Genomic DNA, 115343 nt, shown 5'->3' on the forward strand with positions numbered 1-115343 from the left:
CGATGCAGAAACTTGTGCAGTTTTAACATCTATCGATGAGCAATCTGCTGACATCGCTATGGGTGTTGACCAAGCGCTAGAAGCACGCGAAGGTCTAATGACTGACGCTGAGATTGAGGCAATTGGTGCGGGAGACCAAGGTTTAATGTTTGGCTTCGCATGTAATGAAACACAAGAATTAATGCCACTTCCAATCTCGCTTGCTCACAAATTAGCTCGCCGTTTAACTGAAGTACGTAAAGATGACACATTATCATACTTACGTCCGGATGGAAAAACGCAAGTTACAGTTGAGTATGATGAAAATGGTAAACCTGTACGTGTAGATACAATCGTAATTTCTACACAGCATCATCCAGATGTTACATGGGAAGAAATCGATCGCGATTTAAAAGAGCATGTAATTAAAGCTGTAGTTCCAGCAGAATTAATGGATGGAGAAACGAAATTCTTCATTAACCCAACTGGCCGCTTCGTAATTGGTGGACCACAAGGTGATGCTGGTTTAACAGGACGTAAAATCATCGTTGATACTTACGGTGGATACGCTCGCCACGGTGGCGGTGCATTCTCTGGTAAAGATGCAACGAAAGTTGACCGTTCTGCAGCATATGCAGCTCGTTATGTTGCGAAAAACATCGTAGCAGCTGGTCTTGCTGACAAAGCAGAAGTACAACTTGCATACGCAATTGGTGTAGCGCAACCAGTATCAATTTCAGTTGATACATTCGGGACTGGTAAAGTATCTGAAGACGTACTAGTAGAACTAGTTCGTAACAACTTCGATCTTCGCCCAGCTGGTATTATTAAAATGCTAGACTTACGTCGCCCAATTTACAAACAAACAGCAGCTTACGGCCACTTCGGACGTACTGATGTAGACCTAACATGGGAACGTACAGACAAAGCTGCAGCTTTAAAAGAGCAAGCTGGTCTATAATATATGAAAAAAAGCTTTGCGCGGTGAGCGCAAAGCTTTTTTTATTTTGTTTTACTTCTAATTTGAATGCATGAGCTACAATACACTTCGCCGTCTAGCTCAATATACTTTTTCATATTAGTCATACCACTTGCTGGAAAGGGCATATGAATCCATGCTTTTTCATACGTTTGTATTTCTTTTTCACATGATTTACAAAGGATTGGTTTCTTCTGGAACATATGTAATCAACCTTTCATTTGACGTGCTTTACCCGCGCAAAAGGCACTGCTGAGTAAAAATAGTGTTGCGAATATAATACTTACTAATGTAGCGTATGGGATTGCGCTTTTTAAGGAAAAGCCGACAGTGATTGAAGCGACAAATAAGAGGATAAATGTTGTTGTTAATTTTTTATAAAGTTCCATAATATGTAGACCTCCTTATTTAGAGATAGAACGTTTAAAAATAAAATCTATTATATAGGCAAGTGTGAGAGGAATTAATGTGCTAGTCAAATAGTAACGAATACCACCATCAGGCAAAAGTACATGCAATTTTAAAAAGTTAATATCGAATTCGTAAGCGATACATTGAAAAAGGGATAATATAATTAGGAATGGTATAATGGTTACGTATCGTTTTATATTTTGAATCATGTAAAGATCCTTTATATGGATAAATATACTTATATTGTATCATGTTGAATTCTTTGCTTCATACATAATTTTACAAGAAAATGAAAGGAAAGATAAAAAATGAGCGTAACTGAACATAAAAAACAAGCGCCAAAAGAAGTGCGCTGCAAAATCGTGACGATTTCCGATACACGTACGGAAGAGACAGATAAGAGTGGACAACTATTACATGAATTGTTAAAAGAGGCAGGGCATACAGTGACCTCTTATGAAATTGTAAAAGATGATAAAGAAAGTATTCAGCAAGCAGTGTTAGCTGGTTATCATAGAGAAGATGTTGATGTTGTGTTAACAAATGGCGGAACTGGTATTACGAAGCGTGATGTGACGATTGAAGCAGTATCAGCGTTATTAGATAAAGAAATTGTCGGGTTTGGTGAGTTGTTCCGCATGATTAGTTATTTAGAAGATATCGGAAGCAGCGCTATGTTAAGTAGAGCAATTGGCGGTACAATTGGGCGCAAAGTTGTCTTTTCAATGCCAGGGTCTAGCGGAGCAGTTCGCCTTGCGATGAATAAATTAATTTTGCCGGAATTAGGTCATATTACATTTGAGCTGCATCGCCAATGAGTAAATATGCTGGAATTGTATTAGCAGGCGGTATGTCGAGTAGATTCGGTGAGCCGAAAGCGTTAGCAATTTGGAAGGGGACTACTTTCGTTGAGCATATTGTGAAAGTGATGACAAGTACTTTGCAAGAAGTTGTAGTCATTAGTCACCCCGATATAAAAGAGCGAGTAGAGCAATTCGTACAAGTTCCTGTTATAGAAGATATTCCGCACTACAAAGGAAACGGACCACTTGCTGGGATTGTATCAGGTATGGAATACATAGAAGCAGACTGGTATGCTATTATGCCTTGCGATGCGCCAAATGTTTCGCATGAATGGTTTACCATTTTATTAGAGCAAACGAGCAATGAATATGATGCGGTTGTACCTATTATTAATGGAAGAAAACAACCGTTACTTGCAGCATATCATAACCGTGTGAAAGAAAAGATTTATGCTTTGCTTCAAGAAGAAAAAAGAAGTATGGGCCAACTTTTATCACAATGCAATGTGAAATATGTTGCTGGTGAAGATGTACAAGCGAATGCGGATTGGTTTATAAATGTAAATACGAAAGAAGAATATGTGCAGGCTCAAAAAGACCTTTCAAATGAATGAAAGGTTTTTTTGATATACAGAAATTGGGGAACAATTCCTGTATAAAGGTATGTGAGTAAGTTGATTTTAAGGGGAATTCTTAAAATCATCATACAGTTAAAATAGTGTATAACCATATATTAATTTTTATGGGTTTTTATTACAAGTCTGTTTGTTTATGTTTGTTTTTGCTATAATGAATATAGAAATAATATGATATTTAACCTTGTGTATCATTCATTTAAGTAAATTTTACAACTGTGTAATAAACTCCCTTCGTTTTGAAGGGAGTTTTTCTATTTAAGCAAGCAACTCTGATGCGTTATGCTGAAGGACTTCTTCATATTGGTTAAGTAAGCCACGAAAGATCTCATCCCAGCTTTTTGATTTCGCATAAGATGAAGCTGCTATTCCCATCTGCTCAAGTTTTTCTTCATTTTGCAATAAAGAATAAATGGATGATAGAAATGAATCATCATTTTTGGGCGGACAAAGAACTCCCGTTTTTCCATCTGTAATGATGTTTTTAACCCCGCCACTATTTGCACCAATGACAGGTGTGCCGCATGCAAGTGATTCAAGTACAACATTTCCGAATGTTTCAGTAGCTGATGGAAATACCATGATGTTAGAACAAGCATATGCTTCAGCTAAATCCTCGCCTTGTAAATATCCAGTAAACGTGACATTTGTTTTCGGAACAGCTTCACGAAGACTTGTTGCTAGGGGACCGTCTCCTGCTATAAGCCAATGAATATCGTTTCGAGTATGTGCTAATTTAACGATAAGATTTTGCAACGTATCAATATCTTTTTCAGGAGCAATTCGTCCAACATAGGAAAGGACATACTTCGCTGTAATATTATATTTTTTTCGGAATAGGTCTGTATTGTAAGTTGGATGAAAGAGTGTGCAATCTACACCCCGTCCCCAAATAGAGAGGGCCTGAAAGCCTTTATTTTTTAATTGATGTAATGTTTCAGGGGATGGAACGAAATTTTTTTGCATATGACTATGAAACCACTTTAAATAGTTCCAAAGCATATTAGAGAGAAATTCAATTTTGTAGTAGCGTAAATAAGCATCGAAATCAGTATGATAAGAACCGACAACTGGGATGTTTAACTTTTTTGCATAATACAATCCACAAAGTCCCATGTTGAAAGGTGTGGCAATGTGAATAATGTCAGGTTGAAAGGAAAGAAGTTCACGTTTAATGCGCGGAGTAGGAAAAGAAAAACGACATTCTGGATATAATATTGTTAACGGGATACTTCTCATCTTATTCACATTCGCTACGAAATTATCTTCAGCTGTATGCTGAGGGGCGAAAACAGAATAGGCGATCTTTTCTTTCTGAAAGTAACGTGTTAATCGTTCTAATGTTTTCGCAACCCCGTTGACTTGTGGCGTAAAAGTATCGGTAAAAATGGCGACTCTCATCATATCACTCCTTTATGTGAAAAGTGGGATGAATTGATAAAAAGAGATGATGCCAGAGCAAGTGCCGAGGCACATACCGACGAATACATCAGACGGATAGTGAAGCCCTAAATAAATGCGAGAAATACCAACGCATAATGCTAACGGTAATAGAAAAACAAATAAGTTTGGATTATAGCAAATAAATGGAATAAAGACAGAGAAAACGGCTGTTGTATGACCAGACGGGAAAGAGTGGTCTTTTAATGGATGGACTGGATATTTTGCATCCTGAATTGTTAAATAAGGACGTTTTCGCGGATACCATCTTTTTAATATTTGCACAGGAATATGGCTAATTGCTAACGAAATAGCAGTTGCGATTGCAGCTTGGTGCAAAGTTCCCTTTGCGAAAATTAAAAAGAACAGTGTGAGTGCAATGGAGAAAGTCGCGCCACCGATATGAGTAATATTGCTGAAAAAGATATTTAACGTTTTTTGATCAAAGTATCGGTTAATTCCTTTGAAAATGTAACATTCTATTTTATACAGTCCACTGACCTTCATGAAAATTCTCCTCCCTCGTTTACATATATATGGAGATATTAGCTTTTATTTTAATAAGATTTTATTGAGGGAGTAATAATGTTTTGTAAAGAAAAAGTTAGTTTTTTTATAAAAAAGCTGCCAGTATTATGGCAGCGGTAAAATCACTTTTGTAGTGATTTATAATATTGACCTTTTTCAACATATTGTGTGCGAATTCGCTCCATGTCTTTACGGTCTTCCTCTGTTAACTCACGAACGACTTTAGCTGGGCGACCGAATGCTAACGTGTTTGGTGGAATTTTCTTTCCTTGTGAAACTAGGCTTCCAGCACCGATAAAGGCTCCTTCGCCAATTTCAGCACCATCCAATATAATAGAGCCCATTCCAATTAAAGCATCCTTTTTTATATGGCAGCTATGTAAAATAACTTGATGCCCAACTGTCACATCATCTTCTAAAATAAGAGGGTACTGTGGGCTTTGGTGAAGTGTACATTGGTCCTGTACATTTACTCGGTCTCCGATGATTGTTGGTGATACATCGCCGCGTATGACTGTATTAAACCAAATACTTGCTTCTTCGCCAATTGTCACATCACCTGTAATGGTTACGTAGTCAGCGATAAAAGCACTACTCGCAATTTTCGGATTTTTTTCTTTGTAAGGATATATCATGTAAAGCCTTCCTTTCCTAGAGACTAGTTTTAGTGTATCAAATTATGAGAAAGAGTGAAATGGAGGAGAGCCGTATGTGGAATTATGAAGCAGAGGAAGCGAAAGCTGTCGTTGTTATCGTGCACGGCGCAATGGAATATCACGGACGTTATGAAGCCGTTGCGGAAATGTGGAATCATATCGGCTACCACGTCGTGATGGGGGACCTTCCGTCACATGGAACGACTTCAAGAAATAGAGGACATATTGATTCATTTGATGAATACATAGAGGAAGTTAAATTATGGGTGAAAGAGGCAAGAAAGTATAGGTTACCTATCTTTCTATTTGGTCATAGTATGGGTGGTCTTATTGTCATTCGTATGATGCAAGAAACGAAGAGAGAAGATGTAGACGGCATTATTTTAAGTTCACCCTGCTTAGGGGTAGTGACTGGACCTTCTGCACCGCTTCAAGCTGTCTCAAAAATATTAAATGTTATTGCTCCAAAATTGCAATTTGCAACGAATCTTACAGTAGAAATGTCAACTCGTAATCATGAAGTTCGGGATGCGATGGAGAATGATTCATTGTTCTTGCGCAAAGTATCAGTACGTTGGTATAGTGAATTGATTAAGTCTATCGAAATTGCGCATAAAAAAATAGGCGATTTTCCAGACGTTCCACTCTTGCTAATGCAAGCTTGTGAGGATAAACTTGTAGATAAAATACGTGTCCGTACTTGGTTTGATAATGTTAAAATAAGTGATAAGGCTTTTAAAGAATGGCCGAATTGTTATCATGAGTTATTAAATGAGTATGAGCGTGATGAAATTTTGAATTATATTCAGTCATTTACTGAAATACACATCAATAACATAATAGAAACAAATAAGTAAATTATTTGTACATTGAATAGAGGAGATGAAGGAAGAAGTGAACGTACCGAGTAATCCCATAACGCTCATGGCGAAAGTATACCGTGATGTGTTTCCGGTTGTACACCATGAGCTAGCGATGTGGAAAGAGCGTGCCTACCATATTCCGAATGACGAGCTTCATAGTCAGGCAATCGCAAGTATTGAGAATAAAACGTTTCATTGCGAGGGCGGTGGCATTTTAGCGCTATTAGCAAATGAACACCGAGAGGAATGTATTCGTTTTATCGTAGCGTATCAAACGATTAGCGATTATTTAGATAACTTATGTGATCGCAGTACATCACTTGATCCAAATGATTTTGCCGCGCTGCATGAGTCCATGTTAATGGCTTTATCACCTGAAGTAGAAGGTGGCGGTAATTATTATCGTTATCGTGATGATCAAGATGATGGTGGCTATTTAGATGAACTTGTTGAAACATGCCAAGATGTTTTAAAGAAAACGAAGCACTATGACAAAATTGCTCCTGTTCTTCATGAACTTGCTTGTTATTATTGTGATTTGCAAATTCATAAACACGTGAAGTTAGAAGAAAGAGAACCACGCTTACAAACATGGTTTGAAGCACATAAAGAAAACTTACCAGAGATGAGTTGGTTCGAATTTTCAGCATGTGCTGGTTCTACGCTTGGAATCTTCTGTCTTGTAGCATATGCCTTTCATGATGAATTACATGATGAAGATATTGCGAAAATTAGACAAGGATATTTCCCTTACGTACAAGGACTTCACATTTTACTTGATTATTTCATCGATCAAGAAGAAGACCGTATAGGCGGAGATTTGAATTTCTGTAGTTATTATGAAAATGAGCAAGCTATATTAGATCGTATGAAACATTTTGTAGAAGAAGCAGAGAAGAGCATTGGTGATTTGCCTCATGCGAAGTTTCATCGTCTCATAAGCCGAGGGTTACTTGGTATTTACTTATCAGACCAAAAAGTATCAGCGCAAAAGAATATGAACAAAATGGCACGGCGCATTGTAAAATACGGAGGCCTCACTTCACGATTCTTCTATTGGAACGGGAAGATGTACCGAAAGAAAATGGCGCAGTGATGAAGAAAACCACTCATGTAGAGTGGTTTTTTTGTTATAATATGGTAAAGGTGGTGATGGAAATGAAGCGATTGTTTCAAAAGCTATATGACAATATTGAAGTAACATTACTCGTGCTACTTTCCATTTCATTTATAACTGGAATGTATATGATGATGAATAAAGCTGGCGGTCCGACAACGATGGATTATGTAGCTCAAGTTATCATTGCATTGATTATTATAGTAGATATTGTCTTTTTAATAAGTGGTAGAAAAAAAGAAAATAGTAAATAAAAAAGCATTTGTACACGGGAGTACAAATGCTTTTTCATTATGACCGTATTTTTGAAAATACATATATAAGAAGTTCAATCGCAAAAATAACTAACACAGATAGTCCGAATAAAGGCATGACAGCGCCTAGTATAACCATCATGATAAAGAAAACAAATATACTTTTCTTATCTCTTTGTTTTGGAGGTGCTGCTAATTTTCCTTTCGGCTTTCTTGCTAACCACATTTTTATTCCGTAATAAATGAGAAGTAATAAAGATAATGTCGTTAGTAAGCATAATATTTTATTTGGCCATCCGAATAAATGACCTTCATGAAGCGGGATACCGTAAGTGAACCATTGTGCAAATAATCCATAATCACGATAGTCCGTTTTTGAAATGAGTTCACCGCTATATTGATCAAAGTAAGCTGTTATTTCTTCATTTGGTGCGACATGCATACCCGTAATACCAGAACCGCTCGATTTCGAAACGGTGAATACACCTTTCGGATCAGCCGGTAGTGAGATTACATATGGCTTCTGTATTTCAATTCCTTTTTGTAATGTATCAACTGAAATTGCTTTTGGCTCATTTGAATTTGATTCAGGAGGAGCTTCCTTTCTTGTTGCCCACGGCAATTCTTTTACCTTTGATTCAGGCGGTGCCATATACAATTTCGGATACCCGAGCGATTCATTCGACGATGCGATTTTATAAATTTGGTTACCCATAAACCCTGACCACGGCAATCCAGATGCGACTAACAAAATGAGAGGAATTGTAAATATAATACCGATAATAGAATGACGTCGTTTTGCCTTTTCTCGTTTATTGGATGCTGATGTGTTTTTGAACTGGCGTATACTCATATACAATCCGGTTACAATTAAAAAGATTGTCCAGCACGCCGCAAGTTCTACAATATAGTTAACGACAGTACCACCAACTAAAAGAGAACTATGTAATTCCCTCATTATATTCGCAAACGTTTCACTTGCATTTTGATCCCCAACAATTTGATTATTGCTATCTAAATACACATATTTTTGTTGCCCAGTATATTCATTTGCAATCGTAAGTCTCGTATTATAATCCCCATTAAACTCACTAATTTTCGCCACACTATAGTGTGGATACTTTTTCTCTGTTAAGGAAAGCGAATCAGACATCGAAATAGATTCTGTTTGGGCGCTCTTCCCAAAATATAAATCTTTATAGATGAAATCTTCAACTTCTTCTCGAAATAAATACCCAATTCCGCTCAGTGACAAAGTAATAAGAAGCGGCGTAATAAAAAGACCAGCGTAAAAATGCCAACGCCAAAAAATGTAATGAAGCGAACGATTTACTTTCATACTTTCAGTTCCCCTAACCTTCCCTATATGAATAACTACTTATTTAATATAGCGAGATTAAGTGTGATTACTTTGAAAGAATTGTGAAGAAAGTTAAAAGTTTTTAGGGAAGATTTTATCGGCGAGACATACAATACGCAATGCAAAGCTTAGTTGAATGAATTAGCTCTTCATTTCCTTTTTGTAGCCTAATTTGAAGTGCCTTTTGAAAATAAGTAAGGGCGGTGTGGAAGTCACCCTCATCTAATTTACTTTTTCCGTAATGTTGGTAGAAGAAGTCTTTATAAGTAGGAACGTTCGGCAACATATGTTGAAGTTCGGTAAATAGTGTATTTGCCGTATGGAAATTTTGTTCCCAATGGTATGTGTGTGCGAGACGTAGTTTGTTAACAAAGAGTCCTTCTTCATTATTTAAATTTGTATAATATGCAATTGCTTCCTGTAAGTAATACTTACTTTCAGGAAGGTTGCCAGCGATTCGTTCATAAACACCGATTAATCCGCAGTTTTTTCCATATAACGATCCTTCCTGTAAATGCTCTTTCAAAAACACAATCCCTTGCTTCATTTCAGCAAGGGATAAAGGTTCTTCTCTAAGGTTTTCGTCAAATGTGTATCCCATTTCAAAAGGTATATTCATTGGGACCTCCTTATATTTTCTACATACATTCTAACAACCGCTTCAGCAAGACATTGAGAGGAATCAACAAAATCCTCAATCGCCACCACATTCAAATCGGTACATGCAATAATTGCGGTATCTACTTCATCTTTCAACTGTACAACGAGCGCACTCCATAATTGGCGAGCTACTTCAACTTCTCCGTTTTTAATATAAGTAATAATGTGATTAATCATTTCCTGCCATTTTTCATGATGAATGTATCCTATATTCCGTTTTGCAATCCCGTCTTGATAAATTCCAGCTTGAACAGTCGCTTCCGTTGCGAGAAGAGCGACTTTTTTTGCAGTTTCAGGAATAGCTTGTAACGTCTCGTCGACTATATTCAAAATAGGAATAGAAATAGAACGTTGTAATTCCTCAAAATAAAGATGCGCTGTATTGCACGGCATAGCGATAAAGCTTACGCCAGTACTTTCAAGTTTTTGTGCCCCTTCAATAATTGCTTTTTTCATTGCTTCGTGATCAATAGGGCGATCCATATAAAACGGTGTTGGACACGAATAAATCATCATATGAGGAAAGTCCATATCATGTTTTGCTCCGTATATTGTTTGACACTTTGCTACAACTGTATCGACGAATGGTCCAGTTGATTTTGGCCCCATTCCTGCTAGTATTCCGATCATTGGTTTGTCTCCTTTAATATGTAATTAAAAACGTTTTTTGCGAACGATAAAAAGGAATAAGGTAAATAATAAAAATGAATATACGATAGCCCAAGCTGTGAGCCATAGTGTGTGAGTCAGTATATTATATTTGTATTGTCCAAGCATTAGAAAGCTTTCGATAGGTGGTAAAAACCATAGTAACTCTTTTTTAAATTGGATAGATGCAATCGTTATAAGCAATATAAATGTAAGGCTAAGCCAAGCAGTGCCTGCTTTTTGAATTATATTTCTAGTAAATAATGTTGCGATTGAAATTCCTAGTATAGAGAAAGACATATGAGCGAGAAATCCGACTAAAAATAAAGAAACTGTCATTTCTTCATTAAACATTTGCAAAATAATGGGATAGATTACGGATATAAAAGATAACACAGTACAAATGAGAAGAGCCGTAATATATTTACCAACATATAGTGCAGAAATATTATTTGTGTGAGAAATAGTAATTTGTTCTTGTACAGGATCTTCAGTATGAAAAATTGTGACCGTAATCCAGGCAGATAATAAATAAAGGGCGAGTGCTGTTTCTAAGTATGTCGGTACAATAGGAGTCGGTTTATATGTATATACAAAAAGTAAGCTCACAAAGTACATCGCAATAGGAGGGACGTACTTATACGATTTTGTATAGTCGAGAAAATGGTAACGAATAAGCGCGAACATAATAAACCTTCTTTCGATTTAAAAGTTAGGTTGTAGCAGTGTGATAGATGCTTTTTTATGTAATAAAAACTGAAGCATTTCGTTTGTATATTCTTTTTCGATTTGTAATTGAATAAGGTTTTGATTTGAATTGTGTACAACGTGTATAAATCCTAATTGTTTCCGTAGTTCTATCGCTGAAAATGTTTCGTGAACGATTGCTTCAATATAGACTTGTTCTGCCCCTTTTTGTAAAGCGGTATCTTCTGCGATTGTATGATTTGCTAACGTCACAATTCTATCGGCGAAGTTTTCTAGTAGTTGTTTTTCGTGACATGTGAAGAGTATAGATATGCCTTGTTGTTTCAATGAGAGTAAAATGTGTTCTAGTTCTTGTTGAGAGTTAGGATCGAGCCCAGAAAGAGGTTCGTCTAAAATTAATAAATGGACATCTGTAAGTAATGCTTGTAAGATGCCTGTTTTTTGTTTCATACCTTTTGAAAAGTTTCGTACAACAGAATGTCTTGCATGATGTAAATGAAAAGATTCAAGAAGCATCGGAATTTTATCTTTTAAATATTTTGTTGATAAACCGTGGATGTGGCCGAGATGATATAAATAATCTTCTAATGTAAAACGAATCCCTTCAGGAAAATGTTCAGGTACATAGCCGATTTGTATATGTTCTTTTCTTTGAAGTGTCCCTGCCGTAGGTGAAATAAATCCTGCAATTATTTTGAGTAGCGTACTTTTTCCAGTCCCGTTCCCGCCAATAATAGCGAGCGCTCCTCCTTCTGGAATGGATAAATCAATGTTGTCTAGTATAAGTGATTTGCCATACTTCTTTTGAATTCCCCTTAGTTCTACTAGCAAAGTTCTATCCTTCTTTCTTCAAATATTGTATATATCCATTATATAGGAGAATAACAAAAAGACGTGCAATGAGTGCACGTCTTTTTTTGGTATGTTTTGTCGAATTATCGATATATCTGAAAAATCGTTGATATATCCGGCATTACGATAGATATAATTGAAAAATCGTTGATATAATTATCCCGCTATTTACCAGGCAGGAAAACCCGCTGATTAAAGTTTCACTTTATCGTTTCTCAATCGCCACAATAAATGGCGGGTTATTTTGTTGGTTAATGAAGCCGTATCGCAGTACGTGTGCTTGTTTTTGGTCTAGTTCTTCTGCAAATGTAAGTACAGCGTCGCGTTCTACTTGTCCTTCTGGATGTCCGTGGTAAATGACAAGGACGATGATACCTTCAGGCGCCATTACTTCTAATAATTGCTCAATCGCTGAGATTGTTGAGTTCGGTTTTGTAACGATATGCTTATCTCCGCCAGGAAGGTAACCTAAGTTAAAAATTGCGCCTGTTACTTTTCCTTTTGCATCTTCTGGTAATACGGATAGAAGTGTATCGTGGCTATCATGAATTAAAACAGTACGTTCGAAAAGTTCTTTTTCTTTTAGACGAGTTGTTGAGCTTTCAATTGCCTCTTTTTGAATATCAAATCCAAATACTTTTCCGTTATCTCCAACGATTTCAGCTAGGAAGCAAGTGTCATGACCGTTTCCTAAAGTTGCATCTACAGCGTAATCGCCTTCTTTTACTGCCGTTTGCAGAAGTGAGCGAGCAAACGGTAATACACGTTCTAATTTCATTTTTGTTTCTCCTCATTTGCATATTTTCCTTGCCAGCTTCCGCGGCGTACAAATTCTGCATCGATGGAATTTAATACTTCCCATTTATTTAAGCTCCACATTGGGCCAATCATTAAATCAGGTGGACCGTCACCTGTGATGCGGTGCACAATTACGTCTTCTGGAATAATTTCAAGTTGGTCAACAACGAGACTTACGTAATCTTCAAGAGAAAGGAATTCTAATTGTCCTTTTTCATATTGCTTCACCATTGGCGTTCCTTTTAATAAGTGAAGTAAGTGGATTTTAATTCCTTGTACGTCAAGTTTCGCTACTTCACGAGCTGTTTCCATCATCATGTCGTAATCTTCAAGAGGAAGACCGTTAATAATATGAGAGCAAACTCGAATGCCATGTTTACGTAATTTATTTACGCCTTCAACGTAAGAAGGATAATCGTGAGCACGATTAATAAGATTTGCAGTTCGTTCATGAACAGTTTGTAGTCCGAGCTCAACCCAAAGGTACGTGCGTTTATTTAAGTCCGCTAAATATTCAACGACATCGTCTGGTAAACAATCTGGACGAGTCGCAATAGAAAGACCGACAACGTCTTTTTCTGCTAGAAGCGGTTCGAATTTTTCTTTTAACACTTCAAGTGGTGCATGTGTATTTGTATAAGCCTGAAAATAAGCGATACATTTTCCATCTTTCCACTTTGAGCGCATTTTTTCTTTCATTTCATGATATTGCGTTATAACATCATCGCGGCGATCGCCAGCGAAGTCACCAGATCCAGCAGCACTGCAAAATGTACACCCGCCATAAGCAACTGTACCGTCACGGTTCGGACAATCGAAGCCAGCGTCTAATGAAACTTTAAAGATTTTTTCACCAAATTCATTTCGTAAATGGTAATTCCATGTGTGATAACGTTTATTGTCGTTTGTATATGGAAAAGGGTTTTGAACCTTCATTACTTTCCCTCCTAAGCCGAGTCAAAATGAAACAAAATCCATTATAACATACTCATAAGGTTCATATGGAAGGGACACACTAAAGGGGAATTGAAGCAAGGAGGGACAATTATGGCAGAGCGTCAATCACTTGAATCGTATATTACACAAGCGGAACAAGCGGTGGAATATGCGAAAGAACAATTAGACCAAGGTATGAGACAAGAGCATTACAATACGATGGAGTATTCAGATGCGCAATTACAATTAGAACAAGCATATAACGATTTACAAACGATGCAGCAACATGCGAATGATGAGCAACGTGAGCAATTAAATAGAGCACGTATGGCAATTCGCCAATTGCAACATCAAATGATTATTACACCGCGCTAATAAGGAGTGAATGTAATGGCGAAACGTTCAGATCAAAATAACCCAGAGCAAAAAACGCAAAATGGACATAACGCTGAGTTTTCGAATGAGCTTGATCCAGTTGTTCAAGTGAAACAGCGTAACAGTAAAAAGGGACAACCTCAAAGATCGAAGCAATCAGAGTAGACCAGGTCGCAATATGACCTGGTTTTATTTTATTATATTACAATAATATAAGATTTCTGTAAGGTTTGTCGATAGTTGCGAGCCGTTTTCTCCAGTAGAGTAAGGAAGGATTAAATTTTATCCCGCTTTAATGGGCAGTAAGACCCCCACCTCAAAATTCAGCGAAAGCAAAGAAGTTAGGTGGGGATCAACTGTCCATAAAAGTCCGATTGGTTCAACTAATAATCAGTGGGGGATGGACAAAACCCCCACTGATTAAAGTTTCACTTTATACAAGGAGTTGCTTTATGGGGAACAATATTACAAACAAACGAATTGATGAGTTAGATTACATTCGTGGCTTTGCACTACTGGGGATTATTTTAGTAAATATTCTCGCACTACTTAACATTAAAATTCCAGATCCTAATACAGTGGATGCTAGCTATCAAAGATTTTTATACTTATTTGTAGAAGGTCGTTTCTTCTCAATCTTCTCATCCTTATTTGGAGTGGGATTCTATATCTTTATCTCTAGAGCAATTGCGAAAGGGAAAAATGGGTATGTTTTATTTTTCCGCCGCTTAGTTGCACTATTTATTTTCGGTTTGATTCATCAAATGTTTCAGCCTGGAGAAGCACTAGCGTTATACGCAATTTGCGGGTTACTTGTTTTACCGTTTTATAAAGCGAAAAAAGAAGTGAACCTAGTTATAGGCCTTATTTTAACAATTGCCTTTAGCATAATGGGTGTTAAAGAACTATTACCACTCGGCTTAATTTTATTAGGGCTGGCTGCAGGACAATATCGTGTATTTGAAAATCTTACGCAAAATATAAAGAAAGTCGCTATTTTTACAGGTATTATGTTTGTTTTAAGTGTCGTAGCTGTATGGTATCAATATGGGCACGTTCCTGCTGAACCATTTGTAAATGGGATAATGGAGAACGAAGATGGAACAATGGATGCTGCAAGCCAATTTTTAAAAATTGGTATTACAGTTGGACCAATCATTTCAGCTTTCTATGTGGGAGCATTAATTTTATTACTTCAACTAAAACCAGTTCAAACATTTTTAGCGCCACTAAAATATTATGGACGTATGGCGTTAACAAATTATATCGGACAAACTGCAATGATTTTAATCGCAGGAAGTGTCTTTAACTTTGCAGAAAACTTAACGTACATGCAGACGTTATATGTATGTATCGCAATTTACGCAATTCAAATTGTGTTTAGTGTGATTTGGATGAAAATCTTTAAAATGGGTCCACTAGAATGGATTTGGCGTGTTATTACGTATTGGACGGTAACACCTTTAAAGAAATAAAGAGAGAAGTGGGCTGTTTCTTTTGTGGAACAGCCTATTTTTTATTGTCATCTTTTTCGGTAAGTCGATATTACTTGTCGAATCGCTAATACAATTTCATTTACCAACGAACCTTACACACGCATCTTTTTTATATTACAAAAGTGTAAGGTAAATGTAATGTTAACAAATAGCAGTTCCCTTCCAAAAGGCGCAAAATAGGTAATGGAAAAACAAGCGTAGGAGGATATATATGACGAAACCAGTTGTAGACGTAAAAAACGTTCAAAAAGTGTACGGTAAAAAAGGTGAGAACCAATCGCATGCGTTAAAAGGTGTGTCATTCTCGATTCAAGAGGGTGAGTTTGTCGGAATTATGGGACCATCTGGTTCTGGTAAAACGACATTATTAAATGTAATTTCAACGTTAGATAAAGCAACAGGCGGCGTTGTTGAAATTGCAGGAACAGATATTACGAAAATGAAGCAAGGTGAGCTTTCTGATTTCCGCTCGCAAAAATTAGGATTCATCTTCCAAGACTTTAACTTATTAGAAAACTTATCTATTTATGAAAACATTGCACTTCCACTTTCTCTTCAAGGTGTTCCATCACGTAATATTGGACCGAAAGTAGAAAAAGTAGCGGATATGTTAGGGATTACAGAAATTCTTCAAAAGTATCCATCTGAAGTATCTGGTGGACAGAAACAACGTTCAGCAGCAGCTCGCGCACTAGTACATGAGCCGGCAATTATTTTAGGGGACGAGCCAACAGGAGCTCTTGATTCTAAAAATGCGACGAGTTTACTTGATGCGATGACAAACTTAAATAAAGATCAAGGCGTATCCATTATGATGGTTACACATGATCCTTACAGTGCAAGTTACTGTCAGCGTATTTTATTCATTCAAGATGGTGAGCTATATAAAGAAATTCACCGTGGTGGTACGCGTGAAGAGTTTTATAAAGAAATTTTAGATGTACTTGCAGATTTAGGTACACAAAAAGCGTAAGGAAGGAGGTCTAGAGCATGTTATTCAAACTTTCCATGTCAGGGCTAAAGAGTAAGCTAAAAGATTACATCGTCTTACTTGTCGGTCTTGTCATGTCGATTTCAATTTTTTATATGTTTCAAACGTTAGCGTTAAACGAAGCCTTCCTTAAGGAGAATTCTACTATTGGTCAAATTGGATTCGTATTCCAAGCAGGTTCATTTTTACTAGCCATTATAACGTTCTTCTATATTTTATATGCGAACTCTTTCTTATTATCTCTTCGCCAAAAAGAGTTTGGTATGTATATGATGTTAGGAGCAAAAAAGCATAAAGTTACATTACTTATGTTTATTGAAACAATCGTATTAGGTGCTGCGTCTCTTGCGATTGGTATTATAGTTGGGGTAGGACTTGCAGAAGGTATCGGTCAGTTATTAATGAAACAATTAGAATTTGCAGGTGAAGGTTATAAAGCATTTTATCTGCCATCTATGACTGTTACTTGTATCTTCTTCTTTGCACTATTTGTATTATCAGCAATTATGAATAGTATTAAGTTATCACGTATTTCTGTACTGCAACTTGTACATGCAGATGCACAAACAGAACGTGTTGCGGTAAAAGGAAAAATGACAGGTTTAGTCGCATTCCTTGCGGTTATTTTATTAGGAATGGGCTATGCATCAATGATTTACATGGAAAAACTAAGAGAAATGGGAATTCTTATCGCATTAATTACAACAACAGCTGGTACTTACATGCTATTTGGATCACTTCTTCCAGTTATTATTAAAAAGTTAAAAAGTAATAAAAAGCGTAGTGAAAAAGGGCTTAACGCTTTTACATTTGCACAATTAAACTTCCGTATTAATAGCTTAACAAAGGTGCTTGCGACAGTAGCGATGTTAGTTGCTCTTGGAGCTGGTGCAATTTCAGGTGGTATGGCGTTTAAAAATAACGTTATAAAAATGGTTGATGGTTTAATAATCTATGATTCAGTAGTTCATAATCCAACAGCTGAAGAAAAGAAAATTTTAGACGGTATTACATTTAAAGAGAAAAGCGAATATCGTTACAAAGTTGATGATAAATACGTTTATTATGTAAAAGAGGATTTGGAGAAAAATCGTCCTTTAGTAAAAGATATGACAAATATAAAGTCGATGAAGGATTTAGTGAATACGAAGAAGGCTTCACAGGAACTACCAGTAGGCGCAGTTTTTAGAGAAATGAATGAAAAAGATGCGAACGCTAAAGAACTTCCAGAAGAATGGGTAGATGCTTTTAGCACAATTCATCCGTATTATCTACACGAAGATCATGCAATTAAAATTGTAGATCAAAAAATGTACGATGAGATAAATGGTAAAGAAGGTATAGCATTTATCGGAAAAACAGATGATTTCTTAACATATACAAAAGAATGGAAAAAACTTGACGAGTTGCAACTAGATAAATATAAAAATGTAACAGCTGAAAGAATGAACAGTAAATATCAATCTTACGACATGTTCTACGGCGTTGCGAGCGGAACAGTGTTTATGGGATTCTTCCTTGGAATTGCTTTCTTAGCAATGATGGCAAGTTGTTTAATGTTCAAAATTCTTTCTGGTGCATCAAAAGATATTACGCGTTATCAAATGCTTCGTAAAATTGGGGTGCGCCGTGAATTATTAACAAAATCAATTTATAAAGAGTTATTCTTAGTATTCTTATTCCCAGCAATTGTAGGTATTGCTCACGTATTAGTTGGTATGAATATTTTCGGATTTATTTTACTTGATCCGTACTTCCGTATTTGGGTACCGATTGTTATCTTCGTAATGATTTATGCAATTTATTACTTCATTACCGTTCAATTGTATAAAGGAATTGTTCTTCCGAAAGAAGATTAATAAAAAACCGAGCGAAACTGCTCGGTTTTTATTATTTTCAGAAAAAACACTTTAATGTTACTGAAATATATAATATAATATAAATAAGTAACATAATATAAAAGTAGAAGCAGCTGGATAATGAAAGGAGGAATCCGATCTGTAGAAAGAGGCTGAACTTGTATCCCCTATTTTGCCTACCCCACTGTATTTGCACAATTATCAATTTCCAAATGAAAAATTTTCGGACCGAAAAGTATATTGAAAAATAATGGATAATACATGGAAATCCCATAGCATGATAAGGTAAAATGGACAACATGATGAGAAAATTACCGTTCATAAGATGAGGAGAATACATGTATGGAAGTTGTAGAGGCATTAAAAGATATAAGCCAAATTGAGGCTATGAAAAAGTATTTAAAAGAGCACTCGCAGCGAGATTATCTTTTATTTGTTATTGGAATTAACACAGGATTAAAGATTACTGAGTTACTTAGTATGAAATTTGAAGAGGTATTAAATGAAGATGGAACTGTTAAAGAGTTTTATTCTCTTCCTGTGAAGGATGAAAAGTTTAAACAAGATATTTATTTAAATACAAAAGTAAAAGAAGCACTTTTAGAGTACGTACAATCTATTAATGTGAAAAGAGAAAACTACGTATTTCAATCTAATAAAACGACAAATTCAATTACGCGTCAACAAGCGTATCGTGTAATTCATAATGCTGCTGAAGCAGTTGGGGTTGTTGGTAAAATCGGAACGAACTCAATGAGAAAAACATTTGGATTTCATGCATACAAAAGAGGGATAGCGATTGCGCTATTGCAAAAACATTTTCATCACGCGACACCTTCAGAGACATTAAAGTATTTGGGAATCTCAAAAGATGAAGAATTTAAAACAGAGATTGATGTAGATTTGTAAAAGCCGTAACTAAAAACTTTAGGAGGCGGGAATATGAATATTAGAGAGAGTGAATTACCGGGCATTGGATGTAAGTTTGAAGTAATTACAAAAGGTAATGAAAAAATGGTTATCGTTATTCATGATGATGGACGAAGAGAAATGTATCATTTTGATGCGGATCATGATGAAAGTATTTCAAGCATTTCTCTTCGTGATTCTGAGGCGAGACAAATTGCAGCTATATTAGGCGGAATGGTATACAGACCACAAGCGTTAGACACAATTGAGATGGCTTTTGAAGGATTATCAATTGAATGGTTTAAGGTGGAAAATAACGCACCAGTCGTACAAAAAACAATTGGTAGCTTACATGTCAGAAAAACGTATAACGTAACGATTATTGCTATTTTGAAAAAGAATATGAAGAAATTCTTTAATCCAGGTCCAGACTCTATTATTGAAGCTGGTGATATGCTCGTGTTATCGGGTGAAAGACATGAAGTGAAAAGAATTATTAATGAATTGCTTTCAGCAGGAGGTGATTCATAATCGATGGATACTTTAATCTTTGAAGTTGGAACTGCGTTAGTATTAGTAGCTTTTGCAGCTATCCTCGCTGCGAAGTTAAAGTTCTCGATTATTCCGTTTCTCATTATACTCGGTATGTTGGTGGGGCCTCATGCCCCAGATTTAGGACTTATCGATTTAAGATTTATTGAAAGCGGAGAAGTTATTTCCTTCCTCGGACGTGTTGGCGTCATATTCCTCCTATTCTATTTAGGCTTAGAATTCTCAATAAAAAAATTAATTAAATCAGGAAAATCAATTGCTTTTGGGGGGACTGTCCACATATCACTTAATTTCATATTAGGTTTGCTTTATGGATATGTTATGGGCTTCCCCTTATTAGAAACATTAATTATTGCTGGAATCATTACAATTTCATCAAGTGCAATTGTTGCAAAAGTAATTGTTGATTTAAGAAGATCGGGTAATAAAGAGACTGAATTAATATTAGGAATCATTATGTTTGATGATATTTTTTTAGCTGTATATTTATCAGTCGTTTCAGGGTTAGTACTCGGTGGTGCAACATCATTTGTAGGTGCTCTTACATCGGTGTTAATCGCGGTAGGGTATATGCTACTATTCTTTGTAATCGCTAGAAAAGCTACGCCGTTTCTAAATAAAGTATTAGATATTTCGTCAAACGAAATTTTTATTATCGTAATATTCGCCATTTTATTCTTTGTAGCAGGATTTTCAGAGACGATTCATGTTGCTGAGGCAATTGGAGCATTATTGTTAGGACTCGTCTTTTCTGAAACAGAGCATAGTGATCGGATTGAGCATCTCGTCGTTCCGTTTCGTGACTTCTTTGGAGCCATATTCTTTTTCAGTTTCGGTTTAAGTATAGATCCGTTTTCACTTGGAGGAGCAGTGTGGTTGGCATTAGGAGCAGTTTTCATTACGCTCATCGGTAATTTTACAGCTGGAATGATGGCGGGACGTAAAGCCGGGTTATCGCATAAGGCTTCTACGAATATCGGTTTAACCCTCGTATCACGCGGAGAGTTCTCCATTATTGTAGCCAATATCGGCATTGCGGGTGGCTTACTGGCAGCGATTAAACCGTTCTCTGCACTGTACGTTTTAATATTAGCATCGTTAGGTCCGTTATTAACGAAGGAATCTGGGAGAATATACTCTCTACTAGATAAAATATTTAAATGGAGCGCTAAAGAACGTGCAAAGCGAGAAAAAGAAGTTGGATAATATAAAAAAGAAGAGGCTGCATGAACTTCATGCAGCCTCTTCTTTTTTATATATTGTTTCTGTTGTCGCTTTTTGTTAGTAAGTCGATATAATTAGAAAATCGCTGATAAAATCCAAGAAGCAATCAATATAATTTCACTTACCGACATCTCATTATCTGAATTTCATCAACTATTAATCAGTTGCCTTCCTATTTAAAAACGACTACAATTTTACTGTTATAGATGAACGAAAAAAATAGAATAGGAGGGGAGACTATGCCAAGGAAAGTATGGCTATTAGTAGCTGGGATGATTATTAATGTCACGGGTGCTTCTTTTTTATGGCCTTTTAATACAATTTATTTGCATGATCACCTAGGGAAATCTTTATCTGTGGCCGGAATGGTATTAATGATCAACTCGCTTACTGGTGTAATCGGAAACTTGCTCGGCGGTGTTTTATTTGATAAATGGGGCGGATATAAATCAATTTTAGTAGGAATTGTGATTACACTTGTATCGATTTTAGGCCTTGTGTTCTTCCACGGCTGGCCGTTATATGTTGTGTGGCTAGCATTAATCGGTTTTGGTTCTGGAATGGTCTTCCCATCGATGTATGCGATGGTTGGTACGGTTTGGCCAGAGGGCGGAAGACGAGCATTTAATGCGATGTATGTTGGACAAAACGTTGGTATTGCGATCGGAACAGCATGTGGTGGATTAGTTGCATCGTATCGTTTTGATTATATTTTCTTAGCAAACTTTATTTTATACTTTGTTTTCTTCTTAATTGCTTTTATTGGATTCCGTGGTATGGAAGACAAGAAAGAGCCAGGAGTGCAAAAAGAAGTCGAAACGAAAAAAGGTTGGTCGCTTACACCTGGATTCAAAGCACTTCTTATCGTATGTGTAGCATATGCTTTATGCTGGGTTACATACGTACAGTGGCAAGGGGCGATTGCAACACATATGCAAGAATTAAATATTAGTCTTCGTCACTATAGTTTATTATGGACGATAAACGGAGCGATGATTGTTTGTGCGCAGCCGCTAGTTAGTATGTTAATTCGCTGGATGAAGCGTTCGTTAAAACAACAAATTATGATTGGGATCTTCATTTTTGCGGCGTCATTCGTTGTGTTAAGCCAAGCGCAGCAATTTACGATGTTCCTCGTTGCGATGGTGACATTAACGATTGGTGAGTTATTTGTTTGGCCAGCGGTTCCGACGATTGCAAATATACTTGCGCCAAAAGATAAGTTAGGATTTTATCAAGGTGTTGTAAATAGTGCGGCGACTGTAGGGAAAATGTTCGGGCCAGTCGTTGGCGGAGCAATTGTTGATTTATACAATATGGAAGTATTGTTTATAGCAATCATGGTAATGCTTGTAGTAGCGCTTATTGCAACGAGCATGTATGATAAACGAGTAAAAGTAGAAGAAACAGTTGAAGAAAAAATTGCAGTTTAGTTTGACGGAACATGTAACATGTTTTAGAATATATTTAAATAAAACAACCTTTTGAACAAGGGAGATAGCTCGGCTGTCCTAAGACGAATTCGTTAGTTAGTAAGAGTAACGATTAACCGAGAAGCCCCGCTTTAAGTAAGCTCTTTAGAGAGACTAGGCGGATGGTAGTTCATATTCACTCATATTTGTAATAACAGTGAGAAGGAGTAGTAGTAATAGAAGCTGGTTTAGAGAGTTGACGGTCGGTGCAAGTCAATCCACGTTTCGTTATGAACTCGCCTTTGAGTTGCAGTTGTGAAACTAATAGTAGCAATTGCCGTTAATCCACGTTACGGATCTAAGCGAATGTATATTTTTTGTACATTAATTTAGGGTGGTACCGCGGGAATCTATAACCTCTCGTCCCTTTCTAGGGATGAGAGGTTTTTTGTATTTTGGGCGGTGAAAATAAATAGAATTTCAAGGAGGGTATCTCATGAGCTTTAATCATCAAGAAGTTGAGAAGAAGTGGCAAGGTTACTGGGAAGAGAATAAAACATTCCGTACGCCAGATGAGACAGAAAAACCAAAATTTTATGCACTAGATATGTTCCCATATCCATCAGGTGCAGGCCTACACGTAGGACATCCAGAAGGTTATACAGCGACAGATATTTTATCTCGTATGAAGCGTATGCAAGGATATAACGTTCTTCATCCAATGGGATGGGATGCATTCGGTCTTCCAGCAGAGCAATATGCACTTGATACTGGAAACAGCCCAGCAGAATTTACAGAGCATAATATTAATACGTTCCGTAACCAAATTAAAGCGTTAGGCTTCTCTTACGATTGGGACCGTGAAGTAAATACAACAGATCCAAACTACTACAAGTGGACACAATGGATCTTCCTACAACTATTTGAAAAAGGCTTAGCTTACGTTGATGAAGTACCTGTAAACTGGTGCCCAGCACTTGGTACAGTACTTGCAAACGAAGAAATCATTGATGGTAAGAGTGAGCGCGGTGGACATCCAGTTGAGCGTCGTCCGATGAGACAGTGGATGTTAAAAATTACAGCTTATGGAGATCGTCTATTAGAAGATCTAGATGAGCTTGATTGGCCAGAAAGCTTAAAAGATATGCAACGTAACTGGATCGGTCGTTCTGAAGGTGCAGAAGTACACTTCAACATCGATGGTACAGACGAGAAATTCACAGTTTTCACAACGCGCCCTGATACACTATTTGGTGCAAGCTACTGTGTACTTGCTCCAGAGCATGCGCTTGTTGCAGACATTACAACAGCAGATCAAAAAGAAGCTGTAGAAGCTTACATTAACTCTGTAAAAATGAAGAGTGATTTAGAGCGTACAGAACTTGCGAAAGAGAAAACTGGTGTATTCACTGGTGCTTACGCAGTTAACCCAGTAAATGGCGAGAAATTACCAATCTGGATCGCTGACTATGTTCTTGCAACTTACGGAACAGGTGCTGTAATGGCAGTTCCAGCTCATGATGAGCGTGACTATGAATTCGCATCAACGTTCAATCTTCCAATGAAGGAAGTTGTAAAAGGCGGAGACATTACGAAAGAAGCATACACAGGTGATGGTGCGCACGTAAACTCAGCATTCCTTGATGGCTTAAATAAAGAAGAAGCAATCGTAAAAATGATTGAATGGCTTGAAGTAACGAGCGCAGGAAATCAAAAAGTAACGTACCGTCTACGTGACTGGTTATTCAGCCGTCAACGTTACTGGGGTGAGCCAATTCCAGTAATCCACTGGGAAGATGGCACAATGACAGCTGTGAAAGAAGAAGAATTACCATTAGTTCTTCCGAAAACAGAAAACATCCGTCCTTCAGGTACTGGTGAATCACCACTTGCTAACATTGACGAGTGGGTAAACGTTATTGATCCTGAGACTGGTAAAAAAGGTCGTCGTGAAACGAACACAATGCCACAATGGGCTGGTAGCTGCTGGTATTACCTACGTTACATCGATCCAAACAATAGCGAAGCACTTGTAGACCCTGAAAAAGTAAAACAATGGCTTCCAGTTGATATTTATATTGGTGGTGCAGAGCACGCTGTACTTCACTTACTATATGCTCGTTTCTGGCATAAAGTATTATACGATATCGGTGTAGTTCCAACGAAAGAGCCGTTCCAACAATTATTCAACCAAGGTATGATTCTAGGTGAAAACAACGAGAAAATGAGTAAATCAAAAGGTAACGTTGTAAATCCTGATGATATCGTAGCAAGCCATGGTGCAGATACACTTCGTCTATACGAAATGTTCATGGGACCATTAGATGCTTCAATCGCTTGGTCTGAAAATGGTCTTGACGGAGCTCGTCGTTTCTTAGACCGCGTATGGCGCCTATTCGTTCAAGAGAACGGTGAATTAAGTGAGAAAATTACTGATGCACCAAATAAAGAGCTTGAAAAAGCTTACCACCAAACAGTGAAGAAAGTAACAGAAGACTATGCAGAGCTTCGCTTCAACACAGCGATTTCTCAAATGATGGTATTCATCAACGATGCATACAAAGCTGAAACACTTCCGAAAGAATATGTAGAAGGTTTCGTAAAAATGATTGCACCAGTTGCACCTCACATCGGGGAAGAGCTATGGAGCAAACTTGGATACAATGAAACAATCACATATGCAAGCTGGCCAACATTTGATGAGTCTAAACTTGTAGAAGATGAAGTTGAAATCGTTGTTCAAATTATGGGCAAAGTTCGCGCGAAACTAACAATGAGTAAAGACGCATCAAAAGAAGAAATGGAACAACTTGCACTTGAAGCAATTCAAGACCAAATCGAAGGAAAAACGGTTCGTAAAGTAATTGTAGTTCCTGGAAAACTTGTTAACGTTGTTGCAAACTAATGAATGAAAGAAAAGCTCAGAGCGTTTATGCTCTGAGCTTTTTTATGTAGAAAATAATCTCAGGATCACCCTTATCTAAGTTTTCAATCATTCCACTGCGTACAAATAAAAGAGCGGAATTCCAATACAGACAAACACCTATTTTTCTATAGGAAATATGATAAAAAAGGTAGGCTAAATTGAGTAGAAGAGGTGAAAGGAATGAAAGGGATGGACAATAATGCACCACACGGCTTTTTCGGAGGTGGATCGGATAGTTATGAACAAATGATGTTAATGGGAGGAGCAGGTCAACAAGGATATGGTGGAATTCCGAGCGGGATGGGCGGAGCAGGTCACCAACAAGGATACGGTGAAATTCCGAGCTGGATGGGTGGAGCAGCAGGAGGATTTCCAACATCGGTAGCTGGCATGCAAACTGGAATGCCTACATTAATGGGAGGATTTTCGACATCAGGGGCTGGAATGCCTACAGTAACAGGAGGATTTCCGACATCAGTAGCTGGCGTACAGACAGGAATTCCAGTAGGAGTACCAACTACATTTCCTTCTTTCGTTGGAGGAGTGCAGACAGGATTTCCGGTACCGGGAGTAGGTGTTGTAGCAGGCGGAGTAGGTGGTTATCCGCAAGGTGTTCACGGTCACCATGTACATCACCATCACCAAGGACAACATGGCCACCATGTACATCATCACCACCAAGGCCATCAAGGCCATCATGTACATCATCATCACCAAGGCCAGCATGGACACCATGGTCATCACCACCATCAAGGACATCAGGGGCAACAAGTACATCACCACGGACACCATCATATACATCCGCAGGCTGTTCTTTATCAAACGCATCAAGGCCATCAAGGTCACCACCAAGGCCACCAAGGTCACCACCAAGGCCACCAAGGCCACCAAGGTCACCACCAAGGCCACCAAGGTCACCACCAAGGCCACCAAGGCCACCAAGGTCACCACCAAGGCCACCAAGGTCACCACCAAGGTCAGCAGGGGCAACAACACCAACAATATCAACAGTATCAACAACAACAATCTTCTCCTTGGACAGGTGGAATTGGAGCAGGAGGAGCAGGGGCAGCGGCAGGAGCGGCTAGCATTGGTGGAGCAGCAGGGCACGCTGGACACGTGGGTCATTAATGAATTGCAGAAAAAAAGACATAATAAAAAACTGCTAGGAAATCCTAGCAGTTTTTTTCAGCTTCTTTGCGCTGGCGTTCGATTTCAGCACGAAGTTGTGGTTCTGGTGCTTGCCAGCCTTCTGGTTTTAGAATTTTGCCGTCACCTTCACGGAATCGAGGTTTTCCATCAGGGAATAGTTTTGCCATGTTTGCGTTATTTACAATTTCGAATCCTTTATCAGGACGTACGCCCATTTCCGCAAACGTGCCGAATGCAAAGTAAATAAGGTCAATTAGTGCATCATATTGATCTTCAACAGTCGTTGCTTCTAAAAATTCTTCTAGCTCTTCTTGCATAAAGCTAGCACGAATTTTTGCACGTTCTTCTGTTAATTTCGTTGGAGTATTTGTCACAGGGTGTCCGAACTCTTCATGCATTTTTGCAACAAGTTCGTATCCTTTATCTAAACCTTTTTCGTTTGTCATGTTGTTTCATCCTTTCTCGCTTTGTGCCGAATCTCATTGTAACATAAGGTGATTATGAAATGAAAAGGGACTGTTCAAAAGTTTCATCTTTTAGTTAAGTTAGTGATAGTGAAAGATTATATCGACTTAACGACAAAAACTGTTAATAAAAGAAAGCCATCCCGGAATACTTTTAGGACGGCCTTGCTCGTTATTTTTCTTCTTTTATTAAAATGGATAAAAGAAGATCGATGCCAAACATACCAACGAGCAACATTGGAATAACGACAAGTAAATAACGTGTGAAGGAAACATTTTTTAAGTATGTATGAGCAAATAAAAAGACGCCGAGAAATAAAATACCATTTAAAATAGGCTTTACTAATTTTTTAGACATAAGCTCCCCCATAAATATCTTCTCTCTCTATCTAAAATAAAAACTCCTCTTTCCGTTGTATCATGCTGGAGAGAGGAGTTCAATCATTTCTCATTCAATTACACCAGAATTTGTAATATTTACGGTGTATTTTATAGTAACTGGAACATCTTTGTACATTTGTCTCCACTCTTCTAATTTGAATGGGCGATAATGTTGTCTATATTTTGCTCCAAGTCCAAGGGGATCAACATTTAGAGATTTAAACTGTTTAATTAGTTTTGTAGCTTTCGCATCTAATTGTTTTTCGACCGACTTAGCTATTTTTGTTGTATTTTTTTTGTTTTCTAAATTAAATTTTCTAGAGAGCTCCTGAATACGAGCTTCCACCTTTACATGAATATAGAAAGAAGGTTTCCCATTTTTTATGTTTACCTCGTAGGTAGGGACGGAACGAATGTTATTAATCATTGCATAGCCAGGATTGGTTTTAAATTCATGTGAGTCCAAGCGGTGCTTTTCTAGCAGTCCTTTGAAAACAAACATATCGTGGTACTTAATTGTTCCGACTAACTTATCCTTTTTCAAGAGACCGATACCAGTAATCTTTATTTTATCTCCATGTTTTTTTAGGATAGGCATATAGGAATCTTGTCCTTCACGGTAGTACCTGAAGGCGCCTAAATACAAATTGTCAGTTGGCAAAGGGCCAGTGTCCATATTATGTTCTAACATTTTTTTTATATAAATCGCAACATTGTAAGATGTACTATATTTTCCTTTAAATAGTTCAGTACCATTGCCTTCTAATAGTCCAACATACAGCGAGTTACCAATATTCACATCACGAATTAATGTGTCAAAGGAGTTGGATAATCCTTTTTTAGCAATTTTTGTTGTGAATAAGGCAACACGCATTTGACCGCTTGCGAACGGTTGCGAAGATTCTAAAGATGTATCTGCCTTTACTTGTTTTACTGCGTTTCCTGTGCCCTCATAAACTTGAACTTTATTTCCCTTTTTTTGTATGGGGCAAACGAATGTAACCTTTACTTTATTATCTTTTGCTGTATCGAAGACAGTTCCTTGAATGAGTTGAACATCATCAATAATATTTTTTTGTAAGCAACCAGCTAGACTGAAGATACTGATGCAAACAAGAAGTATTAATTTTCTTTTGGTTTTTTCCATTTTCTTTTCACCCACACAATAATAAATAGAATTGGGATGTATACATATATAAGCCAAAAACTAACTTTAGATATATTGCTAATAAAATCATTAATATCATGCCTGTTCGTTAAAAGTTGTGAAACAACTAAAGTGATAAGCATAAATGCGATTAAAATACCTCGTTGCTTCACACGAAAGATTTCATGCGTTCCTCTAGTTGCAGCCCATAAAGGTAGGATAAAGCTGGTAATAATAACGAGAGCATAACCGGAAATAGCAATATACTCAAGTCGCTCTATAAAAGGAAGCTTAATAACTTGTGTCATGGACAGCTGAGACCAAATAGTTTTGAGTAATTGTTTTTCGCTAAAGAATGTAAAAGCGAGAATGGTACTAAACAAATATAGAATATTGGAAAATAATGCCCCATATTGCGCAAATTTATGGGATTTCTCTGGTTCTTTAACAAATGGATAAATCATAAGGAAAATTTCAAATCCTGTCATGCTATAAATAGATAGTTGAGCTGCTTTCAAAATATCTGTAAAAGAATGTGAAAATATTGGAAGTAAGTTATCCCAATGTGAGAATTTCAAAATGAAAAGACTTAGAAAAAGATAACCTAGTGTTCCACCAACGGAAATAACACAAATTCCTGCAATGACGCGGAATCCTGATGAAATAATGTAATAACTTATTAAACACATAAAGAATGTGAGCATCCAGGTGGATGCACTAGGAAACATCCATACTTGAATAATTTCGACATATGTTCTAACAACAGAAATGCTTACAATAAAAAAATAAGCCATAAAAATGATATTAATACCATTTCCGATCCATTTTCCAAAAAGTTGTTTGTGTAAATCAATTAAGTTTCCCTCTACATTTTTTAATGAATAATACATCATCCAGATGAGAATATGAATGATGATTCCTGTGAGGAGAACTCCTATCCAGCCGTCGTATCCAGCAGATTTTGCAATAATCCGAGCGAAACCGAGAACCCCGGCACCAAACTGTGCACTGTGAATTAAGAAGAAAACAAAGATAGGAGATATTTGATATTTCTCTTGAACTTTACTCATCAATGCACCTCATTCCTTATTCATCAAAATCCGATCGATGTTTTGTTGAAATTCCTTTTGCTGCTTTTTTTACATGTTGTGGCCTTGCTTGTACATCCCTTGTATCAATCATTGTTAAGGGAAAACGAATCCAAGAATCTTTAACAGATTGTTGTCTCGTTGGATAAAACAAAGCGTATGGTTTACGTAAGGAAGTAAGTCTAAATAGATGGGTAAATAAAAAGATAAATCCAAGAGAGATGCCGAAGAGTCCTCCTATTTCTGCGAATGCTAGAAATGGAAAACGTAGTAATCGAACGGCATTACCCATTTTATAAATAGGTGTAATAAAGGAAGCGAGTGCTGATAATGCAACGATAATTAATAAAATGTTACTCGTTAAACCAGCTTGTACAGATGCCTGCCCGATTACGATACCGCCTACAATACCGAGCGTTTGACCAACTTTCATCGGCAACCTCGCGCCAGCTTCTCTCAGTAAGTCGATTGCAAGTTCTAAAAATAGTGCTTCAATTAAAGGTGGGAACGGTACTTGTGCCCTTGATAAAATCAAGGTTTCAAGTAAATCACTTGGAATAAGTTCATAATGATAATTTAAAACTGCAACATATAGTGGTGTAGCACAGATTGAAAATAGAACAGCGATAAGGCGTAAAATGCGTGAAAATGTAGCGTATAGCCAAGAAACGTTATAGTCTTCTGGTGAAATGAAAAAATCGAAATAGGATACTGGCGTAAGTAGAACACTTGGAGAACCATCCACAAAAATAGCAATTTTCCCATCAATGAGTGCTTTTGTAACTCTATCAGTACGTTCTGTATTGATATAGAGAGGGAAAATCGACTTTTCACCCATTAGTTCTTGTATATAAGCACTATCATTAATTTGATCATATTCAAGAGCACGTAATGACTCCTCGAGAAAATCTACATTTTCTTTTTCAGCGAGGTTGTCTAAATACATCATGACAACTTTTGTTTTGGAAAACTCGCCGACAATCATTTCCTTTGTTTGTAAATCTAAAACAGGAAGACGTTTTCGAACTAAATTAATATTTGTATCAATATCCTCTACGAAACCTTCTTGAGGACCGATAACAGTCGATTCGTTTAAAGGAGGGCTTGGTGCCCGATACGTATCAATTGCAATGTTTGCAAGCATACACTTTTGGTCTTGCTGATTCAATTGAATAATCGCATGTCCCTTTAACACCATGTCCTCAATTTTTTGTAAATCGTTCGTAATTGTAATACCGCTCATTGGAATATGTTCTTTTAGCTCTTCTAGTGAAGCGTTAGGTCGTTCTAAAAGAGTAGGCATTAAATATTTTTGTAATTTCTCTCCATCAAGCGAAGGGCGATAGTAAGAAATCCAATAAGGCATCGTTTCATCGTCAGATGTGTGATAATTAACAAAATCGCTAGATTTTTTGAGTTTCTCTATTAAATCTTGTAGAGAATGAATCCGGTCTTTTTCTGGTTTCGTAAAATCATAAATACTATTATTTCCAGAGTTTTGCTGCTGATCTTGATCCGAGTTACCTTGTTTAGAATGTTGTTGCTGATTCTGATTCGAGTCGTTTTGTTTAGAGTTTTGTTGTTGGTTCTGATTCGAGTCGTTTTGTTTAGAGTTTTGTTGTTGGTTCTGATTCGAGTTGTCTTGTTTAGAGTTTTGTTGTTGATTCTGATTCGAGTCGTTTTGTTTAGAGTTTTGTTGTTGATTCTGATTCGAGTTGTCTTGTTTAGAATGTTGTTGTTGATTCTGATCTGAGTCGTTTTGTTTAGAATGTTGTTGATTCTGATCTGAGTCGTTTTGTTTAGAATGTTGTTGCTGCTGATCCTGAGAAGGCTCTTTGTGTTCCTCTTTTTTTTGCTCGCTATTGCTATCTTTATTATGTTTCATACTTCTAGTCTGTTTTTGGTTATCATCCTCTTGATTGTTAGGTTGTTGCTCCGAATTATCTGTTTCGTTTTTCTCTGTCGTATTTGATTTTTTTTTCTTACGTAGCCAATTCCAAATCATATGTATGCCCTCTTTGATTGTGTAATATAATGCTATTTTGTGGCTAATTTTGTATATTATTCATTTATTTATGAAAAGAAGGAGGAGATTAGTTTGCATAGAAAAAATCCTTTAGTAAGCAGCAGTTCATACTATGACGGGAAGAGGGCGAGTCTGTGCAATTTGTAAAAAAGGAAAAGTTTGTTTTAAGAGAGTTTACGTTTGAAAATGGTAGGGGAATTCCTATTCAAATGGGGTATGAGACGTATGGTACTTTAAATAGAGAAAGGTCAAATGCGATTTTGGTATGCCATTATTTTAGTGCAACGAGTCACGCGGCAGGAAAATATACAGCGCATGATGAGGAGTCTGGTTGGTGGGATGGTTTAATTGGACCGGGAAAAGCAATTGATACAAATAAATACTTTGTTATATGCACTGATAATCTTTGTAATGTGCAGGTGAAGAACCCTTATGTGTTTACAACGGGACCGAAATCGATTGATCCGAAAACTGGAGATGAATATGCGATGGATTTTCCAGTTTTTACATTTCTTCATGTAGCTCGTATGCAATATGAGTTAATAAAAGATATGGGAATCGCAAGGCTACATGCTGTAATGGGACCGTCAGCTGGCGGGATGATTGCGCAGCAATGGGCTGTTCATTATCCTCATATGGTAGAGCGGATGATTGGTGTTATTACGAACCCGCAAAATCCAATTATTACGTCGGTAAATGTAGCACAAAATGCAATTGAGGCTATTCAACTGGATCCAAGTTGGAAGGGCGGAAAATATGGAGAAGAGCAGCCAATGAAGGGACTTCATTTAGCAAATAGAATGATGTTTATGAACGCATTTGATGAGCATTTTTATGAAACAACATTCCCTCGTAATAGTATAAAAGTAGAACCTTATGAAAAGCTTTCGATATTAACATCATTTGAGAAAGAAATAAATAAAGTGACATATAGAAGTATAGGGTTAGTAGATGCAAATTCGTGGATATACACTGCGAAAGCAGTTTTATTACATGATATTGCGCATGGATTTTCGTCTTTAGAAGAGGCGCTTTCTAACATAGAAGCAAATGTACTTATGATTCCGTGTAAACAAGATTTGCTTCAGCCGTCACGTTATAATTATAAAATGGTAGACATTTTGCAAAAACAAGGGAAGTATGCGGAAGTGTATGAGATAGAAAGTATAAATGGGCATATGGCAGGAGCATTTGATATTCATTTATTTGAAAAGAAAGTTTATGAATTTTTAAATCGGAAAGTATCTAGTTTGGTGTAGAAAATAAACGGTGTGAAAAAGGTGCGATGTATGTAGTAGGCACCTTTTTTTACATGATTTGTAGACGGAAAATATATGTGGCAATTGCTATACCGAAGAATGCGATACTAAGCAATAGAAATAAGAATGACATTTCTTGTGGTGATTTTATCTTTTTATTATTCTTCATACTAAGTGCAATAATTGCGGCGATTAAGAAAATGATGCCCGTAATGAAAAGAAAAAGTGTCATTTTCATTGGCTCCTTTCATAAAACAAGTATATTGAGGATACAATGCACGAGTTATGTTTGTAAAGAATAAGTTTTGCGGGGAAATTGAGAAATAAAATTTCCATTCTTTGCGTTCTTTCTTTCGCATGCTAAAATTGACTAGATATGCTTGTTTAAGGAAGAGACTAAAGGTTTTATTGTATATAAGGAGGAACGACATATGACAGAAGTTAAAACAATTACTACAGAAGAAGTGCAAGAGCGTTTAGAAAATGGAGAAACGTTATTTTTAGTAGACGTAAGGGAAGATGAAGAAGTAGCGGCAGGGAAAATTCCAGAAGCTGTACATATTAAAATGGGTGATATCCCAAATAAAGTAGATTTCTTTGATAAAGAGAATGAATATATCTTTATTTGTCGTTCGGGAATGCGCAGTGAAAATGTATGTCATTATTTAAATGAGCAAGGCTTTAAAACAGTGAACATGGTTGGCGGCATGCTTCAATATGAAGGTGAAACGAAATAAGTAGCTAAAAAACTTGAAACGAGTCTGTTTCAAGTTTTTTTCTTTTGCATACAGTGTACAAAAGGGGGATAGGTAAATGGGGATTAACTTGCGGAAAGTAAAAATTATAAATAATACAGGGGCTGTTAATGTTGGTGACTGTTATGATATCTCACCTTTAGCTGTAGCAAAAGTATATGCGGGTGCTGGAGGATCGAGTGCGGCTATTTTTTTAAATGGGAAAAGACAGTCAGAAGCGGTGATTAGAACATCAGTGTTTCTTCCGCCATTAGCAACGAGTACACGTACATTAGGTTCATAGAGGAAAGGTAGAGTGTAATTATGCCTGCTCATATAAAAGAATTTGTTATTGTGAATAACACTGGGAATATATTTACCGGTGATAATTTGAGTGATACGTCATTTACTGCTACGAAATCGTATAGTGGTTCAATGGGGTGCACTTGGATCGACGTTGTTACAGTAATAGGGACGGAGACGAAGCTTTGTTTACAGCCAGGAGATTCTGTGACGACAACATATACAAGGGGCACTCCTGCTGGTACTGTAACAGGAACAAACATGGGGCAAAGTGTAAATACATCGGGTATAGTGCAAGCTGTCCCGAATACAGATAATATGGATTCAACTGCGGGACTCCCTTAAGGAATTAAGGGAGTTTTTATGTATTTAAAATAAAAATAGTCTTTGAGTTTGTTTTTGTAAATACATATTAAGAAGAAGAGGTTTGTTTAATGTAAAAAAGATGGTGTGCAGGTGGTGAAAGTGTGAGAGAGCGCGATAAAAAACATTCATTAAACTCTAATTTCAGAATTTCACCAAATCTTATTGGTCCTACCTTTCCACCCGTTCCAACGGGATTTACTGGCATTGGGATTACTGGCCCAACCGGTCCCCAAGGTCCGACTGGCCCTCAAGGACCAAGAGGATTACAAGGTCCGATGGGGGAGATGGGCCCGACAGGACCTCAAGGTGTGCAAGGGATACAAGGACCAGTTGGACCAATAGGTGCAACGGGACCAGAAGGACAGCAGGGGCCGCAAGGATTGAGGGGACCACAGGGAGCAACAGGAGCGACAGGCCCTCAAGGAGTGCAAGGATTACAAGGTCCGATTGGTCCAACCGGAGCGACTGGGGCACAAGGTATACAGGGGATACAGGGGGTACAAGGTCCGATTGGGGCTACTGGACCTGAGGGACCTCAAGGAATTCAAGGAGTGCAAGGGGTACCGGGTTCAACTGGTTCACAAGGTATACAAGGACCTCAAGGGATACAAGGCCCACAAGGACCGAGTGGAAATACGGGAGCAACAGGAGCAACTGGTCAAGGGGTTACAGGCCCAACTGGAATAACAGGTCCTACAGGGATAACGGGTCCATCTGGAGGACCACCAGGTCCGACGGGGGCAACTGGTGCGACAGGCCCGGGTGGTGGACCGAGTGGAAGTACAGGTGCGACGGGAGCAACGGGAAATACAGGGGTAACAGGAAGTACAGGTGTAACTGGAGTAACGGGAAATACAGGACCGACTGGAAGTACAGGAGAAACAGGAGCACAGGGATTGCAAGGAATACAAGGGGTTCAAGGGCCAATTGGACCAACAGGTCCAGAAGGTCCGCAAGGTATTCAAGGTATTCCGGGTCCGACGGGCGTAACTGGTGAACAAGGAATACAAGGAGTTCAGGGAATTCAAGGGATAACAGGATCAACAGGAGATCAAGGTCCACAAGGTATACAGGGAGCTATAGGGCCTCAAGGTGTAACAGGAGCAACAGGAGATCAAGGTCCACAAGGTATTCAAGGTATTCCGGGTCCAACAGGAGAAACGGGACCACAAGGAGTTCAAGGAATACAAGGTACGATGGGTGAGATCGGACCAACAGGACCAGAAGGCCCAGAAGGACTTCAAGGTCCGCAAGGAATACAAGGGGTGCCAGGACCAGCTGGAGCAACAGGTCCAGAGGGCCCACAAGGAATACAAGGAATACAAGGGCCAGTAGGAACAACAGGACCCGAAGGCCCACAAGGAATACAGGGAATACAAGGGATTCAAGGTGTAACAGGAGCAACAGGAGCACAAGGAGCAACTGGAATTCAAGGTGTACAAGGGAATATAGGTGCAACAGGTCCAGAGGGCCCGCAAGGAGTGCAAGGTACTCAAGGGGAAATAGGCCCAACAGGTCCAATGGGAGCACAGGGCGTGCAAGGTATTCAAGGAATTCAAGGTCCAACGGGTGCGCAAGGAGTGCAGGGGCCACAGGGAATTCAAGGGGGCCAAGGTCCAACCGGAGTAACAGGAGATACGGGTGTAACCGGAGCGACAGGGGAAGGAACTACAGGCCCGACAGGAGTAACCGGTCCAACAGGGGTAACTGGTCCTTCTGGAGGACCAGCAGGACCGAGTGGTCCAACGGGGCCATCAGGTCCGACTGGAGTGACAGGTCCATCCGGTGGACCACCTGGCCCGACAGGAGCAACCGGTGTGACAGGAGCAACTGGAGATACCGGGGCGACAGGCTCAACTGGAGTGACAGGAGCGACAGGAGAAACGGGAGCAACCGGAGTTACGGGGTTGCAAGGCCCACAAGGAATTCAAGGAGTACAAGGTGATATAGGTCCAACCGGTCCGCAAGGTGTTCAAGGTCCTCAAGGGATACAAGGAGTAACGGGAGCAACGGGAGATCAAGGCTCACAAGGAATCCAAGGCCCGCAAGGAATCCAAGGCCCAACCGGTCCACAAGGAGTACAAGGGGATCAAGGCCCACAAGGGATTCAAGGTGTGACAGGAGAAACAGGAGCACAAGGTCCACAGGGAATTCAAGGAATCCAAGGAGTGCAGGGGCCGACCGGTCCACAAGGCCCAACAGGAATTCAAGGTGTTCAAGGCGACATAGGTCCAACCGGTCCGCAAGGCGTGCAAGGGTTGCAAGGTCCACAAGGCCCGACAGGGGATACTGGGGCAACCGGAGCACAAGGTCCCCAAGGAATTCAAGGTCCACAAGGCCCGACGGGATCAACTGGAGAAACCGGAGCGACAGGTCCTCAAGGGATTCAAGGTCCCCAAGGAATCCAAGGTCCAACGGGAGTAACAGGCTCCCAAGGCCCAACAGGGTCCACTGGTCCAACCGGTTCGCAAGGAATTCAAGGTCCAACAGGCCCAACTGGAGCGGGAGCAACCGGATCCACTGGAGCAACGGGTGTGACCGGAGTTAGTACAACTGCAACGTACTCATTTGCAAATAATACATCAGGAAGTGCTATTTCTGTTTTGTTAGGTGGTACAAATGTACCATTACCGAACAATCAAAATATTGGACCAGGAATTACGGTTAGCGGAGGAAATACGGTATTTACGGTTGCGAATGCGGGGAATTACTATATAGCTTATACAATAAATTTAACAGCCTCTTTACTTGTAAGTTCTCGTATAACTGTAAATGGCAGTCCGCTTGCAGGAACAATAAATTCACCAGCAATAGCTACAGGTTCATTTAATGCGACAATCATTGCTAATTTGCCTGCTGGAGCTGCTGTTAGTCTGCAGTTATTTGGATTAGTTGCAATAGCTACATTATCTACGACAACGCCAGGAGCTACGCTAACTATTATTAGGTTAAGTTAATAGGGAGAAAACCTTGGGGCTTTTATGCTTCAAGGTTTTTTATCCCGTTATAAGTAGGTAGTCTAATTGGTTAGGAAAGTTTCACTTTATTCACTTGAGCAAAAACATCGCAGTTCGAAAATATATTATAATAGAATGAAAAGAGAGAAATTTGACAGAAAGGGAGGGTGGCGATGCAGGAGATGGTTACAGATTTTTTTGGACGCCCACTTCAAGATTTGCGCATATCTGTCATTGATCGTTGCAATTTTAGATGTACATATTGTATGCCAGCGGAAGTTTTTGGGCCAGATTATGCTTTTTTGAAAGATGAGTTTTTACTGACGTTTGATGAAATTGAACGTTTGGCAAAACTATTTGTTAGCATCGGTGTACGAAAAATTAGGCTTACTGGTGGTGAGCCACTGCTGCGTAAAGATTTAACAAAACTTATTGCACGTCTCGTGAAAATTGAAGGGTTAGTAGATATAGGGTTAACGACAAATGCAATTCATTTAACGAAACAAGCAAAAGCATTAAAAGAAGCTGGATTACATAGAGTAAATGTTAGTTTGGATGCAATAGATGACGATGTATTTAAGGACATAAATGGCCGGAATATCAATACGAAACCTGTTATAAAGGGAATTATGGCTGCAAAAGAGGCCGGGCTTGATGTAAAGGTAAATATGGTTGTGAAAAAAGGGATGAATGACCATCAAGTACTTCCGATGGCTGCTTATTTTAAAGAGCAAGGAATCACACTTAGGTTTATTGAGTTTATGGATGTTGGTAGTACAAATGGATGGAACTTTGACCAAGTCGTTACAAAGCAAGAATTAATTGAAATGATTCATAGTGTGTATCCACTTGAGCCAGCTGAAGCGCATTATTTCGGTGAAGTTGCGAAACGATATCGTTACGTTGGGACAAATGTCGAAGTCGGTTTTATTACTTCTGTTTCAGAGTCATTTTGTTCCTCTTGTACGAGAGCAAGAATTTCGGCAGATGGAAAGTTTTATACTTGCTTATTTGCGACAGAAGGATTGGATGTAAGGGAACTTCTTAGAGGAAATCTTTCAGATGATGAGTTAGTAAGCGTTATACAAAATGTATGGATGAATAGAAAAGACAGGTATTCGGATGAACGGACAGAAGAAAGTGCAAAGAATCGTCCGAAAATTGAAATGTCTTATATAGGAGGATAAGAAAGGGGGCTATCGTATGCAGGAGCGATATTCAAGACAAATATTATTTTCTGGTGTTGGAGAAGAAGGACAGAGAAAAATTAGAGAGAAGCATGTGCTTATTATCGGCGCTGGTGCTCTCGGTGCAGCGAATGCAGAAGCAATTGTTAGAGCAGGTGTTGGCAAAATAACAATTGCGGATCGTGATTATGTAGAATGGAGTAATTTACAAAGGCAACAATTATATACAGAAGAAGATGCAAAGCAATATAAACCAAAGGCGGTAGCAGCAGCAGAGCATTTACAAGCGATTAATTCTGAGGTGAAAATAAATCCGGTTGTGACTGATGTAACAGTGCAAGAAATGGAAGAGCTAGTGAATGATGTAGATTTAATATTAGATGCGACAGATAATTTTGAAACGCGTCTTCTTATTAATGATATTTCACAAAAGTATAATATTCCGTGGATATATGGTGGTTGTGTCGGAAGCTACGGAGTAACGTATACAATTTTACCAGGAAAAACACCGTGTTTCCGCTGTTTAATGGAACATCCAGCAAGTGGGGCAACATGTGATACGGCTGGTATTATACAGCCGGCAGTACAATTAGTAGTTGCGCATCAAATAACGGAAGCGCTGAAAATATTAGTAGAAGACTATGGGGCACTTCGCGAAACGATGTTATCGTTTGATCTTTGGAATAATCAACAGATGGCATTTAAAGTGAATAGGCAGAAAAAAGACACATGTTTATCTTGCGGAAGATTACGTACATATCCGAGTTTAACATTTGAAGCACAAACGAAAACAGAAGTGTTATGTGGCCGAAATACAGTACAAATCCGTCCAGGTGTGCGGAATGAATTTAATTTAGAAGAAATTAAAAAGCGCTTACAAAGAAGTGTGGATGTAAAAGCTACTCCGTATTTATTATCATTTCCGGTGGAGGAATTTCGTTTTGTTTTATTTACAGATGGCAGGGCGTTCATTCATGGAACGAATGATATAAATATAGCAAAACGCTTATATGCAAGATATATAGGTTGAACCTAAAGGGAGCCCTTTAGGTTCAATGGAAAGAAGATTAAGACTTTCTCGTATAATCTCCACTTTTTCCACCTGTTTTTTCAAATAAGTAAGTTTCGCCAATAATCATACCTTTATCAACAGCTTTGCACATATCGTACACAGTAAGAGCTGTAGCGGAAGCGGCTGTTAAAGCTTCCATTTCAACACCGGTGCTACCTTCTGTTTTAACTTTTACTTCAATAAGTAATCGATATTGTTCTTCGGATTGTTTCCAATCGAAAGAAACGTCAACACCTTTTAATAATAAAGGATGGCACATTGGGATAATATCAGAAGTGCGTTTCGCAGCCATAATACCTGCGATTTGTGCAACTGCTAATACGTCACCTTTCCCAATTTCATTGTGAGAGATTTTATCGTAAATTTCTTTTGTAACGACAATGCTAGAGCACGCAATTGCTGTTCGGACGGTTGCTTTTTTGTCACTTATATCAACCATCTTCGCGCGTCCTTGGTCATTAAAGTGTGTGAATGAAGACATGGAATTCCTCCTTGAAGTAATTTCTATTTAATATATAAAGTTTAATCGAGATAAAAAAAATTGCAAATATGAGGTGAGAAACGATGATAGAAAAACGAATTCCAATTCAAGTTGCTGAGGCAGTAGAGAGAGTAATGGAATATGCGAAAAATGGTGAAGTAGAAGAGGTTTCTATTACGGAAAGTTACGGGAGAATTCTTGGGGAGGATGTTATCTCTGATCATGACGTTCCTCATTTCGATCGTTCTCCTTACGATGGTTTCGCGATTCGAGCAGAAGATACGAAAGAAGCAAATCAAGAGAATGCGATTGAGTTTGAAGTAATAGGAGAAATCGGGGCAGGATCTGTTTTTACAGAAGAAGTAGGACCTTTTCAGGCGGTTCGTATTATGACAGGAGCAGCTATTCCAGAGGGTTGTAATGCAGTCGTAATGCTAGAGCTGACGGAAGGTTTTGAGAAGAATGGAAAAACATATATGAAGGTAAAGCGTCCTTTTCATAGTGGTGACAATGTGTCATTTAAAGGGGAAGATATAAAACAAAATCAAGTTCTCGTTAAGAAAGGCGTTGCAATCAATCCAGGTGTTGCTGCCTTATTAGCGACGTTTGGATATAGTACTGTGAAAGTTGTAAAACAGCCTGTTGTTGGTATCGTGACGACAGGAAGTGAATTGTTAGAAGTACATGAGTCGTTACAGCCGGGGAAAATTAGAAATAGTAACTCGTATATGATTGCAGCTCAAATTATGAAAGCCGGAGGGAAAGTGCGTTATTATGGTCAACTTGCCGACGAGTTAGATGCATGTTTTGCAGCTGTTCAATCGGCGATGGATGAGGTTGATATTTTAATTACGACAGGCGGTGTGTCGGTAGGAGATTATGACTACTTGCCAGCTATTTATGAAAGATTACAGGCGAATGTACTCTTTAATAAAATAGCGATGAGACCAGGAAGTGTAACGACAGTAGCTGAAGTTGACGGAAAGTTACTTTTCGGTTTATCAGGGAATCCGTCAGCTTGTTACGTAGGGTTTGAGCTATTTGTGCATCCGATTATAAAAACATACTTGTTTGCAAAGGAGCCTCATGTATATAGAGCAGATGCTATTTTACAAAAAGACTTTCCGAAGCCAAATCCGTTTACTCGTTTTGTAAGAGCGAAGGTGTCAATCATGGACGGAGCATTACAAGCGATGCCGGTCGGTTTAGATAAATCGAGTGCGGTCTCTTCACTCGCCGATGCGAATGCCTTTATTGTGCTGCCTGGAGGAACGAGAGGATTTGAGGCAGGGATGAAAGTATCTGTATTATTGCTAGAGCACGCCGAGGGATGTGATTGGCCATGGGCAAAGCCACTTCAATCTTACAAATAGTAGGATATCAAAATAGCGGAAAAACAACACTTGTGGAGAAAATCGTGCATATGTTAGCTGAACAGAAAATGAAAGTTGCTACAATTAAACATCACGGGCACGGAGGTTTTCCAGAAGTAGCGCAAAAAGATAGTGAAAGGCACCGAAATGCTGGGGCTGTTGTCAGTAGTGTAGAAGGCGCTGGATTACTTTCACTGTCGTCATTAAGAGAGGAATGGTCCTTGCAAGAAATTATTCGCTTATATGAGTTTTTTGAAGTGGATACAATTTTAATAGAGGGCTATAAAAAAGAGAGCTATCCGAAAGTAGTATTACTTCGTTCTGCGGAAGACGTTGAACTTTTACATAAAGTAGAAAATATAGTAGCGGTTATTACGTGGCATGATGCACCTGCAAACTTACGAGAAGAATATAAAGTATTTCATATAACAGAAGAAGAGTTGTATATAGACTGGTTTATACAAACGGTAAGGAGTACGAAATGACAAATACGTATTATGAAGTAATTGATACAGAAATCTCGATTGAAGAGGTAGCAAAGAAGGTTATTCGCCGCGAATGCGGTGCTGTTACAACATTTATTGGAACGGTTAGGGAGTTTACGAAAGGGCGTCGTACATTATACTTAGAATATGTCGCTTATAAAACGATGGCAGAAAAGATGCTAGAGAAAATTGGCTCAGAAGTGAAAGAGAAGTGGCCAGGTACACACGTTGCGATTACACATCGCATCGGTACACTGCAAATTTCTGATATCGCGGTTGTTGTTGCTGTTTCAACACCGCATCGTAAAGCGGCCTATGAGGCGAATGAATACATTATGGAACGCATAAAACAAATTGTTCCGATTTGGAAAAAGGAGTTTTGGGAAGATGGAGACTCATGGATTGGTGATCAATTAGAAAAAACGCCATATCCGGCAGGGGAGCCTGGGAAGGAGCTGTAAGTATGATTCGAGTATTATTATTTGCGCACTTGCAAGAGGAAGCAGGAACAAGTGAATTACAAATAGAGAAAGAAAATATTACGGTTGCAGAGTTAAAAGCTGTTGTTGCTAAAGAATATAATGTACCAGTGACAACATCAACTATGGTTGCGATTAATGAAGAATACGCAAATGAAGATGACACGATCCGAGATGGTGATGTTGTTGCACTAATCCCACCAGTGAGCGGTGGTTAATATTGGATTCATTAAAACGACTTTCCTACATAGGGAAGTCGTTTTTTTATGGAAGTTTTGCGAACACTAACTTATAGAACAAGGAGGGTGTTATGAAAAAAATATGTGTAGTTATTACAATGCTATGTGCAATCTTTTTCTCTTCTCCAAGTGATTCTTTTGCAAAAGAATCGAGGGAGCAGCTGTTAGAGAGTGCATTATCAAATAGGTACTATTCAGTTATTAGACAAGTGACAGAAGATCAGTATGAATGTGCTTCCTTTATAAATATAAAACGTCTCGGTAAGAACGGTGAGTTCGTTCCTAGATTTGAAATTACGCTACAATTTCTTACGTTCCAAGGTGCACATAATCCGCCGAATGATAAAGTTACACTTATTTTGGAAGATTATTTAGATCACGTAAAAATAAAGAAGGTGGAGCGAGAAAAGAATGTTTCTGGTGCTATTGCAGAAAAAGTTTGTGAACGGGAAAAAGAAAAAATAAAAGCTCACTCTAATGATTCAGAGTGATAACTTATGACATTTAGTAAAGAAAGGTAATGAGCGATGGACATACTTTTAGCGATTTTACCGGCTATATTTTGGGGAAGTATTGTGCTATTTAACGTGAAACTGGGCGGGGGACCGTATAGTCAAACGCTCGGTACAACGTTTGGGGCACTTATTTTCTCGATTGTTGTTTATATTTTTATGAAGCCAGTATTAACTCCTACTGTTATTGGAGTTGGAATTGTGTCAGGTTTATTTTGGGCACTTGGTCAGGCGAATCAATTAAAAAGTATTGATTTAATGGGCGTTTCGAAAACGATGCCCATTTCAACAGGACTACAATTAGTTGCGACGACTTTATTTGGAGTCATCGTATTTCATGAGTGGTCCACGACTATATCAGTCGTCCTTGGTGTTTTGGCTCTCGTTTGTATTATTATCGGTGTTATTTTAACGTCACTTCAAAGTGAAGAAGAAAAGAATGCAGAGCAAGCAGGGAATTTTAAAAGAGGCATTATCATTTTATTAATTTCAACAGTCGGTTATTTAGTTTACGTAGTAGTGATTAGGCTATTTAACGTAGATGGTTGGTCAGCTTTATTGCCACAAGCAGTTGGTATGGTGTTAGGGGGCGTTTTGCTTACGTTTAAACATCATCCATTTAATAAATATGCACTACGAAATATTATCCCAGGATTAATTTGGGCAGCTGGAAATATGTTTTTATTCATTTCGCAGCCGCGTGTCGGAGTGGCAACAAGTTTTTCGCTATCGCAAATGGGAATTATTATTTCAACGCTTGGCGGGATTGTTATATTAGGTGAAAGAAAAACGAAACGCCAATTAACGGGGATTGTTGTCGGTATCGTTTTTATTATCGCAGCCGGAATAATGTTAGGTGTTGCAAAAAGTTAAAGGGGGTATTGAAATGTATAGTGATTTAGCAGGAAAAGTTGTCGTTATTACAGGATCAGCAACTGGTCTTGGAAGAGCGATGGGAGTACGGTTTGCTAAGGAGAAAGCAAAAGTAGTAATTAACTATCGCTCACGAGAGTCAGAAGCGCATGATGTATTAGAAGAAATTAAAAAAGTAGGCGGAGAAGCGATTGCTGTAAAAGGAGATGTCACGAGTGAATCGGATGTTGCGAATCTCATTCAATCTGCTGTAAAAGAGTTTGGTACGCTCGACGTTATGATTAATAATGCGGGAATAGAAAACGCGGTACCATCTCATGAAATGCCGCTAGAGGATTGGAATAAAGTAATTCATACAAATTTAACAGGTGCTTTTTTAGGAAGCCGTGAAGCGATTAAATATTTTGTGGAAAACGATATTAAAGGATCTGTCATTAATATGTCTAGCGTTCATGAAAAGATTCCGTGGCCCTTATTTGTGCACTATGCAGCAAGTAAGGGTGGCATTAAACTGATGACAGAAACGTTAGCGTTAGAATACGCACCGAAAGGTATTCGAGTAAATAATATTGGGCCAGGTGCAATAAATACGCCGATCAATGCAGAAAAGTTTGCTGATCCTAAAAAACGTGCTGACGTAGAAAGTATGATACCGATGGGTTACATTGGAAAACCGGAAGAAATTGCAGCAGTCGCAACGTGGCTCGCCTCATCAGAAGCGAGTTACGTAACTGGAATTACGTTATTTGCAGATGGTGGAATGACTCTATACCCGTCGTTTCAAGCAGGTCGCGGGTAATATAAAAGGACAAAGAGGTTTATCTCTTTGTCCTTTTTTCTGCAAAAAAAATAGCGGTCGGCTATTTTAAATTTAATGATTAATTGTATCTTGAAGAAATTCTGTTGCTTGATGTTCAGAAACATTTTGCACAAGTGCAACTTCGCTAATCATCATTTTGCGTGCATTATCTAGCATTTGTTTTTCGCTCGCATTTAATGCTCTCTCTTTATTACGGCGAAGTAAATCGCGAACAACTTCTGCACTATCTTGCAGATTGCCGTTTTTCATTTTTTCCATATTCATTGTATATCTCTGTTTCCAGGAAAGTGATGTGTCTGATTCCCCGTTTTGAAATTCAAGAAGTATAACATCTAACGTACCTTTATCTACGATATAACGAATACCTGATTTTTGTAATTGATCCATAGGAAGCATTATTTGCATGTCTTTACTAATGATACGTATCACACAATATTGACGTGTTGTTCCTAATATTTCTTTCTCTTCAATGGCTTCGATGACTCCTGCGCCGTTCATTGGATAAACGATTTTATCGCCAATTTGAAACAAATCATCCACCTCCATATGTGGTAACCACTTTTAATGATAGCACAAGTAAACAAAAATGTCAAATTTTATATAATACCATAATGTTAATGTTATAGTCAATAAGTAAAAGCTCTTTTATATATATATTTTTTGCTCTTACTTATTGATGATTTTTTGAAAAATAGTACAGGCGAAGAAAGAAGGCATATCCACTTATTTTTAAGCATAAAATGTAAAATCGCTAATACAATATACCTAAATCCGTTCTTTGCAAGGGAGGGAGAGAAGGTGGGGCGCACAATAAGAATTGATATTACAAATAAAGTTGTAGCTAAATTTAGACCGGATTATTTGGAATTATATACGAGTAAATTTATGATAGGTAAGTTTTATGTCTATACTGAAGGTAAACAATATGTGTTAGAAGACGGATATATATATGAAGACGGAAAATTTTATCGCATCATAGATACGCACCGTGGCAATAATCAAGCGGCGGAGGGCTGCGATCTAGGATGGTGTTAACATGATTCGTGTGAAAGTGTTTGATGAAAGTCACGAAAAAGACTTAGAAGACGCTGTAAATGTTTTTTTGAAAAAGATTGATGATAATAATTTTGTAGATATTAAGTACCAAGTCGGTGTTTCCATTAATGATGATGAAAACCAAATTTATTGTTTTTCAGCAATGATCGTTTATAAAGCATAAAAAAGAGCTGGGTGAGCCAGCTCTTTTTTATGCTTTATGTTGGGACAACATGTGTCGGTAATACGTTCATAATAGATTGAGTTGTGCCTAATTTCTTTTTCGCTAAAAGAGGCTCCTCTGTTTCATGGTTTTGGGCATCTGTACACATACCAAGGTGATAACGATCACCTAAAAATGGATCGATATAAAAACCGTTTTTGAATACTTTATCATTCGGATGTTTTTCATGGTGAATGTCAGAGCAATTAATGCAATAGAACATAGCTTTCATCCCCTTTTTATTTTTGTTTGAAAAAAGTGAGTTGGTAGTCATTTCGCTCCTAAGGAAATGTTGAGGAGAAGAGAAATAACTACCTACTCAAATGGTGGGCATATTCCTTCTGATTTTTCATATCTCGCGTAGTGTCCCTGAGGGAAGGAGGAGAGACGAAATACGCATGATATACGTAAGGCACTTCTTTCAAGATGAATGATGGAGTTTCATGTTGAGAGAAGTTTTTTATTTTTTGTTGCCTTTGTGAGTATATTATGAGGGAATGCTCAGAGGGTGTTTGTCCTGTTGAAAAAATGTTGAGAATTTCTCAACAATAAAAAATAACTAGCGTTGACATGAAACTAAAAGGCGTTATATTATCAAAGTGTAACCAAAAGGTGTTATATTTAATTGCCGAATAAAGGAGAATGAAAATGGAACAACAAAATACATTAACTGATATTAAACAAACGATCGTTTTTAACGCGTCTATTCAAAAAGTATGGAATGTAGTATCAACTGCAGAAGGGATTTCGTCATGGTTTATGCCAAATGATTTTGTATTAGAGGTAGGACATGAATTTCATGTACAATCACCATTTGGTCCATCACCATGTAAAGTGTTAGAAATTGATGAACCAAACCATCTATCTTTTTCATGGGATACAGATGGCTGGATTGTTTCATTTAATCTGAAAGACCTAGGAGATAATAAAACAGAATTTACGTTAATTCACGGCGGCTGGAAACATCCTGATGAAATTCTTCCGAAAGCGAATGCGAAGAGCTCTATTATTCGCGATAGAATGAGCGGTGGATGGGTAGCAATTGTAAATGAAAAACTGAAAAAGGTTGTCGAAGGCTAAGTGTCCTCATCAGCAGCGAAATATGATGTATTTCAAGCAATTGCTGATCCAACCCGCCGAGAAGTAATACGGTTATTAAGTGACAAAGAGTTACCGATTTCAAAAATAACGGATCATTTTCCGATGAGTCGTACTGCGGTTGTAAAGCATCTTCATATTCTTTCGGAAGCGAATTTAGTAAGCGGAAGAAAAAGCGGAAGAGAGAAAATATATCGTTTGCATCCAGAACCATTAGAGGAATTACAACAGTGGCTCTCGTATTATGAACGTTTTTGGGATAATAAATTGTCCATGCTGAAACATATTGTGGAGAATGAGGAGTAAAAAGAGGATGACCGAAATGGTCATCCTCTTTACTATTGCTCACTTGTTTGTGTAGCTGGCTTTAATAAAATCCAAGCGATAATTAATGTAAATACTGCTAATACGAAAGTACTCATATAAATGACGTGTACACTTGATGCTAATGCCTCTTGCGATTCGGTTGCTACATTTGCTGTAGTTCCGCCGTGTCCGCTAGATACAAGGTCAAGGTTTTTAATGCCGCGTGCATGAATCATCGTATTGAAGATTGTTCCAAAGATTGCAGCACCTAATGTTTGGCTAAATGTATTAATAAATGTGTTTAAACCTACGGCTGTTCCGCGTGTATGTGCTGGTACGGCTGCTTGAATTGTTACCATGTAAATCGGTGTTACAAGCCCCATTCCTAATCCGAATAATCCGACTGCTACATAAATAAGGAACGATGGTGAATGTGTTGATAATGTAAATAATAAGAAGGTAGCAACTGATAAAATGCTAGCTCCAAGTAAAATGATTTGTTTCGTTTTTAATTTGCCAACTAAGTTACCAGAGAAAATAGCGCCAAATGTCCACATAACAGGAATTGGCATTAAAATAAGTCCAGCTTCAGTTGCATTTTTTCCTAATACACCTTGGCTCCAAATTGGAAGGTACATTGTAATACTAATAATCATTGCACCAGCAATAAGAGTTAGTATGTTTATCGTAGATAATGTACGATTAGAGAAAAGTGCTAGCGGAATTAATGGTTCCGGAGATTTTTTCTCGATGAATAAGAAAATAATGAATGAAACGACGGCAAAGATTAATAGACCGATAATTGTAATGTCTCCCCAGTTTTGCTTACTGCTACCTGTTAATAGTGCGTATAGTAGAGCGATCGTACTTAATGAGAAGACTGTTGCACCAAGATAGTCGATATGATGCTTAGCAGGCTTAATAGATTCTTTGTAGTAAATGCCAATCATTAAGCAAGCGATAATTCCGAATGGAACGTTTAAGAAGAAAATATAACGCCAAGATAGAGAATCAACTAAAAATCCACCTACTAACGGCCCGATAACACCAGATACACCCCAAACGGCACTCATCCAGCCCTGTGCTTTCGCGCGGTCTTTCGCTTCGCTATATAGGTCCCCAATAATCGTCATTGTGATCGGCATAACAGCACCAGCGCCTATACCTTGAAGAGCACGGAAGAAGATTAATTGTTCCATTGATGTAACGACTCCGCAAAGTGCAGAACCGATTAAGAAGATTGCTGCTCCAATGAGCAAAACTTTTTTACGGCCGAATAAATCAGCCAATTTTCCGTATATTGGAGTCGAAACAGCTGTTGCAAGCATATAAATTGCATATACCCAACTAACAAGTTCGACGCCTGACAAATCACTCGTTATACGAGGGATCGCTGTACTAACAATCGTTCCTTCTACCGCAGAAAGAAACGTCATTAGCATTAAAGACATCATGACTTTTTTTCTCATTTGTTTTCCCCTTACCCTTTTTCAATTATTCAACAATATAAAATATAAAGGTACTAAGGTATATAAAGCAACAAAAAAGCAATGGGAAGTCAGGAGGAGCGTATATTTGTCGTTCCTTGTCGGTAAGTCGATATATTTAAGAAATCGCCGATATATGTTGTAGAAACGCCGATATAATTTCATATACCTATAAAAAAAGAAACAGAAAGCCCTGTTTCTTTTTTTAATATTGCATTTTTGCATTTTCTCCAGCTGTTGTTCCGGCAATTCTACCAGTAACAAGAGCAGATGTAATGTTATAGCCGCCAGTATAACCGTGAATATCAAGAACTTCTCCGCAGAAATATACGCCGTTCGTGAATTTAGAAGACATTTCTTTCGGGTTAATTTCTTTAACGGATACACCACCGCCGGTAACGAATGCTTTTTCAATTGACTGCGTACCATTTACATTCACAGTAAATTCTTTAAAGTCTTTCACAAGCGCACGAATCTTCTCGTGAGAAACTTGTCCAGCTTGTTCGCTGCCATCAATTTCATTTTTTTCTAATAAGAATAGGAAGTAACGTTCAGGTACATAACCTTTTAAAACGTTTTTAATTCCTTTTTTCGGATCTTCTTTCATTTGTTTCAGCATGCGCTGGAATAGTTGTTCACTATTTTCTTCTGGCAATGCATCGATGCTCATTTGAATCGTGTTCGTTTTAAACTTTTTCAGTGCTTTCACGACGAATTGGCTACAACGGAGAGCGGCAGGACCAGATAGGCCGAAATGAGTAAAGAGCATGTCCATTTTGTGAGAAATGATAGCTTTTCCTTTCGGGTTTAATACGCTTAAGTTAACATCGCGTAAAGCAAGACCTTGTAAGGAGCGATCACGAATAAATGGTTCGTTTGAAAGGATTGGTACTTCTGTTGGGAATAGCTCTGTAATTGTATGCCCAGCTTTTTCAGCCCACGCGTATCCGTCTCCAGTAGAGCCAGTTTGAGGAACGGATTTTCCGCCAACAGCGATAACGACATGATTCGTTTCTAACACTTCGCCAGTTTGCAGTACGACTGCTTTCGTTTGACCGTTCTCATATTCAATTGTTTCAACGGGTGTATTCGTACGGATTTTTACACCTAAGTCTTTTAATCGTGTTAAAAGTGCGTCTACTACTGATTGTGCTTTATTTGATACAGGGAACATGCGACCATGATCTTCTTCTTTTAGTTGCACGCCAAGCTTTTCGAAGAATGTAATAATATCTTCATTATTGAAAATAGAAAAAGCGCTGTATAAGAAGCGACCATTTCCTGGTATATGTTTAACGATCTCATCAAGTGGTAGACGGTTCGTTACGTTACAACGACCACCACCAGAAATCGCAAGTTTACGCCCTAGTTTATTTCCTTTATCAAGAAGTAAGACACTTGCGCCTTCTTCTGCAGCACCGATTGCAGCCATTAGCCCAGAAGGCCCGCCGCCGATGACAATAACATCATAATGCATAATATATCGACCTCATTTTCTACATTTCCTGCCTAAAAGAATAGCATGTTTTCCCTTAAAAGAAAAATAGAGTGAAGTACTGCTTAAGGAGAGAATTGTGGTACAATACAAAAGTTAGAGTTCAGCACTATCCTGCTATTTGTGGGCAATAAGACAAAAACCTTAAGATGTAAGAGAAATAAAAAGGGAATTTGGTAGCCCATAAATGCTCGAATAGTTCAACTAATAATCAGTAGGGAAGAACACCCACACTGATTAAAGTTTCACTTTATGTAGATGTAGGAGGATTTTTGTATGTCCGATTCGAAATTTCTGCGCGGAACGCTTATTGTTACGTTAGGGACATTTTTAGTAAAGTTCTTAGGCATGATTTACGTCTTTCCGTTTCATGCATTAGTAGGTACAGAAGGCGGAACGCTCTATACATATGGATACATTCCATATACGATCTTTTTAAGTATTGCAACGGCAGGGGTGCCGCTTGCTGTTTCCAAATTTGTTTCCAAATATAATGCGCTTGGCGATTATAAAACGAGCCGGAGAATGTTCCGCTCGGGAATGGTTATGATGATAGTAACAGGAGTTCTTTCGTTCCTAGTTCTATACATGACAGCACCACTGTTTGCAGAAGCAATGCTTGGTAAACAAAGTATACACAGTAATGTAGAAGAAGTTACGACGATTATTCGTCTTGTAAGTTTTGCACTTATTGTTGTACCAGCAGCGAGTTTAATTCGTGGTTATTTCCAAGGTCACCAATCGATGGGACCGACTACTGTTTCCCAAATTATTGAACAAATTATTCGTATCGTCTTTTTATTAGCGGGTAGTTTTATCGTTATTAAAGTACTTGGCGGTACAGTTGCAACAGCAGTTGGGGTAGCGACATTTGCTGCGTTCGTTTCAGCAGTTGGAGCGCTCGGTGTACTCATTTGGTACTGGTTAAAACGTAAAAAACATTTGGATCAATATTTAATTGAACAAACTGTACCAGAATCGACAGTGAGTACGGTTCAATTATTTAAAGAATTATTTGCATATGCGATTCCTTACGTTGTAATTGGGTTAACAATTCCTTTATATCAACAAATTGATACATTGACATTTAACTCAATTATGCAAGCGATTGGTCAAGGGGATATTGCAGAGCGAGCTCTCGGTATTTTCACAATGTGGACGCATAAATTAATTATGATTCCTGTATCGCTTGCGACAGCGTTTAGTTTAACGCTTGTACCAGCGATTACAAAATCATTTACTGAAAAACAATACCGTTATTTAAAGTTACAAATTACACAAACATTCCAGGCAAATATGTTCTTAACATTGCCAGCAGTTGTCGGTATTTCAACACTTGCATATCCAATCTATACTGCGTTCTATGACTCAGATCCACTAGGTGGACAAGTATTAATGTGGTATGCACCGGTTGCGTTGTTATTCGCTTTATTTACAGTAACAGCAGCAATTCTGCAAGGAATCAATCAACAAAAACATGCGATTGTCGCGCTTATTATGGGTGTTATTTTGAAATTCGTATGTAACGTAATCTTTATTCGTTATTTCGGTACAGTTGGAGCGATTTTAGCAACTGCAGTCGGATTCTTAGCTTCCGTATGGTATACGAATCGACAAATCAAAAAACATGTACACTATTCATTTGGTGTTGTATATAAGAGAACTTTCCAAATTGCAGTATTAACACTTGTAATGGTCATTGCTGTAAAGTTATCACAATGGACTCTGTCCTTCATGATCTCACCTGATGGCCGAATGGGTGCTCTTATTACAGTTGTGGTTTGTGCAGGTATTGGTGGTCTTGTGTATGGATTGTTAGCAATTCGCACAGGAGTACTTGAACGAGTATTTGGCGGAGAAGCGTTAGAGAAAATCCAACGTAAACTTGGCAATAGATTCAAAATAAAGTTGAAATCAAAAGGGGCGTAATTACGTCCCCTTTTCTATGATAAACAAAGAAGGTGAAAAACGTGAGATTAGATAAATTATTAGCAAATATGGGATATGGAAGTAGAAAAGAAGTAAAGAAATTATTGAAAGACGGCGTTGTAAAAATTGATGGAACGCCAGTGAAAGATGCGAAGGTTCATGTAAATGTAGAAGAGCAAGAAGTTATGATTCACGGAGAAGTTGTGGAATATAAAGAGTTTGTTTATTTAATGTTGCATAAACCACAAGGCGTTATTTCAGCGACAGAAGATGATAATCATGAAACGGTAATAGATTTATTAGAGTTAGAAGATGCAATCTTTGATCCGTTCCCAGTTGGACGACTTGATATTGATACGGAAGGTTTCTTATTGATAACAAATGACGGGAAGTTATCACATCAATTGTTATCTCCGAAAAAGCATGTGCCGAAAAAATATTATGCACACGTTGCAGGAGTAGTAACAGAAGAGGATGTAAAAGAGTTTGCTAAAGGTGTTATTTTAGATGATGGCTATGAAACAAAGCCAGGTGCACTTACAATATTAAAAAGCGATGAGATTTCTGAAATCGAGCTTGTAATTACAGAAGGAAAGTTCCATCAAGTGAAGCGTATGTTTGAAGCGGTAGGGAAAAAAGTAGTCTACCTAAAGAGAACAGAGATGGGACCATTAGTATTAGATGAAGAGCTAGAACTTGGACAATACCGAGAGCTATCAGATGAAGAAGTAGAAATGTTAAAAACATATCAAGTAGATACTGAGAAATAGTGCTGTTTTTGGCGCAGAAAAGACCCCTTTCTAATGAGTTAGAAAGGGGTATGTATTTATTTACATACAATTATTTTTTCGTTATGAGGTCATTCTCACTTTCTTTCCTGTTGTTGTCCACTTACCGCGGCAAGGGCTATACACGAGTTCATTAAACTGCAACACATTTAGATCACGTTGTATCGTTCGTGGTGTGATCCCGAACTCATCTACAAGGTCTTTCGTCGTTACCGTTCCGTTTTCATTGATGTACATATAAATTGATTTAATGCGTGTTAGCATACGAGTAGTTGTAGGTTTCAAGAGAAAACCACTCCTCTACTAGTTTTTTTGACCCCATTCAGGAAAGAAGGTCGTTACTACCATTGTACTCTACATGATAAAATTCATGCTTTAATCTACTTAAATTTTACAGAAATTTAACAAATATTCATATAGAAAAATATTGGTAGTTGACATTTTATATATGGTCAGTCAACTAACACATAAAATTCTACGTAAAACGCCAAATTCCTGCAAATTTTTTTAGAAAAATAAAAGAAAAACTAATAAGAAATATCTGAAACGTTACAATTGTTAGGTATTTTAGTTTCGTATATGGCATAAGAGATTTCGGTTTGTTATGATGAAAGAAACAATATAGTGAAGGATGGATGCGTGATGTCAGCGATTAATTGGACAGAAGAAGTTGCAAAACGAAAAGATGATTTAATTCGTGATACACAACAATTTTTACAAATTAAAAGTGTATGGGAAGAAGAATCAGCGAAAGAGGGCGCACCATTCGGTGAAGGTGTAGAAAAAGCTTTATCTTTCATGTTACATAAAGGAGAAACTGAAGGTTTTGCTTCTAAAAATTTAGAAGGGTATGCAGGTCACCTTGAAATGGGACAAGGAGAAGAGTTAGTAGGTATTCTTTGTCACGTTGATGTTGTGCCAGAAGGAGATGGCTGGACGACTCCGGCATATAGTGCAGATATTCGCGATGGAAAGATTTTTGCACGTGGTGCAATTGACGATAAAGGCCCAACGATGGCAGCTTATTATGCGATGAAAATTGTGAAAGAATTAGGTTTGCCTCTTTCAAAACGCGTTCGCATGATTTTAGGAACAGATGAGGAAAGCAATTGGAAATGTGTAGATCACTACTTTAAAAACGAAGAAATGCCAACAATCGGTTTTGCGCCAGACGCAGATTTTCCAATTATTAATGCAGAAAAAGGAATTGCTGATATACAAGTTGTGCAAAGTGGTAGTGAAGAGAAGAAAGGTACATATGAACTTGTTTCATTTGAATCAGGTCGCCGTTTAAATATGGTTCCTGATTTTGCAGAAGCGATTATTACAGGAGAAGATGTAAATGCACTTACAGTAGCATATGAAGAGTATTTACAAACTGCTAAAAAAATAGGTGAAGCAATTATAGAAGGTAATACGGTGACGTTGCAAATTAAAGGGATTTCAGCTCACGGATCTACTCCAGAGAAGGGTGAGAATGCAGGTTTATTACTGGCAAACTTCTTAACTACAGTTGCTCTTGATGGAAAAGGGGCTTCGTTTGCATCGTTTGTAACAGAAACATTTACAGGAGATATTTTAGGAGAGAAAGCTGGTATTTCTTATAAAGACGATATTAGCGGACCGTTAACTGTGAATGTTGGTCGCCTTTCTTATACGAAAGAGAATGGTGGTAATTTAGGATTAAATGTACGTTACCCGGTTACGACTAACTTTGACGAAATGATTGCAAAGTTAAAAGAATACGTTGGTAATCATGGATTTAAAGTGGCGGATTATTCAAACTCTCGCCCGCATCATGTTGATAAAGACCACGTGTTAATTCGTACGTTGCAGCGCGTATATGAAGAACAAACAGGAGAAAAGGCAGAACTATTAGCAATCGGCGGCGGTACTTACGCTCGTTCATTGAAAGCTGGCGTTGCGTTTGGTCCGTTGTTCCCTGGAAAAGAAGAACTTGCGCATCAAAAAGACGAGTACATTGAAATTGAAGACTTATTAAAAGCAACAGCAATTTACGCGCAAGCAATTCATGAATTAGCGAAGTAATGGATATATAAATAAGAAGAGGCCGTCCCAATACATATTTTGGGACGGTTTTCTGTTAAGTATAGGTTGCTTTTCTTATCGTATCTTTTCTTATCGTATTTAGTTGTTAAGTCGATATCCCTTGTCGAGATTTCGATATAATTTCATTTATCCCGCATTAACGGGCAGTAAGACCCCCACTTTAAAATTTAGCGAAAGCGAAGAAGTTAGGTGGGGATCAACTGCCCGTAAAAGCCCGATTGGTGAGGGCTGATAATCAGTAAGGGATGGACAAAACCCCACTGATTAAAGTTTCACTTTATTAACGCAACCCTAACTTGGTTAGACTTGTAGGGAAGTTTGATTCTATTTAATTGAATGAGATAAGAAAGAAAAGCAACAATAGAAAGAAGGAGAAGATGTACATGGAGCCGCATTATTTTGTCGCGATTACGTTACCGAATCATATAAAAGAAGTGCTGTCTAACTATAAAGAAGAAATGCAGGAGGAATTACCATTTCGTTCATGGGTACATAAAGAAGACTACCATATTACCCTTTCATTTTTAGGTAGTGCAACAGAGGAACAATTAGAAGGAATAAAGAATGGATTACAAACAATTACAGAAATGAAAGAACTATCATTCACATTACAAGGATTTTCTACGTTCGGTATGGAAGATAGGCCGCGTATTTTTTGGTCGAAGGTAAGCGAGAATTACGATTTGCTTCAATTACAAAAGCAAGTACACGTTATTTGTGAAGGGAATGGATTGTCTTTAGAAACGCGCCCGTATCATCCGCATATTACTGTTGCTCGTAAATGGGTAGGAGAAGAGAAGTTTGATTTAGAACATATAAAGGAAGTACCTGAAATATCATTTCAAGCGGATACGATTACTTTATACGAATCTCATGTGAAGGAGACACCGAAGTATAAAGCGATTGCTGAAATAAAATTACAAAAATAGAATGTATGAAAACGTTTTTTATACAGGTGAATATACTATAGAGAATAATGTGTTACTGTATAGAGCCTTGCTGATAAGAAAAGCCTTATCATTTGCAGCTCGTTTCATTTAATTTTAAGAATGATGGTGATTTTTTTATGTTGAAAGTAAAACGTCCATTTGATGCCTATTTAGATGAAATGAATAAAATTACAATTTTGCTCCCACACGCGTATGGAACAAGCCGGACATTTCGTTTGCAAGAAGGAAGTAACGTGAAAGATTTACCGATTTCTCATACAATTGCGCTTCCGGATGCAACGAAGTATGAGTGCTTTATAGAAGAGCCGCTAGATGTGGGGAAGTATTATACAGTACGAGATGAACGGAATGAAGAAACAGATTTACAAATAGGTGCTGTCATAAGAACAGCGATTTTCGATGAAAAGTATTACTACGAAGGTACAGATTTAGGAGCCGTGTATCAAAAAGAAGCAACGACATTTAAAGTATGGGCTCCAACTGCGAGGCTTGCGAAAGTAAGGATTTATAAAAGTGATAAAGAATATACCGATCATGAAATGCATAGAGGAGAAAATGGGGTTTGGACTCATACATTACAAGGCGATTTAGCCGGAGCAAAGTATACATTTCTTGTTTGTATTAATTTAATATGGAATGAAGCGGTGGATCCTTACGCAAAGTCAGTGACTGTAAATGGGACGTACGGCGTTGTTATCGATTTGGAAAAGACAAATGTAACAAAACGAGAGCAATTACCACCATTACAGGCAATGACAGATGCCATATTGTATGAACTGCATATTCGTGATGCTACTATTCATCAGGGCAGTGGAGTGAGTAAAAAAGGAACATATAAAGGGCTAATGGAAGAAGGGACAATAGGGCGAAATGGGACGTTAACAGGCTTGTCTCATATAAAAGATTTGGGTGTTACACATGTTGAACTATTACCTTTATATTGTTTCGGTGGTGTAGATGAGGCGAATCCTTCCTCTGCATATAATTGGGGTTACAATCCATTATATTACAATGCGCCAACGGGATATTATGCTACAGACCTCTCTGATCCGTATAACAGGATAGTAGAGTGTAAGCAACTAATTGAAACATTTCATGAGCACGGCATTAGAGTGATTGTGGATGTTGTATATAATCATGTGTATGAAAGAGAGCTATCATCATTTGAAAAGCTTGTCCCAGGATATTATTTTCGTCATGGTGAAGATGGCATGCCTTCTAATGGGACGGGAGTCGGGAATGATATAGCATCTGAACGGAAAATGATGAGGAAATTCATTGTAGAGTCTATTTTATATTGGCTTACTGAATACAATGTTGATGGATTCCGATTCGATTTAATGGGAATTTTAGATGTTGATACATTGAATATAATAGAAAAAGAAGTGCGAAACATAAAGCGAGATGCATTGTTATTAGGAGAAGGATGGGATCTACAAACCCCACTTCCTCTAGAGGAAAAAGCAACGTTAAATAATGCAAAGAAAATGCCGCATATCGCGCAATTTAATGATCAATTTCGTGATGGGATAAAAGGGAGTACCTTTCATATAAATAAACGTGGGTTTGCACTTGGTGGGCATGTAGACTGTAATCATTTGCAGTATATAGCATCGGGAAGTCTTTTGAGTATGAAAGAAACAGGTCTGTTTCTAGAGCCTGTGCAAAGCATTAACTATGTAGAATGTCATGACAATATGACGATGTGGGATAAACTAATGCGCAGTAATGAAGAGCCAGAAGAGATTTTGAAAAAACGTCACCTTCTAGCGAGCGCAATGGTGATTCTTTCGCAAGGTATTCCTTTCTTACATGCTGGGCAAGAGTTTTATCGTACGAAGCAAGGAAATGAAAATAGTTATAATGCAAATGATGAAATTAATCAATTAGATTGGGATCAAAAAGAGAACGAGATAGAGACCGTTAACTATATAAAAGGTTTAATTGCGATTCGTAAAGAGCACGGAGCATTCCGATTACAAAACGCAGACCTTATAAAAAAGCACATGACTTTTTTGCAAACCTCTCCAGAAGTACTTGCATATCACCTAGGGCATGCAGAATCGTTTGGACCGTGGAAAGAGATTGTAGTTTTATTTAATAGCGGTTTAGAAGTTAAAACGGTGCTACTTCCGAAAGAAGAAACGTGGCATGTGTTAGTAAACGAAAAGCAAGCGAAAATAGAGCCAATTTCTTCATTTAGAGGAAAGGAACTTCAGCTGGCTCCAATTAGCACGTATATATTGACGATAATGTGACAAATCGCTACTTGACGATGAGAATGTAATAAATGTAGAATTGACAAAGGTGACGATTTTGATAAGTTGTCATTCTATGACTGGTTTTGTAAAATAAAATAGAGAGTTTTTGGCTTATGCCAAGTTTTCTTTTCATTTACAGTAAAATATATGAATCCACAACATGTGTAGAAATGTTGCGGTTTTTCTTTTCATAACTATAAAAGATAAGGATTTGTTAACGGGTAATGAATATGGAATGGTTGGAACAATTATTAGGAAAAGAGTGGAGTCTTGTACCGGCTGGTGGAGTAACGGGCGATGCGTATATTGCGCAAAACGGACAACAGAAGTTATTTTTAAAGCGGAATACATCGCCCTTTTTAGCGGTATTGTCAGCAGAAGGAATTGTTCCAAAATTACTTTGGACAAGAAGGGTAACGAACGGTGATGTAATTTCTGCTCAAAAATGGCTTCCGGGACAGAAGCTAGAGCCAGAGGATATGAAACTAGAACGTGTTGCGAAACTTTTGAAGAAAATACACTCATCTAAAGCGCTTGTACAGATGATTCAAAGACTTGGGAAGCAACCGCTTCACGCACAAGAGTTATTACAACAACTGCAACTTGTTTTAAGAGGAGATATAAGGGATGATGAAACAATTCAGCAAGGCCTTCAATATTTAATGGATTCATTAAAAGATATTGAATACAATGAATTCGTTGTATGCCATTGTGATGTGAACCATAACAACTGGCTATTGTCGGATGAAGATGAGTTGTTTTTAATTGATTGGGATGGAGCTGTAATTGCTGACCCAGCTCTAGACCTTGGTATGTTATTATATTGGTACATTCCACGCCACGAATGGAGCGAGTGGCTCGAATATTATGATATTGAAATGGATGAATCGCTGCTTAGGCGTATGAGATGGTATGTAATAGCACAAACGATTTTGTCTATGCAATGGCACACAACAAAAAAACAGCAAGCAGAAGCTGAATATTGGCATCAATATTTACAGCAACTACTTGCTTCAGAGTAATACTTAAGAAAAATTGTCCATTCCAGCAATCCACTGAGTAAGTTGTTCTTGATTATTGGAAATGTGGTTGTCCAAATTAGAGGAAGATTTACCCGATTGACTATAAGAATATACATCGTTTAGCATTGCTTTAGCGTCACTACTTATACTATCGTTTGCGAGTAACGATTGAATGAGACGCTCTAATTGCTCGCATTCAGAAACTGTCCCGCAACAATCACTTTGGTGATTGACTAAAATATCTTTCAGCACTTCTAATTGATGTTGTTGATTAATTGGCATGAACGGATCATCCTTTCGATTGTTTTTCTCTTCAAATGTACGAGAAAAAGCTGTTTCGTCATGGAATGTTTAATGCTGTACGTAGTTTTTATCAAAATGGTACATCTTATACTTGAAAGAAACGGACCGAGTGCTCGTACGTACTTGGTTTTTTGTTTGGGAGATTGATTAAAACAGAGAGAAGGAATTATTCCTTTAAAATAGCTATGTAAAGAGAGGGAGACATCTATGCGTTTAAGACATAAACCATATGCAATGGATCGAATTAATGAGTATTCACATATCGTAATCGGAAACCCAGAGGAGCGCGCTGGTAACTGGAAAGAAGTATTTGGAAATGAACAACCAATTCATATTGAAGTAGGTACAGGTCGTGGTCGCTTTATGTATGATATGGCAAAAGCAAATCCACATATTAATTATATTGGAATTGAAAAATTCACAAGTGTTGTTGTAGATGCACTTGATAAATTAATTGAAGAAGAAGTGCCGAACTTAAAGTTAATTAATAAAGATGCTGAAGATTTAACAGTTTTCTTTGCAAAAGGTGAGATTGACCGCGTTTATTTAAACTTCTCAGATCCATGGCCGAAGAATCGTCATACGAAACGTCGTTTAACGTATAAAACATTTTTGCGCAATTATGAAGAAGTGTTAGTAGAAGGCGGAGAAATTCATTTCAAAACAGATAACCAAGGTTTATTTGAATACTCTCTAATGAGTATGGCTGAGTATGGTATGTTATTAACTTACCTGAGCCTAGATCTTCATAATAGTGATTATGAAGGAAACATTATGACAGAATACGAAGAGAAATTCTCAAGTAAAGGTCATCGTATTTACCGAGTTGAAGCGAAATATCGCACAGAGCCTATGCAGTAATGCATAGGTTTTTTGTAACTAAAATAATCGGAATTTTATGTTAATATTAAAAGGAAAGGGGGATGAAAAATGGAACAGTTACAAATTGGAGATATAAAAGTGACGTGGCTAAAAGGCGGGAACACACATTTAGATGGAGGAGCAATGTTTGGTGTTGTACCGAAAGTACTTTGGTCACGTAAATATAAACATAATGATACAAATCATATTTATTTACGAACAGATCCGTTACTTTTGCAAACGAAAGACGGTAATATGCTCATTGATTCCGGAATAGGAAACGGTAAATTGAATGAGAAGATGAAGCGAAATCAAGGTGTAACAGAAGAGTCATCGGTTTATAAATCATTAGAAAAATTAGATTTAAAACCTGAAGATATTCAGTACGTCTTAATGACACACCTGCATTTTGATCATGCATCTGGTTTAACGAAATGGGAAGGTGATCACCTTGTACCATCGTTTCCGAATGCGAAAGTTTACGTAAGCGAAATGGAATGGAATGAAATGAGGAACCCAAATATCAGGTCGCGTAATACATATTGGAAGGAAAATTGGGAGCCGATTGTAGATCAAGTTGTTATATTCCAGCAAGAAATAGAAATTACGGATGAAATAAAAATGGCGCATACAGGTGGTCATAGTGATGGACATGCAGTTATTGCTTTAGAAAGCAAAGGTGAAACGATGCTTCATTTAGCAGACCTATTGCCGACGCACGCACATCAAAATGTACTATGGGTAATGGCATACGATGATTATCCAATGACATCAATTGAAAATAAGCAAAAGTGGATGAAGTACGGCGCTGAAAACGATGCTTGGTTTACGTTTTATCATGACGCGTATTACCGTGCAGTAAAGTGGAATGAGGAAGGGCATATTGTAGAAAAAATAGAGCGGAAAACGAGTGTAGAAGCATAAAAAAGGGAAGGTTGTTCCAGCAGTCTGTTGGGGCAGTCTCCTTTTCGTTTTTTGTCGGCAAGTCGATATATTTAAAAAATCGCCCATATAATTTCAATTACTATCCACAATTAAAAAATAAGAGGTTCACCTAATGGGAACCCTCCTTTTTATGCTGCTATCACCTCTAAAACAGTACCTGTTTTAGCATCAACTAAAAATTCAAATCGTTCTTGTATATCATCTAACATCGTTGTAAGACCGCCACGATAAACTTCGTATGCGACATCATATTTTTCAAATGTCTCTGGAACCATATGTACCCAAGAGCCAGTAATTTCACCTTTATGACTTAATGCTTGTTTCACCATTTTCAATGCTTTTTCTGAAGAAATATGGGATTGTTCTTGTACTTTGTTTGCAACAAGATAACCAGCTGCGAACCCAACGCCAAGACCTGCTACTAAACCTTTCCAGCTCATATATTCACCTCAATTCTATAAAATAAAAATAGTGTACCAATAATAATTATAAAGCAAATACAGCTAAAAAAGAAGAAACTAGAAACATTTCGAAAATTTCGTTACAATAAAAGAGGTATTCTACTAAGGTTTGAAAGAAGGGGACTTCGTGAATAAAGAGACATTACAATTATTTCGTACGTTAACAGAATTACAAGGTGCATCAGGTTTCGAACATGATGTACGCCGTTTTATGAAGCAAGAATTAAGCAAATATGCGGATGAAATTGTGCAAGACGGTTTAGGTAGCGTATTTGGTCTGAAAAAAGGGGACGAAACTGGCCCACGTGTTCTTGTAGCAGGTCATATGGATGAAGTAGGTTTCATGGTTACGCAAATTACGAAAAACGGGATGCTTCGTTTTCAAACGTTAGGCGGCTGGTGGAGTCAAGTGTTATTAGCGCAACGTGTACAAGTTATGACGAAGAATGGTCCTGTTATTGGGGTTGTTGGTTCTATTCCTCCTCATTTATTAAGTGACGCGCAACGTGCAAAACCGATGGATATAAAAAATATGTTAATTGATATAGGTGCAGATAGCTACGAAGATGCGATTGAGATTGGTGTAAAACCAGGACAACAAATCGTGCCAATCTGTCCGTTTACGCCGATGGCAAATGAAAAGAAAATTATGGCGAAAGCTTGGGATAACCGTTACGGATGTGGCCTTGCAATCGAATTATTAAAAGAATTAAAAGACGAAACATTACCAAACACATTATACTCTGGTGCGACTGTACAAGAAGAAGTTGGTCTTCGCGGTGCACAAACTGCTGCGAATATGATTCAACCAGACATTTTCTATGCGCTTGATGCAAGTCCAGCAAACGATGCATCTGGTGATAAAACGCAGTTCGGTCAATTAGGAAAAGGTGCTCTTCTTCGTATTTACGACCGTACGATGGTAACACATAGAGGAATGCGCGAATTCATTTTAGATACAGCTGAAACACACAACATTCCGTACCAATACTTTATTTCACAAGGTGGTACAGATGCGGGCCGTGTACATACAAGTAACTCAGGTATCCCATCAGCAGTAATTGGTGTTTGCGCACGCTACATTCATACACATGCTTCTATTTTACATGTTGATGATTATGCGGCAGCGAAAGAACTAATTACGAAGCTTGTAAGAGCAACGGATAAAACGACGCTAGAGACAATTAAGAATAACGCGTAAGGAAGAAGGGCTGAAGAGCCTTTCTTTTTTTGGATTGAAGAGATGGCCCATCGATGTGTGGTGGCGGTCAGTGCTTATTTGGTGCTCGAATGATGTAGTAAGACCGCGGATAGGAAGAGAGAGGAAGGCTGTTTTTGAGTTCGAGGCCGGTAATGTTGTGGGAAGCGACCTTCTTTTTTAGGTAGAAGGGATTCCACTGTGGTGTGTGATAGTGGTTGGTACTTAATTTGTGCCGAAGCGGATATTGGATGGAACAAAATGATAAATTTTTATAGAGGTGAACGAAATGAAAGTAGTAGTTGGATCGAAGAATAAAACGAAAGTTGGTGCTGTGGAGAAGGTTTGGAAATATGTTACAATTACATCTCTTTCTGTTCCTTCGGGGGTAGCAAACCAGCCGTTTACAGATGAAGAGACGATGCAAGGAGCGGTTAATAGAGCGAAGCGAGCGCTACAAGAAGGAGAAGCTCAAATTGGTATTGGATTAGAAGGTGGCGTAATGAAAACGGAGCATGGTTTATTTATGTGTAACTGGGGCGCGCTAGCAACAAGTACCGGTAAAACATTCGTTGCAGGCGGTGCACGTATTAAGTTACCAGATGATTTTTTAGCACCTCTTGAAGATGGCAAGGAGTTAAGTGAAGTGATGGAAGAATTTGTACAGAGAAAAGATATTCGTAGTCACGAAGGTGCTATCGGTATTTTTACAGATGATTATGTCGACCGCACGGAATTATTTGTACACGTTGTTAAGTTACTTGTTGGGCAATATAAGTATGACGAAAAGCAAGCATAAACCTTGCACCATGCGCGATGTATGGTAGTATAAAAGAAAGATTATAACATGAAAAAATGCACTCGTTAGAGGAGGAAATATAGATGAAATCATTAGAAAGCATGGAGCAATTCCAACAATTGAAAAATGAAGAGAATGTAGTCTTTATGTTCTCAGCAGAATGGTGCCCAGACTGCCGTTTTGTAGACCCGTTTATGCCAGAAGTAGAAGAGAAATATAGTGATTTCTCATTTTACTATGTAGATCGTGATGAGTTTATTGATCTATGCGTAAAATTAGACGTATTTGGCATTCCGAGCTTTGTAGCGTACAATAAGGGTGAAGAAACAGGTCGCTATGTAAACAAAGATCGTAAAACACAAGAACAAATCGAAGAGTTCATTGAAGGTTTAAAATAAGGCAATTTGCCAATTGAATTGTAAAACAACCTCTACCTTCGCGGGGGAGGTTATTTTTTTGGAAGGGAGGAAAAAGAGATGAAGATGACAAGTAAAAAGATGAAAGACGAGTTAATGAAGAAATTATCTCGCCCAGAATGGGACTTTCAGTATGATAGCGAGAAAGAAGTTCTACGTATAGAACAAAAAGACTCGAAAAAAGGTATTAACGTATCGCTTCCAGGAGTTGTGGCAAAATGGGAAGTGAACAAAGAAAAAGCAATTGAAGAGGTTGCTTATTACGTACAAGAAGCGTTAATTGCGATGCATAAAGAAGAAAATAGCGCAGCGAAAATTTTACCTGTTATTCGCTCTACTTCTTTCCCGAAACAAGCAGAAGAAGGAAATCCGTTTATTATGACGGATCATACGGCGGAAACACGTATTTACTACGCGTTAGATTCAAATAAAACGTATCGACTCATTGATGAGCGTCTATTACAAAAATTAGAACTTACAGAGCAACAAGTGCGTGAAATGGCATTATTCAACGCTCGCTCATTAGGTTATGAATTTAAACAAGAAATAGTAGCAGGGAATACATTCTACTTTTTAAACACAAATGATGGGTATGATGCGACGCGTATTTTAAACGAATCGTTACTACAATCGATGCGTGAAAAGATTTCTGGTGACATGGTTGTTGCTGTTCCTCACCAAGATGTATTAATTATTGCTGATATCGTCAACGAAATCGGTTATGATATTATTGCACAAATGACAATGAAATTTTTTGCCGAAGGGCATGTTCCGATTACATCACTTTCATTCGTATATGAAGATGGAGACTTTGAGCCAATCTTTATTTTAGCGAAGAATCGGAAGAAGACAGATGGAAAAGAGAAAGGATGAACGAAGTGAACGTTTTTTACAACCTTGAAGGAATTGGTGACACTCTAATTGTTGCCTTACAAGATATTACTTTAGAGAACCGTACTTTTGATCGCAAAGGAGATGTTGCACGCGTATACGATCGTGAAAGCAATGTAACAGCAGGGTTCAACATCTTTAATGCGTCTTCTTACTTAGAAGTAAAAGAAACAGGTAACTTAACATTAACGAAAGAATTTGTAGAAAAAATCAACGGAATTTTAGCGAAGAACGGCTTTGAAGAAACAGTAGAAGCAGATCTTTCTCCAAAATTTGTTGTAGGCTATGTAGCTGAAAAAGAGAAGCATCCAAATGCTGATAAGTTAAACATTTGTAAAGTAGAAATCGGTACAGAAACATTACAAATCGTATGTGGCGCACCGAACGTTGATGCAGGACAAAAAGTTGTCGTTGCAAAAATTGGCGCTGTAATGCCAAGCGGTATGCTAATTAAACCAGCTGAACTTCGCGGTGTTCCTTCTTCTGGAATGATTTGCTCGGCACGTGAATTAGAGCTTCCAGATGCTCCACAAGAAAAAGGTATTCTTGTATTAGAAGATAGCTTTGAAGTTGGACAAGAGTTCAAATTTTAATTGATGTAAGAAAAGAGAGGTTGTCCTTTTGGACAGCCTCTCTTTTTGTTTTATCATTTTTTGCTGGTAAGTCGATATTCTGTGTCAAATCGTTGATATATTGCGAGTTGTGATAGATATATTTGAAAAATCGTTGATATATTGCGAGTTGTGATAGATATATTTGAAAAATCGTTGATATATTGCGAGTTGTGATAGATATATTTGAAAAATCGTTGATATATCGCGAGTTGTGATAGATATATTTGAAAAATCGTTGATATATTGCGAGTTGTGATAGATATATTTGAAAAATCGTTGATATATCGCGAGTTGTGACAGATATATTCAAAAAATCGTTCATAATATAAGGATGTCACCTTTTTTCTCAAAAACTATATTGTATTTTATAAACAAACTAGTTAAAATTTAGAAAAATAGAAGGGGATAGACGTATGAAAAAACAACTAAAAATCGCAGAACTTCTGAAACGAATTGAAACTTCAAAACAGCAAGATATCGAACTAGGTTCCTATGAAATATATTTGTTTAGCGAAAATGAATTAGAAAAAGGACAAATCGGTTATCGATATGATAAACATAAAAATTCATTATTAAGTGAAGAAAGTGGAAAATGGAAAGAGGAATGGATTGTTATCGGATATGAAACAGATATGGGGGATCCTGTTTTCGTAAATGTAGTTGATGATGCTTATCTAGTCTATACCGCAGAGCGTGGTACAGAAACGTGGCAACCCGTTCATATTGGAAATATGGATGAGATTATAAAACAATTATAAGAAAAACTTTGAGACCGGTGCAAAGTGATGGGAGAAAAGTATGAAGTATATAAAGATAATGAGTATGATTGCATTCATTGGAATATATATGGGAGGTTGTTCGCAAGAAGAGCCGAAAAAAGAAGTAACATCTTCTATGCAGGAAACAAACAAAGATAACAAGGAAGACGCACCGGTAGAAAAGCAGCAAGAAGAACAAGAAAAGAAAGAAGAACCGCAAGCAGTTCAAACGAATGAGCAAGTGGAGCAGAAGCAGGAGGAAGTGCTGGCTGAAGAAAAGAAAGAGGAAGCTACGCCAGTGCAGCCAGCTGAGCAACCGCTGCAAAATAATGAACAAAAAGTAGAGAGTAATGAAAAACAAGGAAAGTTTCTTGTTGTTATTGACCCGGGGCATCAACAAAAAGCAAATTTAAATTTAGAGCCGATTGGGCCAGGAGCAACGACGCAAAAATATAAAGTGACAGATGGTACAACTGGTGTTGTGACGAAAAAAAGAGAGGCTGTTCTTGTATTAGAAATGGCTTCCGTATTAAAAGAAAAGTTAGAAGCAAAGGGAATACAAGTATTAATGACGAGAACGTCACAAGATGTGGATATAAGTAATAAAGAACGCGCGACATTTGCGAATGATCATAAGGCGGATTTGTTTTTACGTCTTCATGCAGATGGTTCTGAAAATCCGAATCAAAGTGGATTTGCTGTATTAACGCCGGCAGAAGGAAGTCCGTACACGAAAGAGATTTATGCTGAAAGTCTTCAAATCTCTCAAACGATTGTAAATAAAATGAGAGAGAATCATCAAGTGAAAGTAAATGGAATTAAATTCAGGGATGACCTTTCTGGATTTAATTGGGCAAAGGTTCCTGGCGTACTATTAGAACTTGGATTTATGTCAAATCCTGAAGAAGATAAAAAATTATCTGACCCACAGTATGTAAATTCTTTATTGCAAAGTGTAACGGATAGTGTAGAGGAATATCGGAAGAGCAAAGCTTAAACGCAGTCTTACATGTAAGGCTGCGTTTTTCCATATGAAAACACTCGTAAATTAGAATATTATGGATAAATATGACATGCTTAATTTTACCTGCACTTTTTGCCGAATGCTGATACAATAAAGGATGTTACTATTTAGTAGAAAGAGTGGTAAGCATGTTAGATTGGATGAAAAAGCTGTTTAACAAAGAGGAAGAACAAACAGCGATAAATAAAGAAGTACCAAAGCAAATCGAAAGTCAGTCGAAAATTCCTCGTGTAAACCACTATACTGAAGCAAGAGAAGCACAAATGGCAAGTAGGAATGCAGGTAAATGCCGTTTTCCATTAGTACCGGATAATGGGTTCGATGAAGAGGATGTTATAGCAACAGGGCATTTTGAAGAACAACCTGTTCAAGTTGTAACATATGAAAATCAGCCTACTCAAAGAGGAATCAAAGTGGAAAGAAGTAGACGACAGTATGTGGAACAGGTAGTTTCTACATATGAAGAGCCGGAAGTACAATATGAACCGGAGCGAGAGCCTGTCGTAAAAAAGGCATCTGCACCTTCGCAAGAAAGTAACCGTAGACCATTTCGTCCAACAGAAATGATTTCGCCAATTTACGGATATAATCGTCCTTCTGTAGAGAAAAAGGTAGAAAAGCAGGAGGAAGAAAAGGAAAGAGAAGACCTTGAAATATCTGTAGAGGGCAAATCAGTCGTTGATGCATGGCTAGAGAAAAAAGGATATACATTATCTGATTTCTCAGAAGGACAAGCAACGACTTCTTCCAGTCATGAAGGCGTTGATCAGCGAGATCAACAAAGTAAAGAGGAAGAAAAGTCAGTTGTCGATCAATGGCTAGAGAAAAACGGTTATGAAATTGAACGCCAAGAGCCTATAGTAGAAAAAGAAGTGGTTCAAGAAATTAGTGCACAGCAGGCAGTTCCAGCGGGTGAAGTACCTCATCAAACAATTGCTGAGCGTATGGAAGATGCTAAGCAAGAAAGTGATGTAGTGGCCAAAAACATTCTACAAACAGAATTAGTAGATTCTAAAGTAGAGCACGAGGATACAATATTATCAGAAGAAACTAAACGCAATACAGAAATAGAACAACCTACTATTGAAGTAGAAAAGCAAGCTCCAGAAGAATCAGTGATTGTCAAAGCAGAAGAAAAACTTGAAGAAACAATCGTCGTGGAAATACAAGAAGAAGTGGAAGTAATTGCGGAAACAGAAGCGCCAGAAGAAGTGGAAGTAATTGCGGAAGCAGAAGAAGTGGAAGTAATTGCGGAAGCAGAAGAAGTGGAAGTAATTGCGGAAGCAGAAGAAGTGGAAGTAATTGCGGAAACAGAAGAGTCAGAAGAAGTGGAAGTAATTGCGGAAACAGAAGAGTCAGAAGAAGTGGAAGTAATTGCGGAAACAGAAGAGTCAGAAGAAGTGGAAGTAATTGCGGAAACAGAAGAGTCAGAAGAAGTGGAAGTAATTGCGGAAACAGAAGAGTCAGAAGAAGTGGAAGTAATTGCGGAAACAGAAGAGTCAGAAGAAGTGGAAGTAATTGCGGAAACAGAAGAGCTAGAAGAAGTGGAAATAATTACAGAAACAGAAGAGCTAGAAGAAGTGGAAATAATTGCAGAAACAGAAGAGCCAGAAGAAGTAGAAGTAATTGCAGAAACAGAAGAGTCAGAAGAAGTGGAAGTAATTGCGGAAGCAGAAGAGTTAGAAAAAGTGGAAGTAATTACGGAAACGGAAGCGCCAGAAGAAGCAGAACCTGTAGCACTTGAGGAAACACAGCAAGAAATGGTTTTAAATGAAGCAATTGAACAAACGAATGAATTCATACATGTTGCAGAGGCTGAAGAACAAGCGAAGAAAGATGTTCAAAGCTTTGCGGATGTTTTAATTGCAGAAGAACAACGAGTTGTAGAAGAAGCACCGATCGCGGAAGAGCAGCCAGTTGTAGAAGAAGCACCGATTGCGGAAGAGCAGCCAGTTGTAGAAGAAGCACCGATTGCGGAAGAGCAGCCAGTTGTAGAAGAAGCACCGATTGCGGAAGAGCAGCCAGTTGTAGAAGAAGCACCGATTGCGGAAGAGCAGCCAGTTGTAGAAGAAGCACCGATTGCGGAAGAGCAGCCAGTTGTAGAAGAAGCACCGATTGCGGAAGAACAGCCAGTTGTAGAAGAAGCACCGATTGCGGAAGAACAACCAATTGTACAAAAAGAAGAACCAAAACGTGAGAAAAAGCGTCATGTACCATTTAATGTTGTTATGTTGAAACAAGACAGAACGCGATTAATGGAAAGACATGCGGCTAGAGTAAATGCAATGCAATCTTCTATGAGTGAACGAGTAGAGAATAAGCCTGTCCAACAAGTAGAAGAAACACCAGTGCCACAAGTGGAAGAAAAGCCAATGCAACAAGTGGTAGTGGAACCACAAGTGGAAGAGAAACCAATGCAGCAAGTAGTGGTAGAATCACGAGTGGAAGAACAACCAGTGCAACAAGTGGCAGTGGAACCACAAGTGGAAGAGAGATCAATGCAGCAAGTAGTGGCAGAGCAAGTACAAAAGCCAACTTCAAGTACGGAAGTACAAGAGAAAGCATATGTTGTAAATCAAAGAGAGAACGATATGCGAAATGTATTGCAAACACCACCGACATATGCAATTCCGCCATTAACATTGTTGTCAATTCCGCAGCAGGCAGCGTTAGATAATACGGAATGGTTGGATGAACAGAAAGAATTATTAGATACAACATTTAATAATTTCCACGTTGGTGCACATGTTATTAACGTATCACAAGGTCCAGCGGTAACTCGTTTTGAAGTACAGCCAGACCCAGGTGTGAAAGTAAATAAAATTACAAACTTAAGTGATGATATTAAACTGAGTTTAGCAGCGAAAGATATTCGTATTGAAGCACCGATTCCAGGGAAGAGTGCGATTGGAATCGAAGTTCCAAATAAAGAAAGTAAGCCAGTATTTCTTCGTGAAATTTTAAGAAGTCCTGTGTTTACAAAGAGCGAATCACCGCTTACAGTTGCGCTAGGACTTGATATTTCAGGCGATCCAATTGTAACGGATATTCGAAAAATGCCACATGGACTTATTGCGGGTGCAACGGGTTCTGGTAAAAGTGTGTGCATTAACGCAATTTTAACGAGCATTTTATATAAAGCGAAACCGCATGAAGTGAAGTTAATGTTAATCGATCCGAAGATGGTTGAGCTTGCACCATACAATTCTGTTCCACATCTTGTAGCACCTGTTATTACGGATGTAAAAGCAGCGACAGCTGCATTAAAGTGGGCGGTTGAAGAAATGGAGCGTCGTTATGAATTGTTTGCGCACGCTGGTGCTCGTGATTTAACTCGTTATAATACGATTGTAAGTGGGCGAGAAATTCCAGGAGAGACATTACCTTATATCGTTATTGTCATTGACGAGTTAGCCGATTTAATGATGGTAGCACCTGGTGATGTTGAGGAAGCGATTTGTCGTATTGCGCAAAAAGCACGTGCTTGTGGTATTCATTTATTAGTAGCAACGCAGCGTCCGTCTGTAGATGTTATTACAGGTTTAATTAAGTCAAACATTCCAACGCGTATTGCGTTTACTGTATCATCTCAAGTTGATTCGCGTACGATTATTGATATTGGGGGCGCGGAGAAATTACTTGGCCGTGGTGATATGCTATTTTTAGGAAACGGTACGTCTAAACCAGTTCGTGTACAAGGTGTATATGTATCGGATGATGAGATTGAGAAAACAGTTGATCATGTGAGAAAGCAAATGAAGCCGAATTACTTATTTAAGCAAGAGGATTTATTAGCGAAAACAGAACAAGCTGAGTCGGAAGACGAATTGTTCTTTGATGCATGTCAATTTGTTGTAGAACAAGGGGGAGCGTCCACATCTTCTGTACAGCGAAAATTCCGCATCGGTTATAATCGCGCGGCACGTCTCATTGAAGAGATGGAATCGCAAGGGATTATTTCTGAAGGAAGAGGAACGAAACCGAGAGATGTCCTTATTTCTGAGGATGAATTCGCTGCTATGCAGGAAACAAATGTATAGTAAACGGTTTTGCTGTATACTAATAGAAAATGTTGGATAGTAAAGTAGGGAGTAAAGCGACATGAAAGAAATTGAATTAAAATTAAAAGGTGAAATAAATAGACTAACAAATAGAACATTTAAATTTGACGAACGTGTTGGAGAAGGTTGGTTCTCTGCCGTTTACTTTTTAAAGACTAGAGAAATCATTGAAGAATTTTGCCCGAAAAGTGTTGTGACGATGCAATTTTTCCAAAAGGAAAATGCAGTTCTTTGCGGAACAGATGAAGTGATTGCGTTGCTACAAACATTCGCCAAAAATCCTGAGGAACTTGAGATTAACTCTTTAAAAGATGGCGATAATATTAGTCCGTTTGAAACAGTGTTAACAATTCATGGTCCTTATGAAAATTTCGGATTTTTAGAAGGTGTCATTGATGGGATTTTAGCCCGTCGTACATCAGTTGCGACAAACGTATATAACGTTGTCCAGGCTGCGCGTAGCGTAGATAAAGAAAAACCAGTTATTTTCATGGGAGATCGTGACGATCATTATACGCAACAAGCTGGTGACGGTTATGCAGCATACATCGGAGGTATGAGCGCACAAGCGACGCATGCGATGAATGAATGGTGGGGCAGAAGTGGTATGGGGACAATGCCTCACGCATTAATTCAAATGTTTAATGGTGATGTTGTGGAAGCGGCAAAAGCATATCATAAGAAATTCCCAGAAGATGAATTAGTTGTATTAATTGATTACAACAATGATGTCATTACAGATGCACTTCGCGTAGCGCGTGAATTTGGATCAACATTAAAAGGTGTACGTGTAGATACGTCGCGCACGATGATTGATCAATACTTCATTCGCCACCCAGAAGTACTTGGAACATTCGATCCACGTGGTGTAAACCCATCGCTTGTATTCGCACTTCGTAAAGCACTTGATGAAGAAGGATTCCAGCATGTAGACATCGTTGTAACTGGTGGATTTGATGAGAAGCGTATTCGTGAATTTGAAGCTCAAAACGTACCTGTTGATATATACGGAGTAGGAAGTAGCTTATTAAAAATGAATATTGGCTTTACTGGTGATAACGTAGAATTAAATGGAAAACCAGAAGCGAAAGCTGGTCGTAAATATCGTCCAAACCCACGTTTAGAGAGTGTTCAATTAGAAAAAAGAGAAGATATGTAAAAGAGAGAAAAACTGATAGGTGATTGACCCTATCAGTTTTTCTGTTATCATAGTATAGCGGCTTCTTTTTTGCTATAATGGATTTGTTATGGACATAAAAAAGAAGTACGTACGAGTTTATCCTGATAAGTGAAGGGAAAGAATAACTTCACTACATCAAAAATGTATGATGATTACCAAAATAAGAAAAGATTCATATACTGTCTTATAGATAGGCCGTTGTATTAGTTCGAAATGTTGGAGGTTCTTTAAGATGACAGTTTACCATTTTGTAGGAATTAAAGGAACAGGAATGAGTTCATTAGCTCAAATTCTTCATGACATGAAGCATACTGTTCAAGGGTCTGATTATGAAAAGCGTTTCTTTACACAAACAGCGTTGGAAAAGCGTAATATCTCGATCCTTCCTTTTGATAAAAATAATGTAAAAGAAGGACAAGTGATTATTGCAGGAAATGCATTTCCTGATACGCATGAAGAAATCGTAGCAGCAAAAGAATTAAACATCCCAGTACATCGTTACCATCACTTCTTAGGTGATCTTATGAACCAATACACAAGTGTTGCTGTAACTGGTGCGCATGGAAAAACATCAACAACTGGTTTGTTAGCCCATGTAATGCAAGGTGCATACCCTACATCTTACCTCATTGGAGATGGAACAGGGCATGGGGTAGAAAATAGTAAGTATTTTGTATTTGAAGCTTGTGAGTATCGTCGTCATTTCTTGTCTTACAATCCAGACTATGCAATTATGACAAACATTGATTTTGATCATCCAGATTATTTCTCAGATATCAATGATGTATTCAATGCATTCCAAGAGATGGCATTGCAAGTGAAAAAAGGTATTATTGCATGTGGAGATGATGAAGAACTTCAAAAAATTCAAGCGAAAGTACCTGTTATTTTCTATGGATTTGGAGAAGATAATGATTTCCAAGCACGTAACATTCAAAAGAGAACAGATGGTACTATTTTCGATGTATTCGTTCGTAATACGTACTATGACACGTTCAAAATTACAGGATACGGCAACCACAGCGTATTAAATGCATTAGCAGTAATCGCGCTTTGCCATTATGAAAACGTTGATGTAGAAGCAGTTAAGCATCAGTTAACAACTTTTGAAGGCGTAAAACGTCGCTTTAATGAAAAGCCAATGGGAGAGCAAGTTATTATCGATGACTACGCACACCATCCGACAGAAATTAATGCAACGATTGAAGCAGCTCGTCAAAAACATCCAGAGCGTGAAGTTGTCGCTGTATTCCAGCCGCATACATTCTCACGTACAGAAAAGTTCTTAGATGAGTTTGCTGAAAGCTTAAGCAAAGCTGACCAAGTATACTTATGTGATATTTTCGGATCAGCGCGCGAAAACAAAGGTGAATTAACAATCGAAGATCTGCAAAAGCGTATTGACGGTGCAGAACTAATTACAGATACAACAACGGATGTATTAAAGAAACATAAAAACGGCGTTCTAATTTTCATGGGCGCAGGAGACATACAAAAATTCGAAGCAGCTTACGTAAAAGAAGTTCAAGTTGCAGAGAAGTAATAGAAAAGACGCATAGCTGTGGCTGTGCGTCTTTTTTTGTGGTGTTCGATATATTTTAAAAAGCGTTAATCTGTTGATATTGTTTATTCTTTTTGTATAGTTGTTTTAATAAAAAGATATATAGTGAACTAAAAAGTACATATCCGATTAAATAATAGAATGAAAATATATCGAATTGTTTTGTTATCATAATTCGAATCGCGAAGAATGCAAATGGAAGTGCAATTAAAACGCTAGTACTAAAGAAAATCATTGTTTTTAAAAATTTTAATTGCTTTGTATTCCAATGGTTTTCTCTACAGATGAACCAAATATTGCTTACGATAAAGGCTAATAAAAATGGTAAATTAGCTGAAATATTTATAAAGCCAAGTGCGATAGGTACTGATAAAGCAACGAGTGGAGCAACAGATAGCCCTGTAAAGTATTTAATAAATGTATTTGTAGATTGCTGTGCATCTTGAATAACGTCTGTATATTCTCCGGCAATTTCCTTTGCTAATTCTTTTGGAGGAAGAAATTCTTCAATCACTTGTGAAGGGATGATTTCTAATGGTATCCCTTCACTTTCTTTACTTAATGCATTTTCATATAAATCCGATTTGATCTCTAGCACATGTTGTTCTCTTGTTGACGTAGGTAGGTTCATTAAACCTTTATGAAGATCGTGTAAGAAAGAAGTAATGAGTTCATTTGAAAAGAATTGTTCTTTATTCATTTTTTATCCTCTCCTTTAGCTAGTAACATTAGAGCATGATACACTGCATCATAATCATGTAAGCGACTATTTAAAATTTCTCTCCCTTCGTCTGTAATTCGATAGTATTTTCTTTTTGGGCCATCACCGGACTCTTCCCAATAGGAAATAGCCCAATTGTTTTTCGTGATTCGATTTAATATGGGGTAAATCGAACCGTTTGGGATATGAAACACAGGGATATCTTGTAATGCACTTGTAATTTCGTATCCGTACATAGGTTGTTTACTTATTAAAGACAAAATAGCGAGATCAAAAACACCTTTACGTAATTGAATTATAAAATTATCATTTTTTCCATATTTTAACTATATATGATTCATATCTAGATATCAATCATATATAGTGGTTGTTCATATATAAAATTCAAAAGAAAGTGTGAATATTTAACAATTTACATCTGTAAGTGTTAGAATAATAAGAAAACTGAAAGGGAGCTAAAAAACATGTTCACACTTCGAGTAGACGATGAAATCGAATTACAGTTATTAGAGAAGCATCATAAAGAGGAACTATATCAATTAATAGACCAAAACCGTAATCATTTACGAAGATGGCTTCCTTGGGTAGATGGGATGAAATCAGCTGGTGCGTATGATGAGATTTGTCCGATGTGGTTAAAGAAGTTTGCAGAGGGAGACGGTTTTGAAAGTGGCATACGTTATAAAGGAAAGCTCGTTGGGATGGTAGGCATTCATCCGGTAAGTTGGGGGAAGAAAGCGGCCAGTCTCGGATATTACCTGGCAGAAGATGCTGGCGGGAAAGGTATTATGACGCGTAGCGTGAAAGCTGTACTTCACTATGCATTTGAGGATTTAAAATTAAATAAAGTGGAAATTCGGTGCGGTGTTGATAATGTGAAAAGCCGAGCTATTCCAGAGCGTTTAGGTTTTAAGTTAGATGGTATTTTAAGAGATGAAGAATGGTTATATGATCATTTTCATGATATCGCTGTATATAGTTTACTAGCTTCAGAGTGGAAGGAGATCCGATGAACGAGAAGATACGCATTATTCCGTATGAAAGTACGTTTCAAGATGAAGTAGTAGATCTTATCGTTCATATTCAGCGAAAAGAGTACAATGTTCCCATTACGAAAGAAGAGCAGCCAGACTTACTTGAAATAGAAACCTTCTATCAAAGGGATTATGGAAACTTTTGGGTAGCAATTTATGATGATAAAGTAGTTGGAACAGCAGCTTTATTAGATATTGAGAATCAGCAAGTAGCGCTAAGAAAAATGTTCGTAAAAAAAGAATTTCGTGGAAAAGGGTGGGGCGCGTCACATAAGTTGCTCCAAACAGCAATTTCGTGGGCTGAGAATAAAAGGCTGAAAGATATTTACTTAGGAACGACAGCGAAGTTTTTAGCAGCGCATCGCTTTTATGAAAAGAATAATTTCCAAAGTGTGAGTATAGACGAGTTGCCAAAAAGTTTTCCAGTGTTACAGGTAGATAAGAAATTCTATAGGTACATTGTTTGAAAAGGTCATTCAGAAATGGCCTTTTTTTATAACTAAAATGGAAAAAGTGGTATAATTTAGGTTAGGGGGTGTAGGTATGGACTTTCCGATTCAAAGAAGTAAGTCAGTAGTAATTTTCGTTTGTCTCACGTTAGTTTTTATGTTCGTATATCCACTTGTCATGATTATCTCAAATAAAGAGCAGTGGATGTCAGCGTTAATTGGAATGGGTTTATGCTTCCTTGTAAATGTGCCACTTGTTTGGGAAGTATTTATTAAAAAGCATAAAGTAGAAAATGGTGTATTAAAGTACGGCATTTTAAATGACGATATCGTATTGAAAGAGATAAGAATCATTCGTCAAGTTGGGAAATATCTTGAAATTACGACGAATGCATACAAAGTACATATGGTTGCGATGCCGCAACATATGAATGAATTTTTGGCGCTTATCAAGAAAGAGAACCCAAATGTGAAAATAGAAATGGTAGGTAAGAAATGAAATATGTAAAACCTTTATTCTGTTTAGAAATTTTGTTTGTGCTTGTTGGTTGCACTAGAGTATATATGAAATGGGATCTTCCCTTATATGAACCAATATTAATAGGTACTATCGCAGTGGCGCTGTTATATTATTTTCATTTTCAGCAAACAAAAAACGAAAAAAGTAGCTCTATGTAGTTCGGGGGATTAGAAATGAAAAAAGTCCTTATGTTATTTTTACTTCTGCTAACCGCATCCGTTCTTTTAATAGGATGTAGTACGAAGAAGGAAAAGGCAGATCTGAACTTAGAAAAGGCACAAAAAGTTGAAATTGAATCACTTACAGATTCAAGTGATAAAAAAGTAATTACCGATAAGAAAGAAATTGAAAAGCTGTTTGAAGTTATGAAAATGGATAAGTGGGAAATGCAGTCGGCTCCTTTAGATACTCCGCAAGGGAAAACATTTAAAATGTACCAAGGGGATACAAAAAAATTATCGGAGTCGAGTAATGATAAAAAAGAGTTACATGAAATTGGTACTATGACAGTATATAAAGATGTCCCTTATGTCGAAGTTGAAATGAAAAATAAGAAAATGAGTTTTAAAGTGCCAGAGGATGTGGCGAAAGATTTATTACAATATTAATAAAAAAACGCTCGGAGAACATTCCGAGCGTTTTTATTATTATTTTAAGTTCTCTGGGTTTAAAGCTTCTAGTTCAGATACAACGAAGCGTCCGTCTTTACGGATTAGTACGTCGTCGAAGTAAATTTCGCCGCCGCCGTATTCAGGGCGCTGGATGCATACTAAATCCCAGTGAATGTTCGAGTTGTTGCCGTTCCATGCATCGTCGTAAGCTTGTCCAGGAGTGAAGTGGAAGCTGCCATCGATTTTTTCATCGAATAGGATGTCTCCCATTGGATGTAAGATGTATGGGTTTACGCCAATTGCGAACTCACCAACGAAGCGTGCACCTTCGTCTGTATCGAAGATTTTGTTAATGCGCTCTGTATCGTTTGCAGTTGCTTCAACGATTTGACCGTTCTCAAATTTAAGTTGTACATTTTCAAATGTATAACCGTTGTAAGGAGATGGTGTGTTGTAAGAAACTGTACCGTTAACAGAATCGCGAACTGGTGCAGAATATACTTCACCGTCTGGAATATTTAAATGACCAGAGCATTTAATAGCTGGAATGTCTTTAATAGAGAATGTTAAGTCAGTTCCAGGACCAGTTAAACGAACTTTGTCTGTTTTATTCATTAATGTAACAAGGCTATCCATTGCCTTATCCATTTTACCGTAGTCTAAGTTACAAACTTCGAAGTAGAAGTCTTCGAAAGCTTCTGTGCTCATTTTAGCAAGCTGCGCCATAGAAGCATTTGGGTAGCGAAGAACAACCCAGCGTGTTTTCGGAACGCGGATGTCTCTATGAACTTTCTTACCAACTGTTTGGCCGTGAATTTGCATTCTTTCACTTGGTACATCAGCTTGTTCGTTAATGTTATCGCCAGAGCGAAGACCGATATAAGCGTCCATATCTTTCATTACGCTTGCTTCATATGCAGCGATTTGTTCAAAATGTTCTTCAGTAGCACCCATTAATAAAGAGCGATCTACTTGATGATCTTTTAAAGAAACGAATGGGAAACCACCAGCTGCATATGCTTCTTTTACAAGTGCAGTTACAAGTTCTTTTTGTAAGCCAAAGTTTTCAATTAATACTTTTTCGCCTTTTTGTAAGCGGATAGAGTAGTTAATTAAATTGTATGCTAACTTTTCAATGCGTGGATCTTTCATATGTAAAGCCTCCCTACTAATTATGTATCCTCTCCTATTGTAACCTACTTAGTGGAATTTGTTGAATCATTTATGTTAAAGTTAACGAATAAGTATGAAAATTCTAATGAAAAGATAGGGATTAGAACGAAACGGAAAATGATTGTATAATAGGGTAAAGTATGAAAAAGATAAAGGAAGTGATGAAATGCAAGTTCTTTTATATGTAAGTGCGGCTATTATCGCGGTTGCTTTCGCTGTATTAGTAGTGTATGTATGCAGAACGTTGTTATCGGTTCAGAAGACGTTAGAAAACGTTGCAAGCACGTTAGAAGGTTTAGAAAAGCAAATGCAAGGGATTAGCGTAGAGACGGAGCAATTATTACATAAAACAAATGCGTTAGCTGATGACATTCAACAGAAGTCACAATCATTAAATAAAGTAGTATCGGGTGTAGATGGAATTGGAACGACAATCCATTCTTTAAATACGAAACTTCGTAATGTATCAGATTCTGTTACAGATGAAATTGAAAACAATGCAGATAAAGTAGCGCAAGTTGTACAGTGGAGTAGCGCAGCAATTGAAGTATACAATCATTATCGTGCGACGAGACAAGAGAAAAAAGTTGAAAAAGAAGAGCGTAAATTAGAAAGACTTGAGAAAAAAGCTGAAAAGAAAGAGAAGCGCTCTAGACTTCGTATGAGAGGTGAATCGTGATGAATATGACAAAAGTTGAAACAATTGAAGAGCTTGAAGTATTAGTAGAAAAAAACGAGCCGTATATTCTTTTTAAACATAGTACGACATGCCCGATCAGTCACGGTGCATATACAGAATTTCAAGCGTATTGTAATGAAGAAAGAGCAGTACCAGCGTATTACTTATACGTACAAGATGCGCGAGATGTTTCGAATCTTATTGCAGAACAGTACAGCATTAAACATGAATCTCCGCAAGTGTTATACATAAAAGATGGGATGGTAGTATGGAATACGTCTCATTGGAACATCAAAAAAGACGCTTTAGAAGAGAATATTAAGTAAAAAGAAGCAAGCGAAAGGTGCTTGCTTCTTTTTTTTGTTTTTGTTGAAATATATTTAATGGTACACTGTTAATAGTTCAAATTAAATAACTAGATTGTTGAAAGTAGGTTTTAAGTAATGAAGAAAATGGCATTATCCTTCGCGGTCGTAAGTTTATTACTAGGAGCTTGTAGTAATAATACGATTAGTAAGAAGGATGAAGTTATACAGAAGGATACGAAAGAAAAAAGTATGATTCCGAGAACAGCTGTTTCGAAAGATTATTATAGAACTGTAATTCCTTTAAAGGAACAAAAGGTTATAAATACAGCTAATATAAAAACAAATTCTAAATTAGATTTAGCAGAGTATGAAAATGGTTTAATGAATATTGCAAAAGAGCAATTTGATACAGAAAATCATGTACTACAATTAAATCAGTATATTCCGGAGAAGTTAGTTGATGAACTAGTCGCAAAAGTAGAAGCACCCGTTTTGACGAATATTATAGAACAAGACTATTTCGGAAAACAGAATTCAAACGAACTAAGTTTATCTGGTGTAGTGATTGGGTTAGCAATGTCTTCAAGTGTATCGAATGAAGAAGCAATGTCTAAAGGTACTGAAGTTGCCAAGCAACTTATTGAAGCGATTAATAAAAATGACAAGTATAATAAGTCTCCAATTACGTTTGCTATCTTTAAGCAAGAAAGTACAAGTTCTTTAAAAAATGGTACGTATATTGCTAGTGCTACCGTTCAAAAGAATGATATGAACCTTGGAAATTGGAGTACGATCGATGAACAAGCGTATTCATATCCTTCTGATGAATTTAAACAAGCGCATGGAGAAGATAATACAAAAATAACTGAATTTGCTAAGGCAATAAAAGATTTTTCTCCGGCAGATTTTATCCCAGTCAATGCTAAAGTTTCTTACAAGAAAAACCAGATGGATACATTAAATATGAATATCGTTATTAAATATAACGGTAAAACAGAATTAATGGCTCTTACTCAAATGGCTGCTCAAAGTATGTTAGAAAAATTACCTAAAGATGCGAAAGTACAATTGCAGATAAAGTCCGAGAGTAAAATCGAGGCAATTATTATAAAAGAGAAAAACAGCGAAAAACCGTTTGTTTCCTTCTTATAAAAAAAGACAGTGTTTAAACTGTCTTTTTTTTATTGAAAATGGTGTTATGGCGGGTGAACCAAATCAAATTCCAAAAAGTAAGGGGGAAGTCATATGAACTTAAAAGACTTAAAAAATAAACATATTAAGTATGATTGGAAAACTATTTTTGTAGGCGTCCAAGGGAATTATTTTAGTAAAGACGTTATTTCTGATTATGCAGTAGAATTGATGGGGATTGGTGATGAAAGTGAGTTTGTTAGTGAACTGTCATGGGGAGTCGCTAATGAAAATTTAGGTAAGGTGATGTTAGAAATAAAAACTAATTATTTTCCTCAATTAGATGAAGAAAGCACAGTGTTAGTAGAGGAGAAGAGAAAACTAAGATTTGTTTGTTTATCTGAGATAAAAGAAAGATGTACAGAAGATAATGAGTTATTAAATGAAATTGCAAAGTTTTATGGAAATCATCACTATCCAGAAGATATGGTGAGTTTTGTTAATTATATGCCTCAAGAAGTTCCCACTACGAAAAAAGATTTGGTAAATGGATTTAGGAAATTTTTGAAATTAGAGGAATCGAGATTTAAATGCTAATATATATAAACTACCAATAAATAGGTAGTGATTTACAATTAGTTTCTGAAGTAATGAAAGATCGATGCGTAATACGCTTCATGTTTCCGCTGTGCCGATTTTAAAGAAAGAAATACATTTACCTGTTGTTGTCGATATAACGTATTCTACAGGACGATGTGATCTTCTATTGCCAGCCCAGATCCAGGCACAACGAATTAAAAGTATTTGGAACTGCTGCCTCTTATTGTATAGCGACTTTCATTGTCGATTTTTGTTGGTAAGTCGATATATTTACAAAATCGCTGATATAAATTTCATTTACTAACGTACGGCTTAATATACAGTTTCCACTCATGGAATATCTATTTTTTTACAAAAAATGCCCTTTTTTTCATAAAAAATACGAAAATACGAGAAAAGAAGCGAATTTTTTCGAAACTTTTGCGGGAAAATATTGTATGAGCCTGCGTTTTTATCGTATCATTAGTAAAAGGAAGAACTCGGGACGATTGGTGGCATCTGCAAATAGAGTTGATGTCTTTTTTTCATTCAAGTAACCGATACATAAAAATAGATAACAAAAATAGAAGGAGTGTGCGATGAGATGAACGTAACAATTTATGATGTAGCGCGTGAAGCAAACGTTTCAATGGCTACCGTGTCTCGTGTAGTGAACGGTAATCCAAATGTAAAGCCTACAACAAGAAAGAAAGTATTAGAAGCAATTGATCGTTTAGGGTACCGCCCAAATGCGGTAGCACGTGGACTAGCAAGTAAGAAGACAACTACAGTAGGTGTTATTATTCCTGATATCTCAAATACGTTTTATGCAGAACTTGCTCGTGGAATTGAAGATATCGCAACAATGTACAAATATAACATCATTTTAAGTAACTCTGACCAAAACAAAGAGAAAGAGTTCCATTTATTAAATACGATGCTTGGAAAACAAGTGGACGGAATTGTTTTCATGGGTGAAGATATTACAGACATTCACATTGAAGAATTCAAAAAGTCTCCAGTACCAATCGTATTAGCAGCGTCATTTGATGAGCAAAATGAAACGCCATCAGTAAATATTGATTACACGCAAGCAGCTTACGACGCAATGAAGCACTTTATTGAGCAAGGACATACGCGTATCGGTTTCGTCTCTGGTCCTTTCATTAATAAAGCGGGAAGCGCGAAGAAGTTACAAGGTTATAAAAAAGCTTTAGAAGAAGCAGGTATTTCATATGATGAAAATCTTATAATCGATGGAGATTACACATATGATTCAGGTATCGAAGCATTCGAAAAGCTTTGGAGCAGTGATGAAAAGCCAACAGCAATCTTCGTATCTTCTGACGAAATGGCACTAGGTGTAATCCATGCAGCACAAGACGCTGGATTAAACGTACCAACTGATGTAGAAGTACTTGGTTTCGATAATACACGCCTTGCATTAATGGTTCGTCCACAACTTTCAACAGTTGTACAACCAATGTATGATATCGGTGCAGTAGCAATGCGTCTATTAACAAAGTATATGAACAAAGAAAAAGTGGAAGATCACACTGTTATCTTACCTCACCGCATCCAATTTAGAGATTCAACGAAATAAGTATAAAAAAGCTCACAGCATTTGCTGTGAGCTTTTATTCGTATTCAGGATAGTATGCTTTTACTACGGTATCTACCTTTTCATTTTTCTTAACGTGTAAAAATCTTGCGTACAATTCTTTTCCCGTTTCAAATGATGTATCGTCTAATTCAAACACATGCAATACTTTTCGAAACGTCCACGTCACTTGCTCATCGTACATATTATCGTACGATTCTTCAGAGAGTATAGCTATCTTTTCACCTAATTCGTGAGCTTCCTCTATACTGTTTGCCTTAACAAGAATAATACTTTCTTCAAAAAGTGTATTGTGACTTTCTTCATAATGCTCATCAATTTTCGTAGGATCAGGCTCACCAGAATGAACAGACTCAAACAATAATTTTACAGCGTACATATTATGCTGCATGTTTCACCTTATAAATAATACTTGCGACAAGCGAAGCAGGTATTGTAAATACGTTACTTTGATAATGATAATGTATTTGGGATTCTTCATAAGACATGTTGTCATATAGTTCATTTTGTGACACGTTCTGTTTTGTCTTTAATATCTTAATATAGTTATACTGTATTGGGACGAGAATGATGAAATAGGCTAATACGATTAGTGAAATCCAAATCATTATGAACACTCCCTTATAAAGAATATTTGTATATGATAATTATATCAATTAATAGAAAAAATAACCATTTTTAATTGGGGGGATTAATTCTCTTTCCAAAATGCAAAAAGTTCTTCAGGACTTCGTAAATTATGTTCCAGGCATGTTTGTGTGCAGTGCGTTTAAAACTTTGTATTAATTGTTCTAACCGAGAAGGATTATATTGTTTTACATTGCCAGCAATAATAGTTTCATCTTTGTCTAAGTTAAGTGATAATTTTAGCAAAGTTATATTTGTTTCTAATTGTACAACTTAGACATAAAAAAACTTTTTGTCTAAGTCGATTGTAATATAATCGAATCGCTCTACTTGTTTAAAGTATCCTACAATATCATCTTCCAATTGAAATCCTCCCGAGTATATGGCCTATTGGTGACTTCGCTACAGTTGGGGTTATTCCTTGTTATATGTCACATAAGTGCAAATTTAACTATTATAGGGCAATGTCATGTATAATAGAAAGAAAAGGCTTGTGAGGGGGGAGAAGAGATGATCGTTCTTTGGATAATTACGCTTTGTATGACTGCTATTTTTGCATATATGACGTTAAAACAAAATGGCTTAAAGCGATTTGTTCCAGGAAGTATTCTTGCAGGAATTGCCCTTATCACGTATGTAATTTCTATTTTTATTGAAAGTGTATCAGTGGACATGAGCACAAGTTTAATGTTCATGGGTATTACACTATTTGCAGGTAGTATTATGGTACTTATGGTTGCAGGTATTATTTTATTTATTCATATGAATTCGGAAACGTTATAGCATATAGAAAAGGCATGTCCCGAGGGGCATGCCTTTTTATCCGTTCAATTATGCTCTATCTTTAGAAGAATTTTGTTGTTTTAATAAGTCGCGAATTTCGCTAAGAAGAACTTCTTCTTTTGTTGGTTCTGGAATTTCTTCTGTCTTTTCAGCTTCTCTTTTTAAAGTCATTTTGTTAAAGACTTTAACAAAAATGAAGATTGCAAATGCAACGATTAGGAAGTCGAAAATTGTTTGGATAAAGTTACCGTATTTAACAGAGGCCTCGCCGACTGTAAATTTTAATCCTGTGAAGTTAATTCCTCCCATTAATAAACCAATTAATGGTGTAATGATATCTTTTACTAAAGAACTAACGATTTTACCGAATGCAGCACCGATTACAACCCCGACAGCTAGATCAATTACGTTTCCCTTTAAAGCGAACTTTTTAAACTCGTTCCACATGTGTTAATCCCATCCTTTCCACGATTCAATATGAAATTTATAATTCCTATCAACATATTCTATAGAAATTTGTGAGAGAAATAAAGAGGAAATGGGAATGAAAGTAAATTCTGAAAAATGTATCCGTTTTAATTTTTGTTTACATTCTCCAGTAGAGATTGCAACAGTTGCTGCGTTTTTAATCCTTCTAATCCATCTACAACAGGCTTTGTATCGCCGTGTACACATTCGATAAAATGATGAACAGCATCTTCAAAACCACGTTGTTTTAACGTTGTATCCCATGATGGTGAACCAATCTGAGAAACTGCATTTTCCTGCTCAACTTCAAATGTGTTCATATTTTTTACGCGAATGATTTTACCTGTCGTTACAAGTTCAATTTGTTCTAAATTTGTACCGGCGTGGCGATGCATCGCGGTAGAAAGTAACAGTCCACTTGGAGTTGTATATGTATGATGTCCGTAAAGAAGTTCATTCTTTTCATTGATTTGCATCATATTATGAACGACGTTAAGGTCATCATTAGCTAACCAGCGAGCAGTATCTACAATATGTAAGTAATCATCTAACATAGTAAAGTCATATGTATATGGCCCGACTTTATTTGTGCGATGCTTTTCAATTCGAACCCATGAAATATTATGAGCTTGCTCTTTTGCAGCAACATACATAGGAACGAATCGGCGATTAAATCCGACCATTAACTTTCGGTTATGCTTTTCGCTCAACTCGACTAGTTGCTCAGCTTGTTCCACTGTAGCTGTTAGCGGCTTATCAACATAAACATCGATTCCTTTTTGCAGAAGTTCAGAAACGATTTCATAATGCGATGCAGTTGAACTATGAACGAAGATTGCATCACATTCCGAGGCTAACGTTTCAATAGAATGGAAGTCTTGAATACGGTATTGCTGGCAAACTTGTTTCCTTTTCTCTGCGTTAGGTGTAAACGCTCCTACAAAATTCCAATCTGTTTCTTTTGTAAGTGTTGGAAGATAGGCTTTTTGTGCAATACTTCCAAGTCCAATCATCCCAATGTTAGGCTTATTCATTTGTATTCCCACCCTATTAATATTAATGTAACGGGTTAAATGTAGCATAGGGCGGGGGAGGAAGGCAAAAATTAGCTTTTTACTTACGTCCTTCTAACAAAATCTTCTCTATCTCTTCAAAGTTATGAGCGCGAGCGTGCTCTAACGGGGTAACACCATCGTTGTCTGGAATATTTACATCTGCACCGTGTTCAATAAGAAGCTGAATGACTTGTTGCTGTGTTTCGTTTCCGTTACTTAATACGATGGCTTCCATTAAAGCGGTCCACCCGAGATTATTTACATGGTTAACATCAATAGTTGTTCGCGTAAGGAGTTCTTTAATAACATCAATATAGCCATGTTCTGAGGCGGGGATAAGAGCTGTTCCGCCGTAACGATTTGTAAGCGATGGATCTGCACCGGCATCAATTGTTAGTTTTAAAATATCGAAGTAACCTTCTGCACCGGCGTATAGAAAGGGATTGTTTTTCATATCATCTTGGATATTTACGTTAGCACCTGCTTCAATAAGCGCTTTTGCGGTTTTCACATCATTTTTGTATGTAGCAATCATAAGAGGGGTACGTCCTTTATTGTCTGTTATATTTATGTCAGCCCCTTTTTTGAGTAACGATATAACGGTATTCGTTTCTTGTTTTTCAGTAGCTGCTAGTAGCGCTGTCTCCATGTTTGTCATCTCCTTTTTAACTCCTTGTTCTTGCGAGCAACCTTGCAAAAAAATTACGCAACAGATCATGCTTAATGTTTTTTTGAACATGGAATTTCAACCTCCTCATTTCAACTGTAAAATAAGAACATTAAATTTTTATAAACTGACGCTAAAATTACTATAAAATCGCTTGAGTATTTGAACATATATTTTTATGCTTATGAGTAATAAGGTTTGGTAAAGTGAGGATGTAACATATGTCTATTAAAACAAGATTTTTATTCTCTTATATTGCTGTTATTCTCGTTTCCATTACGCTCATATTAGTCGCGGGATTTTTAATTGTTTTTTCCATAACAGGAGACTTGGAATCAGTGAAAAATTTCTATAAAAGTTCCTATATTCAAAAGCCGCTTACGCCAGAAGAAGAGAATACGTATATTGAATTGAAATTAGCGGCAAAGAAAAATCAATCTCAACTATTAGATGAATCGTTCGTTTCAACACTTGAAAAAGAAGGTGTGAAAATAGTTGTAAGAAAGGGAGAAACCATTTCTTATGCTACAAAAATATTTGAAAGTGTATCTTTAAAAGAAGCCCTTCCAAAATTTGAATCAGCAAATATTAATAGTCGTGGTACAACGGAACTAGGCGATACATTTTATCGGTATGTAAAATTTGATTTTTATTTTCCTGGAGATGAAGAAGGGAGTATATTTGTACTAAAAAGGCAAAGTTCATTTGTCGATCTTACACAAAAGTTATTTCCGATTTTGTTCGGAGCGCTTTTACTGTTAGCCATTTTACTCATAGGGCTATTAAGTTATTTCGTCTCAAGAAGTGTGATAAAACCAATTTTTGTACTGAAAGATGCGACTGGGAGAATTAAAGAAGGGGATTTAGATTTTCAAATTCCAGTTACATCCCATGATGAGATTGGGCAATTAAATCAAGGATTTGAGGAAATGAGGAAGAGATTAAAAGAGTCGATTGAAGTACAAACGCAGTATGAAGAAAATCGAAAAGAGCTCATTTCAAACATATCTCATGATTTAAAAACACCGATTACATCTATTATCGGATATGTAGAAGGCATAAAAGACGGGGTCGCAAATACGCCAAAAAAAATGGATAAGTATTTAACGACCATTCATACGAAGGCGAAGCATATGGATACACTCATTGATGAGCTCTTTTTGTTTTCGAAGCTTGATTTGAATCGAGTTCCTTTTCAGTTTGAAACGATAGAATTAAACATGTTTATGCAAGAATTATTAGAAGAGATGCAGATGGATTTAAGTGAGGAAGGTATAGAAGTTTATTTACAATTACATTCATCACCACTATATGTAACGGCCGATTGCGAAAAGATAAATAGAGTGATATCAAATTTAATTCATAATAGTGTGAAATACATGGATAAAGAAGCGAAGAAAATTACTGTAACAGTATTAAGTGATAACAATACAGTCATTGTAAAAGTGGTGGACAATGGATCAGGTATAGAAGCTGATACGCTGCCGTATATATTTGAGCGGTTTTATCGTGCAGAGCAATCGCGAAATTCTAGCACAGGTGGAAGTGGACTTGGCTTAGCGATAGCGAAGCAAATTGTTGAAGAACATGGCGGAGAAATTTGGGCGGAAAGTAAGCTTGGGGAAGGTACAAGTATTTTCTTCTCATTGAAAAAAGTACAGGAATGTGGTGAGTAGAATGAAGAGAATTTTACTAGTAGAAGATGAAATAAGTATTGCAGAATTACAGCGAGATTATTTAGAAATTAGTGATTTTCAAGTCGATGTAGAGCATTCAGGAGAAATAGGTCTACAAATGGCTCTTCAGGAAGACTACGATTTAATTATTTTAGATATTATGCTTCCAAAAATGAATGGATTTGAAATTTGTAAGCAAATTCGAGCTATAAAAGATATTCCGATTTTACTTGTTTCAGCAAAGAAGGAAGATATAGATAAAATTCGCGGACTCGGTTTAGGAGCAGATGATTATATAACGAAACCGTTTAGCCCGAGTGAATTAGTCGCAAGGGTAAAAGCTCATATTTCTCGTTATGAAAGATTATCAGGAAATGTGAGTAAGCAACGCGATACGCTATACATTCACGGAATTTCTATTGACCAGCGAGCGAGAAAAGTTTGTATAAACAATGAAGAAATCGCGTTTACAACGAAGGAATTTGATTTATTAACATTCTTTGTAACGCATCCAAACCAAGTATTAAATAAAGAACAGTTATTTGAACGTATTTGGGGACTAGACTCAGCTGGCGATTTAGCCACTGTCGTTGTTCACATTAGAAAGCTACGTGAAAAAATTGAAAGAGATCCCGCCCACCCGCAATATATTGAAACAGTATGGGGAGCTGGTTATCGCTTTAACGTGTAATGTACCTGCCGAGTAATGGGCAGGTTTTTTATGTTATTTGAACGAAAAGGGAATAATAGGTAATTTATGTTAAAATATAAAGAGAGATAAAACATAGGAGAGCATGAGAGGGCGTGCTACATAACAAGGCTTTAAAGATTGGAACGAATATCGTACTTATTTTATTAATTATTGGTGCAATACAAATGTTTTATGATGAAGATTCTACGAATGATCATTTCGGTGGGTTATTTATGATGTTCTTTTTTGGAATTAAAATAATTTCTAGTTTTATGATAAGTTTAAAAGAAGGAGATCAAAAGGCAGTATTACTTGATGTAGGTTTAATGATTTTTTTGTTCTTCTTGTTGTTTCTAGTGTGAAATATTTCTTTTAAAAAAGCTCATAGTCTTATAGAGACTGTGAGCTTTCCTTAATAATAGCGGTACTAGTGTAACGATTTATAAAATGTTTGAGTAGTAGAAGTAAACTGAGCAGATTCTTCTAAAAAAGGATAATGGTTACTCTCCTCAAATGTCACAAAGATAGAATTACGTATACCCTCATGCATCTCGATAGAATATTGGATCGGGCACTGTACATCGTGTCTTCCGCAAATAATTAGCGTTTTTATATTGATAGAAGGTAAGTACTTTCTTAAATCAAATGAAGGATATTCGTGAGAGAAAGCGTTCATCCGGCTAGCAGACATTGTTTTTTTGATTGGTTTACAAAAATAAGAGTTGTAGTTTTCAGGTTTATACAATGATAATTTTGTCCTCTTAGTAGATAGTTCTTTCCGTTCTTCACTTGTAAGGTGAGGGCTTTTTAAGTTTTCGACGAGCTGTTGCATATAATGAAACTGAGGATGTGCTGGGTGATAAATGCAAAATGGTGTTTCGGTATAATTACTTGCTGCAGCTCCGGCCACGACTAATGATTGTAAGGAATTTGGATATGTAATTGCATATAAAAGTCCAAGCATACCACCTGTTGAATGACCGGCGAAATGCCATGTTGGGAGTTGTAAAGCTTCTCGTATTGCTTCTAAGTCGTGAACTGTTTCAATCATACTTAATTCTTTTTCTGAATTGGCTTTTGCTGAGTTACCAGCATCTCTTAAATTAATGAGGAATACACGATGCGTAGAAGTAAAAACATCTGCAAAGTAATCACCAGTTTCATTAAATTGTGAATAGTGATGTGTAATGCAAAGCGGTTCGCCATTTCCTTTTGTAAAAAGTTCAAATGTGCCACGTTTCGTGTTGATTATTTGTTGTGTCCACATAATATCACTACCTTTTCTTATAAAAATTGGACCGGCTAATTCTTAAATAAAATATATCGGCGATTATTAGAATATATCAGCGAATCTAAAAATATATCGACTTACCGACAAAAGTCGTCAATAAATAAAAGGAGGCCATTAAAAAAACGAGCCTCCTTTTCGTTTAGTACAAAGATTTTGTCATATTATTCCGAATAATTTCAAGGGATTTCGCTACAGTTAATGCATTCTTTTCTTCAATTTCTGGTTTACGGGGGATCGGTTTATACATGTTGTCTGGATCTTCCCATGTGAGGGGAAGTTCTGTTTCAGCTTGTCCTTTCCAAGCGTCAATCCATTCTGGAGGGAGATAACCTGAGATGTTTTGGATGTTGTTCATTTCGAGCCAAATGAGTGCCCAAGCTCTTGGGACGACGCGCCAGTGGTCATAGCCACCACCGCCGACAGCGATCCAGCGACCTTCGCAATATTCATTAGCGATTTCGCGAGCGAGCTTCGGTATTTCACGGTAAATATTCATCGTTGCGCAAAGGTGTGTAAGTGGGTCATAATAATGTGCGTCAGCGCCGTTTTGCGTTAAAATAATATCCGGTTTAAAGTATGCGGCAACTTCTTTTACGACAGTACGATATGAATTTAAAAACGATTCGTCTTCTGTAAAGGCATCCAGTGGAACGTTAAAAGAATAACTATAGCCATTACCTTGTCCGCGCTCATTTACAGCGCCAGTTCCAGGGAATAAATAACGCCCAGTTTCATGTAGTGAAATGGTGCATACGTTAGGATCGTCGTAAAAAGACCACTGTACACCATCACCGTGATGAGCATCTGTATCAATATATAAAACACGTAAACCGTATTTTTTCTGTATATATTTCATTGCGATGGAACTATCGTTATAAATACAAAAGCCAGATGCCTTGCCGCGGAAGCCATGATGTAAGCCACCGCCTAAATTAAGTGCATGTTTTACTTTCCCGGAAAGAACAGCATCGACAGCTGTTAATGTTCCACCAACAAGTAATGCACTTGCCTCGTGCATATTTGGAAACATCGGTGTATCTTCTGTACCGAGTCCATATGTCATCGCAATTGATTTTTCTAACTTACCTTCTCCAGCACGTTTTACCGCATTTATGTACTCCTCTGTATGAACGTAGGCGATCTCTTCATCTGTAGCCATCCGTGGTGAGATGATTTGGGAAGGAGAGATGAAACCACCCTTTTGTAATAAGTCATACGTAAGTGTGACGCGAAGTTGGTTAAAAGGATGATCAGGGCTAAACGAATAGCCCCGAAAATCATCCGAATAAATAAACGCGCTACTCATGCTTGCATCCCCATAATGTTCGGCCATAATACGCGGTAGCCTTCTGCTTCAAGTGCATCAATCACTTTTAGCGGATTCATCGTTTGAATGCGGAAAACGAGTACTTTATCATTCTCATCTTTTGCTGGGTAGACGAGAACGCTCACGATATTTATTTGCAAATCACTAAAAATAGCAACGACTTTTCCAAGAATACCAGGTTCGTTTTTTACTTGAATTTCAATTTGTGAACTTGGTTGATGTGCTCCTGTTAATTTCACTAACGTGTGCAGTACAGTAGATTCAGAAATGATTCCAACTAGCTTGCCAGCCTTTGTAACAGGGAGACAGCCAATTTTATTTTCAAAAAATAAAGTAGCAATTTCTTCAACGAAATCGAGAGGATGGCAAGTCATAACAGGTTGTTTCATAATAAGGTCGAGCGGTTGTTTCAGCATAGCGAGTGGAACTTGTTCATCAAGAATTGATGGACTTGCATCTCTTACATCCCGATCAGAAATAATGCCTACCACATGATTATTTTGATCGACAATTGGAATGTGCCGAATGCCTTTCGTGCGTATCGTTCGGATTGCTGTTTCGATTGTATCGTTTGGGTGTAGTGTCACCACATCTTGATTCATAATTTCTTCTACAATCATTCCAGTTGCCCCCTTTATTTAGTACATAAAACGATTGTGAAAACGTAGACGATCAAATGCTTGAATAGACTCCGTATCAACGCGTTTACCGATGCGGACCATTAAACAGTTAGCGGGATGCGAGCAAATTTCAGGATCATCTGTAGCCATCCATTGTAAGCCACCAGCATTCATCATCTTTTCCATTACTTTTCGATATTCCCAAACATTTAAGCCTGTTTGTTTTAAATCCCAGTGCCAATAATATTCAGTCGTCAATATAATGTAATCTTCCATATGATCGTCCATCATTGAAACTTCTAATAAGTTCTTTCCGACAGAGCAACCGCGGAAGGTGGGGACAACTTCAATTGCCCCGAGTTCAATTAAGTTTTCAATCTTTCCTTCTGACCATCGTTCGAGTGGATCAGGATACAAGTATGTAACATATCCAACGATCGTTCGGTCATGTCTAGCAATAATGAGACGAGCTTCTGGTAATTTAGAAATTTCGACAATTGCTTTATATTGCTGCTCGGCAGGACGAAACGCAATTAAGTCTGGATGAAATTCATACATTTCTAAGTTATGTGTAGAGACAGGACCTTCAATAATTAAAGTGCCTTTCGCTGTTTTTAAGTTTCTGGCATTGTATATTTTTTTATGGATCAATGTATTGCTCACCACCTTGAGGGTTTGTGAATCTATTAATATCGTACTTTATAATATATGCGATGTGAATCGAATTTTGTCATTAAAAATTTGTCTAAAAATCAACAAATATACTGAAAATTTTAAATAATATCATTATAATAGATAATAGAATACATAGGAGGGGGATGTAAAGTATGAAAGTAGAAACGCTTCCTGTCATTAAAGGAGAAAATAATTTGCCGAATTATGATGAGGCATACGCGAATTTTAACTGGGAAGAGGTTAATAAAAATTTTACTTGGAATGAAACAGGTCGAGTAAATATGGCGTATGAGGCAATTGATAAGCATGCGAAATCCGATCGAAAGAATAAAGTAGCCCTTTATTATCAAGATGGATCGCGAAAAGAGAAATATACATTTAAGGAAATGAAGGATTTTTCTAATAAAGCAGGAAACGTCCTGAAAAATTATGGCGATGTAGAAAAAGGCGATCGCGTTTTTATTTTTATGCCGCGTTCCCCAGAGTTATATTTTGCACTTTTAGGTGCAGTGAAATTGGGAGCAATCGTTGGTCCGCTATTTGAAGCATTTATGGAAGGCGCAGTTCGCGATCGTTTAGAAGATAGCGAAGCAAAAGTGTTAATTACAACACCTGAATTGTTAGAGCGAGTACCATTAAATGATTTACCTGCTTTAAAAACAGTATTCCTTGTTGGAGATAATGTAGAAGAAGGCGGTAAAACGGTAGCGTTCAATCCTTTATTTGAACAAGCTTCAAAAGAATTACATATCGAATGGCTAGGCCGTGAAGACGGTTTAATTCTACATTACACATCTGGTTCTACTGGGAAGCCAAAAGGTGTGCTACATGCGCAAAACGCAATGGTGCAGCACTATCAAACGGCGAGGTGGGTATTAGATTTAAAAGAGGACGATGTATATTGGTGCACAGCTGACCCAGGCTGGGTAACAGGAACGGCTTACGGTATTTTCGCGCCGTGGTTAGTCGGAGCATCAAATGTTATTTTAGGTGGCCGCTTTAGTCCAGAAGCGTGGTATGAAGCACTGCAAGATTACGGTGTAACAGTTTGGTACAGCGCGCCAACAGCATTCCGTATGTTAATGGGAGCTGGACAAGACGCAATTAAAAAATATGATTTATCACAAGTTCGTCACGTATTAAGCGTTGGTGAACCGTTAAATCCAGAAGTAATTCGCTGGGGTATGAATGCATTTGGACTTCGTATTCATGATACGTGGTGGATGACAGAAACAGGTGGACAAGTTATTTGTAACTATCCTTGTATGGAAATCCGTCCAGGTTCAATGGGTAAACCAATTCCAGGTGTGAAAGCAGCGATTGTTGATAATGAAGGAAATGAAGTGCCTCCATACACAATGGGCAACTTAGCAATTGGTAAAGGTTGGCCAGCTATGATGCGCGGGATTTGGAATAACAAGCAAAAATATGAGTCTTACTTTATGCCGGGAGATTGGTACGTATCAGGTGACTCTGCCTATATGGACGAGGATGGATACTTCTGGTTCCAAGGACGTATTGACGATGTTATTATGACGTCAGGTGAGCGCGTTGGTCCGTTTGAAGTAGAAAGCAAATTAATCGAGCATGCTGCTGTTGCAGAAGCTGGGGTAATTGGTATTCCTGATCCGGTGCGCGGCGAAATCATTAAAGCATTTATCGCGCTTCGAGCAGGATACGAACCATCTGATGAATTAAAAGAAGAAATTCGTCAATTTGTAAAGAAAGGCCTAGCAGCTCATGCAGCGCCAAGACAAATTGAATTTAGAGATAAATTACCGAAAACGAGAAGTGGTAAAATTATGCGCCGCGTATTAAAAGCGTGGGAGTTAAACTTACCAACAGGTGACTTATCAACGATGGAAGATTAAGAGAGAAGGGTCTGAACGAAACAACGTTCAGACCCTTCTTTTTTATGATATCATCAACTTATATATATAAGTTGAAAGGGGATAGTATGATGAAAACAGAAAAGAAAAAGATGATACTAGGAGAAATGTACATACCGGCTGATCCAGTTTTAGTACAAGAGAGGGAGCAAGCTCGTATATTAACGAGAAAATTAAATGATACGCCAGAAGTACAATTAAAAGAGCGTAGCGAAATCGTAAAAGAATTATTCGGAACGACTGGGGATAACATTCATCTTGAATCTTCTTTTAGATGTGATTACGGCTATAACATTCACGTTGGCGAAAATTTTTACGCGAACTTTGATTGTACAATTTTAGACGTATGCCCAGTAACAATTGGAGTGAACTGTATGTTAGCTCCAGGTGTTCACATTTATACAGCAACGCACCCGCTTGATCCAGTAGAGCGCATAAGCGGATCAGAATACGGAAAACCAGTTATAATTGGCGATAACGTATGGATTGGCGGAAGAGCGATTATTAATCCTGGTGTCACAATTGGAGACAATGCGGTGATCGCATCTGGCGCTGTTGTAACGAAAGATGTGCCAGATAACGTAGTAGTTGGCGGGAATCCTGCAAAGATTATTAAAAAAATAAAATAATATTTGAACGAAGTGCCTTCCTGGTCTGTATGCATTTGTGAAAGAATAGATGAGGGAGGCTTTTTTATGTCTAATAAATTACTTCTTGGTTTTGCTGTAATTGGAATTATAGTCGTATTTTCTTGTGGTTTGTTATTACCGATGCCAATCGGATTTAAAGTTTCAATGATTACAGCTGGGGTCATGATGATTGTTATGTTTTCAATCATCATTCCATTTGATAGAAAACATATAGTACGGAAAAATGGATATAAAATTGATTTTACAAAAACAAAAGTGTATTTTCGCTGGAATGTATTTGATACGATTTCGGCTTGTCTTGCAGTGTATGCATGCATTTGTGTGCAAGCATTAAATATTTTAGTTTCAACCGGACAGACAATTCAAAACCCGTATGTTCAATTTTTTACGAATCAATCGCAAGTATGGATTATTGTCGCAAGTTGCTATTTAATTTCCCGTATTTCATTAACGTTAAAAGGAATAAAGGAGATCAAAAATCATGGCGCAGATTGGGATTGAGGAGGAGCTCATGCTTGCGTATCAAAGTGGAGATAAGCAGGCTGGGGAAAAACTATACGTTTTAATCAAACCAGCGCTATACACATTTTTGTATCGATTTAACCGAGATGAGCAATTAAGTATCGACCTTGTGCAAGATACGTTTTTGACGCTAGAGCGTAAGAAACATATGTATGAACTTGAAAAAGGAAAAATAAAAACGTATTTATTTCAAATCGGTTATCGTCTTATGATTAATAAATTAAATAGGAGAAAAAAGTGGCGTACACTTTTGCCATTTTTAGTGCCAATTCAGGAAAAAGAATTTTCTCACGAAGATCGGCTCACAGTAAGAGAAGCAATTTTGAAAGTTCCAGAAGAGCAAAGAGCGGTCCTAATCCTTTCTTATTATCATGACATGCAGCAAAAAGAAATTGCAGAGATATTAAACATTCCAATTGGAACAGTGAAATCGAGACTTCATAACGGGATAAAGAAATTGAAACAATTGCTGGAGGTGGATGAAATTGAGCGAAAATCCCTTTAAGAGTGAATATAAGTTAAAACAGCATTTAGATAGTGACCATGTAGAAATACCAGACTTTCCAAAAACGGTAAGTCGCTTCGATCGATTAATCGGATTTCTTGGTTCTCCGGCAAAAGATCCTGTGGAGGCGACCATTGGGAATGATTTATCGGTTGTGTTTCATGTATCGTTATTAGTTGGGGTTCCAATTCTTTCTCTTATTACGATACTCTTTGCGACGTTGTAGAGGATTGGCAAGGAGAGAAACTCGACCTCTATTTGACACGCCTATATAAATGATGGTATAAAGAAAAGTATATGAATAATTGAGCGTGGAAAGGGAGAAGTAGTGATCATTTCCCTGTTTTAGAGAGCTGATGGCCGGTGAAAATCAGCACATAGATGATCGCGAATTACGCCCCTAGAGCATCTTTTTTCGATTGAATTGTATTCAAAAGGGAAAAGACGGTGCTAAGCCGTTATGTAAATAAGGTGGTAGGCTTTTTTTTGCCTGCAACTAGGGTGGTAACGCGATAATCAAAATCGTCCCTTATTTAAAGGGGCGATTTTTTTATGTTTTCAACCTTCACGCCAGTAATGAACTTAAAGGAGAGTATGTAGGATATGGGTATTTTACAAGATCTTGAATTTCGCGGTCTAATTAATCAGCAAACAGATGCTGAGGGGCTTGAGCAATTATTAGAAAAAGAAAGCGTTAAATTATACTGTGGTTTCGACCCGACAGCGGATAGCTTACACATTGGTCATATGTTACCAGTATTAATGTTACGTCGTTTCCAATTAGCTGGTCATCAACCAATCGCACTAGTTGGCGGAGGTACTGGTATGATCGGTGACCCAAGTGGTAAAAAAGCAGAGCGTACATTAAATACGAAAGATACAGTTGCTTACTACACAGAAAGCATTAAAAACCAACTTTCAAACTTCTTAGAGTTCGAAAACGTGGACAACCCAGCAACAATGGCTAACAACTATGACTGGCTTGGTAACTTAGATGTAATTTCATTCTTACGCGATATCGGTAAAAACTTCGGTTTAAACTATATGTTAGCAAAAGATACAGTAGCATCTCGTTTAGAGACTGGTATTTCATTCACTGAGTTCAGTTACATGATTTTACAATCATACGACTTCTTAAACTTATACCAACACCATAATTGCCGCCTGCAAATCGGTGGTAGTGACCAATGGGGTAATATTACAGCTGGTCTTGAATTAATCCGTAAATCAGAAGAAGATGCGAAAGCATTCGGTTTAACAATTCCACTAGTTACAAAATCTGACGGTACGAAGTTTGGTAAAACAGAAGGCGGCGCAATTTGGTTAGACCCAGAAAAAACAACTCCTTACGAGTTCTACCAATTCTGGATCAACACAGATGACCGCGATGTTGTTAAATACTTAAAATACTTCACATTCTTATCTCATGAAGAAATTCTTGAGCTTGAAAAGCAAGTAGCTGAAGCACCAGAAAAACGTGCAGCACAAAAAGCATTAGGTTCTGAAATGACAAAACTTGTTCACGGCGGAGAAGCATTAGAGCAAGCGATTAAAATTTCAGCTGCATTATTCAGCGGTTCTGTAGCAGAACTGACTGCAAGCGAAATCGAACAAGGATTCAAAGACGTACCATCTGTAGAACGTACTGCAGAAGATACAGTATTAATCGACTTACTTGTAGAAAGCAAAATCTCTCCATCAAAACGTCAAGCACGTGAAGATGTAACGAACGGCGCAATCTACGTAAACGGTGAGCGTACACAAGCATTAGACTACGTTGTAACAGAAAACGACCGCATCGAAGGTAAATTCACAATCATTCGCCGCGGTAAAAAGAAATATTTCTTAATTCGTTACTAATCAGAAACGAATATAAAACAAATAGTACCCCGGATTGTAGGCTGAAAAGTCTATGATTCGGGGTTTTTATGTATAAATTTAGATTGCCTGATCTTTTCTTGTAAATAAAATATGAAGAATTAATATGAGCATATAAAGTAAGCTAATGAGCATAAGAACAAATACTGTTGGATAAAATTTTGCCGCATATATAAAGAAATCGATTTGATAAATATCTTGGTAATTTGAAACGGTACCTTTAAAGTAATTCGTAAACTTAGCGCTATATTTCCATTCATCAGGATAATCTATTAGATTACTCCCCTGATACCAACTCATAAGTGCTGAAGTAATAAACAACATAAATGAACTTCCGAGTTGAACCATTTGGTTTATTGTCAAAAAGAATCCACCTCCTATTTTATGGTTATTATAGCGTGCATTCGTATGCCTGTAACCTTTTTGTTGTAATCTCCTTTTCGAGTTCATACGGAAATCACATGTAAGCGGTATGATAAACGTATAACAAATAGAAAGGAGTGGTAAAACGAAATGTCACTAGAAGCGCTCATTATTTTTTCTTTGCTAAATGCGGGTCAGCTTGCAGAGAATTCGAAGGTGGATATACATAAAGAGCAGAAAGATGCTTATGTATATGTTCAGAAAGAGGAAAATAAATAACTTTAATATATATAAATAAAAGCTACTCGAAGTAACTATTTTAGTTGTCTTTGGTAGCTTTTTACATTATGAATAAATAGGAATTAATTCTCGCTTGAAATCTTCGTACATTTCAAAGGCAATTTTCATGATTTCTTTGAGTTCTTCGTAACTGTGGAAATATAGCACGGGTACTTTTTCCGTGTCATTTGATAACAATCGTATAAATATGTCCCATGGGTCTCCAGCTCTAACTTCACCGTTATGACATGCCTCCCAAATCAATTCAGCAACACCATATTTTAAGCTGATGTTGAATCTAAAGGCGTAGATATCTTTGTTTTTTACTTCTCCTACAATAAAAAAGTCTTCTTTTTTATTGTAACGAGCTTTATAGCCAAGAGACTCGAATACTTCAATAGCTTTTTCATTTTCATAGTTTTCAAATGTATTTGTTCTATCGGAAAAATTTTCTGATAAGGCTTTGTATCTTTCTACAAAGCCAATTTTCTCAAGTACCTCTTTTATTTCAAGTTCTAAATCATATGCCATCAATTATTCCTCCCTAAACCTAATCTCAATAGCATATTTACCTTTCATTTCTTTCAAATACGTCTCAAAATTTTTCCTGAATTTGTTCTTTTTTCGTACGTAAAATTGAAGTCTTTGCAAATGTATAATTCGCTTGATACAGTTCATTTTGAAGTATCTTAGTTATGATATTTTCACCAGTAAAAGCAAATATGCCTTTTCTATGATATTTGATTTGAAACAAAGGAAAAGCTAACGTAAACGTTAGTTTAAATATCAATCAGGTGTTACATCGAGTACATCCCTAAATAGAATGTCATCAACAGTTACATCGGGACCAAATAGTGCGACATCGTCTGCAAATTTTATTCCTTCTATTTTTCGGCTACTCTCTGTGTAACCAATTCTTTCATATCCGCTTGCTTTTAGAGTTGTTTCAATAACTGATATTAATTGAGATTGTAATCTAGTATATTCTTGCTCTGAATCTCCAGTTAAAGTAGGCATCATGCCATTGACATCTTTATTTACAATTTCAAAGGAATTAAGGATAGAATATACATTAGCTAGTTTAGAAATGATAAGATATGTAGTATATTCAACTTCAAACTCGCCTTTTACATAACTTGGTAAAGTAATATACCAATCATTTGAAGGAAATACTATGTCGCTATCTCCTTTAATTTTAATATTATTTTTATTACAAAAATCAATTATTTGTTTAGGGAGAGTTAGTTTGATAGAAGACTTTTGTAAATATTCTTCTATATTTTTTTTTACGTAGTATTTTCTTTTTACTTCTTCAATTTTTTTATTTAACATTTATGTCATACCCTCCTGACTTATCTGGTCCTTTAGTTCCTTTCAAATCAAAATCAATTTCACCTAAATGTTTACCTCTTTTATTGAGTTCTTCAAATCTTCCATGTTGAGTATCTACTGAGTAATGTTTTTTAGTTTTAGGGTCAGTATAAATAGTTCGTCCTTTATTCTTTTTTTCTAATGATTTATTTCTTTCCCATCCATTGTTTTTTGCGATTTCTTCCGCTTTCTTATTTACTTTTGGAATACGTTCTTCCTTAGGTAACTTGCTAATTTCTTTTTCAAAATCAGCTGTAATTCTACTAGAAGATTGGAATTTTTGAAGAGTATCAATACTATTTTGAATCGTATTATACCATACAAATGTACCATGTGTAGCAACACCTGCTCCAGCGGTTGTAAGAGCTAAATCAGCTGGGATAACAATTGGTGATGCTGCCCCGAAAGTTACTCCTTCTAACAATACGGTTCCAACATTTGATCCTGTTACAATAGCTATACCGCCCAAAATTTCAAAAATAGATCCTACCCCTGATACAAAATTCCCCACAAGATTTCCGGCTTGAAAGGTTGTTTTGTTTTCTAATTCATTGCCCATTGGTAATTCTACGCCTGTAAAGTTTTCAGCAGCTGAATTACAAATTCCTTGGAAGAATTCCCAAGCGCCAATAGCTGTTTTTTGGTACCACGGTCTATTAGCTTCTTGTTCCTGCAAAGCCATTTTTTCTTCAATTTCTTTTTTTATTTCGGCTTCTTGAACTCTTTCCTCTGCAATTTTTTGAATAGAGGCTATCCATTCCATATTCAACCCTTGTGTACTAAATGTACCACTGGCGGGACTAAAACCTTTTCCGCTTTGTACTTCAGCTAAACCTGTCGCAATACTAGCAGCTAATTGAATCGCTGTATTATAGTTATCGCTAGATGTTTGATTAAATTCATATAGATGTTCTAACTTTTCTTGCAGTTTACGCCTCATGACAGCAAATAGATTTACTATAGCGTCCATGCCCGAAATTGGCATAGTGTGGCTTTAAAATAGTGTTTGATCAAAATTACCTTTCAAACTCGTATTTTACGTTAAATAAAAGGAATCCGTTTTGAAAAAAGATTGATCAAAACGGATTCTTCTCTTGTGAATTAGTATAGATCTTTTATAAAAAAGTTTAATTATTTTATGCCTGTGATCTTCCACAATCGCGCACTTTAATGGAATAACTAAAATATTTATCAAATCCTATACTCATTAGTCATACTCTAATGAAAGTTTCCTTGTTCTCTTCTTCAATGCAAAAGCCGTTAAATGCACAGCGAACTTGATATTCGGTACGTTCGTTCTAATATACATTTCCTCTCCCTTCACAACTGCAAAGGTGGGTGATGATTTCCCCTTTCAAAACCTTCAACAAGTTTTTGAAATGCTGGTATTGGAAAGTATTTTTATCCTTAAAATTGGTGATTCTTCATAAAATTTCTATTTAAATAGAAAGAATATCTGATAAAAATAAGTGCAAGTATACCGAATAATCCTCCAATCCAGCTTAAATTCACTATATTTGTATACTGAATAATGATTCCTCCTAATGCAGAACCTAGCATCATTCCAACATTCATTAAGGCGGTATTAAAACTGAGTACGGTTTCAGAGGATTGTGGTTTTAGTGAAATCAGATAAAACTGCTTTGCTGGTGTCGTTGTCCAAGTTGCTACTCCCCAACAAGCTAGTGTGACAAATACACCGACTGCCCTATACTGTGTAAATGTTAGTACAAATAAAGAGATGATATGAACACATAAACTTAATGAAATCGTTCGATTAGGTCCCCATCTGTCTACCGCATATCCTCCAAAGCGTGAGCCAATAAAAGCAAAAGTGCCTAAAACAAATAAAGCGATACTTGTCATTTCTATAGAAAAACCAGCAGTATGACTTAATAATGGAGCAATGTACGCGAACACCATCGTATATCCTAAAATCCAAAAGATCGTTGTCATTAAACCAGTAAGGACTCGTTTATCTTTCATAATTTGTAGCTGTTGTGTAAATGGCAGCGGTTGGTTTCCTTTTATTGATGGTAATAATTTGTAAAGTCCTATTATTAAAAAAACTGTGCCAAGCGCAATAATTAAGAAAATATAGTGCCAATCAAAATGTCCAGCTAAAAATGTTCCGATAGGTACTCCAAGTACTAATGAAACAGTGAAACCTGTAATGACTGTTGCCATAGCACTACCTCTTTTTTCTGGAACTGCAATTTGCGCAGCATAATTGGTGGCAACAACAATGTATAACCCTCCACTCATCGCCATAATGACTCTAGATAACATAAGAAAGACAAAATTATAGCTAAAAAATGCAACTAGATTCCCTAGAATAAATATAGAGATAGCATATAAAAGTACTTTTTTACGATCCAATTTAGACGTTAGCATGACCAAGATCAAAGCTCCAATAGCATAAGATAAAGAATAAATCGTAATCAACTGACCAGCCATTGAAATTGAAATATCTAATTCAAAAGAAATCAGTTCTAAAATTCCAGAAACAACAAACTCTGCTGTTCCTGTTACAAAAGCCCCTAAAGCTAAAAGTATGATGATTAGTTGATTCATATTATTTTTCAATTTGTACATCTCCTTATATTTGAACTACTGTTTTTATTTTATGTTCCATGTTAACATAAGTAAAATTGATGTTTTTAATAAAGGAGATGAGTAATTACTCATGACTATTGTGCGCTACGAAATCATTGCAAAAGTGGTTGAGCTAGGAAGCTTTACAGAAACTGCTGAAACATTAAATATGACCCAATCTGCCGTGAGTCATGCAGTTGCGAGTTTAGAATCTGAATGGGGAGTTTCTTTATTAATTCGTGATCGAAAAAAAGGAATAACACTTACAGATATAGGACAAAAAATTCTGCCGCATATTAGAGAAATATTGAAAAGAGTGGAAGTCATTAATCAAGAAATTGCGCTTATGACAAGCTTGGAAACGGGTATTATTCGTATCGGCACTTTTGCAAGTGCTTCTTCCTGCTTATTGCCTAAATTACTTGCAAAATTCCGGAAAAAGCATCCTAAAATAGAATTTAAATTTTACGAAGGAACCTATGAAGAGATTACGGAATGGTTAGGTTCAGGCATTATTGACATTGGATTTGTAGTAAAAGGAAAATCAAACCCAAATTTCGATTTGGTTCCTTTGATTAAAGACAAGATGGTAGTCGCTTATCACCCTGATCATCAATTTCATTCTAAAGAAATAGTAGAAATGAATGATTTAATGTATGAATCCTTTATTATGCCAACAGGGATGTACCAATCACATGTTAAGGAATTATTTGCAGAAGCGCAAATTAAACCATCTATTCTTTTTGAAGTACACGACTGTACAACCATCGCTAATATGGTACAGGAAGGACTTGGCGTTACGATAGGTCCAGAATTATTTTTAAAGACACAGCAAAACATAAAAATCAGCAAACTAAATATTGAAAACAGCCGTGAAGTAGCACTTGCCTGTCAATCAATTGCAAATGCTTCTCCTGCGGTTAAGGAATTTCTTCATGTGGCAAAAAATAGGAATTATTAATAAAACATTAAACTACTCCCCATAGTAAGCCAATCCTATTCATGGTTTGCGACGCTTTGAACGCCCAAACCATGGCAGGACTGGCCCTTTAGTTTAATAAGATATCCTACAATTCTTAAAGAATAGAAAACGAGAATACTGAGTACTAAAAAGATTTGAATGATAATTCCCACCACACTACAAATTAAACCGGAAGTTGCTAATCCACTACCACTTTGGTTTTTTTCTAAAATTTCTTTTGTCGCTTTTCTAGCAACTACAACTCCTAAACCACCAAAAAAAACCGATAAATGGTATTAGGATCTAAATAATACCAAGGTTTAAAGAAATTACCGAATTACTGTTTGTTTGAGCATTTTCAACCATTTAGATTTCCCCCTTTACAACCCTTTAGTTTAAGGGAAAATCTTCACAATTTTTTTGCTCCATAATTATTTTCATTAAAGTGTTACTCAAGAAAATGGCTCGTTTGTGGAACAAGAAAAAATCCTGCATATCAACACAGGATTTTTAATCAAACTTTATTATAAATTATCGATCTTTATTATAAATAATCAGACTTTTTTCAAAAGCTACACATAGTTTGATGGAGTGCTTCTGTACTTGCTATCATTCGGTCAATTTCTCGAATTTGTTCTAATATTTCTTGTTCAATTACATCTGTAGAAGCTACCTGTGATTGAAAGTCTCTTGGAAAGGCATCATTTTGACGAATTAATTCTTCGCATAAGTAAATGATTCCTTGTGCTAACGGACGAAAGGTTTGTAAGAAATATGCTTTTGCACTGCTATATGTTTGTCCTTGTAGAACAGTATCTAATGCAAAAGCGTCAATAGAATGAATAATTTGTTCCATTCCTTGAATAGTAGCGTTACAGAAAGCGTTCATACTTTCTGTTTGAGCTTGTACTTCACCGAGATACATATTTAAAGACATGAACTTTCCCTCCCCTACAAGAAGATAATATCAATTTAAGGAAGTGGTTGTGAATGTAATATTCTAATTATTCAGCAAAAAAGGTGCTTGTTCATTAAGTTTTTTAATCTCATTCGGATGCTCTGGTGATGAAGAGGTTTTTAAGGTTGAATGTAAATAAAAAAGGGAAGGTAGATCATGTAAAAATAATATTAACAAAAGGAGAGTATAGGAAAGAAAAATGAGTTATGGGATAGAGCGTAGTATGTTTCCGGTGTTAGAAGAAGAGGGGGGATTTTTATTAATGTGAATAAAAAATTGATGAAATTCTAGAGAGAGGGTTAATTTTTATTAACTATAGACTTGCAGTTCTTTTTTATTTTGTTACATTGTTCTGTTTCTATACATATACCGGCTATATTCAATAAAAAAAGCCCAGGCCCCTTGATAAACAAGGTTCCTAAGGCTTTTAATACTACTCTTTTCAGAGTACCGAGATTAACGAGAGTAGAACTCTACGATTAATGCTTCGTTGATTTCAGCTGCTAACTCAGAACGCTCAGCGTGACGAGTGTAAGTAGCTTCTAATTTATCAGCATCGAAAGTTAAGTATTCTGGTACGAAGTTGTTAACTTCGATCGCTTCTTTAACAACAACAAGGCTGTTAGATTTTTCGCGAACGCTGATTGTTTGACCAGGTTTTACACGGTAAGATGGGATATCTACGCGAGATCCATCAACTGTGATGTGGCCGTGGTTTACTAATTGGCGAGCTGCACGACGAGTGCGAGCTAAGCCCATACGGTAAACTAGGTTGTCAAGACGAGCTTCAAGAAGGATCATGAAGTTTTCGCCGTGCTTACCAGGCATTTTACCTGCTTGGTCAAATGTGCGACGGAATTGACGCTCAGTCATGCCGTACATGTGACGAAGTTTTTGTTTCTCTTGTAATTGTAAACCGTATTCTGAAAGTTTCTTACGTTGGTTAGGACCGTGAGGACCTGGTGCGTAAGGGCGTTTTTCTAATTCTTTTCCTGTGCCGCTTAGAGAGATTCCAAGACGACGAGACAGTTTCCAAGCTGGACCTGTATAACGAGCCATAGTTGACTCCTCCTTTAAAAATGTTTTTATTTACGTAAAATAAAAACAGACGTAATCGATATTTACGGGCATTTTGTTTTCATGTACCTTCGCTCCAGCAGCAGGGAGTTACGAGATACACCTCCGTAGAGGAACAAAATACAAACGATAAACTCACATTACAAGGCTGCCTTTTTATTTTACACAAACGCTATTATATCTTTTACCCAGAGTTTCGTCAAGCGAGTACGTTTTTGTTTTATGCATATAAATTTTGGAAATTAATATAAGAAGGAATTTAAAACAATATAAAAGAAGAGATAGAAACACAAATAAAACGCTTACATAAAATGTAGTAAAAACGTTCATCAATTTTTACTGGTGAATATGCGGCAATAAAAACATAAAGGGGATGTTTTTATGAAAAAGAAACATATGGAGACAGCGTTAATTCATCACGGGTATACATCTGAGGAACATAAAGGAAGTTTAACACCACCGTTATTTCAAACGTCTACATTTACATTTGAGACTGCGCAGCAAGGAGAGGCGAGTTTTGCGGGAGTTGATCCGTCTTATATTTACTCAAGACTTGGAAATCCAACTGTAAAATTATTTGAAGAACGTATGGCGGTGTTAGAAGGAGGAGAAGAAGCACTTGCTTTCGGATCCGGTATGGCAGCTATTTCAGCAACTTTAATTGGTTTTCTAAAGGCTGGAGATCATATTATTTGTTCAAATGGATTATACGGATGCACGTACGGTTTTTTAGAAGTGTTAGAAGAAAAATTTATGATTACGCATTCGTTTTGTGATATGGAGACAGAGGATGATATTGAAAATAAAATCCGCCCAAATACAAAGCTTATTTTCGTTGAAACACCGATTAATCCGACAATGAAATTAATTGATTTAAAACAAGTGATTCGGGTTGCGAAGCGAAATGGCTTACTTGTTATTGTTGATAATACGTTTTGTTCACCTTATTTACAAAGACCACTTGAGCTGGGCTGTGACGCGGTTGTTCATAGTGCGACAAAATATATCGGTGGTCACGGTGATGTTGTGGCAGGTGTAACGATTTGTAAAACGAAAGCGTTAGCAGAACAAATTCGCCCGATGCGAAAAGATATCGGCGGTATTATGGCGCCGTTTGATGCATGGTTATTGTTACGCGGATTAAAGACGTTAGCGGTAAGAATGGACCGCCATTGTGATAATGCAGAAAAAATTGTATCGTTCCTCAAAAATCATGATGCGGTAGAAGGTGTTTGGTATCCAGAAGGGGAGTTAGCATCTCGCCAAATGAAACGGGGCGGCGGTGTGATTTCTTTTTCAGTAAAAGGCGGAAAAGAAGAGACGCAAGCGTTTATCAATGACCTTCACTTTATTACAATTGCCGTAAGTTTAGGGGATACAGAAACGTTAATTCAGCATCCGGCAACGATGACGCACGCTGCGATTCCAGCTGAGCTAAGACAAGAAATGGGTATTTACGATAATTTAATACGTTTATCTGTCGGTTTAGAATCATGGGAGGATATCGTTTTTGATTTAGAACAGGCACTAAAGAAAATATCTACTGTTAGTAATCAATAAAAAAGAGTGAGCTATCGGTTTCGTACGTGATGTACGCAATCGATAACTCGCTCTTTTCTTTTTTAAATATGTTTTAGGAGTGTTTCCACAAACTTTTCTAAATAGCGCTGATCTACTTCATCAAAACGATTTTTTTCAGGGCTATCAATATCAAGTACTCCAACGACAGTTCCTTCTTTCACGATCGGTACAACGATTTCTGAATTCGAAGCACTGTCGCAAGCGATATGTCCTGGGAATTGGTGAACGTCTGCTACAAGCTGCGTTGTTTTTGTTTCAGCTGCAACGCCGCAAACGCCTCGTCCAAATGGAATGCGCACGCAAGCAGGCATTCCTTGGAAAGGTCCAAGAACAAGCTGATTTCCTTCTGTTACATAAAAGCCAACCCAATTCACACGATCTAAAAATTGATTTAATAATGCGGACGCATTTGATAAGTTTGCGACTACGTTCGGTTCGCCAGTTAATAATGCATCCAGTTGTTTAATTACTGTCTCGTATTGTTCTTCACGAGAACCTGTATAACTTTCTTTTGTAAACATGGAAACAACTCCCTTTTTATCGAGATGTGTAAAATATTAGCAAAATACGATGTATTTCACATGACTTTGTCGATAGAAAATTAAAGGAATTTGTCTTAAAAGTCAAGAAATTTAAACTATAGCTGTTCAGTGAGAGGAAGTGAGCGCATGAAACAGACGAAACAAAAAGTAATTGATGCGGCAATATCGTTGTTTAACACGAAAGGTTATGATGGAACGTCGGTGCGAGAAATTGCAAAGCGAGCGGATGTGAATGTAGCGAATATTTCATATTATTTTGCTGGAAAGCAAGGTTTATTAGAACAGCTTATTACTGACTTTTTAGAAGGATATATTCATGTGATTGAAATGTCGTTCGAACAGAGGGAATATTTGTCGGCTAAAGATGTGATGGTACAAATGGTGCGCGGAATTTTACGATATCAATTTGAAAATAGGGAGCTGACACGTTTCTTCTACCGAGAGCTTTCACTTGATACGACATTAATTCGCGAAGTGATGACCATTTACTTTTCTAAAGAAAGATATTATATAGAGCAAATGATTAGACAGGGACAAATAAAGCAGGAATTTAAAAAGGTATCTTTTACAATGTTTATGACGCAATTAAAAGGCATGATGAATATGCCGTTTTTATATCCGCAATATATATCAGAAGTGCTGCATTCTTTTCCGTCTGAGACATTTTTCATAGAAATGTACACGAAAGAAATTGAGCAATGGATGGAGCAAACATTATGTATAACGAATATGTACTATGAATTGCCAAGAGCTGTTCATATGTGAAAAATCCCCACCTAACGAAATGAGGTGGGGATTTTTGTGCTTTCTTTCCTTTGCCATACATTGTTGCATAAGAGCGCGATAATTGTTAGTGAGGCTCCGGCAATTTCAATTTTGTCGACTGTATAACCTCGAAAGATGGAACCGATAAGTGCAAGTACAGGAACTAAATTCATAAATAATATGCCGTTAATAGATGAAATATAGCGATTTCCTGTGTTCCAGCAAAATACAGCGATAACACCTGCAACAATCGACATATACAAGAGTTCAAAACGAACGCTCATAATGGTACGAAGTGACGGCATAGTAACGATGTTTGTGTAAGTGAAGAAAGTGACGATAACGATGAGTGAAACTGAGCCGAATAAACAAGTTAACGTCGTATACCTGAGTGGTGACCAAGATTGAAAACGAGCACCACCGTTCGTATAAATGACCCAGCAAGTAACGCCGCATAGCATAAGTATATTTGTTGAGAGGTGACTGGCAGCTCCAAATAATAAGTGAATATTTCCTTTTGAAATGACAAGCATAACACCGAGCAATGCAACGAACATACAAAGGAATGTGTAGTTTTGTGGGCGTTTGTTTTTTGTTATCCACTGCAATAATAAAGCGATGAGCGGCATAAGAGATTGAATCATCGCAGCATGGATGGCCCCAGAAGGCCCGGCAAGTTGTTGGCCGTAAAAAATGAGAAAACCATATCCAGCGAAACCGACTGTTCCGTAAAAGAATAACGAAAGTGTTCTTTTTTCTAAGTGGAGTGAAGTTTTTCCTTCAGTAATGAATAGCAAAATAAGAAAAATAATAGCTGCTGATCCGTATCGGATAGTTGTGAAGAAGAACGGATCGATAAACTGCAGAGCATTTGCCATGACAGGAAACATAAATCCCCAAGCTGTTACGGCAAGTAAGCATAGGAGGGATCCGAGTAGCATTTGTTTTTTGTCCAAGAGTATCTTTCCCCTTTTCATTTCGTTATAGTAAGTTGATGAAATAAGTATAAAGAGTAATTGTTTATAGAAGGAAATATCGATTTTTTATGACAGTTATAACTTTTTGTTAGAGGTGTGTACGATGGATTTGGAGGCAGTACGATCGTTTATTGAAGTGAAGAATACGCGCAGTTTATCAAAGGCGAGTAAGCTTTTACATATTTCTCAACCGGCGCTTAGTAAGCAAATTCAAAGGTTAGAAGCGGATTTAGAGGTTACTTTACTCAAGCGTTCCGCGCAAGGAGTGGAATTAACAGAAGCTGGAGAGTTATTTATAACAAGGATGTTACCGATTTTGGAACACATATATGAAGTGAAAGCTGAAATGAAGACTTTTCAGGAGAAGCGGAAAATTTCTATAGGCATATTGCCAAGTTTAGCAGCTCATTACATATCAAAATGTAAAGATGTATTAGGTGAAGGATTCGAAGTAGAATGGAAAATTGAGCATACGAAAGTACTAATGGGACTCTTTAAAGAACGGAAGATTGAAGCGATGTTCGTCGATTCAATAGTAGAAGGCGCTACGTGTATAAAAGAAATGCGAGAAGAAAAAATTGTTTGTGTCGTTTCAAATGATCATCTTTATAAAGAGAAAACAGTGATCCGAATGGAAGATTTGCAAAATGAAAAGTTAATCGTATACCCAGAAATCTGTGATGTAAGGAAAATGATTACGAATATGTTTCAGGGGATAGGTGCGAAACCAATCATTGCATTTGAAACTTCTTATGCAGAACCGATGCTTGCAATGGTCGGAGCTGGACTTGGTATTACGTTACTTCCAGAAATGGTAGTAGAGCAAGCGGTAAAGCAAGGGAATGTACATGCAATTTCTATTGAACCACCACTTGTGCGCAAAATTTATTTCGTATCTCATATGAAAGAGAACCTGTTATTACAATCATTTGATGATGGGAGGTAATCCAAACAGAAGATTGAGAAAGATTACAATTGCATTGAAAGAAACATGAAATTTTAAAAAAAACTAGGTCAAAAACAAGCCATTACATGGTATGATTAGTACATTGTTAGTTGTTAAATATAGGGGAATTCCCTTTTTATACATAATGCCTTCCATTTCATAAACGGAACGGACAAAAAAAGAGATATAACTAGGAGGCTTTTTTGCATGGATTCTATCCTGACGATCGTTATCATTGTAGTAAGCTCTATTCTAGTGCTGCTCATGATAGAGCTTGTGATAAGAAATCGTTCATATAAAGATATTGAAGCGCTGGAGCAGTGGAAACAAGAGATAAAAGATAAGCCTGTGGCAGATGAACTAAAACGGGTGAAAGACTTAAATATGACAGGTCAAACAGAAGAACTGTTTGGTAAATGGCGTGAAGAATGGGATGAGATTGTATCAACAACCCTTCCGAAAGCAGACAAAGATTTAGCGCAAGCGCGAAAATTCGCCTCGCAATTCTCCTTCCGAAAAGCAAAGCATGCGATGAATGAATCCATAAGTGGTTTAGATGACGCTGATAATCGTATTACAGACATTTTAAATGAATTACAGCAATTGTTAGAAAGCCATGAAAAAAATAGCTCAGAAATTGAAGGGTTACGTGATACATATCGTAGTATGAAGAAGAGTGTTCTTGCTCATAGGCATATGTATGGAGCAGCAGAGCAGAAAATCGAAGAGATGCTAGACGCTGAATCTAATAAGTTTAAAAGCTTTGAAGAGGCAACAGATAATGGCGACTACTTAAAAGCGAGAGAAATTGTTATTAGTTTAGAAGAAGGTTTAGCAAACTTAGAAATCATTATTCACCAAATTCCAGATTTACTGGTAGAGTGTCAAGCGACGTTACCAGTTCAGTTGGAAGATTTATTACACGGACATAATGATATGGTAAGACAAGGTTATGTATTAGAGTATTTGGAAATCCCTAAAGAAGTTCGCGATATGACGACACAACTACACACATGTTTAATGAATATACAGGAGCTTCATATAACGGAAGCGGCTGAAAAAGTAGAAGACTTAAAAACGCGTTTAGATGGCTTCTATGATCAACTGGAACAAGAAGTGCATGCGAGACATTATGTGGAGCAAAAAACACTTTCTGTTTATGAAGACTTAGAAGAAATCCGCACTGAAACGCTTGAAACAAAAGCAGAAACACAACTTGTGAAACAAAGTTATCAGTTACAAGATAAGGACATTGAGTCTCAAAAAGTAATTGAAAAGCAAATGCACATTTTAACGAAACGTTTTGAAATGCTACAATTACGCGTTGCGGAACAAGATATTGCCTTCTCTATTATTCGTGAGGAACTAGAAGAGGTTTATGAGCAATGTGAAACGTTAAAAGTACTTCATGCAGAGTATAAAGAAATGCTGCAAACGATGCGTAAAGAGGAATTTGAAGCGCGTGAGAAGTTACAAGAAATGCGAAATATCATTTTTGAAACGAAACGTTTTATGCAAAAGTCGAATTTGCCAGGTCTTCCAGAAAGCATTATGGAAGATTTACAAAGAGGACAAATGGCAATGCAAGCTGTATATGAACAGTTAGAAGTGAAACCGTTAAATATGAACGCTGTAAATAGCAGTTTAGAAGAAGCGTACACAACTGTTAATGGTGTAGCTGAAATGACAGAAGAGTTAATTGGACAAGCGTATTTAGTTGAAAAATTAATTCAATACGGTAATCGTTACCGCAGTCATGATGAGAACCTTGCAGAGAGCTTAAATTATGCGGAGAAATTATTCCGTGAATATCAATACGATGCAGCTTTAGAACAAGCGGCTTCTGTACTAGAGCAACTTGAACCTGGCGTTGTTCAAAAAATAGCTGAATATGTAGACAATGAACAAACCCTTTCATAAGGGTTTGTTTTTTTGTGTAATTTTGGGGACGATGTTGCTATAATGAATAGCGGAATACAGTAAGGTTATTCGTTTTAAAATATAGTGAAACTGTAGTCAGTAGGGTCATCCTAGCTAATTATCGGCCTTCACAATCGGGATAAAATGGAACCTTTGAGTAGTCTTAGCGTAATTACACGTATTTGTGATATGATTATATGATGTGATAGCGCTGAAAGGGGAAGAACGATGATCTATTTTGATAATAGTGCGACGACGAAGCCATATCCAGAAGCCCTTCAATCGTACGTAACGGTTGCTGGAAAATATTTTGGAAACCCTTCTTCTATTCATTCGCTTGGGGGAGAGGCAGAGCGTCTATTAACACAATCAAGAACGATTGCAGCGCAGCTTCTTCACGTTAAACCTTCTGAGATTATTTTCACATCAGGTGGAACGGAAGGGAATAACCTTGCGATTAAAGGAATAGCGATGAGGAATCGTTCGCGCGGTAAACATATCATTACAACAAATATTGAACACGCGTCTGTGTTTGAAGCATATAAACAATTAGAAGATCTCGGTTTTGATGTAACATATTTACCGGTTAATGAGCATGGTGTTGTATCGGTAGAGGATGTAAAACGAGCACTTCGTGAAGATACGATTCTTGTGTCAATTATTCACGTGAACAACGAGACTGGAGCAATTCAGCCTGTTGCTGAAATTGGAACGTTATTATCGAACTATCCGAAAATAAGATTCCATGTGGACCATGTACAAGGGATAGGAAAAGTACCGCTTGATTTATATGCTTCTCATATTGATCTTTGCTCAATATCTGGACATAAATTCCACAGTGTAAAAGGAACGGGTCTTCTTTATGTACGTGATGGCGTAAGGTTAGATCCAATTTTATCAGGTGGTCAACAAGAGCTTAAGTATCGCTCTGGTACAGAAAACTTACCTGGCATTGTAGCGATGGTGAAAGCACTTCGCATGACAATGGAACAAGTGAAAGAAAAGATAGCTCATTTGCACAATTTACAAACAGAGCTTGTCCGTTTCTTGAAAGAGATGGAAGATGTAACGATCAATACGTCGCTTGCATATGCAGCACCGCACATTTTAAATGTATCATTTGTTGGTTTAAAACCAGAAGTGGTCGTTCATGCTTTAGAAGAGCACGGTGTATATGTATCGACGAAGTCTGCTTGTTCTTCAAAAGCAAATGAAGTGAGCAGGGTGTTAGTGTCAATGGGAGTACCCCATGCCGCTGCTGCAAGTGCTATTCGTATTAGTTTGGCACCAGAAAATACGATGGAAGAAGTAAAACAATTTGAAGGTATTGTGAAAGAGACGATGCCAAAATTACATGAAGTGATGAGGTAAAGGAATATGATGACATATGAATATATTTTAGTTCGTTATGGAGAGATGACGACTAAAGGTAAGAACCGCTCTAAATTTGTAAGCACATTGAAAGATAACGTAAAGTTCAAACTGAAAAAGTTCCCAAATATTAAAATCGATGCAACGCATGACCGTATGTACATTCAATTAAATGGCGAAGATCATGAAGCAATTTCTGAAAGATTGAAAGATGTATTCGGTATTCATAAGTTTAACTTAGCGATGAAAGTACCATCAGAATTAGAAGATATTAAAAAGGGTGCATTAGCAGCTTTCTTACAAGTAAAAGATGATGTGAAAACATTTAAAATTACAGTGCACCGTTCTGATAAGCGCTTCCCAATGAAGACGATGGAGTTACTTCCAGAAATCGGTGGACACATTTTAGAAAATACAGAGGATATCACAGTAGATGTTCATAATCCAGATGTGAATGTACGTATAGAAATTCGCAGTGGTTACAGCTATATTATGTGTGGTGAGCATATGGGAGCTGGTGGTTTACCAGTTGGCGTTGGCGGAAAAGTAATGGTACTTCTTTCTGGTGGTATCGATAGCCCCGTAGCAACGTACTTAACGATGAAACGCGGCGTGTCTGTGGAAGCAGTTCATTTCCATAGCCCACCTTTCACAAGCGAGCGTGCAAAACAAAAAGTAATCGATTTAGCACAAGAGTTAACGAAGTACTGTAAACGTGTAACGCTTCACCTTGTTCCATTTACAGAAGTGCAAAAAACGATTAATAAAGAAATTCCATCTAGCTATTCAATGACAGTTATGCGCCGTATGATGATGCGTATTACAGAGCGTATCGCAGAGGAGCGTAATGCACTTGCAATTACGACTGGTGAAAGTCTTGGACAAGTAGCAAGCCAAACGTTAGATAGTATGCATACAATCAACGAGGTAACAAACTATCCGGTTATTCGTCCACTTATTACGATGGATAAATTAGAAATTA

Annotated in this window: 126 protein-coding genes, 5 pseudogenes and 2 other annotated features (2 of these 133 only partly in view); of the genes and pseudogenes, 82 read left to right on the forward strand and 49 right to left on the reverse strand. The window is 37.3% G+C overall.

What is annotated here, in order from left to right:
• Positions 1-940: the 3' portion of a methionine adenosyltransferase gene (gene metK / locus QEP67_RS03530; RefSeq protein WP_000163113.1), read on the forward strand. Its footprint begins 260 nt before the window's first position; 940 of the gene's 1200 nt are visible here — the last part of the coding sequence; the start codon falls outside the window, past its left edge; its stop codon occupies positions 938-940.
• Positions 941-981: 41 nt separating this feature from the next.
• Here metK and QEP67_RS03535 read toward each other — a convergent pair whose 3' ends face one another.
• Complete coding sequence (locus tag QEP67_RS03535; protein WP_000486782.1) at positions 982-1161, reverse strand: hypothetical protein; 180 nt, start codon at positions 1159-1161, stop codon at positions 982-984.
• A gap of 6 nt (positions 1162-1167) precedes the next feature.
• On the reverse strand, positions 1168-1347 hold the full coding sequence (locus QEP67_RS03540; protein ID WP_000424811.1) for a hypothetical protein: 180 nt from the start codon (positions 1345-1347) through the stop codon (positions 1168-1170).
• 330 nt (positions 1348-1677) lie between these two features.
• Between QEP67_RS03540 and QEP67_RS03545 the strand changes: the two genes are divergently transcribed.
• A complete protein-coding gene (locus QEP67_RS03545; RefSeq protein ID WP_000117133.1) occupies positions 1678-2187 on the forward strand; it encodes a MogA/MoaB family molybdenum cofactor biosynthesis protein in 510 nt (169 codons plus the stop codon).
• A complete protein-coding gene (locus QEP67_RS03550; RefSeq protein WP_000049599.1) occupies positions 2184-2786 on the forward strand; it encodes a molybdenum cofactor guanylyltransferase in 603 nt (200 codons plus the stop codon). The genes QEP67_RS03545 and QEP67_RS03550 overlap by 4 nt, the downstream gene beginning before the upstream one ends.
• A 279-nt stretch (positions 2787-3065) precedes the next feature.
• Here the strand turns inward: QEP67_RS03550 and QEP67_RS03555 are convergent, their stop codons facing one another.
• The 3 genes from QEP67_RS03555 to QEP67_RS03565 form a co-directional block, all read right to left on the reverse strand.
• A complete protein-coding gene (locus QEP67_RS03555; protein ID WP_001261617.1) occupies positions 3066-4208 on the reverse strand; it encodes a glycosyltransferase family 1 protein in 1143 nt (380 codons plus the stop codon).
• Positions 4209-4220: 12 nt separating this feature from the next.
• Positions 4221-4754, reverse strand: a complete 534-nt coding sequence (locus QEP67_RS03560) for a phosphatase PAP2 family protein (RefSeq protein ID WP_000868580.1) — start codon at positions 4752-4754, stop codon at positions 4221-4223.
• 143 nt (positions 4755-4897) lie between these two features.
• Positions 4898-5410 (reverse strand): gamma carbonic anhydrase family protein, encoded by a 513-nt coding sequence (locus QEP67_RS03565; protein ID WP_000640210.1) that lies wholly within the window; start codon positions 5408-5410, stop codon positions 4898-4900.
• A 74-nt stretch (positions 5411-5484) separates the two neighbouring features.
• Here QEP67_RS03565 and QEP67_RS03570 point away from each other — a divergent pair, with 74 nt between their 5' ends.
• Genes QEP67_RS03570 through QEP67_RS03580 form a run of 3 tightly spaced genes read left to right on the forward strand, consistent with a single transcriptional unit; the run spans position 5485 to position 7665 of the window.
• Positions 5485-6288 carry an alpha/beta hydrolase gene (locus tag QEP67_RS03570; protein WP_000267435.1) on the forward strand — a complete coding sequence of 268 codons (804 nt, stop codon included), beginning with the start codon at positions 5485-5487 and terminating at the stop codon, positions 6286-6288.
• 37 nt (positions 6289-6325) lie between these two features.
• Positions 6326-7390, forward strand: coding sequence for a tetraprenyl-beta-curcumene synthase family protein (locus tag QEP67_RS03575; protein WP_001102479.1), 1065 nt, complete (start codon positions 6326-6328; stop codon positions 7388-7390).
• 41 nt (positions 7391-7431) lie between these two features.
• Entirely contained in the window at positions 7432-7665 is a 234-nt protein-coding gene (locus tag QEP67_RS03580; RefSeq protein ID WP_074651699.1) for a hypothetical protein, read from the forward strand.
• A gap of 37 nt (positions 7666-7702) precedes the next feature.
• On the opposite strand, the gene QEP67_RS03585 is transcribed toward QEP67_RS03580, so the two are convergent.
• The 7 genes from QEP67_RS03585 to QEP67_RS03615 form a co-directional block, all read right to left on the reverse strand.
• Complete coding sequence (locus tag QEP67_RS03585) at positions 7703-9004, reverse strand: PepSY domain-containing protein (RefSeq protein ID WP_000867839.1); 1302 nt, start codon at positions 9002-9004, stop codon at positions 7703-7705.
• 115 nt (positions 9005-9119) lie between these two features.
• Positions 9120-9644, reverse strand: a complete 525-nt coding sequence (locus QEP67_RS03590; RefSeq protein WP_001024980.1) for a hypothetical protein — start codon at positions 9642-9644, stop codon at positions 9120-9122.
• Positions 9641-10315, reverse strand: coding sequence for an amino acid racemase (locus QEP67_RS03595; protein WP_000579334.1), 675 nt, complete (start codon positions 10313-10315; stop codon positions 9641-9643). The genes QEP67_RS03590 and QEP67_RS03595 overlap by 4 nt, the downstream gene beginning before the upstream one ends.
• Before the next feature lie 24 nt (positions 10316-10339).
• A complete protein-coding gene (locus QEP67_RS03600; RefSeq protein ID WP_000457773.1) occupies positions 10340-11020 on the reverse strand; it encodes a hypothetical protein in 681 nt (226 codons plus the stop codon).
• A gap of 18 nt (positions 11021-11038) precedes the next feature.
• On the reverse strand, positions 11039-11872 hold the full coding sequence (locus QEP67_RS03605) for an ABC transporter ATP-binding protein (RefSeq protein ID WP_000959742.1): 834 nt from the start codon (positions 11870-11872) through the stop codon (positions 11039-11041).
• 226 nt (positions 11873-12098) lie between these two features.
• Positions 12099-12671 carry a class I SAM-dependent methyltransferase gene (locus tag QEP67_RS03610; RefSeq protein WP_000764470.1) on the reverse strand — a complete coding sequence of 191 codons (573 nt, stop codon included), beginning with the start codon at positions 12669-12671 and terminating at the stop codon, positions 12099-12101.
• Positions 12668-13627 (reverse strand): TIGR01212 family radical SAM protein, encoded by a 960-nt coding sequence (locus QEP67_RS03615; protein ID WP_000868033.1) that lies wholly within the window; start codon positions 13625-13627, stop codon positions 12668-12670. The genes QEP67_RS03610 and QEP67_RS03615 overlap by 4 nt, the downstream gene beginning before the upstream one ends.
• Positions 13628-13738: 111 nt before the next feature.
• Here QEP67_RS03615 and QEP67_RS03620 point away from each other — a divergent pair, with 111 nt between their 5' ends.
• From QEP67_RS03620 to leuS, 10 genes are all read left to right on the forward strand, one after another.
• Complete coding sequence (locus tag QEP67_RS03620; RefSeq protein ID WP_000840870.1) at positions 13739-14002, forward strand: YtzC family protein; 264 nt, start codon at positions 13739-13741, stop codon at positions 14000-14002.
• 15 nt (positions 14003-14017) lie between these two features.
• Positions 14018-14167: a hypothetical protein gene (locus QEP67_RS03625; RefSeq protein ID WP_001129345.1), complete on the forward strand. Its 150-nt coding sequence runs from the start codon at positions 14018-14020 to the stop codon at positions 14165-14167.
• A gap of 287 nt (positions 14168-14454) precedes the next feature.
• Positions 14455-15477, forward strand: a complete 1023-nt coding sequence (locus QEP67_RS03630) for a DUF418 domain-containing protein (protein ID WP_353706521.1) — start codon at positions 14455-14457, stop codon at positions 15475-15477.
• A gap of 232 nt (positions 15478-15709) precedes the next feature.
• Complete coding sequence (locus QEP67_RS03635) at positions 15710-16471, forward strand: ABC transporter ATP-binding protein (RefSeq protein WP_000165844.1); 762 nt, start codon at positions 15710-15712, stop codon at positions 16469-16471.
• Positions 16472-16488: 17 nt separating this feature from the next.
• Positions 16489-18348 (forward strand): ABC transporter permease, encoded by a 1860-nt coding sequence (locus QEP67_RS03640; protein WP_064460183.1) that lies wholly within the window; start codon positions 16489-16491, stop codon positions 18346-18348.
• 342 nt (positions 18349-18690) lie between these two features.
• Positions 18691-19257 (forward strand): tyrosine-type recombinase/integrase, encoded by a 567-nt coding sequence (locus QEP67_RS03645; RefSeq protein WP_000454223.1) that lies wholly within the window; start codon positions 18691-18693, stop codon positions 19255-19257.
• Between the two features lie 33 nt (positions 19258-19290).
• Positions 19291-19788: a cation:proton antiporter regulatory subunit gene (locus QEP67_RS03650; protein ID WP_001026047.1), complete on the forward strand. Its 498-nt coding sequence runs from the start codon at positions 19291-19293 to the stop codon at positions 19786-19788.
• A gap of 3 nt (positions 19789-19791) precedes the next feature.
• The gene (locus QEP67_RS03655) at positions 19792-21015 is read left to right on the forward strand and encodes a cation:proton antiporter (RefSeq protein WP_000380188.1); all 1224 of its coding nucleotides are present in this window, start codon (positions 19792-19794) and stop codon (positions 21013-21015) included.
• A 257-nt stretch (positions 21016-21272) separates the two neighbouring features.
• Entirely contained in the window at positions 21273-22466 is a 1194-nt protein-coding gene (locus QEP67_RS03660; protein WP_001137539.1) for an MFS transporter, read from the forward strand.
• A gap of 187 nt (positions 22467-22653) precedes the next feature.
• Positions 22654-22876, forward strand: a binding site (T-box leader).
• A 65-nt stretch (positions 22877-22941) separates the two neighbouring features.
• Entirely contained in the window at positions 22942-25350 is a 2409-nt protein-coding gene (gene leuS / locus QEP67_RS03665; RefSeq protein ID WP_000009477.1) for a leucine--tRNA ligase, read from the forward strand.
• A 25-nt stretch (positions 25351-25375) separates the two neighbouring features.
• Here leuS and QEP67_RS03670 read toward each other — a convergent pair.
• Positions 25376-25456, reverse strand: a pseudogene (locus QEP67_RS03670) (GNAT family N-acetyltransferase); the annotation flags it as partial.
• 95 nt (positions 25457-25551) lie between these two features.
• Between QEP67_RS03670 and QEP67_RS03675 the strand changes: the two are divergent.
• On the forward strand, positions 25552-26502 hold the full coding sequence (locus QEP67_RS03675; protein ID WP_353706522.1) for a hypothetical protein: 951 nt from the start codon (positions 25552-25554) through the stop codon (positions 26500-26502).
• Between the two features lie 44 nt (positions 26503-26546).
• Here QEP67_RS03675 and QEP67_RS03680 read toward each other — a convergent pair whose 3' ends face one another.
• The 5 genes from QEP67_RS03680 to QEP67_RS03700 all read right to left on the reverse strand — a co-directional run bounded on the left by QEP67_RS03680 (position 26547) and on the right by QEP67_RS03700 (position 31608).
• Positions 26547-26969 (reverse strand): HAD family hydrolase, encoded by a 423-nt coding sequence (locus QEP67_RS03680; protein ID WP_048562049.1) that lies wholly within the window; start codon positions 26967-26969, stop codon positions 26547-26549.
• Between the two features lie 190 nt (positions 26970-27159).
• Positions 27160-27345, reverse strand: coding sequence for a hypothetical protein (locus QEP67_RS03685; protein ID WP_001982745.1), 186 nt, complete (start codon positions 27343-27345; stop codon positions 27160-27162).
• A 90-nt stretch (positions 27346-27435) separates the two neighbouring features.
• Positions 27436-28515 carry a Ger(x)C family spore germination protein gene (locus QEP67_RS03690; RefSeq protein ID WP_000416068.1) on the reverse strand — a complete coding sequence of 360 codons (1080 nt, stop codon included), beginning with the start codon at positions 28513-28515 and terminating at the stop codon, positions 27436-27438.
• Positions 28491-29585: a spore germination protein gene (locus QEP67_RS03695; protein ID WP_000049079.1), complete on the reverse strand. Its 1095-nt coding sequence runs from the start codon at positions 29583-29585 to the stop codon at positions 28491-28493. Before QEP67_RS03695 ends, QEP67_RS03690 begins: the two co-directional genes overlap by 25 nt.
• Before the next feature lie 16 nt (positions 29586-29601).
• Complete coding sequence (locus tag QEP67_RS03700) at positions 29602-31608, reverse strand: spore germination protein (RefSeq protein WP_353706523.1); 2007 nt, start codon at positions 31606-31608, stop codon at positions 29602-29604.
• A gap of 155 nt (positions 31609-31763) precedes the next feature.
• On the opposite strand from QEP67_RS03700, the gene QEP67_RS03705 reads away from it, so the two are divergent.
• Positions 31764-32888 (forward strand): homoserine O-acetyltransferase, encoded by a 1125-nt coding sequence (locus tag QEP67_RS03705; protein ID WP_001160996.1) that lies wholly within the window; start codon positions 31764-31766, stop codon positions 32886-32888.
• 49 nt (positions 32889-32937) lie between these two features.
• On the opposite strand, the gene QEP67_RS03710 is transcribed toward QEP67_RS03705, so the two are convergent.
• The gene (locus QEP67_RS03710; RefSeq protein ID WP_000171896.1) at positions 32938-33120 is read right to left on the reverse strand and encodes a hypothetical protein; all 183 of its coding nucleotides are present in this window, start codon (positions 33118-33120) and stop codon (positions 32938-32940) included.
• A gap of 199 nt (positions 33121-33319) precedes the next feature.
• Here QEP67_RS03710 and QEP67_RS03715 point away from each other — a divergent pair, with 199 nt between their 5' ends.
• The 6 genes from QEP67_RS03715 to QEP67_RS03740 all read left to right on the forward strand — a co-directional run bounded on the left by QEP67_RS03715 (position 33320) and on the right by QEP67_RS03740 (position 39465).
• Positions 33320-33625, forward strand: a complete 306-nt coding sequence (locus QEP67_RS03715; RefSeq protein ID WP_000141212.1) for a rhodanese-like domain-containing protein — start codon at positions 33320-33322, stop codon at positions 33623-33625.
• Between the two features lie 76 nt (positions 33626-33701).
• A complete protein-coding gene (locus QEP67_RS03720) occupies positions 33702-33926 on the forward strand; it encodes a spore germination protein (protein WP_000512464.1) in 225 nt (74 codons plus the stop codon).
• A gap of 20 nt (positions 33927-33946) precedes the next feature.
• On the forward strand, positions 33947-34270 hold the full coding sequence (locus QEP67_RS03725; protein ID WP_001110866.1) for a hypothetical protein: 324 nt from the start codon (positions 33947-33949) through the stop codon (positions 34268-34270).
• A gap of 122 nt (positions 34271-34392) precedes the next feature.
• Complete coding sequence (locus tag QEP67_RS03730; RefSeq protein WP_048565794.1) at positions 34393-37248, forward strand: BclA-related collagen-like exosporium protein; 2856 nt, start codon at positions 34393-34395, stop codon at positions 37246-37248.
• A 173-nt stretch (positions 37249-37421) separates the two neighbouring features.
• A complete protein-coding gene (moaA, locus tag QEP67_RS03735) occupies positions 37422-38435 on the forward strand; it encodes a GTP 3',8-cyclase MoaA (RefSeq protein WP_001157140.1) in 1014 nt (337 codons plus the stop codon).
• Positions 38436-38451: 16 nt separating this feature from the next.
• On the forward strand, positions 38452-39465 hold the full coding sequence (locus QEP67_RS03740) for a molybdopterin-synthase adenylyltransferase MoeB (protein ID WP_048540776.1): 1014 nt from the start codon (positions 38452-38454) through the stop codon (positions 39463-39465).
• A 37-nt stretch (positions 39466-39502) separates the two neighbouring features.
• Here the strand turns inward: QEP67_RS03740 and moaC are convergent, their stop codons facing one another.
• Positions 39503-39988, reverse strand: coding sequence for a cyclic pyranopterin monophosphate synthase MoaC (moaC, locus tag QEP67_RS03745; protein ID WP_000094144.1), 486 nt, complete (start codon positions 39986-39988; stop codon positions 39503-39505).
• 83 nt (positions 39989-40071) lie between these two features.
• Here moaC and moeA point away from each other — a divergent pair, with 83 nt between their 5' ends.
• The 7 genes from moeA (at position 40072) to QEP67_RS03780 (ending at position 44748) form a co-directional block, all read left to right on the forward strand.
• The gene (moeA, locus tag QEP67_RS03750; protein ID WP_048565792.1) at positions 40072-41361 is read left to right on the forward strand and encodes a molybdopterin molybdotransferase MoeA; all 1290 of its coding nucleotides are present in this window, start codon (positions 40072-40074) and stop codon (positions 41359-41361) included.
• Positions 41331-41846, forward strand: coding sequence for a molybdopterin-guanine dinucleotide biosynthesis protein B (mobB, locus tag QEP67_RS03755; protein ID WP_000513723.1), 516 nt, complete (start codon positions 41331-41333; stop codon positions 41844-41846). The genes moeA and mobB overlap by 31 nt, the downstream gene beginning before the upstream one ends.
• Positions 41843-42307, forward strand: coding sequence for a molybdopterin synthase catalytic subunit MoaE (gene moaE / locus QEP67_RS03760; protein ID WP_000185929.1), 465 nt, complete (start codon positions 41843-41845; stop codon positions 42305-42307). Before mobB ends, moaE begins: the two co-directional genes overlap by 4 nt.
• A 2-nt stretch (positions 42308-42309) precedes the next feature.
• Entirely contained in the window at positions 42310-42543 is a 234-nt protein-coding gene (gene moaD, locus QEP67_RS03765) for a molybdopterin converting factor subunit 1 (RefSeq protein WP_000621769.1), read from the forward strand.
• A 92-nt stretch (positions 42544-42635) separates the two neighbouring features.
• The gene (locus QEP67_RS03770; RefSeq protein ID WP_000717674.1) at positions 42636-43055 is read left to right on the forward strand and encodes a DUF3888 domain-containing protein; all 420 of its coding nucleotides are present in this window, start codon (positions 42636-42638) and stop codon (positions 43053-43055) included.
• Positions 43056-43091: 36 nt separating this feature from the next.
• Complete coding sequence (glcU, locus tag QEP67_RS03775) at positions 43092-43949, forward strand: glucose uptake protein GlcU (protein WP_000353526.1); 858 nt, start codon at positions 43092-43094, stop codon at positions 43947-43949.
• Between the two features lie 13 nt (positions 43950-43962).
• Positions 43963-44748: a glucose 1-dehydrogenase gene (locus QEP67_RS03780; protein ID WP_048565789.1), complete on the forward strand. Its 786-nt coding sequence runs from the start codon at positions 43963-43965 to the stop codon at positions 44746-44748.
• 72 nt (positions 44749-44820) lie between these two features.
• Here the strand turns inward: QEP67_RS03780 and QEP67_RS03785 are convergent, their stop codons facing one another.
• Entirely contained in the window at positions 44821-45315 is a 495-nt protein-coding gene (locus QEP67_RS03785; protein ID WP_000451450.1) for a CarD family transcriptional regulator, read from the reverse strand.
• Between the two features lie 252 nt (positions 45316-45567).
• Here QEP67_RS03785 and QEP67_RS03790 point away from each other — a divergent pair, with 252 nt between their 5' ends.
• The gene (locus tag QEP67_RS03790; RefSeq protein ID WP_000533808.1) at positions 45568-45804 is read left to right on the forward strand and encodes a DUF2553 family protein; all 237 of its coding nucleotides are present in this window, start codon (positions 45568-45570) and stop codon (positions 45802-45804) included.
• A gap of 1 nt (position 45805) precedes the next feature.
• Positions 45806-45988 carry a sporulation protein Cse60 gene (locus QEP67_RS03795; RefSeq protein WP_000621747.1) on the forward strand — a complete coding sequence of 61 codons (183 nt, stop codon included), beginning with the start codon at positions 45806-45808 and terminating at the stop codon, positions 45986-45988.
• Between the two features lie 34 nt (positions 45989-46022).
• Here QEP67_RS03795 and QEP67_RS03800 read toward each other — a convergent pair whose 3' ends face one another.
• The gene (locus tag QEP67_RS03800; protein ID WP_000498993.1) at positions 46023-46250 is read right to left on the reverse strand and encodes a DUF3973 domain-containing protein; all 228 of its coding nucleotides are present in this window, start codon (positions 46248-46250) and stop codon (positions 46023-46025) included.
• 425 nt (positions 46251-46675) lie between these two features.
• On the opposite strand from QEP67_RS03800, the gene QEP67_RS03805 reads away from it, so the two are divergent.
• Positions 46676-47107, forward strand: a complete 432-nt coding sequence (locus QEP67_RS03805; protein ID WP_000437780.1) for an SRPBCC domain-containing protein — start codon at positions 46676-46678, stop codon at positions 47105-47107.
• On the forward strand, positions 47108-47431 hold the full coding sequence (locus QEP67_RS03810) for a metalloregulator ArsR/SmtB family transcription factor (RefSeq protein WP_000098837.1): 324 nt from the start codon (positions 47108-47110) through the stop codon (positions 47429-47431).
• A 32-nt stretch (positions 47432-47463) separates the two neighbouring features.
• On the opposite strand, the gene QEP67_RS03815 is transcribed toward QEP67_RS03810, so the two are convergent.
• Together QEP67_RS03815 and QEP67_RS03820 are read right to left on the reverse strand one after the other, a co-directional pair.
• Positions 47464-48900: an MDR family MFS transporter gene (locus tag QEP67_RS03815; protein WP_001227997.1), complete on the reverse strand. Its 1437-nt coding sequence runs from the start codon at positions 48898-48900 to the stop codon at positions 47464-47466.
• A gap of 223 nt (positions 48901-49123) precedes the next feature.
• A complete protein-coding gene (locus QEP67_RS03820; protein ID WP_000558876.1) occupies positions 49124-50395 on the reverse strand; it encodes an NAD(P)/FAD-dependent oxidoreductase in 1272 nt (423 codons plus the stop codon).
• A gap of 294 nt (positions 50396-50689) precedes the next feature.
• Between QEP67_RS03820 and QEP67_RS03825 the strand changes: the two genes are divergently transcribed.
• Both QEP67_RS03825 and QEP67_RS03830 read left to right on the forward strand, forming a co-directional pair.
• Positions 50690-52342, forward strand: a complete 1653-nt coding sequence (locus QEP67_RS03825) for a polysaccharide biosynthesis protein (RefSeq protein WP_001284033.1) — start codon at positions 50690-50692, stop codon at positions 52340-52342.
• Between the two features lie 41 nt (positions 52343-52383).
• The gene (locus QEP67_RS03830; protein WP_001234944.1) at positions 52384-53112 is read left to right on the forward strand and encodes a pseudouridine synthase; all 729 of its coding nucleotides are present in this window, start codon (positions 52384-52386) and stop codon (positions 53110-53112) included.
• 81 nt (positions 53113-53193) lie between these two features.
• Here the strand turns inward: QEP67_RS03830 and QEP67_RS03835 are convergent, their stop codons facing one another.
• Entirely contained in the window at positions 53194-53415 is a 222-nt protein-coding gene (locus tag QEP67_RS03835) for a DeoR family transcriptional regulator (protein ID WP_000805512.1), read from the reverse strand.
• 357 nt (positions 53416-53772) lie between these two features.
• Here QEP67_RS03835 and pepV point away from each other — a divergent pair, with 357 nt between their 5' ends.
• From pepV to QEP67_RS03855, 4 genes are all read left to right on the forward strand, one after another.
• A complete protein-coding gene (gene pepV, locus QEP67_RS03840; protein ID WP_001274254.1) occupies positions 53773-55179 on the forward strand; it encodes a dipeptidase PepV in 1407 nt (468 codons plus the stop codon).
• Between the two features lie 404 nt (positions 55180-55583).
• Positions 55584-56129 (forward strand): RNA 2',3'-cyclic phosphodiesterase, encoded by a 546-nt coding sequence (thpR, locus tag QEP67_RS03845; RefSeq protein WP_000433229.1) that lies wholly within the window; start codon positions 55584-55586, stop codon positions 56127-56129.
• 137 nt (positions 56130-56266) lie between these two features.
• Positions 56267-58408 carry a type I pullulanase gene (pulA, locus tag QEP67_RS03850; protein ID WP_061673046.1) on the forward strand — a complete coding sequence of 714 codons (2142 nt, stop codon included), beginning with the start codon at positions 56267-56269 and terminating at the stop codon, positions 58406-58408.
• A gap of 227 nt (positions 58409-58635) precedes the next feature.
• Positions 58636-59433 (forward strand): phosphotransferase family protein, encoded by a 798-nt coding sequence (locus QEP67_RS03855; protein WP_002096266.1) that lies wholly within the window; start codon positions 58636-58638, stop codon positions 59431-59433.
• A 3-nt stretch (positions 59434-59436) separates the two neighbouring features.
• On the opposite strand, the gene QEP67_RS03860 is transcribed toward QEP67_RS03855, so the two are convergent.
• The gene (locus QEP67_RS03860) at positions 59437-59715 is read right to left on the reverse strand and encodes a YtzH-like family protein (protein ID WP_001122236.1); all 279 of its coding nucleotides are present in this window, start codon (positions 59713-59715) and stop codon (positions 59437-59439) included.
• Between the two features lie 228 nt (positions 59716-59943).
• On the opposite strand from QEP67_RS03860, the gene trmB reads away from it, so the two are divergent.
• Entirely contained in the window at positions 59944-60597 is a 654-nt protein-coding gene (gene trmB, locus QEP67_RS03865) for a tRNA (guanosine(46)-N7)-methyltransferase TrmB (protein ID WP_001239384.1), read from the forward strand.
• Between the two features lie 69 nt (positions 60598-60666).
• Positions 60667-61521 carry an MBL fold metallo-hydrolase gene (locus QEP67_RS03870; protein ID WP_000436874.1) on the forward strand — a complete coding sequence of 285 codons (855 nt, stop codon included), beginning with the start codon at positions 60667-60669 and terminating at the stop codon, positions 61519-61521.
• Positions 61522-61670: 149 nt separating this feature from the next.
• Here QEP67_RS03870 and QEP67_RS03875 read toward each other — a convergent pair whose 3' ends face one another.
• On the reverse strand, positions 61671-61982 hold the full coding sequence (locus QEP67_RS03875; RefSeq protein ID WP_000118541.1) for a PepSY domain-containing protein: 312 nt from the start codon (positions 61980-61982) through the stop codon (positions 61671-61673).
• Positions 61983-62130: 148 nt separating this feature from the next.
• On the opposite strand from QEP67_RS03875, the gene QEP67_RS03880 reads away from it, so the two are divergent.
• The 10 genes from QEP67_RS03880 (at position 62131) to murC (ending at position 74487) form a co-directional block, all read left to right on the forward strand.
• Positions 62131-63204, forward strand: a complete 1074-nt coding sequence (locus QEP67_RS03880) for a M42 family metallopeptidase (protein ID WP_001031515.1) — start codon at positions 62131-62133, stop codon at positions 63202-63204.
• A gap of 286 nt (positions 63205-63490) precedes the next feature.
• Positions 63491-64000, forward strand: a complete 510-nt coding sequence (locus QEP67_RS03885) for a DUF84 family protein (protein ID WP_000869962.1) — start codon at positions 63491-63493, stop codon at positions 63998-64000.
• 83 nt (positions 64001-64083) lie between these two features.
• Positions 64084-64398, forward strand: a complete 315-nt coding sequence (locus QEP67_RS03890) for a thioredoxin family protein (RefSeq protein ID WP_000838193.1) — start codon at positions 64084-64086, stop codon at positions 64396-64398.
• A 78-nt stretch (positions 64399-64476) separates the two neighbouring features.
• Positions 64477-65289, forward strand: coding sequence for a DUF1444 domain-containing protein (locus QEP67_RS03895; protein WP_000784601.1), 813 nt, complete (start codon positions 64477-64479; stop codon positions 65287-65289).
• On the forward strand, positions 65286-65900 hold the full coding sequence (ytpR, locus tag QEP67_RS03900) for a YtpR family tRNA-binding protein (protein WP_001006767.1): 615 nt from the start codon (positions 65286-65288) through the stop codon (positions 65898-65900). Before QEP67_RS03895 ends, ytpR begins: the two co-directional genes overlap by 4 nt.
• A gap of 434 nt (positions 65901-66334) precedes the next feature.
• On the forward strand, positions 66335-66679 hold the full coding sequence (locus QEP67_RS03905; RefSeq protein ID WP_000744398.1) for a hypothetical protein: 345 nt from the start codon (positions 66335-66337) through the stop codon (positions 66677-66679).
• A gap of 40 nt (positions 66680-66719) precedes the next feature.
• Positions 66720-67676: an N-acetylmuramoyl-L-alanine amidase gene (locus QEP67_RS03910; protein ID WP_000874062.1), complete on the forward strand. Its 957-nt coding sequence runs from the start codon at positions 66720-66722 to the stop codon at positions 67674-67676.
• Between the two features lie 155 nt (positions 67677-67831).
• Positions 67832-71743 (forward strand): DNA translocase FtsK, encoded by a 3912-nt coding sequence (locus QEP67_RS03915; RefSeq protein WP_353706524.1) that lies wholly within the window; start codon positions 67832-67834, stop codon positions 71741-71743.
• A 61-nt stretch (positions 71744-71804) separates the two neighbouring features.
• Positions 71805-72923 (forward strand): nicotinate phosphoribosyltransferase, encoded by a 1119-nt coding sequence (locus QEP67_RS03920; RefSeq protein WP_353706525.1) that lies wholly within the window; start codon positions 71805-71807, stop codon positions 72921-72923.
• Between the two features lie 253 nt (positions 72924-73176).
• Positions 73177-74487: a UDP-N-acetylmuramate--L-alanine ligase gene (gene murC / locus QEP67_RS03925; RefSeq protein ID WP_000219463.1), complete on the forward strand. Its 1311-nt coding sequence runs from the start codon at positions 73177-73179 to the stop codon at positions 74485-74487.
• 55 nt (positions 74488-74542) lie between these two features.
• Here murC and QEP67_RS03930 read toward each other — a convergent pair whose 3' ends face one another.
• Together QEP67_RS03930 and QEP67_RS03935 are read right to left on the reverse strand one after the other, a co-directional pair.
• Positions 74543-75205: a hypothetical protein gene (locus QEP67_RS03930; protein WP_353706526.1), complete on the reverse strand. Its 663-nt coding sequence runs from the start codon at positions 75203-75205 to the stop codon at positions 74543-74545.
• Positions 75202-75525: a PadR family transcriptional regulator gene (locus QEP67_RS03935; protein WP_353706622.1), complete on the reverse strand. Its 324-nt coding sequence runs from the start codon at positions 75523-75525 to the stop codon at positions 75202-75204. Before QEP67_RS03935 ends, QEP67_RS03930 begins: the two co-directional genes overlap by 4 nt.
• A gap of 165 nt (positions 75526-75690) precedes the next feature.
• Here QEP67_RS03935 and QEP67_RS03940 point away from each other — a divergent pair, with 165 nt between their 5' ends.
• The 5 genes from QEP67_RS03940 (at position 75691) to QEP67_RS03960 (ending at position 77837) form a co-directional block, all read left to right on the forward strand.
• Positions 75691-76239, forward strand: a complete 549-nt coding sequence (locus tag QEP67_RS03940; RefSeq protein WP_000494655.1) for a GNAT family protein — start codon at positions 75691-75693, stop codon at positions 76237-76239.
• Entirely contained in the window at positions 76236-76727 is a 492-nt protein-coding gene (locus QEP67_RS03945; RefSeq protein ID WP_061673041.1) for a GNAT family N-acetyltransferase, read from the forward strand. The genes QEP67_RS03940 and QEP67_RS03945 overlap by 4 nt, the downstream gene beginning before the upstream one ends.
• Positions 76728-76803: 76 nt before the next feature.
• Positions 76804-77208: a PH domain-containing protein gene (locus tag QEP67_RS03950; protein WP_000347189.1), complete on the forward strand. Its 405-nt coding sequence runs from the start codon at positions 76804-76806 to the stop codon at positions 77206-77208.
• Positions 77205-77387: a hypothetical protein gene (locus QEP67_RS03955; RefSeq protein WP_000878349.1), complete on the forward strand. Its 183-nt coding sequence runs from the start codon at positions 77205-77207 to the stop codon at positions 77385-77387. The genes QEP67_RS03950 and QEP67_RS03955 overlap by 4 nt, the downstream gene beginning before the upstream one ends.
• A 15-nt stretch (positions 77388-77402) precedes the next feature.
• Entirely contained in the window at positions 77403-77837 is a 435-nt protein-coding gene (locus tag QEP67_RS03960) for a hypothetical protein (RefSeq protein WP_000757107.1), read from the forward strand.
• A gap of 39 nt (positions 77838-77876) precedes the next feature.
• Here the strand turns inward: QEP67_RS03960 and QEP67_RS03965 are convergent, their stop codons facing one another.
• Complete coding sequence (locus QEP67_RS03965; RefSeq protein ID WP_000654737.1) at positions 77877-78992, reverse strand: aminopeptidase; 1116 nt, start codon at positions 78990-78992, stop codon at positions 77877-77879.
• Between the two features lie 187 nt (positions 78993-79179).
• On the opposite strand from QEP67_RS03965, the gene QEP67_RS03970 reads away from it, so the two are divergent.
• The 6 genes and pseudogenes from QEP67_RS03970 to ccpA all read left to right on the forward strand — a co-directional run bounded on the left by QEP67_RS03970 (position 79180) and on the right by ccpA (position 83313).
• Entirely contained in the window at positions 79180-79692 is a 513-nt protein-coding gene (locus QEP67_RS03970; protein WP_001197725.1) for a DUF948 domain-containing protein, read from the forward strand.
• Complete coding sequence (gene ytxJ / locus QEP67_RS03975) at positions 79692-80018, forward strand: bacillithiol system redox-active protein YtxJ (RefSeq protein ID WP_341056960.1); 327 nt, start codon at positions 79692-79694, stop codon at positions 80016-80018. The genes QEP67_RS03970 and ytxJ overlap by 1 nt, the downstream gene beginning before the upstream one ends.
• A gap of 117 nt (positions 80019-80135) precedes the next feature.
• On the forward strand, positions 80136-81152 hold the full coding sequence (locus QEP67_RS03980; protein ID WP_000738034.1) for a CamS family sex pheromone protein: 1017 nt from the start codon (positions 80136-80138) through the stop codon (positions 81150-81152).
• Positions 81153-81245: 93 nt separating this feature from the next.
• Positions 81246-81728, forward strand: coding sequence for a DUF2247 family protein (locus QEP67_RS03985; RefSeq protein WP_001049287.1), 483 nt, complete (start codon positions 81246-81248; stop codon positions 81726-81728).
• A gap of 49 nt (positions 81729-81777) precedes the next feature.
• Positions 81778-81903 (forward strand): annotated as a pseudogene (locus tag QEP67_RS03990) (chorismate mutase); the annotation flags it as partial.
• Between the two features lie 411 nt (positions 81904-82314).
• Positions 82315-83313 carry a catabolite control protein A gene (gene ccpA, locus QEP67_RS03995; RefSeq protein WP_001103309.1) on the forward strand — a complete coding sequence of 333 codons (999 nt, stop codon included), beginning with the start codon at positions 82315-82317 and terminating at the stop codon, positions 83311-83313.
• 34 nt (positions 83314-83347) lie between these two features.
• On the opposite strand, the gene QEP67_RS04000 is transcribed toward ccpA, so the two are convergent.
• From QEP67_RS04000 to QEP67_RS04010, 3 genes and pseudogenes are all read right to left on the reverse strand, one after another.
• Positions 83348-83710 (reverse strand): DUF4288 domain-containing protein, encoded by a 363-nt coding sequence (locus tag QEP67_RS04000; RefSeq protein WP_033658803.1) that lies wholly within the window; start codon positions 83708-83710, stop codon positions 83348-83350.
• Between the two features lies 1 nt (position 83711).
• On the reverse strand, positions 83712-83939 hold the full coding sequence (locus QEP67_RS04005) for a DUF3949 domain-containing protein (RefSeq protein ID WP_000637889.1): 228 nt from the start codon (positions 83937-83939) through the stop codon (positions 83712-83714).
• An 83-nt stretch (positions 83940-84022) separates the two neighbouring features.
• Positions 84023-84321 (reverse strand): annotated as a pseudogene (locus tag QEP67_RS04010) (hypothetical protein).
• A gap of 147 nt (positions 84322-84468) precedes the next feature.
• On the opposite strand from QEP67_RS04010, the gene QEP67_RS04015 reads away from it, so the two are divergent.
• On the forward strand, positions 84469-84741 hold the full coding sequence (locus QEP67_RS04015) for a DUF3917 domain-containing protein (protein ID WP_000636592.1): 273 nt from the start codon (positions 84469-84471) through the stop codon (positions 84739-84741).
• A 48-nt stretch (positions 84742-84789) separates the two neighbouring features.
• Here QEP67_RS04015 and mscL read toward each other — a convergent pair whose 3' ends face one another.
• The 3 genes from mscL to QEP67_RS04030 form a co-directional block, all read right to left on the reverse strand.
• Complete coding sequence (mscL, locus tag QEP67_RS04020; protein WP_000267021.1) at positions 84790-85188, reverse strand: large conductance mechanosensitive channel protein MscL; 399 nt, start codon at positions 85186-85188, stop codon at positions 84790-84792.
• Between the two features lie 128 nt (positions 85189-85316).
• On the reverse strand, positions 85317-86243 hold the full coding sequence (locus tag QEP67_RS04025; protein ID WP_048565783.1) for a Gfo/Idh/MocA family oxidoreductase: 927 nt from the start codon (positions 86241-86243) through the stop codon (positions 85317-85319).
• A 79-nt stretch (positions 86244-86322) separates the two neighbouring features.
• The gene (locus tag QEP67_RS04030) at positions 86323-87003 is read right to left on the reverse strand and encodes an ankyrin repeat domain-containing protein (protein WP_061673036.1); all 681 of its coding nucleotides are present in this window, start codon (positions 87001-87003) and stop codon (positions 86323-86325) included.
• A gap of 149 nt (positions 87004-87152) precedes the next feature.
• Here QEP67_RS04030 and QEP67_RS04035 point away from each other — a divergent pair, with 149 nt between their 5' ends.
• From QEP67_RS04035 to QEP67_RS04045, 3 genes are all read left to right on the forward strand, one after another.
• The gene (locus QEP67_RS04035) at positions 87153-88607 is read left to right on the forward strand and encodes a HAMP domain-containing sensor histidine kinase (protein WP_000023887.1); all 1455 of its coding nucleotides are present in this window, start codon (positions 87153-87155) and stop codon (positions 88605-88607) included.
• Between the two features lies 1 nt (position 88608).
• On the forward strand, positions 88609-89298 hold the full coding sequence (locus QEP67_RS04040) for a response regulator transcription factor (protein WP_000821763.1): 690 nt from the start codon (positions 88609-88611) through the stop codon (positions 89296-89298).
• A gap of 113 nt (positions 89299-89411) precedes the next feature.
• Positions 89412-89660: a hypothetical protein gene (locus QEP67_RS04045; protein ID WP_002096278.1), complete on the forward strand. Its 249-nt coding sequence runs from the start codon at positions 89412-89414 to the stop codon at positions 89658-89660.
• Between the two features lie 65 nt (positions 89661-89725).
• Here the strand turns inward: QEP67_RS04045 and QEP67_RS04050 are convergent, their stop codons facing one another.
• The 4 genes from QEP67_RS04050 to acuA all read right to left on the reverse strand — a co-directional run bounded on the left by QEP67_RS04050 (position 89726) and on the right by acuA (position 93187).
• Positions 89726-90586, reverse strand: coding sequence for an alpha/beta hydrolase (locus tag QEP67_RS04050; protein ID WP_074651628.1), 861 nt, complete (start codon positions 90584-90586; stop codon positions 89726-89728).
• 142 nt (positions 90587-90728) lie between these two features.
• Positions 90729-91895, reverse strand: a complete 1167-nt coding sequence (acuC, locus tag QEP67_RS04055; protein ID WP_000092827.1) for an acetoin utilization protein AcuC — start codon at positions 91893-91895, stop codon at positions 90729-90731.
• Positions 91892-92536, reverse strand: coding sequence for an acetoin utilization AcuB family protein (locus tag QEP67_RS04060; RefSeq protein ID WP_000634565.1), 645 nt, complete (start codon positions 92534-92536; stop codon positions 91892-91894). The genes acuC and QEP67_RS04060 overlap by 4 nt, the downstream gene beginning before the upstream one ends.
• Before the next feature lie 18 nt (positions 92537-92554).
• Positions 92555-93187, reverse strand: a complete 633-nt coding sequence (gene acuA / locus QEP67_RS04065; RefSeq protein WP_000581390.1) for an acetoin utilization protein acetyltransferase AcuA — start codon at positions 93185-93187, stop codon at positions 92555-92557.
• 176 nt (positions 93188-93363) lie between these two features.
• Between acuA and acsA the strand changes: the two genes are divergently transcribed.
• From acsA to tyrS, 6 genes are all read left to right on the forward strand, one after another.
• Positions 93364-95082 (forward strand): acetate--CoA ligase, encoded by a 1719-nt coding sequence (acsA, locus tag QEP67_RS04070; RefSeq protein ID WP_048565778.1) that lies wholly within the window; start codon positions 93364-93366, stop codon positions 95080-95082.
• Between the two features lie 86 nt (positions 95083-95168).
• Positions 95169-95729: a maltose acetyltransferase domain-containing protein gene (locus QEP67_RS04075; protein ID WP_048565777.1), complete on the forward strand. Its 561-nt coding sequence runs from the start codon at positions 95169-95171 to the stop codon at positions 95727-95729.
• A 66-nt stretch (positions 95730-95795) separates the two neighbouring features.
• Entirely contained in the window at positions 95796-96251 is a 456-nt protein-coding gene (locus tag QEP67_RS04080) for a hypothetical protein (protein WP_000066436.1), read from the forward strand.
• Positions 96232-96777 carry an RNA polymerase sigma factor gene (locus tag QEP67_RS04085; protein ID WP_000057187.1) on the forward strand — a complete coding sequence of 182 codons (546 nt, stop codon included), beginning with the start codon at positions 96232-96234 and terminating at the stop codon, positions 96775-96777. The genes QEP67_RS04080 and QEP67_RS04085 overlap by 20 nt, the downstream gene beginning before the upstream one ends.
• Positions 96758-97003: a hypothetical protein gene (locus QEP67_RS04090; protein ID WP_001293781.1), complete on the forward strand. Its 246-nt coding sequence runs from the start codon at positions 96758-96760 to the stop codon at positions 97001-97003. The genes QEP67_RS04085 and QEP67_RS04090 overlap by 20 nt, the downstream gene beginning before the upstream one ends.
• 77 nt (positions 97004-97080) lie before the next feature.
• Positions 97081-97310, forward strand: a binding site (T-box leader).
• 70 nt (positions 97311-97380) lie between these two features.
• Positions 97381-98637 (forward strand): tyrosine--tRNA ligase, encoded by a 1257-nt coding sequence (gene tyrS / locus QEP67_RS04095; protein ID WP_182811908.1) that lies wholly within the window; start codon positions 97381-97383, stop codon positions 98635-98637.
• A gap of 78 nt (positions 98638-98715) precedes the next feature.
• Here the strand turns inward: tyrS and QEP67_RS04100 are convergent, their stop codons facing one another.
• Entirely contained in the window at positions 98716-99105 is a 390-nt protein-coding gene (locus QEP67_RS04100; RefSeq protein ID WP_081253880.1) for a YjdJ family protein, read from the reverse strand.
• A gap of 63 nt (positions 99106-99168) precedes the next feature.
• Between QEP67_RS04100 and QEP67_RS04105 the strand changes: the two genes are divergently transcribed.
• Entirely contained in the window at positions 99169-99297 is a 129-nt protein-coding gene (locus QEP67_RS04105; protein ID WP_000050940.1) for a hypothetical protein, read from the forward strand.
• A gap of 66 nt (positions 99298-99363) precedes the next feature.
• Here QEP67_RS04105 and QEP67_RS04110 read toward each other — a convergent pair whose 3' ends face one another.
• The 4 genes and pseudogenes from QEP67_RS04110 to QEP67_RS04125 all read right to left on the reverse strand — a co-directional run bounded on the left by QEP67_RS04110 (position 99364) and on the right by QEP67_RS04125 (position 103263).
• Positions 99364-99828 (reverse strand): hypothetical protein, encoded by a 465-nt coding sequence (locus tag QEP67_RS04110; protein ID WP_353706527.1) that lies wholly within the window; start codon positions 99826-99828, stop codon positions 99364-99366.
• 255 nt (positions 99829-100083) lie between these two features.
• Entirely contained in the window at positions 100084-100629 is a 546-nt protein-coding gene (locus QEP67_RS04115) for a hypothetical protein (protein WP_000932710.1), read from the reverse strand.
• Positions 100619-101653 (reverse strand): annotated as a pseudogene (locus QEP67_RS04120) (hypothetical protein); the annotation flags it as partial. The gene QEP67_RS04115 and the pseudogene QEP67_RS04120, both read right to left, overlap by 11 nt.
• A 422-nt stretch (positions 101654-102075) precedes the next feature.
• Positions 102076-103263 carry an MFS transporter gene (locus QEP67_RS04125; protein WP_003193623.1) on the reverse strand — a complete coding sequence of 396 codons (1188 nt, stop codon included), beginning with the start codon at positions 103261-103263 and terminating at the stop codon, positions 102076-102078.
• A 91-nt stretch (positions 103264-103354) separates the two neighbouring features.
• On the opposite strand from QEP67_RS04125, the gene QEP67_RS04130 reads away from it, so the two are divergent.
• Positions 103355-104224, forward strand: a complete 870-nt coding sequence (locus QEP67_RS04130) for a LysR family transcriptional regulator (protein ID WP_000158037.1) — start codon at positions 103355-103357, stop codon at positions 104222-104224.
• A gap of 589 nt (positions 104225-104813) precedes the next feature.
• Here QEP67_RS04130 and QEP67_RS04135 read toward each other — a convergent pair.
• Positions 104814-105161, reverse strand: a pseudogene (locus tag QEP67_RS04135) (T7SS effector LXG polymorphic toxin); the annotation flags it as partial.
• A gap of 477 nt (positions 105162-105638) precedes the next feature.
• Positions 105639-106241, reverse strand: coding sequence for a 30S ribosomal protein S4 (gene rpsD, locus QEP67_RS04140; RefSeq protein ID WP_000135322.1), 603 nt, complete (start codon positions 106239-106241; stop codon positions 105639-105641).
• Positions 106242-106640: 399 nt separating this feature from the next.
• On the opposite strand from rpsD, the gene megL reads away from it, so the two are divergent.
• Entirely contained in the window at positions 106641-107819 is a 1179-nt protein-coding gene (gene megL / locus QEP67_RS04145; RefSeq protein WP_000726592.1) for a methionine gamma-lyase, read from the forward strand.
• Between the two features lie 62 nt (positions 107820-107881).
• On the opposite strand, the gene QEP67_RS04150 is transcribed toward megL, so the two are convergent.
• Positions 107882-108361: a GAF domain-containing protein gene (locus QEP67_RS04150; protein WP_000494344.1), complete on the reverse strand. Its 480-nt coding sequence runs from the start codon at positions 108359-108361 to the stop codon at positions 107882-107884.
• A gap of 147 nt (positions 108362-108508) precedes the next feature.
• Here QEP67_RS04150 and refZ point away from each other — a divergent pair, with 147 nt between their 5' ends.
• Positions 108509-109147 (forward strand): forespore capture DNA-binding protein RefZ, encoded by a 639-nt coding sequence (gene refZ / locus QEP67_RS04155; RefSeq protein ID WP_000814937.1) that lies wholly within the window; start codon positions 108509-108511, stop codon positions 109145-109147.
• 11 nt (positions 109148-109158) lie between these two features.
• On the opposite strand, the gene QEP67_RS04160 is transcribed toward refZ, so the two are convergent.
• Positions 109159-110103: a DMT family transporter gene (locus tag QEP67_RS04160; RefSeq protein ID WP_000358806.1), complete on the reverse strand. Its 945-nt coding sequence runs from the start codon at positions 110101-110103 to the stop codon at positions 109159-109161.
• Between the two features lie 124 nt (positions 110104-110227).
• Here QEP67_RS04160 and QEP67_RS04165 point away from each other — a divergent pair, with 124 nt between their 5' ends.
• The 4 genes from QEP67_RS04165 to thiI form a co-directional block, all read left to right on the forward strand.
• Entirely contained in the window at positions 110228-111070 is an 843-nt protein-coding gene (locus QEP67_RS04165) for a LysR family transcriptional regulator (RefSeq protein ID WP_000362567.1), read from the forward strand.
• Between the two features lie 207 nt (positions 111071-111277).
• Positions 111278-112990, forward strand: coding sequence for a septation ring formation regulator EzrA (gene ezrA / locus QEP67_RS04170; protein WP_000377306.1), 1713 nt, complete (start codon positions 111278-111280; stop codon positions 112988-112990).
• Between the two features lie 228 nt (positions 112991-113218).
• On the forward strand, positions 113219-114361 hold the full coding sequence (locus QEP67_RS04175) for a cysteine desulfurase family protein (RefSeq protein WP_000638958.1): 1143 nt from the start codon (positions 113219-113221) through the stop codon (positions 114359-114361).
• Positions 114362-114367: 6 nt separating this feature from the next.
• Positions 114368-115343, forward strand: partial view of a tRNA uracil 4-sulfurtransferase ThiI gene (gene thiI, locus QEP67_RS04180; protein WP_000989273.1) — the 5' portion only. The gene runs 239 nt beyond the window's last position; 976 of the gene's 1215 nt are visible here — the first part of the coding sequence; its start codon is at positions 114368-114370; its stop codon lies off the right edge, out of view.

This window comes from Bacillus cereus group sp. MS39 (genome assembly GCF_040448665.1).
In the GTDB taxonomy this organism is placed as follows: domain Bacteria; phylum Bacillota; class Bacilli; order Bacillales; family Bacillaceae_G; genus Bacillus_A; species Bacillus_A wiedmannii.

Excerpts from the sequence above, each read along its gene's own strand:
- QEP67_RS04110 (WP_353706527.1), bottom strand. The coding sequence starts at position 99,828 with ATGGCATATGATTTAGAACTTGAAATAAAAGAGGTACTTGAGAAAATT.
- QEP67_RS03595 (WP_000579334.1), bottom strand. The coding sequence starts at position 10,315 with ATGATCGGAATACTAGCAGGAATGGGGCCAAAATCAACTGGACCATTC.
- moaC (WP_000094144.1), bottom strand. The coding sequence starts at position 39,988 with ATGTCTTCATTCACACACTTTAATGACCAAGGACGCGCGAAGATGGTT.
- QEP67_RS03545 (WP_000117133.1), top strand. The coding sequence starts at position 1,678 with ATGAGCGTAACTGAACATAAAAAACAAGCGCCAAAAGAAGTGCGCTGC.
- QEP67_RS03630 (WP_353706521.1), top strand. The coding sequence starts at position 14,455 with ATGGGGAACAATATTACAAACAAACGAATTGATGAGTTAGATTACATT.
- QEP67_RS03700 (WP_353706523.1), bottom strand. The coding sequence starts at position 31,608 with ATGATTTGGAATTGGCTACGTAAGAAAAAAAAATCAAATACGACAGAG.
- QEP67_RS03890 (WP_000838193.1), top strand. The coding sequence starts at position 64,084 with ATGAAATCATTAGAAAGCATGGAGCAATTCCAACAATTGAAAAATGAA.
- thpR (WP_000433229.1), top strand. The coding sequence starts at position 55,584 with ATGGAGCCGCATTATTTTGTCGCGATTACGTTACCGAATCATATAAAA.
- moaA (WP_001157140.1), top strand. The coding sequence starts at position 37,422 with ATGCAGGAGATGGTTACAGATTTTTTTGGACGCCCACTTCAAGATTTG.
- trmB (WP_001239384.1), top strand. The coding sequence starts at position 59,944 with ATGCGTTTAAGACATAAACCATATGCAATGGATCGAATTAATGAGTAT.
- QEP67_RS03860 (WP_001122236.1), bottom strand. The coding sequence starts at position 59,715 with ATGCCAATTAATCAACAACATCAATTAGAAGTGCTGAAAGATATTTTA.
- QEP67_RS03560 (WP_000868580.1), bottom strand. The coding sequence starts at position 4,754 with ATGAAGGTCAGTGGACTGTATAAAATAGAATGTTACATTTTCAAAGGA.
- QEP67_RS03655 (WP_000380188.1), top strand. The coding sequence starts at position 19,792 with ATGGATACTTTAATCTTTGAAGTTGGAACTGCGTTAGTATTAGTAGCT.
- QEP67_RS03875 (WP_000118541.1), bottom strand. The coding sequence starts at position 61,982 with ATGAGCTGGAAAGGTTTAGTAGCAGGTCTTGGCGTTGGGTTCGCAGCT.
- QEP67_RS03885 (WP_000869962.1), top strand. The coding sequence starts at position 63,491 with ATGAAAGTAGTAGTTGGATCGAAGAATAAAACGAAAGTTGGTGCTGTG.
- QEP67_RS03905 (WP_000744398.1), top strand. The coding sequence starts at position 66,335 with ATGAAAAAACAACTAAAAATCGCAGAACTTCTGAAACGAATTGAAACT.
- QEP67_RS03620 (WP_000840870.1), top strand. The coding sequence starts at position 13,739 with ATGGCAGAGCGTCAATCACTTGAATCGTATATTACACAAGCGGAACAA.
- QEP67_RS03930 (WP_353706526.1), bottom strand. The coding sequence starts at position 75,205 with ATGAATAAAGAACAATTCTTTTCAAATGAACTCATTACTTCTTTCTTA.
- mobB (WP_000513723.1), top strand. The coding sequence starts at position 41,331 with ATGGGCAAAGCCACTTCAATCTTACAAATAGTAGGATATCAAAATAGC.
- glcU (WP_000353526.1), top strand. The coding sequence starts at position 43,092 with ATGGACATACTTTTAGCGATTTTACCGGCTATATTTTGGGGAAGTATT.
- QEP67_RS03870 (WP_000436874.1), top strand. The coding sequence starts at position 60,667 with ATGGAACAGTTACAAATTGGAGATATAAAAGTGACGTGGCTAAAAGGC.
- QEP67_RS03640 (WP_064460183.1), top strand. The coding sequence starts at position 16,489 with ATGTTATTCAAACTTTCCATGTCAGGGCTAAAGAGTAAGCTAAAAGAT.
- QEP67_RS03555 (WP_001261617.1), bottom strand. The coding sequence starts at position 4,208 with ATGAGAGTCGCCATTTTTACCGATACTTTTACGCCACAAGTCAACGGG.
- QEP67_RS03540 (WP_000424811.1), bottom strand. The coding sequence starts at position 1,347 with ATGGAACTTTATAAAAAATTAACAACAACATTTATCCTCTTATTTGTC.
- QEP67_RS03955 (WP_000878349.1), top strand. The coding sequence starts at position 77,205 with ATGAAATATGTAAAACCTTTATTCTGTTTAGAAATTTTGTTTGTGCTT.
- QEP67_RS04130 (WP_000158037.1), top strand. The coding sequence starts at position 103,355 with ATGACTATTGTGCGCTACGAAATCATTGCAAAAGTGGTTGAGCTAGGA.
- QEP67_RS04030 (WP_061673036.1), bottom strand. The coding sequence starts at position 87,003 with ATGTTCAAAAAAACATTAAGCATGATCTGTTGCGTAATTTTTTTGCAA.
- QEP67_RS03940 (WP_000494655.1), top strand. The coding sequence starts at position 75,691 with ATGTTCACACTTCGAGTAGACGATGAAATCGAATTACAGTTATTAGAG.
- moaD (WP_000621769.1), top strand. The coding sequence starts at position 42,310 with ATGATTCGAGTATTATTATTTGCGCACTTGCAAGAGGAAGCAGGAACA.
- QEP67_RS04025 (WP_048565783.1), bottom strand. The coding sequence starts at position 86,243 with ATGAATAAGCCTAACATTGGGATGATTGGACTTGGAAGTATTGCACAA.
- QEP67_RS03565 (WP_000640210.1), bottom strand. The coding sequence starts at position 5,410 with ATGATATATCCTTACAAAGAAAAAAATCCGAAAATTGCGAGTAGTGCT.
- QEP67_RS03855 (WP_002096266.1), top strand. The coding sequence starts at position 58,636 with ATGAATATGGAATGGTTGGAACAATTATTAGGAAAAGAGTGGAGTCTT.
- QEP67_RS03815 (WP_001227997.1), bottom strand. The coding sequence starts at position 48,900 with ATGAGAAAAAAAGTCATGATGTCTTTAATGCTAATGACGTTTCTTTCT.
- QEP67_RS04125 (WP_003193623.1), bottom strand. The coding sequence starts at position 103,263 with ATGTACAAATTGAAAAATAATATGAATCAACTAATCATCATACTTTTA.
- QEP67_RS04060 (WP_000634565.1), bottom strand. The coding sequence starts at position 92,536 with ATGATTGTAGAAGAAATTATGAATCAAGATGTGGTGACACTACACCCA.
- QEP67_RS03800 (WP_000498993.1), bottom strand. The coding sequence starts at position 46,250 with ATGTTCTATTGCATTAATTGCTCTGACATTCACCATGAAAAACATCCG.
- QEP67_RS03945 (WP_061673041.1), top strand. The coding sequence starts at position 76,236 with ATGAACGAGAAGATACGCATTATTCCGTATGAAAGTACGTTTCAAGAT.
- tyrS (WP_182811908.1), top strand. The coding sequence starts at position 97,381 with ATGGGTATTTTACAAGATCTTGAATTTCGCGGTCTAATTAATCAGCAA.
- QEP67_RS03980 (WP_000738034.1), top strand. The coding sequence starts at position 80,136 with ATGAAGAAAATGGCATTATCCTTCGCGGTCGTAAGTTTATTACTAGGA.
- QEP67_RS03780 (WP_048565789.1), top strand. The coding sequence starts at position 43,963 with ATGTATAGTGATTTAGCAGGAAAAGTTGTCGTTATTACAGGATCAGCA.
- QEP67_RS03820 (WP_000558876.1), bottom strand. The coding sequence starts at position 50,395 with ATGCATTATGATGTTATTGTCATCGGCGGCGGGCCTTCTGGGCTAATG.
- murC (WP_000219463.1), top strand. The coding sequence starts at position 73,177 with ATGACAGTTTACCATTTTGTAGGAATTAAAGGAACAGGAATGAGTTCA.
- QEP67_RS03805 (WP_000437780.1), top strand. The coding sequence starts at position 46,676 with ATGGAACAACAAAATACATTAACTGATATTAAACAAACGATCGTTTTT.
- QEP67_RS03915 (WP_353706524.1), top strand. The coding sequence starts at position 67,832 with ATGTTAGATTGGATGAAAAAGCTGTTTAACAAAGAGGAAGAACAAACA.
- QEP67_RS03770 (WP_000717674.1), top strand. The coding sequence starts at position 42,636 with ATGAAAAAAATATGTGTAGTTATTACAATGCTATGTGCAATCTTTTTC.
- QEP67_RS03895 (WP_000784601.1), top strand. The coding sequence starts at position 64,477 with ATGAAGATGACAAGTAAAAAGATGAAAGACGAGTTAATGAAGAAATTA.
- QEP67_RS03600 (WP_000457773.1), bottom strand. The coding sequence starts at position 11,020 with ATGTTCGCGCTTATTCGTTACCATTTTCTCGACTATACAAAATCGTAT.
- moeA (WP_048565792.1), top strand. The coding sequence starts at position 40,072 with ATGATAGAAAAACGAATTCCAATTCAAGTTGCTGAGGCAGTAGAGAGA.
- QEP67_RS03580 (WP_074651699.1), top strand. The coding sequence starts at position 7,432 with ATGGTAAAGGTGGTGATGGAAATGAAGCGATTGTTTCAAAAGCTATAT.
- QEP67_RS03965 (WP_000654737.1), bottom strand. The coding sequence starts at position 78,992 with ATGAAAGATCCACGCATTGAAAAGTTAGCATACAATTTAATTAACTAC.
- QEP67_RS04175 (WP_000638958.1), top strand. The coding sequence starts at position 113,219 with ATGATCTATTTTGATAATAGTGCGACGACGAAGCCATATCCAGAAGCC.
- ytpR (WP_001006767.1), top strand. The coding sequence starts at position 65,286 with ATGAACGAAGTGAACGTTTTTTACAACCTTGAAGGAATTGGTGACACT.
- QEP67_RS04000 (WP_033658803.1), bottom strand. The coding sequence starts at position 83,710 with ATGTACGCTGTAAAATTATTGTTTGAGTCTGTTCATTCTGGTGAGCCT.
- mscL (WP_000267021.1), bottom strand. The coding sequence starts at position 85,188 with ATGTGGAACGAGTTTAAAAAGTTCGCTTTAAAGGGAAACGTAATTGAT.
- QEP67_RS03690 (WP_000416068.1), bottom strand. The coding sequence starts at position 28,515 with ATGGAAAAAACCAAAAGAAAATTAATACTTCTTGTTTGCATCAGTATC.
- QEP67_RS04080 (WP_000066436.1), top strand. The coding sequence starts at position 95,796 with ATGTCTAATAAATTACTTCTTGGTTTTGCTGTAATTGGAATTATAGTC.
- QEP67_RS03710 (WP_000171896.1), bottom strand. The coding sequence starts at position 33,120 with ATGACACTTTTTCTTTTCATTACGGGCATCATTTTCTTAATCGCCGCA.
- leuS (WP_000009477.1), top strand. The coding sequence starts at position 22,942 with ATGAGCTTTAATCATCAAGAAGTTGAGAAGAAGTGGCAAGGTTACTGG.
- QEP67_RS03825 (WP_001284033.1), top strand. The coding sequence starts at position 50,690 with ATGTCCGATTCGAAATTTCTGCGCGGAACGCTTATTGTTACGTTAGGG.
- QEP67_RS03635 (WP_000165844.1), top strand. The coding sequence starts at position 15,710 with ATGACGAAACCAGTTGTAGACGTAAAAAACGTTCAAAAAGTGTACGGT.
- QEP67_RS03985 (WP_001049287.1), top strand. The coding sequence starts at position 81,246 with ATGAACTTAAAAGACTTAAAAAATAAACATATTAAGTATGATTGGAAA.
- QEP67_RS03585 (WP_000867839.1), bottom strand. The coding sequence starts at position 9,004 with ATGAAAGTAAATCGTTCGCTTCATTACATTTTTTGGCGTTGGCATTTT.
- QEP67_RS04150 (WP_000494344.1), bottom strand. The coding sequence starts at position 108,361 with ATGTTTACAAAAGAAAGTTATACAGGTTCTCGTGAAGAACAATACGAG.
- QEP67_RS03535 (WP_000486782.1), bottom strand. The coding sequence starts at position 1,161 with ATGTTCCAGAAGAAACCAATCCTTTGTAAATCATGTGAAAAAGAAATA.
- QEP67_RS04075 (WP_048565777.1), top strand. The coding sequence starts at position 95,169 with ATGATGAAAACAGAAAAGAAAAAGATGATACTAGGAGAAATGTACATA.
- QEP67_RS03625 (WP_001129345.1), top strand. The coding sequence starts at position 14,018 with ATGGCGAAACGTTCAGATCAAAATAACCCAGAGCAAAAAACGCAAAAT.
- QEP67_RS04115 (WP_000932710.1), bottom strand. The coding sequence starts at position 100,629 with ATGTTAAATAAAAAAATTGAAGAAGTAAAAAGAAAATACTACGTAAAA.
- QEP67_RS04085 (WP_000057187.1), top strand. The coding sequence starts at position 96,232 with ATGGCGCAGATTGGGATTGAGGAGGAGCTCATGCTTGCGTATCAAAGT.
- QEP67_RS03970 (WP_001197725.1), top strand. The coding sequence starts at position 79,180 with ATGCAAGTTCTTTTATATGTAAGTGCGGCTATTATCGCGGTTGCTTTC.
- moaE (WP_000185929.1), top strand. The coding sequence starts at position 41,843 with ATGACAAATACGTATTATGAAGTAATTGATACAGAAATCTCGATTGAA.
- QEP67_RS03960 (WP_000757107.1), top strand. The coding sequence starts at position 77,403 with ATGAAAAAAGTCCTTATGTTATTTTTACTTCTGCTAACCGCATCCGTT.
- acsA (WP_048565778.1), top strand. The coding sequence starts at position 93,364 with ATGAAAGTAGAAACGCTTCCTGTCATTAAAGGAGAAAATAATTTGCCG.
- ezrA (WP_000377306.1), top strand. The coding sequence starts at position 111,278 with ATGGATTCTATCCTGACGATCGTTATCATTGTAGTAAGCTCTATTCTA.
- QEP67_RS03910 (WP_000874062.1), top strand. The coding sequence starts at position 66,720 with ATGAAGTATATAAAGATAATGAGTATGATTGCATTCATTGGAATATAT.
- QEP67_RS03720 (WP_000512464.1), top strand. The coding sequence starts at position 33,702 with ATGGGGATTAACTTGCGGAAAGTAAAAATTATAAATAATACAGGGGCT.
- ytxJ (WP_341056960.1), top strand. The coding sequence starts at position 79,692 with ATGAATATGACAAAAGTTGAAACAATTGAAGAGCTTGAAGTATTAGTA.
- QEP67_RS03645 (WP_000454223.1), top strand. The coding sequence starts at position 18,691 with ATGGAAGTTGTAGAGGCATTAAAAGATATAAGCCAAATTGAGGCTATG.
- QEP67_RS03550 (WP_000049599.1), top strand. The coding sequence starts at position 2,184 with ATGAGTAAATATGCTGGAATTGTATTAGCAGGCGGTATGTCGAGTAGA.
- QEP67_RS04005 (WP_000637889.1), bottom strand. The coding sequence starts at position 83,939 with ATGATTTGGATTTCACTAATCGTATTAGCCTATTTCATCATTCTCGTC.
- ccpA (WP_001103309.1), top strand. The coding sequence starts at position 82,315 with ATGAACGTAACAATTTATGATGTAGCGCGTGAAGCAAACGTTTCAATG.
- QEP67_RS04100 (WP_081253880.1), bottom strand. The coding sequence starts at position 99,105 with ATGAACTCGAAAAGGAGATTACAACAAAAAGGTTACAGGCATACGAAT.
- QEP67_RS04035 (WP_000023887.1), top strand. The coding sequence starts at position 87,153 with ATGTCTATTAAAACAAGATTTTTATTCTCTTATATTGCTGTTATTCTC.
- QEP67_RS04105 (WP_000050940.1), top strand. The coding sequence starts at position 99,169 with ATGTCACTAGAAGCGCTCATTATTTTTTCTTTGCTAAATGCGGGTCAG.
- QEP67_RS03920 (WP_353706525.1), top strand. The coding sequence starts at position 71,805 with ATGAAAGAAATTGAATTAAAATTAAAAGGTGAAATAAATAGACTAACA.
- QEP67_RS03695 (WP_000049079.1), bottom strand. The coding sequence starts at position 29,585 with ATGAGTAAAGTTCAAGAGAAATATCAAATATCTCCTATCTTTGTTTTC.
- rpsD (WP_000135322.1), bottom strand. The coding sequence starts at position 106,241 with ATGGCTCGTTATACAGGTCCAGCTTGGAAACTGTCTCGTCGTCTTGGA.
- QEP67_RS03650 (WP_001026047.1), top strand. The coding sequence starts at position 19,291 with ATGAATATTAGAGAGAGTGAATTACCGGGCATTGGATGTAAGTTTGAA.
- QEP67_RS03725 (WP_001110866.1), top strand. The coding sequence starts at position 33,947 with ATGCCTGCTCATATAAAAGAATTTGTTATTGTGAATAACACTGGGAAT.
- QEP67_RS03570 (WP_000267435.1), top strand. The coding sequence starts at position 5,485 with ATGTGGAATTATGAAGCAGAGGAAGCGAAAGCTGTCGTTGTTATCGTG.
- QEP67_RS03740 (WP_048540776.1), top strand. The coding sequence starts at position 38,452 with ATGCAGGAGCGATATTCAAGACAAATATTATTTTCTGGTGTTGGAGAA.
- QEP67_RS03610 (WP_000764470.1), bottom strand. The coding sequence starts at position 12,671 with ATGAAATTAGAACGTGTATTACCGTTTGCTCGCTCACTTCTGCAAACG.
- QEP67_RS03715 (WP_000141212.1), top strand. The coding sequence starts at position 33,320 with ATGACAGAAGTTAAAACAATTACTACAGAAGAAGTGCAAGAGCGTTTA.
- QEP67_RS03785 (WP_000451450.1), bottom strand. The coding sequence starts at position 45,315 with ATGGAGGTGGATGATTTGTTTCAAATTGGCGATAAAATCGTTTATCCA.
- acuC (WP_000092827.1), bottom strand. The coding sequence starts at position 91,895 with ATGAGTAGCGCGTTTATTTATTCGGATGATTTTCGGGGCTATTCGTTT.
- pepV (WP_001274254.1), top strand. The coding sequence starts at position 53,773 with ATGTCAGCGATTAATTGGACAGAAGAAGTTGCAAAACGAAAAGATGAT.
- QEP67_RS04165 (WP_000362567.1), top strand. The coding sequence starts at position 110,228 with ATGGATTTGGAGGCAGTACGATCGTTTATTGAAGTGAAGAATACGCGC.
- QEP67_RS04015 (WP_000636592.1), top strand. The coding sequence starts at position 84,469 with ATGATCGTTCTTTGGATAATTACGCTTTGTATGACTGCTATTTTTGCA.
- QEP67_RS04040 (WP_000821763.1), top strand. The coding sequence starts at position 88,609 with ATGAAGAGAATTTTACTAGTAGAAGATGAAATAAGTATTGCAGAATTA.
- QEP67_RS03680 (WP_048562049.1), bottom strand. The coding sequence starts at position 26,969 with ATGACAAACGAAAAAGGTTTAGATAAAGGATACGAACTTGTTGCAAAA.
- QEP67_RS03615 (WP_000868033.1), bottom strand. The coding sequence starts at position 13,627 with ATGAAGGTTCAAAACCCTTTTCCATATACAAACGACAATAAACGTTAT.
- pulA (WP_061673046.1), top strand. The coding sequence starts at position 56,267 with ATGTTGAAAGTAAAACGTCCATTTGATGCCTATTTAGATGAAATGAAT.
- QEP67_RS03950 (WP_000347189.1), top strand. The coding sequence starts at position 76,804 with ATGGACTTTCCGATTCAAAGAAGTAAGTCAGTAGTAATTTTCGTTTGT.
- refZ (WP_000814937.1), top strand. The coding sequence starts at position 108,509 with ATGAAACAGACGAAACAAAAAGTAATTGATGCGGCAATATCGTTGTTT.
- QEP67_RS03660 (WP_001137539.1), top strand. The coding sequence starts at position 21,273 with ATGCCAAGGAAAGTATGGCTATTAGTAGCTGGGATGATTATTAATGTC.
- QEP67_RS03675 (WP_353706522.1), top strand. The coding sequence starts at position 25,552 with ATGAAAGGGATGGACAATAATGCACCACACGGCTTTTTCGGAGGTGGA.
- QEP67_RS03590 (WP_001024980.1), bottom strand. The coding sequence starts at position 9,644 with ATGAATATACCTTTTGAAATGGGATACACATTTGACGAAAACCTTAGA.
- QEP67_RS03685 (WP_001982745.1), bottom strand. The coding sequence starts at position 27,345 with ATGTCTAAAAAATTAGTAAAGCCTATTTTAAATGGTATTTTATTTCTC.
- QEP67_RS03795 (WP_000621747.1), top strand. The coding sequence starts at position 45,806 with ATGATTCGTGTGAAAGTGTTTGATGAAAGTCACGAAAAAGACTTAGAA.
- megL (WP_000726592.1), top strand. The coding sequence starts at position 106,641 with ATGAAAAAGAAACATATGGAGACAGCGTTAATTCATCACGGGTATACA.